This window comes from Stappia indica, from assembly GCF_009789575.1.
Taxonomy (GTDB): domain Bacteria; phylum Pseudomonadota; class Alphaproteobacteria; order Rhizobiales; family Stappiaceae; genus Stappia; species Stappia indica_A.
On the sequence record NZ_CP046908.1, the window covers coordinates 3,907,549 to 4,019,252 of the forward strand.

Annotated in this window: 107 protein-coding genes and 1 riboswitch (2 of these 108 only partly in view); of the genes, 59 read left to right on the forward strand and 48 right to left on the reverse strand. The window is 68.1% G+C overall.

What is annotated here, in order from left to right; genetic code table 11:
- The 3 genes from GH266_RS18220 to GH266_RS18230 all read left to right on the forward strand — a co-directional run.
- On the forward strand, nucleotides 1–52 hold the end of the coding sequence (locus GH266_RS18220) for a methyl-accepting chemotaxis protein (protein WP_158195093.1). Its footprint begins 1,895 nt before the window's first position; 52 of the gene's 1,947 nt are visible here — the last part of the coding sequence; its start codon lies off the left edge, out of view; the stop codon is at nucleotides 50–52.
- Between the two features lie 158 nt (nucleotides 53–210).
- Complete coding sequence (gene mutL, locus GH266_RS18225) at nucleotides 211–2,103, forward strand: DNA mismatch repair endonuclease MutL (RefSeq protein ID WP_158195094.1); 1,893 nt, start codon at nucleotides 211–213, stop codon at nucleotides 2,101–2,103.
- A gap of 137 nt (nucleotides 2,104–2,240) precedes the next feature.
- Nucleotides 2,241–2,534, forward strand: coding sequence for a hypothetical protein (locus GH266_RS18230; RefSeq protein ID WP_067220602.1), 294 nt, complete (start codon nucleotides 2,241–2,243; stop codon nucleotides 2,532–2,534).
- Nucleotides 2,535–2,538: 4 nt separating this feature from the next.
- On the opposite strand, the gene rsmD is transcribed toward GH266_RS18230, so the two are convergent.
- Together rsmD and GH266_RS18240 are read right to left on the reverse strand one after the other, a co-directional pair.
- Entirely contained in the window at nucleotides 2,539–3,093 is a 555-nt protein-coding gene (gene rsmD / locus GH266_RS18235) for a 16S rRNA (guanine(966)-N(2))-methyltransferase RsmD (protein WP_158195095.1), read from the reverse strand.
- On the reverse strand, nucleotides 3,090–5,117 hold the full coding sequence (locus GH266_RS18240; protein WP_158195096.1) for a pseudouridine synthase: 2,028 nt from the start codon (nucleotides 5,115–5,117) through the stop codon (nucleotides 3,090–3,092). Before GH266_RS18240 ends, rsmD begins: the two co-directional genes overlap by 4 nt.
- Nucleotides 5,118–5,255: 138 nt before the next feature.
- On the opposite strand from GH266_RS18240, the gene GH266_RS18245 reads away from it, so the two are divergent.
- Together GH266_RS18245 and GH266_RS18250 are read left to right on the forward strand one after the other, a co-directional pair.
- Complete coding sequence (locus GH266_RS18245) at nucleotides 5,256–5,729, forward strand: nucleoside deaminase (protein WP_209001484.1); 474 nt, start codon at nucleotides 5,256–5,258, stop codon at nucleotides 5,727–5,729.
- Nucleotides 5,730–5,802: 73 nt separating this feature from the next.
- Entirely contained in the window at nucleotides 5,803–6,147 is a 345-nt protein-coding gene (locus tag GH266_RS18250) for an antibiotic biosynthesis monooxygenase family protein (protein ID WP_158195097.1), read from the forward strand.
- A gap of 27 nt (nucleotides 6,148–6,174) precedes the next feature.
- Here GH266_RS18250 and GH266_RS18255 read toward each other — a convergent pair whose 3' ends face one another.
- From GH266_RS18255 to GH266_RS18265, 3 genes are all read right to left on the reverse strand, one after another.
- Nucleotides 6,175–7,029, reverse strand: a complete 855-nt coding sequence (locus tag GH266_RS18255) for an MBL fold metallo-hydrolase (RefSeq protein WP_209001485.1) — start codon at nucleotides 7,027–7,029, stop codon at nucleotides 6,175–6,177.
- 77 nt (nucleotides 7,030–7,106) lie between these two features.
- Nucleotides 7,107–7,958 carry a patatin-like phospholipase family protein gene (locus GH266_RS18260; RefSeq protein WP_158195098.1) on the reverse strand — a complete coding sequence of 284 codons (852 nt, stop codon included), beginning with the start codon at nucleotides 7,956–7,958 and terminating at the stop codon, nucleotides 7,107–7,109.
- 28 nt (nucleotides 7,959–7,986) lie between these two features.
- Complete coding sequence (locus GH266_RS18265; protein ID WP_244953714.1) at nucleotides 7,987–8,487, reverse strand: MOSC domain-containing protein; 501 nt, start codon at nucleotides 8,485–8,487, stop codon at nucleotides 7,987–7,989.
- Nucleotides 8,488–8,614: 127 nt separating this feature from the next.
- On the opposite strand from GH266_RS18265, the gene GH266_RS18270 reads away from it, so the two are divergent.
- Both GH266_RS18270 and GH266_RS18275 read left to right on the forward strand, forming a co-directional pair.
- On the forward strand, nucleotides 8,615–10,420 hold the full coding sequence (locus tag GH266_RS18270; RefSeq protein ID WP_158195099.1) for a monovalent cation:proton antiporter-2 (CPA2) family protein: 1,806 nt from the start codon (nucleotides 8,615–8,617) through the stop codon (nucleotides 10,418–10,420).
- A 110-nt stretch (nucleotides 10,421–10,530) separates the two neighbouring features.
- Nucleotides 10,531–10,752 carry a DUF2093 domain-containing protein gene (locus tag GH266_RS18275; RefSeq protein WP_067220621.1) on the forward strand — a complete coding sequence of 74 codons (222 nt, stop codon included), beginning with the start codon at nucleotides 10,531–10,533 and terminating at the stop codon, nucleotides 10,750–10,752.
- Here the strand turns inward: GH266_RS18275 and lpxK are convergent.
- The 6 genes from lpxK to GH266_RS18305 are packed head-to-tail and all read right to left on the reverse strand — an operon-like array spanning nucleotide 10,728 to nucleotide 16,289.
- On the reverse strand, nucleotides 10,728–11,765 hold the full coding sequence (gene lpxK, locus GH266_RS18280) for a tetraacyldisaccharide 4'-kinase (RefSeq protein WP_244953715.1): 1,038 nt from the start codon (nucleotides 11,763–11,765) through the stop codon (nucleotides 10,728–10,730). The genes GH266_RS18275 and lpxK overlap by 25 nt on opposite strands.
- Nucleotides 11,762–13,117, reverse strand: coding sequence for a 3-deoxy-D-manno-octulosonic acid transferase (locus tag GH266_RS18285; protein ID WP_158195100.1), 1,356 nt, complete (start codon nucleotides 13,115–13,117; stop codon nucleotides 11,762–11,764). The genes lpxK and GH266_RS18285 overlap by 4 nt, the downstream gene beginning before the upstream one ends.
- Nucleotides 13,114–13,803 (reverse strand): lysophospholipid acyltransferase family protein, encoded by a 690-nt coding sequence (locus GH266_RS18290; RefSeq protein WP_158195101.1) that lies wholly within the window; start codon nucleotides 13,801–13,803, stop codon nucleotides 13,114–13,116. The genes GH266_RS18285 and GH266_RS18290 overlap by 4 nt, the downstream gene beginning before the upstream one ends.
- A gap of 50 nt (nucleotides 13,804–13,853) precedes the next feature.
- Nucleotides 13,854–14,096, reverse strand: a complete 243-nt coding sequence (locus GH266_RS18295) for a DUF4170 domain-containing protein (RefSeq protein ID WP_158195102.1) — start codon at nucleotides 14,094–14,096, stop codon at nucleotides 13,854–13,856.
- Nucleotides 14,097–14,152: 56 nt separating this feature from the next.
- Complete coding sequence (locus GH266_RS18300) at nucleotides 14,153–14,959, reverse strand: 3'(2'),5'-bisphosphate nucleotidase CysQ (protein ID WP_158195103.1); 807 nt, start codon at nucleotides 14,957–14,959, stop codon at nucleotides 14,153–14,155.
- On the reverse strand, nucleotides 14,946–16,289 hold the full coding sequence (locus tag GH266_RS18305; RefSeq protein ID WP_158195104.1) for a TldD/PmbA family protein: 1,344 nt from the start codon (nucleotides 16,287–16,289) through the stop codon (nucleotides 14,946–14,948). Before GH266_RS18305 ends, GH266_RS18300 begins: the two co-directional genes overlap by 14 nt.
- Before the next feature lie 248 nt (nucleotides 16,290–16,537).
- Between GH266_RS18305 and GH266_RS18310 the strand changes: the two genes are divergently transcribed.
- Nucleotides 16,538–17,122, forward strand: a complete 585-nt coding sequence (locus GH266_RS18310; RefSeq protein WP_209001486.1) for a DUF6101 family protein — start codon at nucleotides 16,538–16,540, stop codon at nucleotides 17,120–17,122.
- A gap of 18 nt (nucleotides 17,123–17,140) precedes the next feature.
- On the opposite strand, the gene ubiA is transcribed toward GH266_RS18310, so the two are convergent.
- Nucleotides 17,141–18,085 (reverse strand): 4-hydroxybenzoate octaprenyltransferase, encoded by a 945-nt coding sequence (ubiA, locus tag GH266_RS18315; protein WP_158195105.1) that lies wholly within the window; start codon nucleotides 18,083–18,085, stop codon nucleotides 17,141–17,143.
- 150 nt (nucleotides 18,086–18,235) lie between these two features.
- Between ubiA and purD the strand changes: the two genes are divergently transcribed.
- Together purD and GH266_RS18325 are read left to right on the forward strand one after the other, a co-directional pair.
- Entirely contained in the window at nucleotides 18,236–19,522 is a 1,287-nt protein-coding gene (gene purD, locus GH266_RS18320; protein WP_158195106.1) for a phosphoribosylamine--glycine ligase, read from the forward strand.
- Between the two features lie 183 nt (nucleotides 19,523–19,705).
- Entirely contained in the window at nucleotides 19,706–20,617 is a 912-nt protein-coding gene (locus GH266_RS18325) for an alpha/beta hydrolase (protein WP_158195107.1), read from the forward strand.
- A gap of 698 nt (nucleotides 20,618–21,315) precedes the next feature.
- Here GH266_RS18325 and tldD read toward each other — a convergent pair.
- Entirely contained in the window at nucleotides 21,316–22,740 is a 1,425-nt protein-coding gene (tldD, locus tag GH266_RS18330; RefSeq protein ID WP_158195108.1) for a metalloprotease TldD, read from the reverse strand.
- A 495-nt stretch (nucleotides 22,741–23,235) separates the two neighbouring features.
- On the reverse strand, nucleotides 23,236–23,766 hold the full coding sequence (locus tag GH266_RS18335; RefSeq protein ID WP_425329548.1) for an invasion associated locus B family protein: 531 nt from the start codon (nucleotides 23,764–23,766) through the stop codon (nucleotides 23,236–23,238).
- Between the two features lie 694 nt (nucleotides 23,767–24,460).
- Between GH266_RS18335 and coxB the strand changes: the two genes are divergently transcribed.
- The 9 genes from coxB to GH266_RS18375 all read left to right on the forward strand — a co-directional run bounded on the left by coxB (nucleotide 24,461) and on the right by GH266_RS18375 (nucleotide 31,785).
- Complete coding sequence (gene coxB, locus GH266_RS18340; RefSeq protein WP_425329549.1) at nucleotides 24,461–25,384, forward strand: cytochrome c oxidase subunit II; 924 nt, start codon at nucleotides 24,461–24,463, stop codon at nucleotides 25,382–25,384.
- Nucleotides 25,385–25,522: 138 nt separating this feature from the next.
- Complete coding sequence (gene ctaD, locus GH266_RS18345) at nucleotides 25,523–27,121, forward strand: cytochrome c oxidase subunit I (RefSeq protein WP_158195109.1); 1,599 nt, start codon at nucleotides 25,523–25,525, stop codon at nucleotides 27,119–27,121.
- A 227-nt stretch (nucleotides 27,122–27,348) separates the two neighbouring features.
- Complete coding sequence (locus tag GH266_RS18350; protein ID WP_158195110.1) at nucleotides 27,349–28,296, forward strand: heme o synthase; 948 nt, start codon at nucleotides 27,349–27,351, stop codon at nucleotides 28,294–28,296.
- Entirely contained in the window at nucleotides 28,293–28,451 is a 159-nt protein-coding gene (locus GH266_RS23280; RefSeq protein WP_199270368.1) for a hypothetical protein, read from the forward strand. Before GH266_RS18350 ends, GH266_RS23280 begins: the two co-directional genes overlap by 4 nt.
- 101 nt (nucleotides 28,452–28,552) lie before the next feature.
- Nucleotides 28,553–29,137, forward strand: a complete 585-nt coding sequence (locus GH266_RS18355) for a cytochrome c oxidase assembly protein (protein WP_158196300.1) — start codon at nucleotides 28,553–28,555, stop codon at nucleotides 29,135–29,137.
- A gap of 51 nt (nucleotides 29,138–29,188) precedes the next feature.
- Nucleotides 29,189–30,049: a cytochrome c oxidase subunit 3 gene (locus tag GH266_RS18360; protein WP_158195111.1), complete on the forward strand. Its 861-nt coding sequence runs from the start codon at nucleotides 29,189–29,191 to the stop codon at nucleotides 30,047–30,049.
- A 16-nt stretch (nucleotides 30,050–30,065) separates the two neighbouring features.
- On the forward strand, nucleotides 30,066–30,590 hold the full coding sequence (locus GH266_RS18365; RefSeq protein ID WP_158195112.1) for a L,D-transpeptidase family protein: 525 nt from the start codon (nucleotides 30,066–30,068) through the stop codon (nucleotides 30,588–30,590).
- Nucleotides 30,591–30,632: 42 nt separating this feature from the next.
- Nucleotides 30,633–31,022, forward strand: coding sequence for a DUF983 domain-containing protein (locus GH266_RS18370; protein WP_158195113.1), 390 nt, complete (start codon nucleotides 30,633–30,635; stop codon nucleotides 31,020–31,022).
- Nucleotides 31,012–31,785, forward strand: a complete 774-nt coding sequence (locus GH266_RS18375; RefSeq protein ID WP_158195114.1) for an SURF1 family protein — start codon at nucleotides 31,012–31,014, stop codon at nucleotides 31,783–31,785. Before GH266_RS18370 ends, GH266_RS18375 begins: the two co-directional genes overlap by 11 nt.
- Before the next feature lie 648 nt (nucleotides 31,786–32,433).
- Here GH266_RS18375 and GH266_RS18380 read toward each other — a convergent pair.
- Together GH266_RS18380 and GH266_RS18385 are read right to left on the reverse strand one after the other, a co-directional pair.
- On the reverse strand, nucleotides 32,434–32,919 hold the full coding sequence (locus GH266_RS18380; protein WP_158195115.1) for a peroxiredoxin: 486 nt from the start codon (nucleotides 32,917–32,919) through the stop codon (nucleotides 32,434–32,436).
- Between the two features lie 121 nt (nucleotides 32,920–33,040).
- The gene (locus tag GH266_RS18385; RefSeq protein WP_158195116.1) at nucleotides 33,041–33,997 is read right to left on the reverse strand and encodes a protein-disulfide reductase DsbD domain-containing protein; all 957 of its coding nucleotides are present in this window, start codon (nucleotides 33,995–33,997) and stop codon (nucleotides 33,041–33,043) included.
- Nucleotides 33,998–34,195: 198 nt separating this feature from the next.
- On the opposite strand from GH266_RS18385, the gene GH266_RS18390 reads away from it, so the two are divergent.
- From GH266_RS18390 to GH266_RS18410, 5 genes are all read left to right on the forward strand, one after another.
- Nucleotides 34,196–34,795, forward strand: coding sequence for a YqgE/AlgH family protein (locus GH266_RS18390; RefSeq protein WP_158195117.1), 600 nt, complete (start codon nucleotides 34,196–34,198; stop codon nucleotides 34,793–34,795).
- A 354-nt stretch (nucleotides 34,796–35,149) separates the two neighbouring features.
- Nucleotides 35,150–36,559, forward strand: coding sequence for a threonine synthase (thrC, locus tag GH266_RS18395; protein WP_199270369.1), 1,410 nt, complete (start codon nucleotides 35,150–35,152; stop codon nucleotides 36,557–36,559).
- A complete protein-coding gene (locus GH266_RS18400) occupies nucleotides 36,559–37,857 on the forward strand; it encodes a M16 family metallopeptidase (RefSeq protein ID WP_158195119.1) in 1,299 nt (432 codons plus the stop codon). The genes thrC and GH266_RS18400 overlap by 1 nt, the downstream gene beginning before the upstream one ends.
- 19 nt (nucleotides 37,858–37,876) lie before the next feature.
- Complete coding sequence (locus tag GH266_RS18405; protein WP_158195120.1) at nucleotides 37,877–38,581, forward strand: GNAT family N-acetyltransferase; 705 nt, start codon at nucleotides 37,877–37,879, stop codon at nucleotides 38,579–38,581.
- Nucleotides 38,582–38,645: 64 nt separating this feature from the next.
- A complete protein-coding gene (locus tag GH266_RS18410) occupies nucleotides 38,646–41,519 on the forward strand; it encodes an EAL domain-containing protein (protein ID WP_158195121.1) in 2,874 nt (957 codons plus the stop codon).
- A gap of 193 nt (nucleotides 41,520–41,712) precedes the next feature.
- Here GH266_RS18410 and rnhA read toward each other — a convergent pair whose 3' ends face one another.
- The 3 genes from rnhA to ispH are packed head-to-tail and all read right to left on the reverse strand — an operon-like array spanning nucleotide 41,713 to nucleotide 44,157.
- Nucleotides 41,713–42,171: a ribonuclease HI gene (gene rnhA, locus GH266_RS18415; RefSeq protein ID WP_158195122.1), complete on the reverse strand. Its 459-nt coding sequence runs from the start codon at nucleotides 42,169–42,171 to the stop codon at nucleotides 41,713–41,715.
- Nucleotides 42,168–43,133, reverse strand: coding sequence for a homoserine kinase (gene thrB / locus GH266_RS18420; RefSeq protein WP_158195123.1), 966 nt, complete (start codon nucleotides 43,131–43,133; stop codon nucleotides 42,168–42,170). Before thrB ends, rnhA begins: the two co-directional genes overlap by 4 nt.
- A 40-nt stretch (nucleotides 43,134–43,173) precedes the next feature.
- Complete coding sequence (ispH, locus tag GH266_RS18425) at nucleotides 43,174–44,157, reverse strand: 4-hydroxy-3-methylbut-2-enyl diphosphate reductase (RefSeq protein ID WP_158195124.1); 984 nt, start codon at nucleotides 44,155–44,157, stop codon at nucleotides 43,174–43,176.
- Nucleotides 44,158–44,372: 215 nt separating this feature from the next.
- On the opposite strand from ispH, the gene GH266_RS18430 reads away from it, so the two are divergent.
- The 7 genes from GH266_RS18430 (at nucleotide 44,373) to GH266_RS18460 (ending at nucleotide 51,448) form a co-directional block, all read left to right on the forward strand.
- Nucleotides 44,373–44,972, forward strand: coding sequence for a hypothetical protein (locus GH266_RS18430; RefSeq protein WP_158195125.1), 600 nt, complete (start codon nucleotides 44,373–44,375; stop codon nucleotides 44,970–44,972).
- 118 nt (nucleotides 44,973–45,090) lie between these two features.
- A riboswitch (glycine riboswitch) is annotated at nucleotides 45,091–45,183 on the forward strand.
- A 194-nt stretch (nucleotides 45,184–45,377) separates the two neighbouring features.
- On the forward strand, nucleotides 45,378–46,541 hold the full coding sequence (gcvT, locus tag GH266_RS18435; RefSeq protein ID WP_158195126.1) for a glycine cleavage system aminomethyltransferase GcvT: 1,164 nt from the start codon (nucleotides 45,378–45,380) through the stop codon (nucleotides 46,539–46,541).
- A 66-nt stretch (nucleotides 46,542–46,607) separates the two neighbouring features.
- Nucleotides 46,608–46,979 (forward strand): glycine cleavage system protein GcvH, encoded by a 372-nt coding sequence (gene gcvH, locus GH266_RS18440; RefSeq protein ID WP_158195127.1) that lies wholly within the window; start codon nucleotides 46,608–46,610, stop codon nucleotides 46,977–46,979.
- Nucleotides 46,980–46,982: 3 nt separating this feature from the next.
- Nucleotides 46,983–47,480: an OsmC family protein gene (locus GH266_RS18445; RefSeq protein ID WP_158195128.1), complete on the forward strand. Its 498-nt coding sequence runs from the start codon at nucleotides 46,983–46,985 to the stop codon at nucleotides 47,478–47,480.
- Between the two features lies 1 nt (nucleotide 47,481).
- A complete protein-coding gene (gcvPA, locus tag GH266_RS18450; protein WP_158195129.1) occupies nucleotides 47,482–48,828 on the forward strand; it encodes an aminomethyl-transferring glycine dehydrogenase subunit GcvPA in 1,347 nt (448 codons plus the stop codon).
- Nucleotides 48,825–50,417, forward strand: coding sequence for an aminomethyl-transferring glycine dehydrogenase subunit GcvPB (gcvPB, locus tag GH266_RS18455; RefSeq protein ID WP_158195130.1), 1,593 nt, complete (start codon nucleotides 48,825–48,827; stop codon nucleotides 50,415–50,417). Before gcvPA ends, gcvPB begins: the two co-directional genes overlap by 4 nt.
- A gap of 452 nt (nucleotides 50,418–50,869) precedes the next feature.
- On the forward strand, nucleotides 50,870–51,448 hold the full coding sequence (locus GH266_RS18460; protein ID WP_158195131.1) for a hemerythrin domain-containing protein: 579 nt from the start codon (nucleotides 50,870–50,872) through the stop codon (nucleotides 51,446–51,448).
- A gap of 109 nt (nucleotides 51,449–51,557) precedes the next feature.
- Here GH266_RS18460 and GH266_RS18465 read toward each other — a convergent pair whose 3' ends face one another.
- Nucleotides 51,558–52,715: a site-specific DNA-methyltransferase gene (locus GH266_RS18465; RefSeq protein ID WP_158195132.1), complete on the reverse strand. Its 1,158-nt coding sequence runs from the start codon at nucleotides 52,713–52,715 to the stop codon at nucleotides 51,558–51,560.
- A 379-nt stretch (nucleotides 52,716–53,094) separates the two neighbouring features.
- On the opposite strand from GH266_RS18465, the gene GH266_RS18470 reads away from it, so the two are divergent.
- Nucleotides 53,095–54,597 carry an AMP nucleosidase gene (locus tag GH266_RS18470; RefSeq protein ID WP_158195133.1) on the forward strand — a complete coding sequence of 501 codons (1,503 nt, stop codon included), beginning with the start codon at nucleotides 53,095–53,097 and terminating at the stop codon, nucleotides 54,595–54,597.
- 25 nt (nucleotides 54,598–54,622) lie between these two features.
- Here the strand turns inward: GH266_RS18470 and GH266_RS18475 are convergent, their stop codons facing one another.
- Together GH266_RS18475 and mutY are read right to left on the reverse strand one after the other, a co-directional pair.
- On the reverse strand, nucleotides 54,623–55,171 hold the full coding sequence (locus GH266_RS18475) for a 2OG-Fe(II) oxygenase (RefSeq protein WP_158195134.1): 549 nt from the start codon (nucleotides 55,169–55,171) through the stop codon (nucleotides 54,623–54,625).
- 351 nt (nucleotides 55,172–55,522) lie between these two features.
- Nucleotides 55,523–56,632: an A/G-specific adenine glycosylase gene (gene mutY / locus GH266_RS18480; protein WP_158195135.1), complete on the reverse strand. Its 1,110-nt coding sequence runs from the start codon at nucleotides 56,630–56,632 to the stop codon at nucleotides 55,523–55,525.
- Nucleotides 56,633–56,792: 160 nt separating this feature from the next.
- Here mutY and GH266_RS18485 point away from each other — a divergent pair, with 160 nt between their 5' ends.
- The 8 genes from GH266_RS18485 to GH266_RS18520 all read left to right on the forward strand — a co-directional run bounded on the left by GH266_RS18485 (nucleotide 56,793) and on the right by GH266_RS18520 (nucleotide 64,627).
- Entirely contained in the window at nucleotides 56,793–57,353 is a 561-nt protein-coding gene (locus GH266_RS18485) for a DUF721 domain-containing protein (protein WP_209001487.1), read from the forward strand.
- A 179-nt stretch (nucleotides 57,354–57,532) separates the two neighbouring features.
- Entirely contained in the window at nucleotides 57,533–58,171 is a 639-nt protein-coding gene (locus GH266_RS18490) for a DsbA family protein (RefSeq protein ID WP_158195136.1), read from the forward strand.
- Nucleotides 58,172–58,257: 86 nt separating this feature from the next.
- Nucleotides 58,258–61,728 carry a chromosome segregation protein SMC gene (gene smc / locus GH266_RS18495; protein ID WP_158195137.1) on the forward strand — a complete coding sequence of 1,157 codons (3,471 nt, stop codon included), beginning with the start codon at nucleotides 58,258–58,260 and terminating at the stop codon, nucleotides 61,726–61,728.
- A gap of 218 nt (nucleotides 61,729–61,946) precedes the next feature.
- Nucleotides 61,947–62,309: an AtpZ/AtpI family protein gene (locus GH266_RS18500; protein ID WP_158195138.1), complete on the forward strand. Its 363-nt coding sequence runs from the start codon at nucleotides 61,947–61,949 to the stop codon at nucleotides 62,307–62,309.
- A gap of 82 nt (nucleotides 62,310–62,391) precedes the next feature.
- A complete protein-coding gene (locus tag GH266_RS18505; RefSeq protein ID WP_158195139.1) occupies nucleotides 62,392–63,150 on the forward strand; it encodes a F0F1 ATP synthase subunit A in 759 nt (252 codons plus the stop codon).
- 78 nt (nucleotides 63,151–63,228) lie between these two features.
- Entirely contained in the window at nucleotides 63,229–63,456 is a 228-nt protein-coding gene (locus GH266_RS18510) for a F0F1 ATP synthase subunit C (RefSeq protein ID WP_067220716.1), read from the forward strand.
- Between the two features lie 114 nt (nucleotides 63,457–63,570).
- A complete protein-coding gene (locus tag GH266_RS18515; RefSeq protein ID WP_158195140.1) occupies nucleotides 63,571–64,137 on the forward strand; it encodes a F0F1 ATP synthase subunit B in 567 nt (188 codons plus the stop codon).
- 10 nt (nucleotides 64,138–64,147) lie between these two features.
- A complete protein-coding gene (locus tag GH266_RS18520; RefSeq protein WP_199270370.1) occupies nucleotides 64,148–64,627 on the forward strand; it encodes a F0F1 ATP synthase subunit B in 480 nt (159 codons plus the stop codon).
- Between the two features lie 868 nt (nucleotides 64,628–65,495).
- Here the strand turns inward: GH266_RS18520 and GH266_RS18525 are convergent.
- From GH266_RS18525 to moaB, 5 genes are all read right to left on the reverse strand, one after another.
- Nucleotides 65,496–66,158 carry a ribonuclease HII gene (locus tag GH266_RS18525; protein ID WP_158195141.1) on the reverse strand — a complete coding sequence of 221 codons (663 nt, stop codon included), beginning with the start codon at nucleotides 66,156–66,158 and terminating at the stop codon, nucleotides 65,496–65,498.
- Nucleotides 66,159–66,234: 76 nt separating this feature from the next.
- Complete coding sequence (locus tag GH266_RS18530; RefSeq protein ID WP_158195142.1) at nucleotides 66,235–67,380, reverse strand: PA0069 family radical SAM protein; 1,146 nt, start codon at nucleotides 67,378–67,380, stop codon at nucleotides 66,235–66,237.
- Between the two features lie 168 nt (nucleotides 67,381–67,548).
- Nucleotides 67,549–67,782 (reverse strand): EF-hand domain-containing protein, encoded by a 234-nt coding sequence (locus GH266_RS18535; RefSeq protein ID WP_158195143.1) that lies wholly within the window; start codon nucleotides 67,780–67,782, stop codon nucleotides 67,549–67,551.
- A 331-nt stretch (nucleotides 67,783–68,113) separates the two neighbouring features.
- Nucleotides 68,114–69,082, reverse strand: a complete 969-nt coding sequence (locus tag GH266_RS18540; RefSeq protein ID WP_158195144.1) for an MBL fold metallo-hydrolase — start codon at nucleotides 69,080–69,082, stop codon at nucleotides 68,114–68,116.
- Nucleotides 69,083–69,249: 167 nt separating this feature from the next.
- Nucleotides 69,250–69,807 (reverse strand): molybdenum cofactor biosynthesis protein B, encoded by a 558-nt coding sequence (gene moaB, locus GH266_RS18545; protein WP_158195145.1) that lies wholly within the window; start codon nucleotides 69,805–69,807, stop codon nucleotides 69,250–69,252.
- 119 nt (nucleotides 69,808–69,926) lie between these two features.
- Here moaB and GH266_RS18550 point away from each other — a divergent pair, with 119 nt between their 5' ends.
- The 3 genes from GH266_RS18550 (at nucleotide 69,927) to GH266_RS18560 (ending at nucleotide 73,640) form a co-directional block, all read left to right on the forward strand.
- Nucleotides 69,927–70,607, forward strand: coding sequence for a ceramidase domain-containing protein (locus GH266_RS18550; protein ID WP_158195146.1), 681 nt, complete (start codon nucleotides 69,927–69,929; stop codon nucleotides 70,605–70,607).
- A gap of 59 nt (nucleotides 70,608–70,666) precedes the next feature.
- Complete coding sequence (locus GH266_RS18555) at nucleotides 70,667–72,970, forward strand: NADP-dependent malic enzyme (protein WP_158195147.1); 2,304 nt, start codon at nucleotides 70,667–70,669, stop codon at nucleotides 72,968–72,970.
- A gap of 112 nt (nucleotides 72,971–73,082) precedes the next feature.
- Nucleotides 73,083–73,640 carry a flavodoxin domain-containing protein gene (locus GH266_RS18560; protein ID WP_158195148.1) on the forward strand — a complete coding sequence of 186 codons (558 nt, stop codon included), beginning with the start codon at nucleotides 73,083–73,085 and terminating at the stop codon, nucleotides 73,638–73,640.
- Between the two features lie 36 nt (nucleotides 73,641–73,676).
- Here GH266_RS18560 and GH266_RS18565 read toward each other — a convergent pair whose 3' ends face one another.
- Nucleotides 73,677–75,356, reverse strand: a complete 1,680-nt coding sequence (locus tag GH266_RS18565) for an electron transfer flavoprotein-ubiquinone oxidoreductase (protein ID WP_158195149.1) — start codon at nucleotides 75,354–75,356, stop codon at nucleotides 73,677–73,679.
- Between the two features lie 190 nt (nucleotides 75,357–75,546).
- On the opposite strand from GH266_RS18565, the gene GH266_RS18570 reads away from it, so the two are divergent.
- From GH266_RS18570 to GH266_RS18580, 3 genes are all read left to right on the forward strand, one after another.
- A complete protein-coding gene (locus GH266_RS18570) occupies nucleotides 75,547–76,536 on the forward strand; it encodes a uracil-DNA glycosylase (RefSeq protein ID WP_158195150.1) in 990 nt (329 codons plus the stop codon).
- 87 nt (nucleotides 76,537–76,623) lie between these two features.
- Nucleotides 76,624–77,475, forward strand: coding sequence for a S49 family peptidase (locus tag GH266_RS18575; protein ID WP_199270371.1), 852 nt, complete (start codon nucleotides 76,624–76,626; stop codon nucleotides 77,473–77,475).
- Nucleotides 77,476–77,491: 16 nt separating this feature from the next.
- Nucleotides 77,492–77,677 (forward strand): hypothetical protein, encoded by a 186-nt coding sequence (locus GH266_RS18580; RefSeq protein WP_158195151.1) that lies wholly within the window; start codon nucleotides 77,492–77,494, stop codon nucleotides 77,675–77,677.
- A 72-nt stretch (nucleotides 77,678–77,749) separates the two neighbouring features.
- On the opposite strand, the gene GH266_RS18585 is transcribed toward GH266_RS18580, so the two are convergent.
- Nucleotides 77,750–78,148: a hypothetical protein gene (locus GH266_RS18585; protein ID WP_158195152.1), complete on the reverse strand. Its 399-nt coding sequence runs from the start codon at nucleotides 78,146–78,148 to the stop codon at nucleotides 77,750–77,752.
- A gap of 295 nt (nucleotides 78,149–78,443) precedes the next feature.
- Between GH266_RS18585 and GH266_RS18590 the strand changes: the two genes are divergently transcribed.
- From GH266_RS18590 to glyS, 5 genes are all read left to right on the forward strand, one after another.
- The gene (locus GH266_RS18590; protein ID WP_199270633.1) at nucleotides 78,444–79,391 is read left to right on the forward strand and encodes a glycine--tRNA ligase subunit alpha; all 948 of its coding nucleotides are present in this window, start codon (nucleotides 78,444–78,446) and stop codon (nucleotides 79,389–79,391) included.
- 46 nt (nucleotides 79,392–79,437) lie between these two features.
- Entirely contained in the window at nucleotides 79,438–79,917 is a 480-nt protein-coding gene (locus GH266_RS18595) for a hypothetical protein (protein ID WP_158195153.1), read from the forward strand.
- Nucleotides 79,918–80,088: 171 nt separating this feature from the next.
- Nucleotides 80,089–80,646, forward strand: a complete 558-nt coding sequence (locus GH266_RS18600; protein WP_158195154.1) for a LemA family protein — start codon at nucleotides 80,089–80,091, stop codon at nucleotides 80,644–80,646.
- A gap of 17 nt (nucleotides 80,647–80,663) precedes the next feature.
- Nucleotides 80,664–82,607: a DUF2207 domain-containing protein gene (locus tag GH266_RS18605; protein WP_158195155.1), complete on the forward strand. Its 1,944-nt coding sequence runs from the start codon at nucleotides 80,664–80,666 to the stop codon at nucleotides 82,605–82,607.
- Nucleotides 82,608–82,723: 116 nt separating this feature from the next.
- The gene (glyS, locus tag GH266_RS18610; RefSeq protein ID WP_209001488.1) at nucleotides 82,724–84,958 is read left to right on the forward strand and encodes a glycine--tRNA ligase subunit beta; all 2,235 of its coding nucleotides are present in this window, start codon (nucleotides 82,724–82,726) and stop codon (nucleotides 84,956–84,958) included.
- Between the two features lie 84 nt (nucleotides 84,959–85,042).
- Here the strand turns inward: glyS and GH266_RS18615 are convergent, their stop codons facing one another.
- From GH266_RS18615 to GH266_RS18630, 4 genes are all read right to left on the reverse strand, one after another.
- Nucleotides 85,043–86,299, reverse strand: coding sequence for an MFS transporter (locus GH266_RS18615; RefSeq protein ID WP_158195156.1), 1,257 nt, complete (start codon nucleotides 86,297–86,299; stop codon nucleotides 85,043–85,045).
- 246 nt (nucleotides 86,300–86,545) lie between these two features.
- Nucleotides 86,546–87,268 (reverse strand): anti-sigma factor, encoded by a 723-nt coding sequence (locus GH266_RS18620; RefSeq protein WP_158195157.1) that lies wholly within the window; start codon nucleotides 87,266–87,268, stop codon nucleotides 86,546–86,548.
- A complete protein-coding gene (locus GH266_RS18625; RefSeq protein WP_244953717.1) occupies nucleotides 87,265–87,798 on the reverse strand; it encodes a sigma-70 family RNA polymerase sigma factor in 534 nt (177 codons plus the stop codon). Before GH266_RS18625 ends, GH266_RS18620 begins: the two co-directional genes overlap by 4 nt.
- 259 nt (nucleotides 87,799–88,057) lie before the next feature.
- A complete protein-coding gene (locus tag GH266_RS18630; protein WP_244953718.1) occupies nucleotides 88,058–88,861 on the reverse strand; it encodes a DUF4394 domain-containing protein in 804 nt (267 codons plus the stop codon).
- A 431-nt stretch (nucleotides 88,862–89,292) separates the two neighbouring features.
- Between GH266_RS18630 and nadA the strand changes: the two genes are divergently transcribed.
- The 3 genes from nadA to nadC all read left to right on the forward strand — a co-directional run bounded on the left by nadA (nucleotide 89,293) and on the right by nadC (nucleotide 93,002).
- Nucleotides 89,293–90,378 carry a quinolinate synthase NadA gene (nadA, locus tag GH266_RS18635; RefSeq protein ID WP_158195159.1) on the forward strand — a complete coding sequence of 362 codons (1,086 nt, stop codon included), beginning with the start codon at nucleotides 89,293–89,295 and terminating at the stop codon, nucleotides 90,376–90,378.
- Between the two features lie 126 nt (nucleotides 90,379–90,504).
- On the forward strand, nucleotides 90,505–92,133 hold the full coding sequence (locus tag GH266_RS18640; RefSeq protein ID WP_158195160.1) for an L-aspartate oxidase: 1,629 nt from the start codon (nucleotides 90,505–90,507) through the stop codon (nucleotides 92,131–92,133).
- On the forward strand, nucleotides 92,133–93,002 hold the full coding sequence (nadC, locus tag GH266_RS18645) for a carboxylating nicotinate-nucleotide diphosphorylase (RefSeq protein WP_158195161.1): 870 nt from the start codon (nucleotides 92,133–92,135) through the stop codon (nucleotides 93,000–93,002). The genes GH266_RS18640 and nadC overlap by 1 nt, the downstream gene beginning before the upstream one ends.
- Nucleotides 93,003–93,017: 15 nt before the next feature.
- On the opposite strand, the gene GH266_RS18650 is transcribed toward nadC, so the two are convergent.
- From GH266_RS18650 to ygfZ, 8 genes are all read right to left on the reverse strand, one after another.
- The gene (locus GH266_RS18650) at nucleotides 93,018–94,883 is read right to left on the reverse strand and encodes a bifunctional diguanylate cyclase/phosphodiesterase (protein ID WP_158195162.1); all 1,866 of its coding nucleotides are present in this window, start codon (nucleotides 94,881–94,883) and stop codon (nucleotides 93,018–93,020) included.
- A gap of 403 nt (nucleotides 94,884–95,286) precedes the next feature.
- Nucleotides 95,287–96,570 (reverse strand): cell wall hydrolase, encoded by a 1,284-nt coding sequence (locus GH266_RS18655; RefSeq protein ID WP_158195163.1) that lies wholly within the window; start codon nucleotides 96,568–96,570, stop codon nucleotides 95,287–95,289.
- 221 nt (nucleotides 96,571–96,791) lie between these two features.
- Nucleotides 96,792–97,481 (reverse strand): RluA family pseudouridine synthase, encoded by a 690-nt coding sequence (locus GH266_RS18660; RefSeq protein ID WP_158195164.1) that lies wholly within the window; start codon nucleotides 97,479–97,481, stop codon nucleotides 96,792–96,794.
- Between the two features lie 46 nt (nucleotides 97,482–97,527).
- Complete coding sequence (locus GH266_RS18665) at nucleotides 97,528–98,019, reverse strand: PaaI family thioesterase (protein ID WP_158195165.1); 492 nt, start codon at nucleotides 98,017–98,019, stop codon at nucleotides 97,528–97,530.
- 59 nt (nucleotides 98,020–98,078) lie between these two features.
- Nucleotides 98,079–99,044, reverse strand: coding sequence for an NUDIX hydrolase (locus GH266_RS18670; protein ID WP_158195166.1), 966 nt, complete (start codon nucleotides 99,042–99,044; stop codon nucleotides 98,079–98,081).
- On the reverse strand, nucleotides 99,041–99,580 hold the full coding sequence (locus GH266_RS18675) for a tyrosine phosphatase family protein (protein ID WP_158195167.1): 540 nt from the start codon (nucleotides 99,578–99,580) through the stop codon (nucleotides 99,041–99,043). The genes GH266_RS18670 and GH266_RS18675 overlap by 4 nt, the downstream gene beginning before the upstream one ends.
- Nucleotides 99,581–99,671: 91 nt before the next feature.
- Nucleotides 99,672–100,283, reverse strand: a complete 612-nt coding sequence (locus GH266_RS18680; RefSeq protein WP_158196305.1) for an HD domain-containing protein — start codon at nucleotides 100,281–100,283, stop codon at nucleotides 99,672–99,674.
- A 46-nt stretch (nucleotides 100,284–100,329) separates the two neighbouring features.
- Entirely contained in the window at nucleotides 100,330–101,250 is a 921-nt protein-coding gene (ygfZ, locus tag GH266_RS18685; protein ID WP_158195168.1) for a CAF17-like 4Fe-4S cluster assembly/insertion protein YgfZ, read from the reverse strand.
- A 299-nt stretch (nucleotides 101,251–101,549) separates the two neighbouring features.
- Between ygfZ and GH266_RS18690 the strand changes: the two genes are divergently transcribed.
- Nucleotides 101,550–102,374: a class II glutamine amidotransferase gene (locus tag GH266_RS18690; RefSeq protein ID WP_158195169.1), complete on the forward strand. Its 825-nt coding sequence runs from the start codon at nucleotides 101,550–101,552 to the stop codon at nucleotides 102,372–102,374.
- A 67-nt stretch (nucleotides 102,375–102,441) separates the two neighbouring features.
- Here GH266_RS18690 and GH266_RS18695 read toward each other — a convergent pair whose 3' ends face one another.
- A complete protein-coding gene (locus GH266_RS18695; protein WP_158195170.1) occupies nucleotides 102,442–103,200 on the reverse strand; it encodes a hypothetical protein in 759 nt (252 codons plus the stop codon).
- 343 nt (nucleotides 103,201–103,543) lie between these two features.
- Here GH266_RS18695 and GH266_RS18700 point away from each other — a divergent pair, with 343 nt between their 5' ends.
- On the forward strand, nucleotides 103,544–104,806 hold the full coding sequence (locus tag GH266_RS18700; RefSeq protein ID WP_158195171.1) for a L,D-transpeptidase family protein: 1,263 nt from the start codon (nucleotides 103,544–103,546) through the stop codon (nucleotides 104,804–104,806).
- A gap of 83 nt (nucleotides 104,807–104,889) precedes the next feature.
- Here GH266_RS18700 and GH266_RS18705 read toward each other — a convergent pair whose 3' ends face one another.
- Nucleotides 104,890–105,576 (reverse strand): hypothetical protein, encoded by a 687-nt coding sequence (locus GH266_RS18705; protein ID WP_158195172.1) that lies wholly within the window; start codon nucleotides 105,574–105,576, stop codon nucleotides 104,890–104,892.
- A 216-nt stretch (nucleotides 105,577–105,792) separates the two neighbouring features.
- Between GH266_RS18705 and GH266_RS18710 the strand changes: the two genes are divergently transcribed.
- On the forward strand, nucleotides 105,793–106,407 hold the full coding sequence (locus GH266_RS18710) for a LysE family translocator (RefSeq protein ID WP_199270372.1): 615 nt from the start codon (nucleotides 105,793–105,795) through the stop codon (nucleotides 106,405–106,407).
- Between the two features lie 28 nt (nucleotides 106,408–106,435).
- Here GH266_RS18710 and GH266_RS18715 read toward each other — a convergent pair whose 3' ends face one another.
- The 4 genes from GH266_RS18715 to GH266_RS18730 all read right to left on the reverse strand — a co-directional run bounded on the left by GH266_RS18715 (nucleotide 106,436) and on the right by GH266_RS18730 (nucleotide 108,348).
- Nucleotides 106,436–106,708: a hypothetical protein gene (locus GH266_RS18715; RefSeq protein ID WP_120268737.1), complete on the reverse strand. Its 273-nt coding sequence runs from the start codon at nucleotides 106,706–106,708 to the stop codon at nucleotides 106,436–106,438.
- 142 nt (nucleotides 106,709–106,850) lie between these two features.
- The gene (locus tag GH266_RS18720; RefSeq protein ID WP_244953719.1) at nucleotides 106,851–107,279 is read right to left on the reverse strand and encodes a TIGR02301 family protein; all 429 of its coding nucleotides are present in this window, start codon (nucleotides 107,277–107,279) and stop codon (nucleotides 106,851–106,853) included.
- A gap of 67 nt (nucleotides 107,280–107,346) precedes the next feature.
- On the reverse strand, nucleotides 107,347–107,772 hold the full coding sequence (locus tag GH266_RS18725; RefSeq protein WP_158195174.1) for an NUDIX hydrolase: 426 nt from the start codon (nucleotides 107,770–107,772) through the stop codon (nucleotides 107,347–107,349).
- A gap of 69 nt (nucleotides 107,773–107,841) precedes the next feature.
- Nucleotides 107,842–108,348: a hypothetical protein gene (locus tag GH266_RS18730; RefSeq protein ID WP_158195175.1), complete on the reverse strand. Its 507-nt coding sequence runs from the start codon at nucleotides 108,346–108,348 to the stop codon at nucleotides 107,842–107,844.
- A 128-nt stretch (nucleotides 108,349–108,476) separates the two neighbouring features.
- On the opposite strand from GH266_RS18730, the gene GH266_RS18735 reads away from it, so the two are divergent.
- Nucleotides 108,477–109,244 (forward strand): SOS response-associated peptidase, encoded by a 768-nt coding sequence (locus GH266_RS18735; RefSeq protein ID WP_158195176.1) that lies wholly within the window; start codon nucleotides 108,477–108,479, stop codon nucleotides 109,242–109,244.
- A gap of 286 nt (nucleotides 109,245–109,530) precedes the next feature.
- Here the strand turns inward: GH266_RS18735 and GH266_RS18740 are convergent, their stop codons facing one another.
- On the reverse strand, nucleotides 109,531–110,955 hold the full coding sequence (locus tag GH266_RS18740) for an FAD-binding oxidoreductase (protein ID WP_158195177.1): 1,425 nt from the start codon (nucleotides 110,953–110,955) through the stop codon (nucleotides 109,531–109,533).
- A gap of 223 nt (nucleotides 110,956–111,178) precedes the next feature.
- Here GH266_RS18740 and fabI point away from each other — a divergent pair, with 223 nt between their 5' ends.
- On the forward strand, nucleotides 111,179–111,704 hold the 5' portion of the coding sequence (fabI, locus tag GH266_RS18745) for an enoyl-ACP reductase FabI (protein ID WP_158195178.1). It continues 293 nt past the right edge of the window; the window shows 526 of its 819 coding nt (coding positions 1–526); its start codon is at nucleotides 111,179–111,181; the stop codon falls past the right edge of the window.

Consider the following 111,704-nt stretch of genomic DNA (forward strand, 5'->3'; position numbering starts at 1 on the left):
GCGCTTCCGCCAGGAGATCGAGCGGTTCCTCAAGAATGTGGTCGCGGCCTGAGCGCGGCGATCCCGTGCCTTGAGACCGGCAATGAAGGGGGCGCGCAGGCGCCCCTTTCCCGTTTTGCGGGACGCTGCGCGGACGGCTGGCCCCGCGCGGCCAAACGGGCGATGCTGGCGCCGGGCGAGGGGACGATTCGCAAAGGTGAAGGTCCGGGAATGACGATCCGGCAGTTGAGCGACCACGCGATCAACCAGATCGCGGCAGGCGAGGTGATCGAGCGGCCGGCCAGCGTGGTCAAGGAGCTGGTCGAGAACGCCCTTGATGCAGGGGCGGCGCGCATCGGTGTGTCGACGGCGGCCGGCGGCAAGACCTTGATCCGCGTCGACGACGACGGCTGCGGCATTCCCGGCGAGCAGCTGGCGCTGGCGGTGGAGCGCCATTGCACGTCCAAGCTCTCCGAGGACGATCTGTTCGACATCCGCAGCCTCGGCTTTCGCGGCGAGGCGCTGCCCTCCATCGGCGCCATCGCCCGTCTTGCCATGACCTCGCGCCATGCATCCGAGACCCACGCCTGGACCATCCGGGTCGAGGGCGGGCGCAAGGACGGGCCGGCCCCGGCCAGCCATGCGGGCGGGACCCAGGTCGAGGTGCGCGATCTCTTCTTCGCAACGCCCGCCCGTCTCAAGTTCCTGAAGACCGACCGGGCGGAAGGGGCCGCGGTCACCGATGTGGTCCGCCGCCTGGCGCTCGCCAACCCGGCGGTGCGCTTCGAGCTGTCCGGCAGCGACCGCCAGACCACCACCTATGCAGCGGCGAGCGGCGAGCGGGCGCTGGAGGCGCGTATCGCCCAGGTCATGGGCACCGATTTCGTCGACAACGCCCGGCCGGTGAATGCGGTGCGCGAGGGCGTACGGCTGCACGGGCTTGCCGGCCTGCCGACCTTCCACAAGGCCAACTCGCTCTCGCAGTTCTTCTTCGTCAATGGCCGCCCGGTGCGCGACAAGCTGCTGATGTCGGCGCTGCGCGGCGCCTATGCCGACGTGCTGGCCCGCGACCGGCATCCGGTCTCGGTGCTGTTCATCGAACTCGACCCGCGACAGGTCGACGTCAACGTCCATCCCGCCAAGGCGGATGTGCGCTTTCGCGACGCGCAGCTGGTGCGCGGGCTGATCGTCGGTGCCCTGCGCCAGGTCTTTGCCGAGGCCGGCCACCTTGCCTCCTCGCATACGGCAAGGGCAGCGATGGCGTCCTTCTCCACCGGCTATGCGGCCGGCTCGTCCGCCGGCCTGCGTCCCGCTACAAGCGACCACTACGGCTACCAGCGCTCCGCCACCTCGCCCGCCCCGGCCTCGTCCGACTGGCGCGCCTCGCCCTTCCGTCCGCTGGACGCTGCCGAGGCGCACGCGCAAGCAGCCCCCGCGAGCGGGTTCGGCGAGGCGGCGCAGGCGGGCTTCGAGACGCTGGACATGCCGTCCGCCGATGCGCGGGCCCATGCCCAGGCGAGCGAAGCGACGGAGGAGCGCCAGTCCCGACCGCTCGGCGCGGCGCGGGCGCAGGTCCACGCCACCTACATCATCTCCCAGACCGAGGACGGTCTCGTCATCGTCGACCAGCACGCCGCGCATGAGCGGCTGGTCTATGAGCGGCTGAAGGCCGAGCTTGCCGTGCGCGGCGTCGCCCGGCAGGGCCTCCTGATCCCCGAGATCGTGGAATTGCCGCAGGAGGATGTGGCGCGTCTGGCGGAGCGGGCCGAGGAGCTGGAGGCCGTCGGTCTGGTGCTGGAGCCGTTCGGACCCGGCGCGATTGCGGTGCGCGAGACGCCGGCCATGCTCGGCCAGATCGACATTCGCGGCCTCGTCACGGATCTTGCCGACGATCTCGCCGAATGGGACAGCTCCACCCGCCTGCGCGAGCGGCTCGACCATGTCGCCGCGACCATGGCCTGCCACGGGTCGGTGCGCGCCGGACGCCGCCTGCGGCCGGAGGAAATGGACGCCCTGCTGCGCGAGATGGAGGCAACGCCCAATTCCGGCCAGTGCAACCACGGTCGCCCGACCTGGATCTCGCTGAAGCTCTCCGACATCGAACGCCTGTTCGGCCGCAAGTAGCCGGGCGGGCGGGCCGCACCCGTCGCGCGCCCTCCGTCGCGCGCCTTCCGTCACGAGCATGTCATGCCTTGCGTGTCATCTGGCGGCCGGTGGGAGTGCGCGTGCCGCGCCCCGTCTCGTTCCGGAGCCGATGGCGCATGAAACTGTTCGTCTGGGCGGCGGCCGTGGTGATGATCCTGCTCGGTCTTGCGACCGTTTGGACGCCGCTTCCCACGGGCGTGCCGCTCATCGCCGGCGGGCTGATCCTGATTCTCGGCAGCAGCCGCCAGGCGACGCGCTGGCTGCGCGCGCGCCGTCGCCGCCTGTTGCGGCTCGACGAAGCTTTCATCTGGCTCGAGGAAAAGGCCCCGAAGGGCCTGACTGCGGCGCTGAGGCGGACCCGCCCGCGCCGCAAGGCGCCGTCACCGCCGGCGCCGACACCAACGCCTTAGGGGGCTAGGCGCTGCGGTAGATGACGAACTGGCTTTCGCCGACGGTGCGCCGGTCCAGTTCTTCCAGCCCGTCGATGGGGGCGATCTCGGTCTTGGCGTCCTCTTCCAGCACCACCAGCGCGCCCGGCGCCAGCCAGCCGCCGGCAAGGCAGGCGGCCAGCGCCTGCTCGCCCAGCCCCTTGCGATAGGGCGGGTCGGCGAAGACGAGGTCGAAGGGCGCGATGGTGCCGACCGGCCCGATCCGCGTTGCATCGCGGCGGAAGATCTTGGTCGCCCCGGTGAGGCCGAGCGCCTCGACATTGGAGCGGATCGCCGCGCGCGCCGCACTCGCTTCCTCGACGAAGAGACAGTGGCGCGCGCCGCGGCTCAGCGCCTCCAGTCCCAGCGCGCCGCTGCCGGCGAACAGGTCGAGGACGCGCGTGTCCTGCAGCACGTCGCCATGGCCGTGGGCCAGCACGTTGAACAGCGTCTCGCGCAGCCGGTCGCTGGTCGGGCGCGTCGCGTCACCGCGCGGCGCCTCGATGGGAGAACCCCGGAAGCGTCCGGCGACGATCCTCACGGACGCTTGCCCCCACCGGGCCCCTTACCGCCGGGACCCCTGCTTCCGGGCCCCCTGCCTCCAGGACCTTTCCCGCCGGGGCCTTTGCCCGCCGGACGGCCGCCGGCTGGGCGACCTCCGCCGGGACGCCCGCCACCGGGACGTCCACCTGCAGGACGGCCGCCTTCAGGACGGTCTCCACGCGGCCGGTCCCCGCCCGGCTTGCCGCCGAAGGGACGGTCGCCTCTCGGACGATCCTCGCGGGGGCGGTCGCTCCGCGGCCTGTCGCCGAACGGCCGATCTCCGCGGGGCCCGTCTTCACGAGGTCTGTCGTCGCGCGGCCGATCCTCGCGCGGGCCGGAGCGGCGCGGGCGGTCGTCGCCAGAGCGTGCGGCGAACGGCTTGCCACCACCCGGTTTACCGCCAAAGGACTTGCCTCCGCCCGGCTTGCCGCGACCGGCACCGCGCGGCGCGTCCTCGGACGGCGGGGCGGTGTCGACCACCAGCGAGCCGTCCTCGTCCCAGATCCGCCGACGTGCACCGGCCGACTGGCCGTCGCCCTTGGATGCGCGCGGCATCGTGTCCGGAGTAAAGCGGAAGCGCGAACGCGGCGAGACATAGCCGGACGGTTCCGACTCGTTGCGCGAGGGGCGTGCGGCCCGGCTCTCTTCCTTGCGGCGGGTGCGGGACGGCTTCTCGCGCGCCTCGCGGCCCTCGCGGGCGCTGAGGTAGCGGTCCTCGGTCCTTGCAGCTCCTGGCTTGCCGGCGGCGGGCTTGCCGCGCTGCGGGGCGGCGCCGGGAGCGGGATTGCGAGCCGGCTTGGCCTCCTCGCCGTCAGCCTCGCCGCCCGGTGTCAGGAGCGGAGCTTCGAAATCGGCATTGGCCTCGGCTGCCAGCCGGTCGCCGAGCTGGTCGCGCAGCACCCGGCCGCGGATCTCGCGCACCTCGCCCTCGTCGAGCTCGGCCAGCTGGAACGGGCCGAAGGAGATGCGGATCAGCCGGTTCACGGCAAGGCCGAGATGCTCCAGAACCTTCTTGATCTCGCGGTTCTTGCCCTCGCGCAGCGCAATCGTCATCCAGACGTTGTCGCCCTGCTCCTTGTCGATCTGCGCCTCGATGCCACCGTAAAGCACGCCGTCGACCTCGATGCCGTCGGCCAGCTTGTCGAGCCTGTCCTGCGTGATCTCGCCATAGGCGCGCACGCGGTAGCGGCGCAGCCAGCCGGTCGCCGGCAGCTCCAGCACCCGCGACAGGCCGCCGTCATTGGTCAGCAGCAGCAGGCCCTCGGTGTTGATGTCGAGGCGCCCGACGGTCAAGACGCGCGGCAGGGTCTTGGGCAGCCGCTCGAACACGGTCGGCCGGCCTTCCGGGTCGGAGTTGGTCGTCACCAGGCCGCGCGGCTTGTGGTAGAGCCACAGGCGGGTGCGCTCGCGCTCCGGCAGCGGTTCGCCGTCCACGGTGATGCGGTCGGCGTCCGTCACGGTGACGGCGGGCGAGGTCAGGACGGTGCCGTTGACCGCGACGCGGCCTGCGACCACCCAGCTTTCCGCCGTGCGGCGCGAGCACAGGCCGGCGCGTGCGATCACCTTGGCGACGCGCTCGGCATCCTCGGTGCGCGCGGCGAGCGGCGCTGCGCCGGGAGGCAGCGTCTTGTCGCGCTTCGGGGCGCCCTTGCGCTCGCCGAAGCTCTTCTTGCCCGCAAAGCCCTTCTTGTCGCCGAAGCTCTTCTTCTCGCCGAAGCGCTTGCCGCCGGCATCCGGACCGCCGCGCCGTTCGCCGTACTTGCGCTCCGCGCCCCGTTCGCCGCCGCGCTCTGCACCCCGGTCCGCGCCCCGATCTGCGGACTTGTCGCCGAACTTGCGCTCGCCCGCGGCCTTCGGGCCGAAGCTCTTGCGCGGTCCGCGCGCCTCTCCGTCGGCGGAGCGATGCGGGCCGTCATTGCCGCGTGTTGCGCGGGGCTTGCCGTTGCCGGGGCGTCCGCTGCCGGATTTCCCCGGCGCGGAGGCGCGGCGCGGAGGCCGCGAGGATCGATTGTCTTCGGTCATGGTGCCGCGTCATACCAGAGCGGCAGGGCTGCGGGAAGCGCGCTTTTTCACCGCCTCGCCATGCGTTTTCCGCAAGGGGTCGATCCTGCCCCGACTTGGCGATTCCAAACGGCTCTTCCTGGCTGTAGGGTCGCGGCCATGACAGGGAACGAAAGGTCCGCCGGAAGCACCGGCGGCTTCATGGATCTGGCGCTGGACGAGGCGCGGGCGGCGGCGGCGCGCGGCGAGGTGCCGGTCGGCGCCGTCCTGGTGCGCGGCGGCGAAATCCTGGCCGCCGACGGCAACCGCACGCTGGAGCTGAGCGACCCCACCGCCCATGCCGAAATCCTGGTGATGCGGCGCGCCGCCGCCGCTCTCGGCAGCCAGCGGCTGCCCGACTGCGACCTTTACGTTACGCTCGAACCCTGCCCGATGTGCGCGGCGGCGATCTCCTTCGCCCGCATCCGCCGGCTCTATTTCGGGGCCTCCGACCCCAAGGGCGGTGCGGTCGAAAACGGCGTGCGCTTTTATTCTCAGGCGACCTGCCATCATGCGCCGGAAGTCTATTCGGGCCTTGCGGAGCGCGATGCGGCGGAGCTTTTGCGCGGCTTCTTCAAGGCACGGCGCGACTGAAGGAGATCGGCGAGCGGCAGGCGCGAGGGGCCGCGTCGCCGGACAGCGTCACCGGACACGGAGGGAGAGGGACATGATTGCAGTGATCTTCGAGGTCTGGCCGAAGGAGGGGCACACGGGCGCCTATCTCGACATCGCGGCGGGGCTGAAGCCGCTGCTCGCCGAGCAGGATGGCTTCATCTCGGTCGAGCGCTTCGAGAGCCTGACCGAGCCGGGCAAGCTGCTCTCCCTCTCCTTCTGGCGCGACGAGGAGGCGCTGTCGAAGTGGCGGCAAGAGGCGCGCCACCGCATGGCGCAGACGGCCGGCCGGGGCACCCATTTCGCCAATTATCGCCTGCGGGTCGCCGCCGTCATCCGCGATTACGGCATGAGCGAGCGCGACGGGGCGCCGGAAGACAGCATCGCCCTGCACGGGTGAGGCCTGCACGCAGGAGGCGGGGCCTGCTCACCCTTCGGGCAGCACCAGCACGGTCTGTCCGGCCGGCAGCGTCGTGCGGCTCGCGATGTAGAGCGGGCTTTCCGACATCTCTACCCCGAACCCCTCGCTCGCCATGCGCGCGACGAAGCTCTCGCGCGAGCCGTAGGTATAGGCGTGCATCGGAATGACGATGCGCGGCGACACCGCGCGGATCACCTCCACCAGGCTGTCGAGCCGCAGCGTCGAGGCATTGTCGACCGGCGCGAAGACGATGTCGATCGTGCCGAGCCGGGCGAGGTCCTCGGGTGTCAGCCGGTGGTGCAGGTGGCCGAGATGGGCGATGCACAGGTCCGCCACCTCGAAGACGAAGATCGAGTTTCCGAGCAAACGGGTCTCGCCGTCCCAGCCGCGGATGTTGGTCTGCAGGTTGCGGATGCGCACGTCCTCGACGGTGAGGTCGTGGTCCATCGCTCCGCCGTTCGGGTTCCAGCCGAGCAGCACATGCTCGATCCCGGCATCCGGGTTGAGAGTGAAATGGGTGGAATGGGCGCCGTTCATCGTGACGACGCGCGGCAGCCGCCCCGGCCGGTGCACGTTGTTGTAGTCGGTGGCGATGCGCACGCCCTTCGGCGTCTCGATCTCGAAGGTGGCGTGGCCGATATAGGTGATGCCGACCTGGTCCATCGCCAGCGCGGCCTGCCGCACCAGCGGAGGCGGCGCCTGTATCCATCCGTCGGCGAGCAACTGGCAGGAGGCGGCGGCCGGTCCCCCGGCAAGGGCGAGGGTGCCGACAAGCCCGGCAAGTCCGGCGAGCGCGGAACGCATCCGCCCTTTCCACGAGCGGACGGACAGGCGTGGGGCGGAGAACGACGTCAGGTCCATGGCGGGGCTCCGTGCTTGCGTGCCGCAAGGGTAGGATAGAGCTCCACCGGTGCGCTTCAAGGCTGCAAGTGCGGGCTTCACGCCATCTGGCGGCCGGTCTCGTAGGCCTCGATGGCCGCTGCCACCCGCTGCTTGACCATCTCGCGCATCGGCTCGGCCGCCTCCAGGATGTTGGCGGTCTTCATGAAGTCGAGAACCCGGAAGCCCGAAATGTCGGGCTTCACCAGCACGTCCGGCTGTCGGTTCTTCAGCTTTTCCAGAACAATGGACTGCATCAGGATCTGTGTTGCGCCGAACACCGCATCGCCCGCACCCGGCAGGCTGCGCCCCTTGCGCGGCATCGGCGAGCCGACCACGTCGCAGGCCACCACGATGTCGATGTCGGGCGGCAGCGCGTCGAAGGGCAGGGGATTGACCAGCCCGCCGTCGACCATGATGCGCCCGTCGACGGTCATCGGCTTGAAAAGCGCGGGAATGGCGATCGAGGCTGCCACCGCATGATGCAGCGAACCGTGCTGCAGGCGCACCTCGCGGCAATTGTAGAAGTCCGTGGCGATCAGCGTCAGCGGCGTTTCCAGTTCCTCGAACGTCGCCGGGATGTGCTGGCCGACGAACTGCTCCAGCACCTTGAGCGCGTCGAACTGCATGATCCCCGGACTGCCGAACAGGTCGCCGAGCTTGCGCGGCCGCAGCTTCCAAAGCCGAGCCAGCACCGAGTTGCGGTCGGCGAAGGTCGCCTTCGAGATCTCGCGCAGGGTCTTGCCGTCGAGACCGGCCGCGTGGGCCGCACCGAAGATCGCGCCGATGGACGTGCCGGCGATGGCCATCGGCCGGATGCCGAGGTCGTCGAAGGCCTCGATCACCGGCACATGGGCGATGCCGCGCGCGCCCCCGCCGCCGAGCGCCAGTCCGATCCGAGCGGTTGTCATCGCTTCTCCTGCCGGCCGGCGCCGGTCGTCACGCGTTTCGTTCCGCCGTCTCGTGCGCCTGCGGCACGACGGCATCACCAAGGGCAAGGCGGCCCGGTTCCAGCACCTCGGCATAGTAGCCGCCATGGCCGCGCATGGCATTGTAACCGCCTGGACCCAAGACGGTTTCCATGCGGCTGCAGGGCGCGCAAGGGCCGGAAATCCGTATCAGCGCCGACCCGAGACGCAAGGGGTGATGACGAACGGCGGCGAGATTGAGGCCATGCACCACCACGTTGCGGCGCAGCTGGGCCGGATCGACCTCGGGCAGCCCGGCCAATGCCGCGATCACCGCCAGATGTTCTCCCTGCAGCAGCGTGACGGCGCGCTTGCCGCCGCTGACATAGTGGTCGCCCACGAGGCCGGCCTCGCTCGCCTCGGCGCTCTCGACCGCCACGACAGGCTGCAGCCGCGCCGGGCGCAAGCCGATCCAGCCTATGCGGCCGGGACGGGCATGACGGGCCATGAGCGTCTTGAGATCGACGGCCAACGGTGCGGCCTCCTGTTCGCGGCGGGGCAATTCAATTAGGGTTTTCCGGCGGATTCGGGCAGAGAGATCCACCGATTCCGACGCAATCTATCCCAACCCTCATGTCGCAGGCATATCAAGAGACATCATGGCAACCGACGCCGCGCCTCCCTTCTTCTTCGAATCGCTCACGGTGCTGGCCGCCACGGTCGCATCCGTGCCGATCGCCAGGAAGCTCGGTCTCGGCTCCGTGGTCGGCTATCTCGCCGCAGGTCTCGTCATCGGCCCGTACGGGTTCGACTTCATTCGCTCGGCGGTGGAGATCCGCAGCGTCGCCGAACTCGGCGTGGTGCTGCTGCTCTTCGTCATCGGGCTGGAGCTGGAGCCGGCGCGGCTCTGGCGGATGAAGGGCGATATCTTCGGCCTCGGCACCTCGCAGGTGCTGCTTTGCGGTGTGGCGCTCGTCGCCGCGGCGCTGCTCGGCGGGCTTTCGCTGGAGGTGGCGCTGATCGCCGGCTTCGGCCTTGCCCTGTCCTCCACCGCCTTCGCGCTGCAGATCCTGCAGGAACGCGGCCAGCTTACCACCTCCTACGGACAGCGCGCCTTCGGCATCCTGCTGCTGCAGGACATGGCGATCGTCCCGCTGCTTGCGATGATCCCCGTCCTGTCGCCCCGCGGCGAGGAGGCGCGCGGCGCGGACATCGCCCTCGAACTCGGCATCACGGTCGCGGCCGTCGCCGGCGTGGTCCTTGTCGGGCGCTACCTGCTCACCCCGCTGTTCTCGCTTCTTGCACGCGCAAGGGCGCGCGAGGTGATGCTCGCGGCCGCGCTGCTGGTGGCGCTGGGCAGCGGCGGCATCATGCACGCGGTCGGCCTGTCGATGGCGCTCGGGGCCTTCCTTGCCGGCGTGATGCTCTCGGAATCCAGCTTTCGCCACACGCTGGAGGCCGATATCGAGCCGTTCCGCTCGTTGCTGATGGGGCTGTTCTTCATCTCCGTCGGCATGTCGCTGGATCTGCCGGTCGTCTTCGCGCAGTGGTGGGTGGTGCTTGCCGGGGTGGCCGCCACCATGGTGCTGAAGGGCGTGCTGATCTGGGGCTTGTCGCGGCTGTTCGGCTCGTCGAACTCGGATGCGCTGAGGATCGCGGTAACGCTGCCGCAGGGCGGCGAGTTCGCCTTCGTGCTGTTCACCGCAGCGGCGGTCGCCGGCATTTTCGGCGGCGACTTGCTGACATTGCTGATCGCCGTCGTCGTCGTGTCCATGCTGCTGACGCCGGTTGCCTGCCTTGCCCACGACATGCTGGCCCGCCGGCTGCAGCGGCGCGGCGTCGTGACCGGCATCATCGAGACCTTCGGGGACGCCATGCCGACCGTGCTCGTGGTCGGCTTCGGCCGTTTCGGCATGATGGTCTCGCAGATGCTGACGTCGGAGGGCGTCGAGGTGATCGCGCTCGACAACCGTCCCGAGCGCGTCGCCTATGCCCGCAAGCTCGGCTACCGGGTCTATGTCGGCGATGCGACCCGGCCGGACGTGCTGGAGGCGGCCGGCGCGGGCCGGGCGGTCCTGGTGGCGCTGTGCATCGAGAACGACAAGGTGATGGGTCAGGCCATCGAGCTCATCCGGGCGCGTTTCCCGCAGGCCAAGCTGTTCTGCCGCGCCACCGACCGGGTCCACGCGCTGGAGCTGACCCGGCTCGGCGTCGACTATCACATCCGCGAGACCTTCGAATCGAGCGTCCATTTCGGCCGGGCCGCGCTTGCCCAGCTCGGCATTCCCTCCGACCGGATCGCCGAGATCGAGGAGGACGTGCGCCTGCGCGACCGCGAGCGGATGGAGCTGCAGATGCAGGGCGGGCCGATGGCCGGCGCCGACACGCTGCACCGGGTGACGCCGCGCCGGGGCGGCGATGCCGGGCAGGCGCCGTCGGAGACGCCGCCGGAGGAGCAAAGGTGAGGCGGGGCCCCTCGGGCCGCGGCGGTGCGGCAGGGGGTGGTCAAGGGACGAAGGGGCCTGTATTCAGGACGCAAAGGCGGCCGCGAGAGGCCGCGAAAGGCACCAGACGCATGAACCGATACGAGAACCCGCGCGTGCCGGGCGAGGCGCGCATCCGCTACCTGGACGCGGACTTCCAGATCCTGTCGCCGGGCACCTTCGTGCGCTGCGCCGTCACCGGCCAGTCGATCCCGCTCGATGAGCTGAAATACTGGAGCGTGTCGCGCCAGGAGGCCTATGTCGACGCGCAGGCCGCCCTTGCCCGCTATCAGGAGTGCGGCGAGGCGCCCTGACCAAGGCGCGCTTCGAGGAATGCGGCAAGGCCCTGCGGGTCTTCCACACGCATCTCCACGTTCAGCACCTGCGCCTGCCTCGCCAGCCGGGCGAGCGCGGTGTCGCCTCTATCGTTGCCGAGACGCACCCGGTCCTTGGCCGTGGTGACGAGGGCTAGCCCTCCTCGTGCCGCACGTTCGAGCAGGTCCTGCGCATCCGTTTCCGTAAAGGCGTGATGATCGCCGAAGAAGCGCGTTTGCACGACCTCGGCCCCCGCGGCGCGCAGGCTCTGCGCGAAGCGTTCCGGCCGTCCGATGCCGGCAAAGGCGAGGACCCGGGCCCCCTTCAGCCAACCCGCCTCGCGAGCAGCCAGACTTGCACGGAAGACCGGCAGGCCGCGGGCCCGTGCTGCGGCTTCGACCGGCTTTGCCGCCGTGCCGTCGCCGATCGTCACCAGCGCATCGACATGGGCAAGCTGCCGCGCCACCGGCGCGCGCAAGGGGCCTGCCGGCAGGCAGAAGCCGTTGCCGGTGCCGGACGCGGCATCGACCAGCGCCAGCGACACGGTCTTGGCCAGCGCCGGGTTCTGCAATCCGTCGTCCATCAGGATCACGCTGCCGAGCCCCTCGGCGAGCCTTGCCCCTGCCGCCCGGTCGGCGGCGATCACCACCGGGCCGCTGGCTGCAAGCAGCAGGGGCTCGTCGCCGGCATCGAGCGGGCCGTGTCGGTCGGGATCGAGCAGCACGGGCGGCCCGCCGGACAGCCGCCCGCCATAGCCGCGGGTGAGGAAGACGGGGCGCTCGCCGCGCGCCTTGAGCCCCTCGGCCAGCGCCAGCGCGAACGGCGTCTTGCCGGTGCCCCCGACCGTGAAATTGCCGACGCAGATCACCGGTACTGCGGCCGTGTGGGCGGGCTTGCGCCCCATGCGGCTTGCGGTGATCGCGCCGTAGATCCAGCCGAGCGGGGCAAGTGCGAAGGCGGCCGGGCCGGGCGGCCGCCACCAGAAGGACGGGGCGGACAGCCCGCCGCTCACTTTGACGTATCCCTTGCGGGCGGCAGCAGGGGCGAAAGCGCGGCAAGGCTTGCGTCCAGCGCGCCGCTGCCGGCCCTGGCGACAGTGGCCGCGATGGCCGCCTGCCGGGCCGCCAGCGTCCGGTCGACCAGCAGCCTGTGCACTGCCGCGGCCAGTTCGCCCGTGTCTTGCACGATCTCGGCGCCCTTGGCGTCGAACAGCGGCGTGTAGATGTCGAGCAGGTTGAAGACATGCGGGCCGGTGACGATGGCCGTGCCGAGCCGGGAGGCCTCCAGCGGGTTCTGCCCGCCTTCCGGCACCAGCGACTTGCCGATGAAGGCGACCGGCGCAACGCGATAGTAGAGGCCCATCTCGCCGATCGTGTCGCCGAGATAGATGTCGCACGCCGCGTCCGGCAGCAGGCCGTCCGAGCGCCGGGCGAGCCGAAGGCCGCGCGCGGCAAGGCCTGCGGCGATGGTGCCGCCCCGCTCCGGATGCCGGGGCACGATCACCGTGAGCAGGCCGGGCAGCTCGCCGCGCAGCGCCTCATGCACCTCGGCGACCATCGCCTCTTCGCCTTCATGCGTGCTGGCGGCCAGCCACACGGGCCGCGAGCCGAGCACCGTCTGGAGGGCGTCCAGCGCCTGCGGGTCGACGGGCAGTTCACCACCGTCGAATTTCAGGTTGCCGCAGACCTCGACCCGCGGAGCGCCGAGAGCGCCGAGCCGCTCCGCGTCGTCCGCCGTCTGGGCAAGGCACAGCGAAATCCGAGAGAAGATCGCATGGGCGAAGGGCCGCATCCGGCGCCAGCCCTTGGCCGAGCGCGGCGACATGGTGGCGCTGGCGATGGCGAGCGGAATGCCGCGCCGGGCCAGCGTCGAGATGGTTGTCGGCCATATCTCGGACTCTGCCGTGATGGCAAGGTCCGGGCGCCAGTGATCGAGAAACCGGCCGATGCCGGGAGGCGTGTCGTAGGGCACGAACTGGTGGATGACGCCCGGGTCCGCTTCAGTGGCGGCGATGCGCGCCGAGGTCACCGTGCCGGTGGTCAGCAGCACGCCCAGCCCGCGCTCCCGCAGGGCCCGAACCAGCGGGCGCGAGGCGTTCATCTCGCCGACGCTGGCCGCATGCAGCCAGACCAGCGGGCCGTCGGGGCGGGGGCGCGAGGCGCGTCCGAAGCGCTCGCCGCGCCGTGCCTCGTCCTCCTTGCCGCGCCGCGCCCTGCGGGCGAAGAGCAGCGGCAGCAGCGGCGCGATGGCCCGGCCGAAGCCGCGATAGAGCAGGAGCAGGCTTTCCCCGGCCAGGCGCGACAGCACCCCGGCGCGGGCGGTGCCGGCCGGCGGAGATGCCGTCGTCGGGCCGGGCGCGGTCATCCGGACTTGGCCAGCGCGTAGGCGCGCTCGGTGGTCTCGTTCATCGAGGCCTCCACCGCCTTGCGCGCCTCTTCCAGCGCGGCATCGTCCGCATCCGGAGCGACGTGGATCGCCTCGCCGGAGGCGACGACCATGCGGCCGAAGGGCAGGTTGATGGTGGCCCGGTCCCAGGTCGACAGGTCGATATGCCGGCTGGTCGCCACCGCCATCGGCACGATCGGCCGCCCGGAATGGCGGGCGAGCTGGACGATGCCGAGCCCGGCGACGCGCGAGACCTTCGGCACGTCCGCTGTCATCGCCACGCTGGCGCCTTCCTTCAGGCAGCGCATCGCCTCGATGAAGCCGCGCAGGCCCCCGCGCTTGCTCACCTGGTGGGCGTGATGGGCGCCGGAGGCACGGATCAGGCCAAGGCCGAGCTTGCTGGCGGCGATGGCGTTGATCTCGCCGTCGGCCGAGCGCGAGATCATCACCCTGACGTCGTAGCTCGGCGGCCGGGCGAAGGGCATGACGAAATGCTGCCCGTGCCACATGGCGACGATGGCCGGCAGGTCCACCTCGAGGCGCTCGTAGAGGTCGGGCGGGTCGAGACGGAACGAGCTGGTCTTGCGGACGCCGAGCAGGTAGCCGGCCAGCGCATTGCCGACCAGCTTCTGCAGGAACGGGCTACGCCCCGCGCGCTTCAGCATGATCCGTCCGGCAGCACTGCCGGATCCCGGGAAAGACGGCTTGCCAAGGGTTACTTGCCCTCGGTCTCGGGGTCGAGCAGCCGGTGCATGTGAACGATGAAGTAGCGCATGTGGGCGTTGTCGACCGACTGCTGCGCCTTCTGCTTCCACACGGTGTAGGCGCTGGCGTAGTTGGGGTAGATGCCGACGATGTCGAGGTCTTCGAGATCGCGAAAGGTCAGGCCGTCGACATGCTCGAGCTCGCCGCCGAAGACGAGATGGAGCAGTTGCTTGCCGGGTTCGGTGGTCGTCATGAACGTCACTCCGCAAACAGGGTTCGCAAGGATCTGGCCGGAGGGTCCGGCCGGCATCACGGGTTCGTCAAGAGCTGCGCGAGGATCGGCCGCAGCGGGGCGGCAAGGGCTGGCGGACCGGCCACCAGTGCCGGATGCCGGACGCTCGCCCGATTGTAGGAGAGCGGCTGCCCGTCGAGATCCTCGAGCCGGCCGCCCGCTTCCTGCACCAAAAGGTCGGCCGCTGCAAGGTCCCAGTCGCAGGCATTTTCCCGCACCACGGCGGCATCGATCCGCCCTTCCGCGACCAGCGCCAGCCGCAGGGCGAGCGAGGGCACGTAGCCGGCATGGGAAATGCCGGTTCGCATCATCGGCCCCTGGCCGGTGATCGACTTGGGGCCGGCGACGCTGGCGCCCGCCAGCACCAACTGGCCGGAGACGGCGACTTCGCGCCCGTTCAGCGTCGCGCCCTGGCCGAGCGTCGCGGTGTAGAGATCGTTGCCGACCGGCCGGAACAGCGCGGCCGCCACCGGCCGCCCGTCCTCGACGATGGCGATGGCCACGGTCCATTCGCCGGAGCCGGCGAGAAAGCCGCGTGTCCCGTCGATCGGATCGACCACGAAGCTGCGCCGGGCCGCCAGCCGCGAGCTGTCATCGGCGGTTTCCTCCGACAGCCAGCCGTAGTCGGGGCGCGCGGCCTGCAGCGCCTCGGCCAGATGCCGGTCGACGGCAAGGTCGGCCTCGGAAACGGGGGAGTCGTTCTCCTTGGTCCAGCGGCGCGGATCCTTGCGGAAATAGGACAGGGCGATTTCGCCGCCCGCGCGTGCGGCCCGGGCGATCAGCTCCATGTCCTCGCGATTGGAGCGCGTGTCACTCGCCGGCAATGGTGAGGCCCTTCAGCAGCAGGCTCGGCACCTGGTAGGCCGAGCGCGTGTCGAGGTCGCTGCCCGCTTCCAGCGAGGCGAACATCGGGATCAGGTTGCCGGCGATGGTGATCTCCGAGACCGGATAGGCGATGGCGCCGTCCTCGATCCAGAAGCCCGAAGCTCCGCGCGAGTAATCCCCGGTGACGCCGTTGACGCCGTGGCCGATGAGGTCGGTGACCAGCAGGCCGGTGCCGATCTCTGCCAGCATCTCCTCTTGCGAGCGCGTGCCGGGCGACAGGGTGAGGTTGGTGGTCGAGGGGCTGGTGCCCGCGCCCCCGCGCGATGCCCGCCCGTTGGGGGCAAGGCCGAGTTCGCGTGCCGCCGGCGTATCCAGCAGCCACGTTTTCAGGACGCCGTCCTCCACCAGCACCAGCGGAGCCACCGGACGGCCCTCGCCGTCGAAGGGACGGCTCGCCGGGCCGCGCGGCCGGGTCGGGTCGTCGGTGATGGAGGTCCCCGCGGCGAAGATCCGCTCGCCCATCCGCTCCTTCAGGAAGCTGGTGCCCCGCGCGATGGCCGCGCCATTGATGGCGCCGGCGAAATGCCCCAGCAGCGAGCGTGCCGCGCGCGGCTCGTAGACGATATCGGCGGTGCGGGTGGAGAGCTTGCGCGGGTTGAGCCGGGCGACGGCCCGCTCGCCGGCACGCCGGCCGATCTCGCGCGGATCGGCAAGGTCGGCGAGAAAGCCGCGGCTGTCGAAGTCGTAGTCCCGCTCCATCGCCGTGCCTTCGCCGGCGACCGCCGTCGCCGAGACGCCGTGGCGCGAGACGAGATATCCCCCGCAAAAGCCTTCGCTGGTCGCCAGAACCATGCCGGCGAGGCGGAACGAGGCACTGGCGCCGCCCGAGCGGCTGACGCCCTTCACGGCAAGGGCCGCGGCCTCCGCCTCGCGGGCGCGCTCGGTGAGCGCTTCGGCATCCACCTCAACCGCGTCGAGCAGTTCGAGATCGGGAAACTCGCTGGCGAGCTCTGCGGCCGGCACGAGGCCCGCGAACGGGTCCTCCGGGGCGACGCGGGCCATGGCGACGGCGCGCTCGGCAAGGGTCGCGCCCTCGCGGAAGTCGTTGGAGGAAACGCTGGCGACCCGGTGGCCGCAGAACACGCGCAAGGTGACGTCGTCGGCCTCCGAGCGCTCGCTCTCCTCAAGCTTTCCCTCGCGCATCTCGACGCCGAGCGAGACGCCGGTGGCGGCCACCACGTCGGCCGCGTCGGCGCCTGCCTTGAGGGCGGCAGCGACGAGCGCGCGGGCCTCGTCCATCAGCCGTGTCTGGTCAATCGGGTGCTGCATCTCGTGGTCCTTGCGGGGCGGGAGGCGGTCCGCTGAGCGGTCGCTGGCGACCGTAGTGCCGGGGCTGCGCTTCGGCAAGCCGGTCGCTGTGGCGGTTCAGGTTTTGTTTGCCGTGTTCGGTGACCAATCCCTAACCCTGGTTGCAACCGGAAAGTGTTAACCGTGCTTGTTAAGCAGATCGGGACGGCTCGCTGCTAGTGTGAACCCATCAGAGGCCAGACAAAAACATTGGCCCGATGGAGAGCGAATTGAGCCGTCAAACAGCACATCAGGACGCCACTGCCAAAGGATCGGGCCGCACCGCGCGGCTCGATCCCTCGCAGATGCCGCACCGCTTCGCGGCCCGCGGCACGGCCTGCGAGCCGACGCAACTCGACGTCTATATCGACCGCCAGCAGGTCATCGTCAAACGCCGGCTCGCCGGCCTGCCGCTGACCCTTGCCCAGCCGGTTGCCGTCTTCCTCGGCGTCTTCGCCGAGGTCACGCCGGGCGAGGCGCCGGGCACGCTGAAGGCCCGTATCGGCCTGATGCACCGCGATCCCGCAATGTCCATCGAACTGGCGTGCGACGACCGCCTCGAGGACCTTGCCGAAGACTGGTGCGCCTGGGGCGAGGCCCTCGGCCTGCCGCTGCTCCTGGTCGAGCCGGACGGCAGCGTCAGCCGCATCGACGGACCCGGCAATCCGGGGCGTACGCCGATGGCGCCGACCCGCCGCCGCGTCGCGGCCCTTACCGCTCGCCGGCCGCGCTTCCTGCTGCGCCGCAAGCCGGGCAGCCGCTCGCAGGCCTCCGCCGTCCATCGCGGCGAGCGCGAGCTGATCGCCCGTAATTGATTGAAAAGCAGGCGCTTTTTACAGGAGCGCCTGCACCATCGCGTCCAGCACGAGACCGGCGAACAGGATCCAGCCATAGCTCGTGTTGGAGCGGAACAGCTTCAAACACTGGTCCGGATCGTCGATGTCGAGCCGGACGATCTGCCAGACCAGATGGGCAAGGCCGACGGCCAGGCCGAGGAACGCCGCCGGTCCCGCATCCACTCCGAACAGCGCCAGCGCGAACAGCACCGTCGCCCCGCCGTAAAGGGCGGCGAGCGCCGGCTTTGTCCACGTTCCGAAGAGGCGCGCGGTCGAGCGCACCCCGACCAGCGCGTCGTCTTCCTTGTCCTGATGCGCGTAGATCGTGTCGTAGCCGATCGTCCACAGGATGCCCCCGCAATACAGCGCCACCGCCGGCCAGTCGAGCCGGCCGAACGCGGCCGCCCAGCCCATCAGCGCACCCCAGGAAAAGGCAAGGCCGAGAAACAGCTGCGGCCAGTTCGTCACCCGTTTCATGAACGGATAGACCGCAACGACCGCCAGCGAGGCGATGCCGAGCAGGATGGCGAAGCCGTTGAACTGAAGCAGCACAGCCAGTCCGACAACTAGCTGCAACAAAAGGAAGAATTTCGCCTGCCCGCGAGTGACCTGGCCGGAGGGAAGCGGACGCGAGCGGGTGCGCGCGACCTTGTCGTCGATCTCCTGATCGACGAGGTCGTTATAGGTGCAGCCGGCGCCGCGCATGGCGATGGCGCCGATCATGAAGAGCAGAAGGTGCCAGGGGTCGGGCCCGGCCCGGCCGCCGGCTATCCCCGCAAGCGCGGCCGACCACCAGCACGGCCAAAGCAGCAGCCACCAGCCGATGGGCCGCTCCCAGCGCGCCAGTCTTGCGTAGGGCCGCAGCCATTCCGGGGCCCTTGTGTCGACCCAGTGTCCCCGCACCGCATCCGCCACGCGGCCCGCGATCGTGTCGTTTTGCATCGCCTCACCTGTCGGCTATCCGCCCGCGCCGTGATACCGCCTTTGGGCTGCGGATGAAAGGCCAGCGGGCGCGTCAGGGCTTGTCTGCGACCCCGCCGCAGGCTAGGAGGCGGCAATTCCTCAAAAACATCGCGACGGGGTGAGCGACAGATGAATATCCTCCTGATCGGATCCGGCGGCCGCGAACACGCCCTTGCCTGGGCCATCGCCAACTCGCCGCTGACCGGCCGCCTCCACGTCGCCCCCGGCAATGCCGGCATCGCCGAGGAAGCCACCTGCGTCGCGCTCGACACCTCCGACCCCTCTGCCGTCATCGCCTATTGCCGCGACCAGGAGATCGGTCTCGTCGTCGTCGGACCGGAAGGGCCGCTGGTCGCCGGCCTCGTCGACGAGCTGATGGACGCCGGCATCAAGGCCTTCGGTCCGCGCAAGGCACCGGCGAGCCTGGAAGGCTCGAAGGGCTTCACCAAGGACCTTTGTGCCCGTGCCGCGATCCCCACCGCCGCCTATGGCCGCTTCACGGATGCCGCCGCCGCCAAGGCCTATATCGCTGAGGTCGGCGCGCCTATCGTCGTCAAGGCGGATGGGCTTGCCGCCGGCAAGGGCGTCGTCGTGGCGATGACCGAGGCCGAGGCGCTCGCCGCGGTAGATGCTTGTTTTGACGGCGAATTCGGCGCTGCCGGCGCCGAGGTCGTGGTCGAGGAATTCCTGGAAGGCGAGGAGGCGAGCCTCTTCGTGCTGTCCGACGGCCGCAACGTGCTGCCGCTCGCCAGCGCCCAGGACCACAAGCGCGTGGGCGAGGGCGACACCGGCCCGAACACCGGCGGCATGGGCGCCTATTCCCCGGCGCCGGTGATGACGCCGGAGCTGACCGAGCGCGCCATGCGCGAGATCGTCGAGCCGACCGTGGCAACGCTGGCCGCCGAGGGAACGCCCTTCGTCGGCGTGCTCTATGCCGGGTTGATGATGACCGCGGACGGCCCGAAGCTGATCGAATACAACGTCCGCTTCGGCGATCCGGAGTGCCAGGTGCTGATGATGCGGCTCAAGGACGACATCGTCACCTTGATGCTCGCCTGCATCGACGGGACGCTCGACAAGGTCGGCGCGCGCTGGCGCGACGAGGTGGCGTTGACCGTGGTGCTGGCCGCGAACGGCTATCCCGGCGTCTACGACAAGGGCACGGTTATCCACGGTCTGGAGGCGCTCGAGGGGGACCCCGCGCTCAAGGTCTTCCATGCCGGAACGCGGCGCGACGACGACGGCCGGCTGCTCGCAAACGGCGGGCGCGTGCTCAACGTCACGGCGCTCGGGCGCACCGTCGCGGAAGCCCGCGAGCGCGCCTATGCCGCCATCGAACGCATTGATTGGGCTGAAGGTTTTTGCCGCCGCGACATCGGCTGGCGGGCGGTCGCGCGCGAGGACGGCACGGCCTGAGGGCCGCTTTCGGCGCTTGCAGAATTTCGAGACGGATTTTGCGAAATTCCGTCTCGAAATTCGTAAAATTCGAGAATCGCCTCTCGAAATCGCCGATTGCGCCGGACGGCCGCAGGCGCTTCAATCGCGCCCGAGCAGGTTCCGCGAGGAGGGCCTGCCGACCGGATGGCTCGGGAGGCTTCGATGCAGGGCGATGACGATCTCTTTCCAGGCTTCGCGGCGGGGATATCCCGCGGCGAGGGCGTGGATATCTTCTATCGCATCAGTGGCGGCGAGGGTCCCCCGCTCCTGCTGCTGCACGGTTATCCCCAGACCCACGCGATGTGGCACACTGTTGCCGGAGAACTTTCCCGCCACTTCACCGTCGTCGTGCCGGATCTGCGCGGCTACGGCCGTTCGAGTGCGCCGGAGGGCGATGCGGACCATCACCTTTATTCCAAACGCGCGATGGCGGCCGACATGGTCGCGGTCATGGCCGGGCTCGGCCACGACAGCTTCATGGTCGCCGGCCACGACCGCGGCGGGCGGGTCGGCTACCGGATGGCGCTCGACCATCCGGAGAAGGTGCGGCGGCTCGCCGTGCTCGACATCCTGCCGACCTACGACTACTGGCAGAACATGGACTGGCGCTACGGCATGGCCATCTATCACTGGCTGTTCCTGGCCCAGCCGAAGCCGCTGCCCGAACGCCTGATCAGTGGTGCCCCCGACTTCTATCTCGACCACACGCTGGCGAGCTGGACGGCGCGCAAGGACCTGTCGGCCTTCGATGCGCGCGCGCTCGCCGACTACCGGGCCTCGTTCTCTCAGCCGGCCCGCCAGCACGCGGCCTGCGAAGACTACCGGGCCGGCGCGACCATCGACATGGCGCTCGACACTGCCGACCGCGAGGCGGGCCGCAAGATCGCCTGCCCGCTGCTGACGCTCTACGGCGACGGGGGCCTGGCGCAAAAGACCGCGACCCCGGTCGAGACCTGGTCGCGCTGGGCGAGCGACGTGCGCGGGCAGGGCGTCGATGCCGGCCACTTCCTGGTGGAAGAGGCCCCGGCGGCAACGCTCGCCGCGCTGCTGCCGTTCCTTCTGGGCGAGGCGTGATCGCCGTTTTTTGAAGCGCCGGCAGCGCCTGGGACGACGCGCAAGCGCCGTGGCCCGCCGGTCCCGGGTCGCAGCTGCGCCTTGCCCGGGAGGACGCTGGGAGAGGGCGGAGCGAGGAGCTTGGGAGGCGGCGGCTGCCTCCCGTCTCACGCCTGCCGAGGTTGCCAATGGATCCCGGCTCTCCGGCTTCGCTTGCGGCCGGGAAGACGTCCGAGGGGGAGGCAGAGCGGTGCCCAAGAGGGCGCTGGGAGAGGGAGGCAGCGCCTTGCCCGGGAAGACGCCGGAGGGGTCGGAGCGAGGGGCTTGGGAAGCGACGGCCTTCCGCCTCATGCCGGCTAAGGGTGCCAATGGTTCCCGGTTCTGCGCTGCGCTGGACCGGGATGACGTCCTGAGAAAAAGGTACGGCCTCACATCCCCTCTGTTGTCACCCCGGCCAAGCGCAGCGCGCGCCGGGGCCCATTGGCTGCCAGAGCGGCAGCGAGACGGCATGCGGCCCCGAAGGGCGGAATGGACGGGAGGTGCGATGCAACGCCTGCCGAGGTTGCCAATGGCTCCCGGCTCTCCGGCTTCGCCTGCGGCCGGGATGACGTCCGAGGGGGAGGCAGAGCGGTGCCCGGGAGGACGCAAGGAGAGGGCGGAGCCAAGGAGCTTTAAGGAGGCGCGCCTTGCCCCAACTGCCACCATCCGAGGCTCCCGCCTCAGACGGCGGTGCCGCCGATGGTCATCTTGTTGATGCGCAGGGTCGGCTGGCCGACGCCGACCGGCACGCCCTGGCCCTGCTTGCCGCAGGTGCCGATGCCCGGATCGAGCGCCAGGTCGTTGCCGATGGCCTCGACCCGCGTCAGCGCGTCCGGGCCGTTGCCGATCAGCATGGCGCCCTTGATCGGCGCGCCGATGCGTCCGTTCTCGATGCGGTAGGCCTCGGTGCAGGAGAAGACGAACTTGCCGCTGGTGATGTCGACCTGGCCGCCGCCGAAGGAGACCGCAAAGATGCCGTCCTTGACGCCTTCCAGGATTTCGCCCGGATCGCGGTCGCCGGCCAGCATCACCGTGTTGGTCATGCGCGGCATCGGAATATGGGCGAAGGACTGGCGCCGGCCGTTGCCGGTCGGGGCGACGCCCATCAGCCGGGCGTTCTGGCGGTCCTGCATGTAGCCGGTGAGAATGCCGTCCTCGATCAGCACGGTGCGCCCGCTCGGCGTGCCCTCGTCGTCGACGGTGAGCGAGCCGCGCCGGCCGCCGATGGTGCCGTCGTCGACGATGGTGACGCCCTTCGAGGCGACGCGCTGGCCCATCAGGCCGGCAAAGGCGGAGGTCTTCTTGCGGTTGAAGTCGCCTTCCAGCCCGTGGCCGACGGCCTCATGCAGCAGGATGCCGGGCCAGCCGGGGCCAAGCACCACGTCGAAGCTGCCGGCGGGAGCGGGCACCGCTTCCAGATTGACCAGCGCCTGGCGCAGCGCCTCGTCGACGGCATGCTTCCAGCTGTCCTCGGTCAGGAAGGCCTCGACCATGTCGCGCCCACCGAAGCCGTGCGAGCCGCTTTCCTGCCGGCTGCCGTCGCCGGCGACCACCGAGACGCCGAAGCGCACCAGCGGGCGCACGTCGCGCACCCGGTGCCCGTCGGCGCGCAGGATCTCCACCACCTGCCAGGAACTGGCGAGCGAGACGCTGACCTGCCGCACCTTGGGATCGCGGGCCCGCGCATAGGCATCGATCCGCTGCAGCAGCGTGACCTTGTCGGCAAAGACCGGCGAGGCGATGGGGTTGCCGTCGCCGTAAAGCCTTGCGTTGGTTCGCGGCGGGGCCTCCGCATAGGTGCCTGAATGGCCGGAGGCGACGGCGGAGACTGCGTCGGCGGCCCGCTCGAGCGCTGCGACCGAGATCTCGCCGGAATGGGCGTAGCCGGCGGCCTCTCCGGCAACGGCGCGCAGGCCGAAGCCGCGGCTGGTGTCGTAATTGGCGCCCTTCAGCCGGCCGTTGTCGAAGACGAGGCTCTCCGACTGCCGGTATTCGAGGAAGAGCTCGCCGTCGTCGGCGCCCTTGAGAGCGCGGGCGAGCACGCTGCGCGCCTGCTCCTCGCTCAGGCCGGCACCGGCAATCAGGTCGGTCGTGGCATCGCTCATCGGTCGTGTCCCGCGAAAGAGGTATCTGAAAGGGAAACTAGGGGGTCGGGCCGCACTTGCACAGCCCCGCCGGAGACAGCGGGACGAAAACAGCCGGGAGTTGAGCGCGGAGGGGAGGTTGCGAGTCTCTCTAGAGAGGCGGCCGAGATGGAGGCGCCAGCCACCCCTCAAGGCTGTCACGCCTGCGCAGGCAGGCGTCCAGTATCCGCCGAGGCGTATGGTGCCGCGACGGCGGCAGCCTCCGGTCATGCGGCGGCACAATACGGCTGGAACCGGACCGCCCCTGGCTACTGGCCCCCGGCCTCCGGCTTCGCCGGAACCGGGGTGACAGGCAGAGAGTGCGGCTCGGGCAATATGCCTTCACTGCCGCCATGCGAAAGATCGTCGTGATCTTCAGTGCGTGAAGGAAAGACAAACCCAGCGATCTGTGTTGACGACCCGGCCGCCGAAATCCGCGTCTCCGGCTTCAACCCGCCGGAAAAACCGAGAAGCCGCTTACGGCAGGGCGGCAAAGCCTTCCGAGAAACCGTTCAGCGAGATCGGGATGCCGATGCCTTCTTCCGGCGTCTGGAAGATGACGAAGGTGGCGGCACTGCCCTTCTGCATCTTCTCGATCAGGTCGTCCTGCATGACCACCTCGACGATGCAGCCGTTGGGCAGGCAGCGCACGAAGCCGGCGCGCCCGACATCGGCATCGTCGACGCGAAGGCCGAGGCCCATCGGCAGCAGCACGCCGAGCGGCGCCAGCACGCGCAGCAGGCGCGACTGCTTGTCGGCGGTCTTCAGCACGATGACGGAGAGGCCGACATTCTCGCGGTCGTCGGCGGTGACGTTCTGGATCAGCGCGCATTGCTCTTCCTGCGCGCCGGCCGGCGTGTCGCAGCGCATCTGCCAGTCGCCGTGCACGGAGCGGACCGCGCCCTGGGCATGGGCCAGCGGAACGGCCACGACATTGGCCAGAACGGTGGCCACAAGGGCGAGAACGGCCGCGAGGCGGAACGTGGTCGGCTTGGTCAAAACAGGCACGGGCGAGACTCCGTAGGTTCGCAGCGGTACAATTCCCTTGGCCGGTTTCCCGGTCTTCGTGTGGTGCGCGGCGCCCCGTTTCCGGTGCGCGGCACGCCGTGTCGCCTGCCCGTCCTGCACCCCGCCCTGCGGGTCGCGGCCAGCGGCGCGGTGCGGCAGGAAGAAGCGGCAAAGGGTCCCCGGGACGGGCGCGATCGTCGTCTGATTCGCGCGAAACCGCGCGCATTCCGCTTTGTCGGTCCTCGAAAGGTCGATTTCAAGGCGAAACCGCCCGAACGCTACCCTTTCCCGGAACGCAAGGCGCGGCGAGGGGTGTCCGCGCCGGCCACGGCGAAAGGAAGGCGAGGATTCGGCCGGAATTTGGGCATTCCCGAAACTACTGGATTGCGCAACGCGGCGGCTTATGGTTTTTCAGGCCGACTTTGACATCGGTCAAACTGCGGTCAAGTAATCCTTGCGGCGTTTTGACACCCCTTTCTGTCATCTCGACATGCGATAAGCTAAGGGGTATCGGGCGTGGCGCGGGGTGACCCGGCGACGGGCTTGGCGTGGCGCCTGGGCGGCGCGGCGCCTGCAAGAGACGATTGGCGCAGCGCCTGCGAAAGCCAGCGATGGCGGCGCAGCGCCTGCAAGAGACAGTAGTGGGATTTCGCCTGGCACAGCTGGCCGGCGGGGTCAGGAAGGGAGCACGGACGTGACAGGACTGGTCAAGCGTCTGACGAAGATTGCAGCGGCGGCGCTCGCCCCGTTCGCCTTTGCCGGTGCGGCGATGGCCGCCCAGCCGACGCCGTGGCAGCTGGGTTTCCAGCCGGCCGCGACGGAAGTGATGGAAGACATCACCTGGTTCACCGATTTCACGCTGGTGATCATCACGGTCATCACGCTGTTCGTTCTGGCCCTCTTGGTGTGGTGCATCATGCGCTTCAACTCCAAGGCCAACCCGACGCCGTCGCGGACCTCCCACAACACCCTCATCGAGGTGGTGTGGACGCTGGTCCCGATCCTCGTCCTGGTGATGATCGCGATCCCCTCGTTCCGCCTGCTCTACAAGCAGGTCGAGATCCCGGCATACGACATGACCATCAAGGTGACCGGCTACCAGTGGTACTGGGGCTACGAGTACACCGACGAGGCCCTGTCGGACATTTCCTTCGAGTCGATCATGCTGCGCGAGGACGCCGAGCGCGCCGAGCGTGCCGCCGCCTTCAACCGGCCGATCGAGGAATATCCCCGCCTGCTGGCCGTCGACAACGAGGTCATCGTGCCGGTCGGCAAGACGGTCCGTCTGCAGATCACCGCAGCCGACGTGATGCACTCCTTCGCCATGCCGGCCTTCGGCGTGAAGATGGACGCGATCCCCGGCCGCCTGAACGAGACCTGGTTCAACGCCAAGCAGACCGGCATCTTCTACGGCCAGTGCTCCGAGCTCTGCGGCAAGGACCATGCCTTCATGCCGATCGCCATCCGGGTGGTCGAGGAGGCGCAGTTCCAGGCCTGGGCGGAAGCCGCCAAGGACGACGTCGAAGAGGCCACCCGTCAGCTGATGGCCTCCATCGCCAAGCCGGCCGGCACCGCTGCCGCCCCGGCAGCCGGCTCGCTGGACGTCGCCGCACGCTGATCGACTTCACGGCGTGCGAGGCATCGCCCCGCACGCCGACAGGTCCGGGCCGGAACAGGTTCGCACGGGTTTGCTCACATGGGCTTGTCCCCGGACTGACGGGCCGAGGTAAAATTCTCTAACGAGGGAGCTTGGAAGATGGCCACTGCAGCGCATGCGCACGGCGATCAGGACCGTCCTACGGGATGGACGCGCTGGGTCTATTCGACCAACCACAAGGACATCGGTGTCCTCTATCTGATCTTCGCGATCATCGCGGGCATCATCGGCGGCGCGCTCAGCGTCGGCATTCGCCTGGAGCTGCAAGAGCCGGGCATGCAGTATTTCACCGATCCGCACACGTTCAACGTGTTCACCACGTCGCACGGCCTCATCATGATCTTCTTCATGGTCATGCCGGCGCTGATCGGCGGCTTCGCCAACTTCTTCGTGCCGATCATGATCGGCGCGCCGGACATGGCGTTCCCGCGGATGAACAACATCTCGTTCTGGCTGCTGCCGCCGGCATTCCTGCTGCTGCTGCTGTCGCTGTTCGTGGAAGGTCCTCCGGGCGCCAACGGCGTCGGTGGCGGCTGGACGATCTATCCGCCGCTCTCGACCTCCGGCCAGCCCGGACCGGCGATGGATCTGGCGATCCTGGCCCTGCACGTGGCCGGCGCCTCCTCGATCCTCGGCGCGATCAACTTCATCACCACCATCTTCAACATGCGCGCTCCGGGCATGACGCTGCACAAGATGCCGCTCTTCGCCTGGTCGGTGCTCGTGACCGCCTTCCTGCTGGTGCTGTCGCTCCCGGTCCTGGCCGGCGCCATCACCATGCTGCTGACGGACCGCAACTTCGGCACGACGTTCTTCGATCCGGCCGGCGGCGGTGACCCGATCCTGTTCCAGCACCTGTTCTGGTTCTTCGGTCACCCGGAGGTGTACATCCTGATCCTGCCGGCCTTCGGCATCGTCAGCCACATCATCTCCACCTTCGCCCGCAAGCCGATCTTCGGTTATCTCGGCATGGCCTACGCCATGGTCGCCATCGGCGTCGTCGGCTTCATCGTGTGGGCGCACCACATGTACACCGTCGGCCTCGACGTCGACACGCAGGCCTATTTCGTCGCGGCGACCATGGTCATCGCGGTGCCGACCGGCGTGAAGATCTTCTCGTGGATCGCCACCATGTGGCAGGGCTCGATCTCCTTCCGCACCCCGATGCTGTGGGCGGTCGGTTTCATCTTCCTGTTCACCGTGGGCGGCGTGACCGGCGTGCAGCTGGCCAATGCCGGCCTCGACCGCGCGATGCACGACACCTACTACGTGGTGGCGCACTTCCACTACGTGCTGTCGCTGGGTGCCGTGTTCGGCATCTTCGGTGCCTGGTACTACTGGTTCCCGAAGATGTTCGGCTACATGTACAACGAGACCATCGGCAAGGCCCATTTCTGGATCACCTTCGTCGGCGTGAACCTCGTGTTCTTCCCGCAGCACTTCCTGGGCATGGCCGGCATGCCGCGCCGCTATGTCGACTATCCGGATGCGATGGCCGGCTGGAACGCGGTGTCGTCCTACGGCTCGTACATCTCGGCCTTCGCGGTCCTGGTGTTCCTGTTCGGCATCTTCGAGGCCTTCGCCAAGAAGCGCCTGGCCGGCGACAACCCGTGGGGCGAGGGCGCGACGACGCTGGAGTGGACCCTGTCCTCGCCGCCGCCGTACCACCAGTTCGAGACCCTGCCGCGGATCAAGTGATCCCGGCGTGACACGGACAGACCGCGCCGGCACTCCGGCGCGGTCCCCCGGCAGGGCCTTCGATCGGTCCTGCCCCCGGCAGGCGCCCTTCGGGGCGCCGCGCCATTGAGGTTCCCGCCCGCCTGCCGTATCGGCACGGGCAAGAATGAGACCGCCCAACGAGGGCGGGACGCACGAGAGAGACCTGCCCACCGAGGGCGGGACGCACGAGAGAGACCGGAGCAGACATGTCGCTCGCAGACTACCAGGACCGCAGGCTGGACGCCGCCGCCCATGGCGGACAGGGCGATGTCGGCGATTACCTGGCGCTGCTCAAGCCGCGGGTGATGTCGCTTGTCATCTTCACGGCGCTGGTCGGCCTGCTGATCGCCCCGGGAAGCATCCATCCCGTGCTCGGCGCGGTGGCGATCCTGTGCATCGCGGTCGGTGCCGGCGCCTCGGGCGCGCTGAACATGTGGTACGACGCCGACATCGACGCGATCATGTCGCGCACCGCGCGCCGCCCGATCCCGGCCGGCAAGGTCACCCCCGAGGAGGCGCTGGCCTTCGGCCTGACGCTCTCGGCCTTCTCGGTCCTGGTGCTCGGCCTTGCGGTCAACTGGCTGTCCGCCGGCCTGCTGGCCTTCACCATCTTCTTCTATGCCGTCGTCTACACGATGTGGCTGAAGCGCTCGACGCCGCAGAACATCGTCATCGGCGGCGCCGCCGGCGCCTTCCCCCCGATGATCGGCTGGGCCGCGGTGACCGGCACCGTGACGGTGGAAAGCATCGTCCTGTTCCTGATCATCTTCATGTGGACGCCGCCGCATTTCTGGGCGCTGTCGCTGTTCAAGCGCGGCGACTACGAGGCCGCCCGCGTGCCGATGCTGCCCGTCGTCGCCGGCGAGGACGCGACCCGCACGCAGATCCTCGTCTATTCGGTGCTGCTGGCCCCCATCGGCGTCGCCCCGGCGCTGCTCGGCTTCGCCTCCATGGCCTATGGCGCGGCCGCGGCCGTGCTCGGTGCCGTCTTCGTCTGGTACGCGCTTCGCGTCTACGCGCGGCGCGAGGGCGATGCGGCGCGCAAGGCGGCGGTGCGGCTCTTCGCCTTCTCGCTCGTCTACCTGTTCCTGGTCTTCGCGCTGCTGCTGGCCGACAGCGTCGCTGCGCGCCTGATCGCCGGAGGCTGGCTGTGAGCGACGACGACGGCATCCGCCAGACGGAAGAGCAGAAGAAGCGCCAGCGCAAGCGCTCGCTCGCCATTGGCCTGGCTATTGCCGGGCTGGTGCTGCTGTTCTACGTGATCACGCTGGTCAAGATGGGACCGGGCGTGCTGAACCGCCCCCTGTAACGGACCCTGCGAGAGGAAGGCATCGCATGACGCGACAGACCGATACCCCCGACCAGGCATCCGCGACGCCGCGCGATGCGACCGCCCCCGACCGCGAGGCGATGCTGGCCCGCAAGAACCGGCGCATCGCCGTCGCCGTGCTCGGCGGCGTGATGACGATGGTCGGTGCGGCCTACGCCGCCGTGCCGCTCTACGAACTGTTCTGCCAGGTCACCGGCTATGGCGGCACCACCCAGCGCGCCGACGCGCCGACCGGCACGATCATCGACCGGACGGTCACCGTGCGCTTCGACGGCAACGTCAACTCGAACCTGCCGTGGAATTTCGGCCCGAAGGAGCGCGCGATCACGCTGCGCATGGGCGAGAGCCGGCAGACCGCCTATGTGGCGCACAACAACGGGGGCGACGCCAATATCGGCACCTCGGTGTTCAACGTCACGCCCTTCGAGGCGGGCGCCTACTTCAACAAGCTCGAGTGCTTCTGCTTCACCGAGCAGCCGCTCGCGGCGGGCGAATCCGTCGAGATGCCGGTGGTCTTCTTCATCGATCCGGCGATGGACGAGGACCCGCACCTGAAGCATATCAAGGAGATCACCCTCTCCTACACGTTCTTCCCTGCAAAGGGACCTGAAACGCCGGTGGCCGCGGCTCCTGCCGTGACGCCGGATCCAAGCAACCGCATGTGAGTGCGCAGGCCCGCCTGCCGGCGGCATGATTTCAATCGGGGGAGTGTACCCATGGCGCATGCCAAGAACCACGACTACCACATCGTAGATCCGAGCCCGTGGCCGTTCCTCGGCGGCGTCGGCGCCTTCATCATGGCGCTCGGCGCGGTCGGCCTGTTCCGCTACACCCAGGGCAACGAGTTCCTGCTGTTCGGCGTCGACCTCGCCGGCTGGGGCATCTTCGCCGTCGGCCTGCTGGTCGTGCTCTACGTGATGTTCGGCTGGTGGCGCGACACCGTTCGCGAATCGCTGGCCGGCGACCACACCCCGGTGGTGCAGCTGCACCTGCGCTACGGCATGCTGCTGTTCATCGCCTCCGAGGTGATGTTCTTCGTGGCCTGGTTCTGGGCGTTCTTCGACGCCTCGCTGTTCTCCGGCGAAACCATCCAGTACTCCCGTTTCGAGGTGACCGGCGGCGTGTGGCCGCCGGTGGGCATCGAGACCTTCGATCCCTGGCACCTGCCGCTGCTCAACACCCTGATCCTGCTGACCTCGGGCACCACGGTCACCTGGGCGCACCATGCCGTCGTCCACAACGACCGCGAGGGCCTGAAGTGGGGCCTGACGCTGACGGTGCTGCTCGGCGTGCTGTTCTCCATCGTCCAGGCCTACGAGTACAGCCATGCGGCCTTCGGCTTCTCCGGCTCGATCTATGGCGCGACCTTCTACATGGCGACCGGCTTCCACGGCTTCCATGTCATCGTCGGTACCATCTTCCTGTTGGTCTGCCTGATCCGCGCCTCGATGGGCCAGTTCACCCCGCAGAAGCATTTCGGCTTCGAGGCGGCGGCCTGGTACTGGCACTTCGTCGACGTGGTGTGGCTGTTCCTGTTCGTCTCGATCTATGTCTGGGCGGCCGGTCCGGGCCACTGACGCCAAGGCGAGCCCCATGCGTTCCCGTCTGCTGAAGACGGCACTCATCCTGTCCGCGGCGGCGCCTGCCGCCGCGGACTTTGCGTTTGGTGAGACCCCTGTCGCGCCAGCGGCGCAGGTCGGCACGGTTCTGGTCGAGAAGGCGGACCGCCGGCTGCAGCTGCTGGATGCGGACGGCGCGGTGCTGAAGAGCTATACGATCTCGCTCGGCGGCGACCCGCTCGGCCACAAGCAGCGCGAGGGCGATGGCCGCACCCCGGAAGGGCGCTACACCATCGACTGGCGCAACCCGCAAAGCGCCTATCACCTGTCGCTGCACATCTCCTATCCGGACGAGACCGACACGCGGCGCGCCGCGGAGCGCGGCGAGGTCCCGGGCGGGATGATCATGATCCACGGCATGCGCAACGGGCTGGGCTGGCTTGGCTCCCTGCATCAATATGCCGACTGGACCGACGGCTGCATTGCCGTCACCAATGCGGAAATGGAAGAGATCTGGCAGCTCGTTCCCAACGGCACGCTGATCGAGATCCGTCCCTGACCCGTCCCGGGCGGGGAAAACTGCGCCGGGAGCGCGACGCCGATGACTGACCCGACTGTCGACCGCGCGCATTATCCGCCGCAGGACGCGCTGCGAACCGGCCTTGCCGGACGCTGCCCGCGCTGCGGCCAGGGCCGCCTGTTCAAGGGCTACCTGGCGACGCGCCCGTCCTGCTCCAATTGCGGGCTCGACTTCGACTTCGCCGACAGCGGCGACGGGCCGGCGGTGTTCATCATCATGTTCGTCGGCTTCGTCGTTGTCGGCCTGGCGCTGGCCGTCGAGGTGTCGCTGCGCCCGCCGATCTGGCTGCACATGATGCTGTGGCTGCCGCTCACCCTCATTCTCGGCCTGGGGCTGCTGCGCCCGCTGAAAGGCCTGATGATCGCCCAGCAGTACAAGCACAGCGCGCAGGAGGGCCGGGTTGACGAGTAACGCCGCATATCGGCCCTCACGCCGCCGCCTGCTGCTGCCGGGCCTCGTCGCCTTCGTCGTGTTCTGCGCGCTGATGGCGCTCGGCACCTGGCAGGTCATGCGCCTGCAATGGAAGCTCGCCCTGATCGAGCGGGTCGAGGAGCGCATCGACCTTGCCCCCGTCGATCCGCCCGGCCCGGACGCGTGGGCCGGGATCGACGAGGACGCCTGGGACTACCGGCCCGTGCGCCTGACGGGCAAGTTCCTGGACGGCGAGGTCTATTATTATCTGGCGCTCACCGAACCGCGCGGGACCTTCGGCGGGCCCGGCTACCTGGTCTATGCGCCGTTCCGCACCGATGCCGGCCCCGTGGTGATGGTCAATCGCGGCTTCGTGCCGGAGGCCCGCCGCCTGCCCGAGACGCGGCCGGGCAGCGAGCCGCCGGCAGGAGAGGTGGAGATCGCCGGTCTGTGGCGGCGCGACGAGCGCGGCAACATGTTCACGCTCGATGCCGACCCGAAGACGCAGGTCTGGTTCGTGCGCGAGGCGCCGAAGATGGCCGCCTCGCTCGGGATCGACGATGCGCCGCTCGCTCCCTTCAGCGTCGACCTGAGGGCCGAGGCGACGCCGCCCGGCGGCTTGCCGCAGGCGGGCGAGACGCTCGTCTCCTTCCGCAACAACCACCTGCAATACGCGGTCACCTGGTACGGGCTCGGCCTGGTGCTGATCGGCGTGTTCATCGCCTTCGCCCGCAGCGAGACCCGCCGCCCGTCCGGGGAGTAGGCGCGCGTTGCGCCGGCGCGCGCATTCTCGCGGGCGCTGTGCACCCCCCTCTGTCGGCTGCGCCGACATCTCCCCCTCAAGGGGGGAGAAGGGAGCGTGGGCTCGGTCCGCATACCCTCGCCACCGCTCTGGCAGCCAATAGGCCCCGGATCTCGCGATGCTCGTCCGGGGTGACGGCAGAGGGGAGGCGAGGCTTTGCCAACCTCGCCAGCTGTTGTTGCAGCCGTGCCTCCCTCTTCGAGGTCTTCCCGGACGAGGCCGCAAGGCCGACGATCCGGGATCCATTGGCAACCCCGGCAGGCGTGAGACGCGAGCGCATGGCCATCTCCACGGCTGTCACGCCTGCGCAGGCAGGCGTCCAGTATCCGCCTGGGCGGATGGTGGCGCACAGGCGTCTGCCGGCCATCGCGAAGGCCGCTTGCGCCACCGCCGAGGCCTCACTCGTACCGCACAGGGTTACTGGATCCCGGTCTTCGGCTATGCCGAAACCGGGATGACATCCTGCGGGTGGGGCCGCGCGAGGTTTCCGATCAGGGCGGAGATCTGGCCTGCACCATAAGAAAAGCCGGGCCGCGAGGCAGCCCGGCTCGGAAGCACCGGCAAACGGCAGGCCCGGCCGGAGCGCGAGGCCCCGGCCGAAAGTTCTGATCAGAGCGCGGCGAGGATGCCGGCGGCGCCCGAGACCTCGGCCTTGCCCGGCGTTTCCTCGATGTTGAGGGCCGTGACCTTGCCGTCCTTGACGATCATCGCATAACGCTTGGAGCGGATGCCGAGGCCGGCGCCCGAAGCATCGAGCTCGAGGCCGATGGCCTTGGCGAAGTCGGCGCTGCCGTCGGCGAGGAAGGTGATCTTGTCCGAGGCGCCGGAGGCCTTGGCCCAGGCGTTCATCACGAACACGTCGTTGACCGACACGACCGCGATCTCGTCGACGCCCTTGGACAGGATCGTGTCCGCATGCTCGACGAAGCCCGGCAGGTGGTTGTTGTGGCAGGTCGGGGTGAAGGCGCCGGGAACCGCGAAGAGCACCACGGTGCGGCCGCCGAAGAGATCGGAACTGCTGCGCTCGGCCGGGCCGTCGGCGGTCATGATCTTGAACTTGGTCTCGGGCAGGGTGTCGCCAACCTTGATCGTCATGTTCGGAAGTCTCCTCAAGAGGGTGATCGGAAAGCTGTCGCGATGCGGCGCCGCGCCGCACCGGGTCCGCCCCAGACATAGGGTGTTCCGTCGCGCCCGTCGAGCCGGTCGCCGAGGGTTTTCAGTTGGCGGCAGGCGGCAGCGCGGTGCGGTGCTCCACGGCCGCAGCGCCTTCCACCAGCGTCAGCGTGAGGAGGCGGGCACCGTCCGCGCCGCCGGCAAGGCCGCGCGCGGGCAGGGCGAAGCGGGCGGTGGTGCCGTCCCGCTCCATGAGGGTCGGCACGCCGTTGTAGGAGCCCTCCGCTCCTTCGGCGAAGAGGTCGACGGGGTCGGTGGAGGAGGCGAGCTCCGCGGTGATGACGAGGGTCTCCTCCGGCTCCTTGCCCTCGGCCGGGGAGAGGTCCTTTCGCTCGATGCCGGCAATGCGCGGCGGCGCCTCGCCCTGCGGCTGCGGCAGGGCGGCCCTTGCGGCGGAAATCTCCAGCTGCGCGGCAAAGTCCGGTCCGCCTTCGGCCAGCGGCAGTTCCAGATGCGCCTCGCCCGGCATGCAGATCTCCCGGCAGATGCCGAAGCTCACATGCGCGCGAAGCACGGGCGCGGTCTCGCCCGGCGCCGGCTCCAGGTCGATCGGCAGCACGATGCGGTCGTGATAGATGATGGAGGTGGAATAGGGGTCGGAATAGCGCTCGGGCACGGGAAAGCGCAGCCGCGCCGAGGCGATGCCGGAAGAGGCGCCGAAATCGGCGGCGGTCGGAATGCCGGCCTCGCCCGGAAAGCGCCAATAGGTGTGCCAGCCGTCCTCCAGGCGGATCTCCAGAGCGGCGTCCCGGCTGATCGATCCCTCGCCAGAGTCGGCGGAGTTGGGACCAGTGGAGACGAGCCGCACGCTGGCCGCGCCGACGGTCACCCACGGGCTTTCGCCGGCCTGCGCGCGGCTGGCAGCAAGGGCGGCGGGGCCGGCCGTCAGCGCCAGCGCGGCAAGAAGCGCGAGGGCGCGGGGCCTTGCGAAAAAGCGGCATGCGAAAAAGGGGCTGTGCTGCATGGCAATCCGGGCGAACGGCTCCATCTTGTCGGTCAAGCGGCTGGCAGTGTTGGCGCAAATCGGCTTGCGGGTCCACAGGCGAAGCGCCACATCTGCGTGATCGGAAGTGAGGCGCGGTTAACATGCGGCAGGGCCCGGCGTAAGATGGGACCCTGCCGGCGAGCCGCTTCGCCACGACCGAGAGGCGAAACGGGCAGGCTGAACGGGCCGGGTGCAGGACAGGAACGACAAGCCATGAAAAGCGACGATCTCGATCGAACGTCCCTTGCAGGGCAGCTGCTGATCGCCATGCCGCAGATGGCGGACGAGCGGTTCGCGCATTCCGTGATCTATCTGTGCGCCCATTCGGCGGAAGGGGCGATGGGCATCATCGTCAACCAGCGGGCGCCGAGCCTGAGCTTTCCCGAGCTGCTGCGCCAGCTCGACATCATTCCCGACGACGAGAGCATCCGCCTGCCGGCCCCGGCCAACCGCATGCAGGTGCATCGCGGCGGGCCGGTGGAGACCGGGCGCGGCTTCGTGCTGCATTCGCACGACTTCGTCATCGCCAATTCGACCATGCCGGTGCAGGACGGCATCTGCCTGACGGCGACGCTCGACATCCTGCGCGCCATCGCCGAAGGGCGCGGGCCGACGCAGGCGATGCTGGCGCTGGGATATGCCGGCTGGGGCGCCGGCCAGCTGGAAGCCGAGATCCAGGAAAACGGCTGGATCACCGGCCCGGCCGACGAGGCGATCGTCTTCGACGCCGCGCTCGACAGCAAGTGGGACCGGGCGCTCGCCAAGATCGGCATCGCGCCGGGGATGCTGTCCAGCGAAGCCGGCCACGCCTGAGCGAAACCCGCTTCCGGCGGCCGCGAGCGGGTTTGTGATAGCCGCCCTTGTTACCCGGCACGCGCATTCCTGCTGGCAAACCATCCGGCTTGCCCGGACCGGAGCCGAGGGATAGGGTGCGCCTGAGAAACGGGTTGAGCAGTGACCGGCAGTGCCCATGGGCACCTGGCCGGACGCGGCGGGGCTGCCGGGGCAGGCAGGCCGCCGGGCTTTGCAAGGCACACCGGACCGCAGACCGGGATGCGACCGACGCCGGGACGCCATCGACGGGGACCTGACCCGCCGGGCGGATCGGCGCGGCGGGAGCATCCGATCCCGGTTCGAAAGAGAGACTTTCTGGAGGATATCGCCGCCGTGAAATATGTCAGTACCAGGGGCGAGGCGCCGGTTCTCGGGTTTTCCGACGTTCTTCTGACCGGACTTGCCGCGGATGGCGGTCTCTACGTTCCCCAGACCTGGCCGGAATTGTCGCGCGAGACCATCGCCGGGTTCGCCGGGCGTCCCTATGCGGAAGTCGCGCAGGCGGTGATCGAGCCCTTCGTCGGCGACGACATCTCCCGCGAGGATCTCGCCGAGATGATCGGCGAGGCCTATGGGCAATTTCGCCATCCGGCGGTGACGCCGCTCGTCCAGGTCGCGCCGAACCGCTTCGTGCTGGAGCTGTTCCACGGTCCGACGCTCGCCTTCAAGGACGTGGCGATGCAGCTGCTCGGCCGGCTGATGGACCATGTGCTGACCGCCCGCGGCCAGCGCGCCACCATCGTCGGCGCCACCTCGGGCGACACGGGCGGTGCGGCCATCGAGGCCTTCCGCGGCCGCGAGCGCACCGACATCTTCGTGCTGTTCCCGGACGGGCGCGTCTCCGACGTGCAGCGCCGGCAGATGACGACGCCGACCGAGGCCAACGTGCACTCGCTGGCGCTTTCCGGCACGTTCGACGACTGCCAGACGATCCTCAAGGGCATGTTCACCCATGCCGCCTTCCGCGACCGGGTCCAGCTGGCCGGCGTCAACTCGATCAACTGGGCGCGCATCGTCGCGCAGGTGGTCTATTATTTCGTGGCCGGTGCCGCTCTCGGCGCGCCGCATCGCCCGGTGTCCTTCACCGTGCCGACCGGCAATTTCGGCGATATCCTCGCCGGCTATGTGGCGGCCAGGATGGGCCTTCCCATCGAGCGGCTGGTGATCGCCACCAACGCCAACGACATCCTCGCCCGCACGCTGGAAAGCGGCGCCTACGAGACCCGCGGCGTGGTGCCGACGATCTCGCCGTCGATGGACATCCAGATCTCGTCCAACTTCGAGCGGCTGCTGTTCGAGGTGCACGGGCGCGACGGCGCCGAGATCCGCTCGCTGATGGCGCGGCTTTCGCAGTCCGGCCGCTTCGAGCTGGCGGCCGGCCCGCTGGCGGCGATTCGCGAAGGCTTCGATGCCGGGCGCTGCAACGAGGCGGAGACGGCGGCGACCATCGAGCGGACCCTGCGCGAGACCGGCTACCTGCTCGACCCGCACACGGCCATCGGCCTGCATGTCGCCGAGCAGCAGCCGGAAAGCGACGCGCCGATGGTGGTGCTGGCGACGGCGCATCCGGCAAAATTCCCCGATGCGGTGGAGAAGGCCTGCGGCGTGCGCCCGGCCCTGCCGCCGGAACTGGAGCCGATGATGAGCGCTCCGGAACGCTTCACCAAGGTGGCGGCCGAACGCGGCGAGGTCGAACGTCACATCCTCGATGTTGCCCGCGCCGCCACGATGGAGGTGTCCTGATGCAGGTGCGGGTGACGAGGCTGGCCAACGGCCTGAGGGTCGTGACCGACACCATGCCGCATCTGCGCACCGCCGCGCTCGGCGTGTGGGTGGGGGCGGGCTCCCGCTCCGAGACGCCGGACCAGAACGGCATCACCCACCTTCTGGAGCACATGGCCTTCAAGGGCACGGCCACCCGCACGGCGCGCGAGATCGCCGAGGAGATCGAGGCGGTGGGCGGTGAGCTGAACGCCTCCACCAGCGTCGAGCACACCAACTACTATGCGCGCGTCCTGGCAGAGGACGTGCCGCTGGCGGTCGAGCTGATCGCCGACATCCTGCAGAATTCCAGCTTCGATGCGGAGGAGCTGGCGCGCGAGAAGCACGTGATCCTGCAGGAGATCGGCGCCGCGCACGACACGCCCGACGACAAGGTGTTCGACCAGTTCCAGGAAACGGCCTGGGCGCAGCAGGCGATCGGCCGGCCGATCCTGGGCACCCGCGAGACGGTGATGTCCTTCACGCCGGAGGACCTGCGTGCCTATCTGTCCGAGCATTACCGGGCCGAGAACATGGTGCTGGCGGCTGCCGGCGCGGTCGATCACGACGCGGTGGTGAAGCTTGCCGAAGAGCATCTGGGCGGCCTGTCGGGCAAGCCGAGCATCGAGCCGGTTTCCGCCCGCTACACCGGCGGCAGCACGCTGCTGGAGCGCGAGCTGATGGAGGTCCAGCTGGTGCTGGGCTTCGAGGGCGTGCCCTACCGTGCGCCCGACTATTACTCGGTGCAGGTGCTGGCCTCGGTGATGGGCGGGGGCATGTCCTCGCGCCTGTTCCAGGAAATCCGCGAGACGCGCGGCCTGTGCTACGCGATCTACTCGTTCCACTGGGCGTTCCAGGACACGGGCCTGTTCGGCGTCCATGCGGCGACCGGCGAGGAGGACATTGCCGAGCTCTTCCCCGTGCTGGTCGACGAACTCGGCCGAGCCTCGAAGGAGATCGTGCAGGCGGATCTCGACCGGGCCAAGGCGCAGATCCGCGCCGGGCTGATGATGTCGCTGGAAAGCCCGGCCGCCCGCGCGGGCCAGATCGCCCGCCAGCTGATGATCCATGGCGAGGTGCTGTCGCCGGAGGAGATCCAGAGCCGCGTCGACGCGGTGACGCTGGAGACCGTGCGTTCAGCCGCTGCCAAGGTGTTCGCCGGGGCGCCGACGCTCTCCGTCGTCGGGCCGAAGGCGGCAAGCCTGCCGCTGCCGCTGGATGCGGATGCGGTGGCCGAGCGGCTGGGCACTGCGGCGCCGGCACGCGCCGTCGGCGCCTGACACCCGCACGGAGGCGGCAATGTCCTTGTTCCGGGCCTTCTCCGGCTCCGAGCCGGTCCGGACCCTGATCGCGGGGGAGGGGGAGAACGCCCTGATGCTGCGCCAGCCGCAGCCGCAGGACCACGGCGAGTGGGCAGCGCTGCGCGAGGAAAGCCGCCCCTTCCTGCAGCCCTGGGAGCCGCTCTGGGCGGCGGACGAGCTGTCCCGCGCCTCCTATCGCCGGCGGCTGCGCCGCTATGCGCGCGAGATGCGCGAGGACCGGGCCTATCCGTTCTTCCTGTTCCGCCTCGCCGACGGGGTGCTGGTGGGCGGGGCAACGCTGTCCAACATCCGCCGCGGCGTCGCGCAGGCCGCCTCGCTCGGCTACTGGATGGGCGCGCCGCATGCCGGGCGCGGCCATATGGGCCGGGCGGTGCAGGCGCTGCTGGGCTTTGCCTTTTCCGAACTGTCGCTGCACCGGGTCGAGGCGGCCTGCCTGCCGCACAATGTCGCCTCGCGCCGGCTCCTTGAAAAAGTCGGCTTTTGCCGCGAGGGCTACGCCCGCCGCTACCTGCGCATCGCCGGGGAGTGGCAGGACCACCTGCTGTTCGCCCGCCTGGCCAGCGATACCGCCGCGCCCGAGGGTCTTGCCACCATTTCCGCCGCGAGCGTCGCCGTCTGGCAGGCGCAGGTCCCGGCGGACCCCGGCACGGACGCCGGCGCCGGAGAGAAAGAAATCTTGTGAGATGGGTTTGATGCCGATAAGTCTCCGGCACCTCGTGATGCGCGACGTGAAACGGACGAACCGCTTGCCCCTTATCAGGCTCCTTGTGCTCGCGCTGGCGGCGTGGCTGATCGCTCAGGCTCCGGCTGCGGCCGTCGAGGCCGTCGAGGTCCGTTCCTCCACCGATGCGCTCGACCTGACCGGCGCCGTCGACCTCTATCCCAACGAGGGCGCCAGCCTGCAGGTCTCCACCGCGCCCGGCGCCGACGGCATCGTCCGCCGCATCGAGGTGAACTCGCGAGACGACGCCAACACCAGCTGGGCCGTCTTCGCCCTGTCCAATCCCGGCGACGAGCAGATCGACCGGCTGATCGTCGCCCCGTTCTTCCAGCTCGTCGGCTCGCGGCTGATCTGGCCGGACCTCGGCGCCTCGCGCATCGCCTCGATCACCCCGAGCCAGGGCATCGCCCCCGAGCGCCAGTCGAGCCAGGAGGCGGACGTCTTCCTGATCACGCTCGATCCCGGCGCGGTGGTCACCTATGTGGTGGAGATGCGCACGCCGGGCCTGCCGCAGCTGCGTCTGTGGGAGCCGAACGTCTACAAGGACACGGTCAACGCCTACACGCTGTATCGCGGCATCATCCTCGGCATTTCCGGCCTCCTGGCCCTGTTCCTGACCATCCTCTTCGTGGTCAAGGGCACGATCATGTTCCCGGCGACGGCGGTTCTGGCCTGGTCGGTGCTGGCCTATCTGACCATCGATTTCGGGTTCTGGAACAAGGTCCTGCAGATCACGCCGGGCGAGGAACAGCTCTACCGCGCCTGCGCCGAGGTGGCGCTGGCGGCGAGCCTGATCATCTTCCTCTACGCCTATCTCAACCTCAACCGCTGGCACATCCGCTACAGCCACCTGGCGCTCGGCACGCTTATCCTGGTGCTCGGCCTGCTCGGCATCGCGGTCTGGGACCCTTCCGTCGCCGCCGGCATCGCCCGCGTCTCGCTCGGCATCATCGGCGTGCTGGGCTTTGCGGTGATCGCGGCGCTGGCGCTGCAGGGCTACGACCGGGCGATCATGCTGGTGCCGACCTGGGTGCTGCTGCTGTCCTGGCTGGTGGGCGCGGGGATGACCGTGACCGGGTCGCTGGCCAACGACATCGTCCAGCCGGCGCTGGCCGGCGGGCTGGTGCTGATCGTGCTGCTGATCGGCTTCACGGTGATGCAGCACGCCTTTGCGGGCGGCGCCATCGCGCAAGGGCTGATCTCCGACGTGGAGCGGCGGGCGCTGGCGCTGACCGGCTCCGGCGACATCATCTGGGACTGGGATGTCGACCGCGACCGCATCTCCACCGGCAACGAGGTGGAGGACCTGCTCGGCCTCAAGCAGGGCCTGCTGGAAGGACCGGCGCGCGACTGGCTCGACGTATTGCACCCGCAGGACCGCGACACGTTCCGCTCGACGCTCGACGCGGTGATCGACCAGCGCCGCGGGCGCATCTCGCAGGCCTTCCGCCTGCGCGCCGACGACGGCCATTTCCGCTGGTTCCGCCTGCGCGCGCGGCCCATCGTCGGCTCCGACGGCGAGGTGATCCGCTGCGTCGGCACGCTGCTCGACATCACCGACCAGAAGGTGACCGAGGAGCGGCTGCTGCACGATGCGGTGCATGACAACCTGACCGGCCTGCCCAACCGCGAATTGTTCATGGACCGGCTGCAGGCGGCCATCGCCCGCTCGCGCGCGGAAAAGCTCGGCCGTCCTTCCGTGCTGATCATCGATCTCGACCGGTTCAAGCAGGTCAACGATTCCATCGGCCTGTCGGCCGGCGACAGCATCCTGCTGACCATCGCCCGGCGGGTGTCGCGCCAGCTCAAGCCGCAGGATTCGCTCTCGCGCCTTTCCGGCGACACCTATGCGCTGCTGCTCCTGTCCGAACAGTCGGCCGACCGCATCGCCGCCTTTGCCGATGCGGTGCGCCGCGCGGTGCGCTCGCCCATCACCTTCGGCGAGCGGGAAGTGTTCCTGACCTCCTCCGTCGGCATCGCCATCTACGAGACCGAAGGGTCCTCGGCGGCCGAGCTGATGCGCGAGGCGGACATGGCGATGAACCATGCCAAGCGGCTGGGCGGCGACCGGGTTGAGGTGTTCCGCCCGACGCTGCAGACCGGTACGCGCAGCCGTGCCGAGCTGGAGGGCGACCTGCGCAAGGCGCTGAAGACCGACGGCATCACCGTGTTCTACCAGCCCATCGTGCGCCTGGTGGACCGCTCCATCGCCGGCTTCGAGGTGCTGGCCCGCTGGAACCACCCGACGCGCGGGGCGATCTCGCCGGCCGAGTTCATCCCCATCGCCGAGCAGTCGGGCATCATCAACGAGCTGGGCCTGTTCGTGCTCGACAAGGGCGCGCGCCAGCTCGCCGACTGGCAGCAGAGCTTCCGCCTGCCGGTGCCGCTGTTCGCCAGCGTCAACATCTCCTCGCTGCAGCTGCTGCGCCACGACCTGATCAACGACGTGAAGTCGGTGCTGTCGCGCTCCTCCATCGCGCCGGGAACGCTCAAGCTGGAGCTGACGGAATCGGTGGTGATGGCCAATCCGGAATATTCGGCGCGGATGCTGGAGCGGCTGCGCGCCCTCGGCGCCGGCCTGTCGCTGGACGATTTCGGCACCGGCTATTCCAGCCTCAGCTACCTGCAGCGCTTCCGCTTCGACACGATCAAGGTCGACCAGTCCTTCGTGCGCCCGAACGGCCGCAGCGCCCGCCCCGTGATCCTGCGCTCGATCATCGCGCTCGGCCACGACCTCGGCATGCAGGTGGTGGCGGAAGGGGCGGAGAGCGAATCGGATTCGCTGGAGCTGCACCAGCTCGGCTGCGAATACGCGCAAGGCTTCCTGTTCGGCCAGCCGATGGAAGCCGCGCAGGCGACAAAGCTCTTGCAGGCCGAGATGGACGCCCTGCGGGCGTAAAATTCACCTCAGGCGGCCGTTTGGCGTCGTTTTCTGCGCTTCCGGTGCTCACGTACCTGAATGTACGCTCCGCTCCGGTTCTCGAAAACAACACCATCCGGCACGCCGGAGCGAATTTCCGACCGGGATCCGGCTCGTGATCCGGCCCGGGACCCGGCAATGTGTCCGTCGAGCGTAGGTGCCCCCCGCGCGGCTACCTTTTCTTGAACGGTGCCATGCCCTTGCGGGCCAGTTCGTCGGCGCGCTCGTTGTCGTCGTGCCCGGCATGGCCCTTGACCCAGTGCCAGGTGACGTCGTGGCGGCCGCGCGCCGCATCCAGCGCCTGCCACAGCTCGGCATTCTTCACAGGCTTCTTGTCGGCCGTGCGCCAGGCGTTGCGCTTCCAGTTGTAGAGCCACTTGGTGATGCCGTCGCGCACATAGGTGCTGTCGGTGTGCAGCTCGACCTTGCACGAGCGCTTGAGCGCGTTCAGCGCCTCGATGGCAGCCGTCAGCTCCATGCGGTTGTTGGTGGTCTGCGCCTCGCCGCCGCACAATTCGCGCTCATGCGCGCCGGAGCGCAGGATCGCGCCCCAGCCGCCCGGCCCCGGATTGCCCGAGCACGCCCCATCCGTGTGGATGACGACGTGCGCCTGCTCGACCGTCTCGCTCATGGGGCAAGCCCGTAGTCGGAGGCGGTGGAAACGCCCTGGTGGAAGCGCAGCTTGCGCAGGTATTCGCGCGGGTCCTTCGGGGTGACCAGCGCGCCGGGCGGCACCCGCAGCCAGTCGTGCAGGCGCGTCAGCAGGAAGCGCAGGGCCGAGCCGCGCGCCAGGAGCGGCAGGGCGGCGAATTCCGCATCCGTGAAGTCGCGCACCTGGCGATAGCCGTTGAGCAGTGCCCGCGCCTTGGTGACGTTGAACGAGAGGTCCGGCTCGAAGCACCAGGCGTTGAGGCAGATCGCCACGTCATAGGCGAAGGCATCGTTGCAGGCGAAATAGAAGTCGATCAGCCCGGACAGGCGCTCGCCGATGAAGAAGACGTTGTCGGGGAACAGATCCGCATGGATGACGCCGGAGGGAAGGCCGGTCGGCCAGCGGCTCTCCAGATGGTCGAGCTCGGCGGTCAGCTCGGCGCCGAGGCCCGGAACGACCGTGTCGGCCTGGTCGAGCGAGGCACCCAGCAGCGGGCGCCAGCTGTCGACCGACAGGGTGTTGGGGCGCTGTCCGGTGAAGTCGGCGCCGGCGAGATGGAAGCGGGCGAGCGCCTCTCCGAGTTCGGCGCAATGCTCGCGCCTGGGCCGGCGCACCCACATGCCGTCGAGGAACGAGATGATGGCGGCCGGGCGGCCGGCGAGCTCGCCCAGCATCGCGCCGGAGCGCGCGGCGACCGGCTGCGGGCAGGAAATGCCGCGCGCCGCCAGATGGCGCATCAGCTCCAGGAAGAACGGCAGGTCGGCCGGGTTCACCCGCTTCTCGTAGAGCGTCAGGATGAAATAGCCGCTCGTCGTGTGCAGCAGGAAGTTCGAGTTCTCGACGCCTTCGGCGATGCCCTTCAGGGCCAGCGTGTCGCCGATATCGTAAAGGGCGACGAAGGCCGCAAGGTCCTCGTCCGAGACGTCAGTGTAGACAGCCATGGGGTCGGGTTCGTTTTCCGGGCGTGAGAAGGGGTCAGGGCTACTCGGCCGCCTCGCGCAGGGCGCGCGGCAGGTTGAAGGAAATCGTCTCCTCGGCCGTGCGCACGCTGTCGACGGTGACCTCGTAGCGCTCGGCAAAGGCGGCGATGATCTCCTCCACCAAGACCTCGGGCGCGGAGGCGCCGGCGGTGATGCCGAGGCTCGTCAGCGGCGGAAGCGTGTCCCAGGGGATGTCCGCGGCGCGCTGGACGAGCAGGGCGACCGGGCAGCCGGCGCGCTCGGCGACCTCGCGTAGGCGCTGCGAGTTCGACGAGTTCGGCGCGCCGACGACGATCAGCGCCTCGACGTCCGGGGCAACGGCCTTCACCGCTTCCTGGCGGTTGGTGGTGGCGTAGCAGATGTCGTCCTTGTGCGGGGCGACGATGTCGGGGAAGCGGGTGGTCAGCACCTCGACGATCTGGGCGGTGTCGTCCACCGACAGCGTGGTCTGGGTGATCCAGGCGAGCGGACGGTCGCCGGCCGGCTCGAAGCGCCTTGCATCCTCCGCCGTCTCGACGAGACGCACGGCGCCCTCCGGCAACTGGCCCATCGTGCCGATGACTTCCGGATGGCCGGCATGGCCGATCAGCACGATCTCGCGGCCGCGGCGGAAGTGGATCTCCGCTTCCTTGTGGACCTTGGAGACCAGCGGGCAGGTGGCGTCGAGATAGAACATGTTGCGCGCGCGCGCGTCCTCGGGCACCGACTTCGGCACGCCATGCGCGGAAAACACCACCGGCCGGTCGTGATCGCCGTCCGGGATCTCGTCCAGCTCCTCGACGAAGACGGCGCCCTTGGCCTTCAGGCTCTCGACGACGAACTTGTTGTGCACGATCTCGTGGCGCACATAGACCGGCGCGCCGAAGCGCTCCAGCGCCAGCTCGACGATCTGCACGGCACGGTCGACACCGGCGCAAAAGCCCCGCGGGGCGCAGAGCAGCACCTTGAGCGGCGGGCGGTTTCCGGCGGAAGGGTCTGAAGCCAAGAGGGCCTCCTTGCAGTCGGCGTCGGCGGGGAGCCGCGACGCACGGGCTTTGCTGGCAATAGAGGTATGGGGGCAGGGCGTGTCAAGGGTAGGGAGCCAAGTCGTGAGGCGGGAAAGCGCCGTGCGCCCGCAGCCGCTCGCCAAGCGCCGGTCCGCCTGATATAGACGTTGCCCTGAACGAGTATGCGTCCTTGAGCAGAATTGGGAAGATTGGCATGCAGCACGCCGACTGGATCCGTCGCACGGGCCCGCTCGCCACGCTCGCACTCGGCCTTGCCGTTGCGGCCTGCGGTACGGATATCGCCGGGGTCAGCAACGATGTGGCCAAGACGGTGATCTCCGGCAATGCCGCCGACAAGTCGGTGGTGGAGAACATCAACCCCGAGACCTTCCGCCAGGAGGTGCCCTGTCCGCCGCTGGGCGTGGAGCCGGACCGCTACCTGCTGATGACCTACGAGCGGGGCAAGCAGGACGACCCGCAGGCGCTGCGCTACCAGGCGAACATCGAGAAGTGGGCGCGCAAGTGCAAGCGCGGCGCGGATGGCGGCGTGGTGATGACAGTCGGCGTCTCCGGGCGCGTGACACCGGGTCCGGCCTGGCCGGGCGGCGAGATCCTGCTGCCGCTGCGCGTATCGGTCACCGATACCGACGCCGAAAAGGCCAAGCCGCAGGTTCGCCAGCTTTCCGTGCCCGTGACGCTGGGCGCGGGCGCGCCGGCCGAACAGTGGGCGCTGGTGGAAGATGTCGCTCTTCCCCAGGGCGGTTCGTCCAAGGTGCAGATTGCGCTGGACGAGACGGGAAAACGTCGGCAATAGGAAGGGCATGTTGACAGTGCGACAGGCGCTGTCGACAATGCGACACGAATGACAGGCGGCGTGGACGTTGTGCGCCGCCGGCAGGAACCTGAAGACGCATGTCTTCGCGATCCTGCTTCAAGGACTTGCGGGAGAGATCGGCATCACGGGTGCCGGCGCCGAAGGAGCAACCGCCCCGGAAACTCTCAGGCAAAAGGACCGCAGGTCGAGCAACGCTCTGGAAAGAAGTCCGGACCGCCCTTCGGGTCGGGGTCGGGCTCACCGAAGGAGTAACCGCCTCACATACGGGCGCCGGTCACGGACCGGAGGCCGGGCGGGAAATCTCTCAGGTCGTCAGGACAGAGGGGGTGCGTGGATACGAAACCGTGTTCGCGTCACCAGACCCTCTAGCGCCAGGACGACCACATGGCCGATCACGCCGACGGACCTCTGCTTTCGACGCCCCTGCTTTCCACGCCCCTGACGGACCTGCACCGCGAGCTCGGTGCGCGTCTCGTGCCGTTCGCCGGCTACGAGATGCCGGTCCAGTATCCCGCCGGCATCATCGCCGAGCACAGCCATACCCGCGAGAAGGCCGGTCTCTTCGACGTGTCGCATATGGGCCAGGCCTGGCTGGTCGGCCCGGACCACGAGACGACGGCCCGCGCGCTCGAGGCGATGGTCCCCTCCGACGTCGCCGTGCTGAAGCCCGGCCGCCAGCGCTACACCGTGCTTTTGAACGCCGAGGGCGGCATCGTCGACGACCTGATGGTCGCGCGGCCGCAAGGGCCGGAAAACGAGGGCCGGCTGTTCCTGGTCGTCAACGCCTCGCGCAAGGCGGTCGACTACGCGCTGATCGCGGCGAACCTTCCCGATAACGTGAGGCTGGAGGTCATCGAGGACCGCGCGCTGATCGCGCTGCAGGGCCCGATGGCGGCCGAGGTGATGGCCGCCCATGCGCCGGCTGCCGCGGACATGGCCTTCATGGGCGTTGCGCAGATGGAGTTCGACGGCATCGCCGTCTACGTCTCGCGCTCCGGCTATACCGGCGAGGACGGCTACGAGATCTCCGTGCCGGCGGGCGCTGCCGAGCCGCTGGCCCGCGCCCTGCTCGCCGACGAGCGCGTCGCCCCCATCGGCCTCGGTGCGCGCGATTCGCTGCGCCTCGAAGCCGGGCTCTGCCTCTACGGCCACGACCTCGACGAGACCACTTCGCCGGTCGAGGGCGCGATCACCTTCGTGCTGCAGAAGCGCCGCAAGGAAGAGGCCAACTTTCCGGGCGCCGCCCGCATCCTCTCGGAACTGGCGGATGGACCTTCGCGCGTGCGTGTCGGCCTGACGCTGGCCGGCCGTGCCCCGGCCCGCGAGGGCGCGGAAATCCGCGCGGCCGATGGCAGCGTCATCGGCGTTCTCACCTCGGGCGGCTTCGCGCCGACGCTGGGTGCCCCCATCGCCATGGGCTATGTCGACCCGGCCCATGCGGGTGTCGGCACGCCGGTGAAGCTGGTGGTGCGCGGCCGCGAGCTCGAGGCGAGCATCGCCGACATGCCGTTCGTTCCTCAGCGCTACCATCGCAAGCCGTCCGCCTGACGGCCCCTTTGCCTATCGTTCCAGACAACCTGAAGCGGCCTGAAGGCCTTCCGGAGGACAAGTGAAATGAGCACCCGCTACACCGAAGACCACGAGTGGATCACCGTCGAGGGCGACGTCGCCACGGTCGGCATCACCACCTATGCCCAGGAGCAGCTGGGCGATGTCGTGTTCGTCGAACTGCCCGAGGTCGGCCGCAAGGTCTCCAAGGGCGACGAGGCGGCGGTCGTGGAAAGCGTCAAGGCGGCGTCCGAGGTCTATGCCCCGCTCGACGGCGAGATCGTCGAGGCCAACGGCGTGCTGGCCGACGAGCCGGGCAAGGTGAACGAGGACCCGGAAGGGGCGGCGTGGTTCGTCAAGATCCGCCTGGCCGACACCTCGCAGTTCGACGAGCTGATGGACGAGGCCGCCTACAAGGCCTTTGTCGAGGGGCTCTGATCCATGGCACGGCACCTCTACCGGGCCGATGTGAGCTGGCGGCGGCAGGGCGACTTCGCCGCCAATGCCTACAGCCGCGGCCATGATTGGTCCTTCGACGGAGGCATCACCGTGCCGGCCTCGGCCTCGCCGAGCGTCGTGCCGCTGCCCAACTCCGTCGAGGCGGCCGTCGACCCGGAAGAGGCCTTCGTGGCGGCGATCTCCAGCTGCCACATGCTGTGGTTCCTCGATCTTGCCCGCCGCGACGGGCTGATCGTCGAGAGCTACCGCGACGCGGCCGAGGGCACCATGGAGCGGGTCGCGCCCGGCAAGATGGCCGTGACCCGCGTTACGCTGCGCCCGCAGATCGTGCTGGCCGGCGACACGCTGCCCGATCGGGACCGGATCGACGCCCTGCATCACCAGGCCCACGAGGCCTGCTTCATCGCCAATTCCGTCAAGAGCGAGATCGTGGTCGAGGCCTTGCCCGCCACGCTTGCCGACAACCGCCAAGGAGCGTGACATGCGCTATCTGCCGCTGTCCGATACCGACCGTGCCGACATGCTGGCGCGCGTCGGCATCTCGGACATCGACGAGATCTTCGTCGACATCCCGAAAAGCGCCCGCATCGACGGGCTGCTGGACCTGCCGCGCCGCCAGAGCGAGTTCGCCGTCGAGCGCGACCTGACGCGCATGGCGGGCAAGAACGTCGCCGCCTCCTCGGTGCCGTTCTTCGTCGGCGCCGGCGCCTACAAGCATCATGTGCCGGCCAGCGTCGACCACCTGATCCAGCGCTCCGAGTTCCTCACCTCCTACACGCCGTACCAGCCGGAGGTGACGCAGGGCACGCTGCAATATCTCTTCGAGTTCCAGACCCAGGTGGCCGCGCTCACCGGCATGGAGGTCGCCAACGCCTCCATGTATGACGGCTCGACCGGCACGGCCGAAGCCGTGCTGATGGCGCACCGGGTGACCCGCCGCAACAAGGCGGTGCTGTCCGGCGGCCTGCACCCGCACTACCGGCAGGTGGTCGAAGGCCTGAGCGCGATGGCCGGCGACCGGGTCGAGGCGCTGCCGGCCGACCCCGCAGGCACCGAGGACATTCTCGCTGCCATCGACGACGAGACCTCCTGCGTGGTGGTGCAGTCGCCGTCCTTCTACGGTCAGCTGATCGACCTGAAGCCGATCGCGGAGAAGGCGCATGCCCATGGCGCGCTGCTGATCGCCGTCTTCACCGAGGTGGTGTCGCTGGGCCTGATCGAGGCGCCGGGCGAGCAGGGCGCCGACATCGTCGTCGGCGAGGGCCAGTCCATCGGCAACGGCCTCAACTTCGGCGGTCCTTATGTCGGCCTCTTCGCGACGCGGCAGAAGTTCATCCGCCAGATGCCGGGCCGCCTGTGCGGCGAGACGGTCGATGCCAACGGCAAGCGCGGCTTCGTGCTGACGCTCTCGACCCGCGAGCAGCACATCCGCCGCGACAAGGCGACGTCGAACATCTGCACCAATTCGGGCCTGTGCTGTCTGGCCTTCACCATCCACATGACGCTGCTCGGCGGCAACGGCCTCGCCAAGCTTGCCCGCATCAACCACGCCAACGCGGTGAAGCTGAAGGGCGCGCTGGAAGGCGTTGCCGGCGTGAAGGTGCTCAACGACGCCTTCTTCAACGAGTTCACCGTCAAGCTGCCGAAGCCGGCGGCCGAGGTGGTCGAGGCGCTGGCCGAAAAGGGCGTGCTCGGCGGCGTGCCGGTGTCGCGGCTCGAGCCGGGCAAGGCCGACCTCTCCGACCTGCTGCTCGTGGCATCGAGCGAAGTCAATTCCGATGAGGACCGCGCGGCCTTCGTCGCGGCACTGAAGGAGGTGCTGGCATGAGCATGAACACTCAGGGACGTCCGTCCGCGCCTAGCGAGACGGCGATCACCAGCGAGCGTGCGACCTTCACCGGCAACAAGGCGCTGGCCATGGAAGAGCCGTTGCTCTTCGAGATCGGCCGCATGGATGTGTGCGGCGTCGACCTCGACGAGGCGGACGATTTTACGCCGGCGCTGGGCAGCCACGCCCGCAAGGCGGTGCCGGACCTGCCGGCGCTGACCGAGCCGGAGACCATGCGCCACTATGTGCGCCTGTCCTCGAAGAACTACGCCATCGATGCGGGGCTCTACCCGCTCGGCTCCTGCACGATGAAGCACAATCCGCGCCTCAACGAGAAGATGGCGCGCCTGCCGGGCTTCGGCGACGTGCATCCGCTGCAGCCGCTGTCGACGGTGACCGGCGCGGTCGAGCTGATCAGCGAGCTGGCGCACTGGCTGGTCACCATGACCGGCATGAGCGCGGTGGCGATGAGCCCGAAGGCCGGCGCCCATGGCGAATTGTGCGGCATGATGGCGATCAAGGCCGCGCACCAGGCGGCCGGGCGCGACCCGAAGATCGTCCTGGTGCCGGAATCGGCCCATGGCACCAACCCGGCAACGGCAGCGCTCCTCGGCTACAAGGTGGTCTCCATCGAGGCGCGCGAGGACGGCACGGTCGATCCGGCGGCGGTCAAGGCGCGCATCAAGGAGCATGAAGGCGACATCGCCGGCATCATGCTGACCAACCCCAACACCTGCGGCCTGTTCGAGCGCGACATCATCGCCATCGCCGAGGCGATCCATGCGGCGGACGGCTATTTCTACTGCGACGGCGCCAACTTCAACGCCATCGTCGGCAAGGCCCGTCCGGGCGATCTCGGCGTCGACGCCATGCACATCAACCTGCACAAGACCTTCTCCACCCCGCATGGCGGCGGCGGTCCGGGTGCAGGTCCCGTGGTGCTGTCGGAGCGCCTGGCGCCGTTCGCCCCGCTGCCCTTCCTGCGCAAGGTCGAGGGCGGGACGCAGTGGGTGGAAACGGATGCGGAGCTCAAGGACGGCGAGCAGCCCTTCGGCCGCATGACCGCCTTCCACGGCCAGATGGGCATGTATGTGCGTGCGCTCGCCTACATGAAGAGCCACGGCGCCGACGGGTTGAAGCAGGCGTCCGAGGACGCGGTGCTCAACGCCAACTATGTGCGCGTCGGGTTGCAGGACCTGATGAGCCTGCCCTTCGGCCAGCGCTGGTGCATGCACGAGGTGCTGTTCGACGACAGTTTCCTCAAGGACACCGGCGTCACCACGCTCGACTTCGCCAAGGCGATGATCGACGAGGGCTACCACCCGATGACCATGTATTTCCCGCTGGTCGTCCACGGCGCGATGCTGATCGAGCCGACGGAATCGGAAAGCCGTTCCTCGCTCGACCTGTTTATCGCCACCATGCGCGACCTCGTCCTGAGCGCGCAGAAGGGCGAGACGGACCGCTTCAAGGGCGCACCGTTCCACGCCCCGCGCGGCCGTCTCGACGAGACGCGGGCGGCGCGCAACCCGGTGCTCAAGTGGGAGCGCCCGGCAGCCCAGGCGGTGCAGCCGCAGGCCGCGGAGTAAAGCCGGGGATTTGCGCCGGCTGAACGATACGAACGCCCGGCCCCGTGCCGGGCGTTTTCGTTTTTTTGGGGGGAGCGCAGCTTCAGCTCACCCCCCTCTGTCGGCTGCGCCGACATCTCCCCCTCAAGGGGGGAGAAGGGTGTGTGGGGCACGGCAAGCGTGTCATCGCGGATGCCTCTGCCTTCGTCATTCCGGGCAAGCGCAGCGCGACCCGGAACCGGAGAGGCACGGCGTTCGCCTCATTTGCTCGAGCGTTGCCGCAACGCCCTCGGCTCTCCGGTCCCGGCTCGGCGCTCACGCGCCGTCCGGGAGGACGCCGGGAGAGGGCGGCGCGTGCGGATCGCAGGGAGGGACATCGCCGCCCAATCCGGCGTTGCCGCATTGACCTTGCGCCCCATCTTGCCGCATGAGGCGGGGCGGAGAACATCAGGAAAAACGTCAGGAGCGGCGGTGTGACAGACGATCTCGACAGGCGGCAGGGGCTTTCCGAGGAATTGCTGTTCCTGCTGCGCCGCCATCCGCGCGAGGGCTGGGGCGAGAATGCGGATCTCGGCGATCTCGCCCGGTTCTGGCTGACCCGCCATGACGGGTTCCGCCAGCTCGGCGGGGCGCTGACCGATGCGCTGACGCGGTTTCGCGAGGGGGAGGTCGAGGCGATGCAGTTCGGCGGCTTCTTCGCGCCGCGCCTGCAGCACTTCCTGACCGAGTTGCACCATCACCACATGATCGAGGACCAGCATTATTTCCCGGTCTTCGCGGCGGCCGAGACGCGTCTGGCGCGCGGCTTCGACATCCTGGAAAACGATCACGAGCTGATCCACGAGCGCATCGGCCGGGTGATCGCCAGCGCCAACGGCCTGCTGGGCCTGCTGGAGGGCGGCGACAGCGACCGCATCCGCCGGGCGGCGGACACCTATGCCGCCGACAGCGACTTGCTTGTGAACGGCTTGTTGCGGCATCTCGACGACGAGGAAGACCTGATCGTGCCGCTGATGATCGAGCGCGGCGAGGGGCCTCTCGGCGTCTCCTGAAGACGGGTGCCGAACGCGGAACCGCCCCCGCCGGAGTGTCCGGTCGGAGGCGGCCCTTCGCGCGGGGAAGCGCTTCTCAGGAACGGGTGGACGCCGGGCGCAGGCTGCGTCAGGCGGCCTTGTTGCCGCGCAGCGTCTCGCGCAGCGCGTCGATGGGCTTCAGCTTGCCGGCATCCTCGTAGTGCCAGTAGGTCCAGCCGTTGCACGCTTCCAGGCCCTGCACCAGGGCGCCGACCTTGTGGATCGAGCCGCTATGGTCGCCGCTGGCGAGCGAGCCGTCGGCGCGCACGGTGGCGCGCTTGCGGCCCTTGGCGCAGGTGAGCTCCGCACCCGGCGCCAGCAGGCCGGCCTCCAGCAGGTTGCCGAAGGGAATGCGCGGGGCGGCACGCTTGCCCTGGCTGATCGCCAGCGCTCCGTCTTCCGCCGGCGTGACCGCGGCGATGCGGGCATTGGCGGCGTCGATATAGTCCTGCTCGCGCTCGATGCCGACGAAATGCCGCCCGAGCCGCTTGGCGACCGCACCGGTGGTGCCGGTGCCGAAGAAGGGATCGAGCACCACGTCGCCCGGATTGCTGGAAGCCAGCAGCACCCGGTAGAGCAGGCTTTCCGGCTTCTGGGTCGGATGCACCTTCTGCCCCGCCGTGTCCTTCAGCCGCTCGCCGCCCGTGCAGATCGGCAGGTTCCAGTCGGAGCGCATCTGCAGGTCGTCGTTGAACGTCTTCAGGGCTTCGTAGTTGAAGGTGTATTTCGCGTCCTTCGACTTCGACGCCCAGATCATCGTCTCGTGGGCATTGGTGAAGCGCTTGCCGCGGAAGTTCGGCATCGGATTCGACTTCAGCCACACGACATCGTTGAGGATCCAGAAGCCGAGATCCTGCAGGATCGTGCCGACCCGGAAGATGTTGTGATAGGAGCCGATGACCCACAGGCCGCCATCCGGCTTCAGCACGCGGCGCACGGCCATCAGCCAGGCGCGGGTGAAGGCGTCGTAAGCCTCGAAACTGTCGAACTGGTCCCAGTGGTCGTCGCAGGCATCGACCCGCGACTGGTCCGGGCGATGCAAGTCACCGCCCAGCTGGAGATTGTAGGGGGGGTCGGCGAAGACGAGGTCCACCGACGCCCGCGGCAGTCGCTCGAGAGCGGCCACGCAATCGCCCTTGATGATCGTATCCAGCCAGTCGGCACCGGGGGCGGTGCTGGCGGCGGTCGAACGGGCTCGGAAGGAGTGGGGTGCCACGCTGGGCACCCCGATACGCTGTACACTCATTGCGACGCAGAACCTCACGCAATTACGAGCATCATGGTTACCGGGCTTGGTAAATCGGGAGTTAAGGCGCCGGAGAAAAAACGCCTGTTGAATCAATCCTCTGTTTACCTTTCGCGGCCGTCCCGCCCGCGCTGCTTCGCTTCGTTAACGAGGGGGGCGAGAGGTCGGGGCGGCAAGTTCTGCCTAATGCCCTGCATGGCCTGCCGATTTTTCAAAGAGGCCCGGAGGGCGCTTGCGAAATGCGAGGACTGGGATGCGGGAAGGTTAACGGCAGGGCCGCAGCCGGCGCCGCGAAATCGGGCCGAGAAAAAACTTTTCGGCCCCCGCAGGAAATTTCATAATGGCTTGCCAGAATAACAAGAGAAAGAAAGGCACGCCCATGGGCAACGAATTTCCGAGCACCGACCCGACGCAGGAGCTGGCGAGCTGGGAGCCGCCGCATGTTCCTTACGAGGCCTTCACCGACGCGCAGGCCGCAGTCGACCGGCTGCGGGAGCTGTTCGAGAGCAACACCGCCTTCCTGCGCGATGCCTTCGCCGATTTCCTCGCCGGCCGCATTCCGCAAGGGCGGGTGCGCGCCTGCTATCCGGAAGTGCGGATCGCCACCGCCACCCATTCGCGCATCGACAGCCGGCTGGCCTACGGCTTCGTCTCGGGCCCCGGCGTCCATTCCGCGACGGTGACGCGCCCGGACCTGTTCGGCAACTATCTCAAGGAGCAGATCGAGCTGCTGCTGCGCAATCACGAAGTGCCGGTGGAGGTGGGGACCAGCTCCCTGCCGATCCCGCTGCATTTCGCCTTCTACGACGGCACGCATGTGGAAGGGGCGGCGGAGGTGCTGCAGCGCCCGCTGGCCGATGTCTTCGACCTGCCGGACCTGTCGATCCTGGACGATGCCATCGTCAACGGCACGTTCGAGGTGCCGGCGGGAGCCCCGCGCCCGTTGGCGCCCTTCACCGCACCGCGCGTCGACTATTCGCTGCACCGGTTGCAGCACTACACCGCGACGGCGGCCGAGCATTTCCAGAACTTCGTCATCCTGACCAACTACCAGTTCTATATCGACGAGTTCTGCCGGCTGGCGCAGGAGCTGATGAACGACCCGGCCAGCGGCTACACCCGCTTCGTCGAGCCGGGCAACCTGGTGACGGAGGCGGGCAGCGAGCGGCAGGACGGCCAGTCGCAGCGGCTGCCGCAGATGCCGGCCTATCACCTGGTGCGCCCGGATGCCTCCGGCATCACCATGATCAATATCGGCGTCGGCCCGTCCAACGCCAAGACGATCACCGACCATGTGGCGGTGCTGCGCCCGCATGCCTGGCTGATGCTGGGTCACTGCGCCGGCCTGCGCAACAGCCAGAAGCTCGGCGACTACGTGCTGGCCCATGGCTATGTGCGCGAGGACCACGTGCTGGACGCGGACCTGCCGACCTGGGTGCCGATCCCGCCGCTGGCCGAGGTGCAGGTGGCGCTGGAGCAGGCGGTGGAGGAGATCACCGGCCTTGCCGGCTACGAGCTGAAGCGGGTGATGCGCACGGGCACGGTCGCCTCCATCGACAACCGCAACTGGGAACTGCGCGACCACCGCGAGCCGGTGCAGCGCTTTTCCCAGTCGCGCGCCATCGCGCTGGACATGGAATCGGCGACGATCGCGGCCAACGGCTTCCGCTTCCGCGTGCCCTACGGCACGCTGCTATGCGTCTCCGACAAGCCGCTGCATGGCGAACTCAAGCTGCCGGGCATGGCGACGGATTTCTACAAGCGGCAGGTGGCGCAGCATCTGCGCATCGGCATCCGCAGCATGGAGATCCTGCGGGCGATGCCGCGCGAGCGGCTGCACTCCAGAAAGCTGCGCTCCTTCGCCGAGACCGCTTTCCAGTAAGGCGGATCCGCGATGCGGGCCGCGTTCAGCGGAACTGCGGTCCGTGGCACCAGCAGGTGAGCGACTTGCGCCGGCCGGACGAGACCGGCGCCACCCGGTGCAGCATGAAGGAGGCGAAGAGCGTGGCATCGCCGATGCCGCGCTCGGCCGACAACATGGCGCTGCCGAGATTGATCTGCAATTCGCCGCCCTGGTAGCCCGCCGGCTCGGTGAGCTGCACCACGATGGTCAGCTTGCGCCGCCGCGCGATGGGGCCGTCGCCGATGTCGGAGTGCCAGTCGTAGTGGCCGGCATTGCTCTCGTCATAGGTGGCGACCTGCAGCCGCTCGCCGAACTCGGTGATGGCGAAGTCGAAATGCTCGCGATTGGCCGCAGCCACCGCTGAGACGATCCGCTCCATCACCCAGGCGGCGCTGCCGGTGTCGTCGAGCCAGGCGATCTGCGCCCGGCGGATATCGTTGTGCTGAAGACCGCCGACGAGACCGCCCGCAGCGGCCTGCGCGTCGTCCGCAAGGCGAACGATTTCGCGGGTTTCTTCCCTGGAAAACAATGCCGGAATGGAATGCGTGAACATCGGCCGAAGTCTCCGCAACGGCTAGGGTCAGGACCTGTCAATATGGCAACGCTGGCGTTCGCTAGACCAAGAGCCGCGAGGAAAAGCCCGCAGCACGGGGCACGCGCCCGATCAAGGGCTTTGACGCGGCGGATCGCCGGTCTATCGAGCGTCCTTCGGATCGTCCTGACTTGCACGGGCTACTTTGTCGCAAGGCCTTGAAAGACATAAAGTCTTCCCGCGGCCTCGCTTCGCGTATCCGCACAAGTCAGAACGACCATCGTGGTCATATTGACAGGACCTGATCCCGAAGTTGCGCGTCTATGCGGCAGTTCTTCGGAAAACGCAATCGAATTGCGGGAGGCCCCTGCGTCAGGCGCCGAGGCCCGCCTCGACCGCCTTGCGCATCACCGTCGGCAGGGCCTCGCCGGCGATTTCCGCAGGCGCCGACCACCAGCAGCCCTCGGGCGCGGCAAGGCCCATCGGTGCCGTGGTGTGCCAGACCGCCAGCTCCAGATGGAAATGGGTGAACGTGTGCCGCACGTCGCTGGCAACGCGCGTCCAGCGCAGCCGCGCGGCGGACAACTCCGGCGGCAGCAGGGTGAAGTCGCCGCCGTCGATGTCTTCCCCCCAGGCGCTCACCGGCGGCTCGCTCATGCCGCCGAGCAGGCCCTTGGGCGGGCGCCGGCGCAGCAGCACCGCACCGTCCTCGCGCTTGACGACGAAGGCGAGGCCGAAGCGGGTGGGCTTTGCCGCCTTGCGCTGCTTGACCGGCAGGGTCTCGGCGATGCCGAGGTGCCGGGCCTCGCAAGGAGCGGACCAGGGGCAGAGCGCGCAGGCGGGCTTGCGCGGGCTGCAAAGGCTCGCGCCGAGATCCATCATCGCCTGCGCGAAGTCGCCGGGCCGCTCGTGCGGGACCATCAGCGCGACGGCGGAACGGATGTCGGATTTGGAGGCGGGCAGCGGCGTCTCGATGGCATGCAGGCGCGAGGTGACGCGCTCGACATTGCCGTCGACGACGGCGGCGGGCAGGTCGTAGGCGATGGCGGCGATGGCCGCCGCCGTATAGGGGCCGATGCCGGGCAGGGCGCGCAGGCCTTCCTCCGTATCGGGAAACACCCCGCCATGATGGCGCATGACCGCCTCGGCGCAGGCCTTGAGATTGCGCGCCCGCGAATAGTAGCCGAGCCCGGCCCAGGCCTTCATGACGTCGGCCTCGTCCGCAGCGGCAAGATCCGCCACCGTCGGCCAGCGCTCGGTGAAGGCGGCGAAATAGGGCTTCACCGCCTGCACCGTCGTCTGCTGCAGCATGATCTCGGAGAGCCACACCCGGTAGGGATCGGGCGCCTGACCCTGCCGGCGGTCGCGCGGGGAGACGCGCCAGGGCAGCACGCGCGCATGGCGATCGTACCAGGCGAGCAGCGCGGCGGCGAGATCGGGGGCGGAGGCGGTGTGGGTTGCGGTCGTGGGGGCTGCGGTCATGGGGCATGAGGATCGGGCGGCGCGGGGCGATTTCAAGTGCGGAATGAACGGCCGGCCGCAAGGCCTGTGGATTGCGCGCTTGCGGGGACAGCGGTGACGAGCAAGGAGAGGGTGGCGCCTTGTCGCAAAAGCGACGCAATTCGCGCGTGAAACAAGGGACATGAGTGATTCGCGGCACTACAAGTCGAACAACAGGACGAATGCGGGAGCGGCCACCGGCTACATGCGCCGGGTGACGCGTGCGCGCCCGCTTGCCGACCTGATCGGCAAGACGCTGGAGCCGGCCTGCCGCAAGCGCGGCTTTGCCGCCGCCGACCTGCTGTCCGACTGGCCGGAGATCGTCGGCGAGCGCTATGCCGGCCGGGTGCAGCCGATCCGGCTCGACTGGCCGCGCGGCAGCCGCGGCGGCGAGTTCGACGAGACCCCGCGCCCGGCGACGCTGGTGGTGCAGACGGACGGGGCGACCGCGCTGCTGCTGACCCACGAGATGCCGCAGCTGGTGGAGCGCATCAACGGCTTCTTCGGCTGGGCCGCGGTGGAGCGCATCCGCATCCTGCAGCGCCCGGTCACCGACCGCCGCCGCAAGCCGCCGCCGAAGCTGCGCCCGCTGACCGGCGCGGAGGAGGCGGAGCTGCACGAGCGCCTCGCCCCCGTCGAGGGCACGCCGCTGGGCGCAGCCCTCGAACGGCTGGGCCGCGCGGTGCTGGCCCGCACCCGCTGACGCGAGCCTCGCCTGCGATTGCCCGCCCCGCTCTGCTCGCGATCTTGTGAACCCCGCGGAACCGGGCCGTTTTCCGCGCTCCCATTGCCGCCACAATATGCGTGTCGTTTGAATTTCGCGCAAAAGGCGATAAACAGCGTTTACGCCGATAGACCCTTTCATTCAGTGGGAAGAGACCCGTGAGCCTGAACCGTCGACAGTTGATCCTGCGTTCCTCCGCCGGCCTGCTCCTGGCCGGAACCGTGCTGCCGGCCCTGCCGGCCTTTGCCCAGGCGGTCGACGTCGAGGAGCTGATGAAGCCGGGCACGCTTCCCGACAAGGTGCTGGGCAACGAGGACGCGCCGCTCACCATCGTGGAATATGCCTCGATGACCTGCGGCCACTGCGCCAACTTCCACAAGACCACCTATCCGCATCTCAAGAAGGAGTATGTGGAGACCGGCAAGGCGCGCTTCGTCTTCCGCGAGTTCCCGCTCGACCCCGTCGCCTCGGCCGCCTTCATGCTGGCGCGCTCGGTGCCGGAGGACAAATATTTCGAGGTGGTCGACTTCATGTTCGCCGAGCAGCGCGCCTGGGCCTTCACCCCGGACCCGTACAACTCGCTGCTGAATTTCGCCAAGCAGATCGGCTTCACCCAGGAAAGCTTCGAAAAGGTCCTGACCGATCAGGCTCTGCTTGACGGGATCAATGCGACGCGCGACCGTGCTTCGAGCGAGTTCGGCGTCAACTCGACGCCGACGTTCTTCTTCAACGGCAACAAGGTCAACGGTGCGATCTCGCCTGAGGAATTCGACAAGGAAGCTGCCAAGTATCTCTAGGACCGGCCCCGCCGGTGCCCGGGCGCCGGCGGCTGCCTGCTTGCGGGGCGTAAACGCCCCGCCGGCTGCCTGCTGACGCTGCGCCCATGAAGTTCAACAAGCTCCGCGTCCTCGGTTTCAAGTCCTTCGTCGAGCCGATGGAATTCATCATCGGCGACGGCCTGACGGGTGTCGTCGGGCCGAACGGCTGCGGCAAGTCCAATCTCGTCGAGGCCCTGCGCTGGGTGATGGGCGAGAACTCCTACAAGAACATGCGCGCGTCCGGCATGGACGACGTCATCTTCTCCGGCAGCCTCAACCGCCCGGCCCGCAATACCGCCGAAGTCACGCTGTTCCTCGACAATGCCGACCGCACCGCGCCGGCCGGCTTCAACGACAGCGATGCGGTGGAGGTGACGCGGCGGATCGAGCGCGAGGCGGGCTCCAACTACAAGATCAACTCCCGCGATGTGCGCGCCCGCGACGTGCAGCTGCTGTTCGCCGACGCCTCGACCGGCGCCCGCTCGCCCGCGCTGGTGCGCCAGGGCCAGATCGGCGAGCTGATCGCCGCCAAGCCGACCTCCCGCCGCCAGATCCTGGAAGAGGCCGCCGGCATTTCCGGCCTGCATTCGCGCCGCCACGAGGCGGAGCTGCGCCTGCGCGCCGCCGAGCAGAACCTGGAGCGGCTGGAGGACGTGCTGGTCCAGATCGACGGCCAGCTCGACAGCCTGCGCCGCCAGGCCCGGCAGGCGAGCCGCTTCCGCAACCTGTCGGCCGAGATCCGCTCCGCCGAGGCCGGGCTCTACTATCTGCGCTGGACCGACTGCCGCGACAGGCTGAAGGCGGCGGAAGCCGAATTCGCGGAGGCCGAGGAGGGCGTGCGGCTGGTGTCGCTGGCCCAGGCGGAGGCGGCGAAGAACCAGGCGATCTCTGCTCACAAGGTGCCCGAGATGCGCGAGGCGGCGGCCCGCGCGGGTGCCGCCGTGCAGCGGCTGGTCATCGCCCGCAACGAGCTGGACGGCGAAGAGCGCCGCATTCGCGAGCGCCTGTCGGACCTGACCGGCCGCCTGCAGCAACTGCACCAGGACATTGCCCGCGAGCAGGCGCTGGTGTCGGAGAACGACGAGCACCTGTCGCGGCTCGCGGACGAAGAGGAAGAGCTGCGCGGCGAGGACCTGTCGCAGGAGGAACGCGCCGAGGAAGCGCGCCTTTCGGTTGCGGCGGCGAGCGAGGTCGTGGCCGCGGCCGAGGAGCGGCTGTCGGCGCTGACCCAGGAACAGGCGGGCGTCGTCGCCCGCAGGCGGCAGCTGGAGGACGCGCATCGCACGGCGGTGCAGCGGGCCGAGCGGCTGGTCGCCCAGCACGGCGAGGCGGCAGCGCAGGTCGCCGCGCTGGAGGCCGATATCGAGGGCGCGCCGGCACTCGAAATGGGACGCGAGGCGCTGCTCGATGCCGAAGGCCGGCTCGATCTCGCCGAAGAGCGCGTGCTGGAGGCCGAGGAGCGCACCCGCAGCCACCGCGCCGCGGTCGATGCGGCGCGCCGGCCATTGAGCGAGGCGGAAGCTGCGCTGTCGCGCCTGGAGACGGAAGCGCGCACGCTGCAGGAGGTGCTGTCTGCCGGACAGGCCGGCGAGTGGCCGGCCGTGGTCGAGGCGATGACGGTGGAGCCGGGCTTCGAGACGGCGCTGGGCGCCGCGCTCGGCGAGGATCTCGACGCGCCCGTCGGGGGCGATGCGCCGATGCGCTGGAGCGCGGAGGCGGCCGGCGGCGAACAGCTTTCCGGTGACCCCAAGCTTCCCGCCGGCTGCCGGCCGCTCTCCGAGGTGGTGAGGGCACCAGTGGCGCTGGCGCGGCGCCTTGCCCAGATCGGCCTTGTCGAGGACGGAGCGGCAGCGGGCCTGATGCGCCAGCTGAAGCCGGGACAGCGGCTGGTCAGCCGCGAGGGCGCGGTGTGGCGCTGGGACGGGTTCACCGTCTCCGCCGATGCGCCGACCGCGGCCGCGCAGCGCCTTGCCCGCAAGAACCGGCTGGCGGCGCTGGAACTGGAAATCGAGACGGCGGCCGAGCAGCTGGAGACGTTGCGCGAGGGTTTCGCCGCGGCCGAGGCGGCGCTGCGCATGGCCGCCGATGCCGAGGAGACCGCACGCCAGGACGTGCGTGCGGCGCGCTCTGCCGCCGATGCGGCGCGCCAGGAGGTGCTGCGGCTGGAGCGCACCCATGCGGAGGCCGAGGCGCGCCTTGCGGGCTTGCGCGCCACCGTGGAGCGGCTGGCCGGGGATCTGGCCGAAGGGCGCGAGGCGGCGGAAATGGCGGCGGCCGCGCTGGAGGAGATTTCCGGCAGCGAGGGATTGCAGGGCGCGATCGATGCCGCGCGGGCGGAAGCTGCGGAAGCGCGCGCGGCGCTGTCGCGCGAGCAGGCGGCGGCCGACGGTCTGGCGCGCGAGAGCGAGCTTCGCCGCCGGCGGCTGGAGGCCATCGCCCGCGAGCGGGCCAGCTGGATCCAGCGGGCGGCCGGTGCGCGCCAGCAGATCGACGTGCTGGGCGAGCGGATCGCCGCCGCCGAGGAAGAGCGCATGGAGCTGATGGAGGCGCCGGAGGATATCGAGCTCAAGCGCCGGTCGCTGCTGAGCGAGATTTCGGCCGCCGAGGAAGCCCGGCGCGTTGCCGACGATGCGCTGGCCACCGCCGAGGAAAAGCAGCGCGAGGCCGACCGGCAGGCGCACCAGGCGCTGTCGATGCTGGGCGAGGCGCGCGAGCGGCGCATCCGCGCCGAGGAACGGCTCACGGCCGCCACGGCACGCAAGAGCGAGATCGAGGCGCGAATCGACGAGGCGCTGGAAGTTGCCGTCTCGGCCCTGCCGGGACTGGCCGGGCTGAAGGAGGGGGCGCCGCTCCCCGAGCCGGACGGCATCGAGCGCCGGGTGGAGCGGCTGAAGGCCGAGCGCGAGCGTCTCGGCGGCGTCAACCTGCGCGCCGAGGACGAACTGTCGGAGATCGAAGGGCAGCGCGGCTCGCTGGTCGGCGAGCGCGACGACCTGATCGAGGCGATCAAGCGGCTGCGCGGGGCGATCTCCAACATCAACCGCGAGGCGCGCGAGCGCCTGCTCTCCGCCTTCGAGACGGTGAACGGCCATTTCCAGCGCCTGTTCACCCATCTGTTCGGCGGCGGCACCGCCGAATTGCAGCTGGTCGATGCCGAGGATCCGCTGGATGCGGGCCTGGAGATCATCGCCCGCCCGCCGGGCAAGAAGCCGCAGACCATGACGCTGCTGTCGGGCGGCGAGCAGGCGCTGACGGCGATGGCGCTGATCTTCGCCGTCTTCCTGACCAACCCGGCACCGATCTGCGTGCTGGATGAGGTGGACGCGCCGCTCGACGATGCCAATGTCGAGCGCTATTGCGACCTTCTCGACGAGATGACCCGCAGCACGGCGACCCGCTTCGTGGTGATCACCCACAACCCCATCACCATGGCCCGGATGAACCGCCTGTTCGGCGTGACGATGGCCGAACGCGGCGTTTCGCAGCTGGTTTCGGTGGATCTGCAGACCGCCGAGCGATTCCTCGAAGCGGTCTGAGGTCGCGTCATCACGGTGCGATGCAACACGGGTCCTGTGAAGATGCGCCGTCGGACAGTTCGACGCAGCCCGGTTTACGCTCTGAAAGTTTATTTATAACAATGGTTTGGCTGTTTTCTGCGTGTTCTTGACAGGGGCAGGGGCGCCGACTATGGTGCGCCCGGCTTCCAGGGGTCGGCGGCGTACGCCGGAGCGTATCGGGAGAGGGGACCAAAGCAATGTCTCCGAACGAGAACGAACCGGACGTGCAGGGTGCACGGCCAACGGAAGCGGAACTGTCCGAGCGAAGAAACCGGCTTGCACGGGCGCTTGAGGAAAAGACGGCGCAGGCCGAAGGCCAGAAAAGCGTGTCGTCCTCGGGTACGGGGCAGGGCTTCGCCCAGGCCATGAAACTGTCGACGGAGTTCGTCGCAGGTGTTCTGGTCGGGGCGGCCATAGGCTGGATGATCGACAAGGGTTTCGGCACGAGTCCGTGGGGCTTGATCGTCTTCCTCTTGTTGGGTTTCGTCGCGGGCGTGCTGAACGTCTTGCGCTCTGCCGGCTTGATGGCGGAGCAGCACGACAGGACGCGCGACGGATAGTTCGAACCTGAATTCAGGCCGGTGAGCGAAAGGGATTCGCGCGCCGGCGTGCCATGCGACCGCTAGACGAGGGGCTGACCCGGTGGCGAACGATCCGATCTCGCAGTTCAAGATCACCAAGCTCGTTCCGATTGAGGTCGGTGGCCTCGATCTTTCCTTCACCAATTCCTCGCTGTTCATGGTGGCAACCACGGCCGTGGTGGCGATGTTCCTGATCCTGTCGACGAGCGGACGCGGCCTGGTGCCCGGCCGCTGGCAGTCGATGGCGGAAATGTCCTACGAGTTCGTGGCGAACACGTTGAGAAGTGCGGCCGGCAACGAGGGGATGCGCTTCTTCCCGCTGGTCTTCTCGCTGTTCATGTTCGTGCTGATCGCCAACCTGATCGGCATGTTCCCCTACTTCTTCACCGTCACCAGCCATCTGATCGTCACCTTCGCGCTGTCGATGCTGGTGATCGGCACGGTGATGATCTACGGCTTCGCCAAGCACGGTGCGAAGTTCCTCAAGCTGTTCACGCCGGACGGTGTGCCGCCGGTGCTGTTCATCCTGGTGACGCCGATCGAGATCATCTCGTTCCTGTCGCGTCCGGTCAGCCTGTCCGTCCGTCTGTTCGCCAACATGCTGGCGGGCCACATCACGCTGAAGGTCTTCGCCGGATTCGTCACCTCGCTGATCGCCGCCGAGGGCCTGGGCATCATGGGCCCGGCCCTGTCGATCCTGCCGCTCGCGATGACCGTCGCGATCACCGGGCTTGAATTCCTGGTGTGCTTCCTGCAGGCCTATGTTTTCACGGTTCTGACTTGCATGTACCTCAACGATGCGCTGCATCCGAGCCACTAAGAGTCAGTTTGGTTCGGCCCCGCAATAAGGCGGGGCCGTCGTTACGTCGCTGCAATCTCACCTCAAGGAGCTAGTGTCATGGAAGCTGAAGCAGCAAAGTACATTGGTGCGGGTCTCGCCTGCCTTGGCATGGCCGGTACCGCTCTCGGCCTCGGCAACATCTTCGGCAGCTACCTGTCGGGCGCCCTGCGCAATCCGTCCGCCGCTGATGGCCAGTTCGGCCGCCTCATTTTCGGCTTTGCCGTGACCGAGGCGCTCGGCATTTTCTCGCTTCTCGTCGCCCTTCTCCTGCTCTTCGCCGTCTGATAACGACGTCGGATTGCGTCAGCGACGCACATTTCCCGGCCGGGCGCATGACGCGCCCGGCCGGCGCTTCGCGCCAGGCGCGATGCGAGCATGGCTGCGGCATTGGAGATGATAATGGCTACGACCGGCGCCGAGACCCAACACGGCAGCACCAATGCTGTCATCGAGATCCCGGCCGACGAGCATTCGGTCGGCACGTTCCCTCCCTTCGACGGAACGACCTACGCATCGCAGCTGCTCTGGCTGGCGATCACCTTCGGCCTGCTCTACTGGATCATGAGCAAGGTGGCTCTGCCGCGTCTCAGCGGCATCCTGGAGGATCGCCGTGACCGTATCGCCGGCGACATCGCCGAGGCGAACCGCCTGAACGAAGAGAGCAACGCCGCGATCGCCGCTTACGAGCAGGCGCTGGCGGAAGCTCGCAACAACGCTCACAAGATCGCCCAGGACACCCGCGAGAAGCTCAAGGCCGACGTCGACCGTCGCCGGGCCGAGACCGAAAAGGGTCTCGCGGAGAAGCTGTCGCAGGCCGAGGCCCGTATTGCCGAGGTCAAGACCGCCGCGCTGGGCAATGTCGGCGAGATTGCCACGGAGACCACCAGCGCGCTGGTCGAGGCTCTGATCGGCAAGGCGCCGACTGCGACCGAACTCAACAAGGCCGTCGATACGGCGATGAAGTGAGGACAGCCTGATGGACGCTTCTGCATGGGCTCTCGTCGGCCTCGTCATCTTTCTCGCGATTGTCGTCTACATGAAGGTGCCCGGCATGGTCGGTACCTCGCTGGACAAGCGCGCCGACACGATCCGCAAGGAGCTTGAGGACGCCCGCCGCCTGCGCGAGGAAGCCCAGGCCCTGCTGGCCGACTACCAGCGTCGCCGCCAGGAAGCCGAGGGCGAGGCCGAAGGCATCGTCGCCGAGGCCAAGCGCGAGGCGGACCGCCTGACGCTCGAGGCCAACGCGGCCCTGGAAGACCTGATCGCGCGCCGCACGGCTGCTGCCGAGCGCAAGATCGCTCAGGCCGAGGCCCAGGCGATTTCGGAAGTGCGCGCGCGCGCTGCCGATATCGCGGTCGCCGCCGCCGGTGCGATCCTCTCCAAGAAGGTCGCCGGCAATGTCGGCGACGAGCTGCTCGCCAAGAGCATCGAGGAAGTGAAGACCCGCCTCAACTGACGGCGGCGTCTTTTCCCTCATCCAGCTTCGAGACGGCCCCGCTTGCGGGGCCGTTTTCGTTTGGGAGCGGCATGGACGGCGGTGGCGCGGCGCTGCCCACCCCCCTCTGTCGGCTGCGCCGACATCTCCCCCTCAAGGGGGGAGAGGGGAGGATGGGGCTTGGCCAGCGTGTCATCGCGGATGCCCACCTGCCGGCGCGGCCTTGCGCCGGTCCTTCCTGCTCCTCCCTTTGCGTCATTGCGCAAGCCTCTCCTTGCGTCTTCCCGGACGAGGCCGTAAGGACGAAGATCCGGGACCGGAGAGGCACGGTGGGTGCGGTGTCGTTCCTGAGTGCCTTCGTGAGGTCCTCGGCTCTCCGATCCCGGCTCGGCGCTTGCATGCCGTCCGGGAGGACGCAAAAGGGAACGCTGCGTGCGGGAGGACGAGTGGAGAGGTTCTATTGTCCTCGCCACCGCTCTGGGAATGAATAGGCCCCGGCTCTGCGCTTGCGCTTGGCCGGGGTGACGGCCGAGGGGAGGCGCGGCCCTGGCTTCCCCTCTGCCGTCACCCCGGCCGCAGGCGAAGCCGGAGAGCCGGGAGCCATTGGCACCCTCGGTAGGTGTGAGGCGGGAGGCGGTCACCACATGCTCGCCTGTCATACCTGCGAAGGCAGGTATCCAGTATCCGCCGGAGCGGATGGTGGCGCGAAGGCGGCCGTCTCCGGCTGTCCGGCTGCAGCGCGAGGGCCTGAGCCGTTATCTTTCGGGGTTACTGGTTCCCGGTCTTCGGCTTCGCCGAAACCGGGATGACATCCTGCGCACAGGGTTCATGTCGGAGGATCGTTTCCGCCGCTCCTGCGCTCTGCCCTCTTCCGGCATCTGAGCTCCGCCTAGTCCTCGCGCAGGCCGAGGGCTACGGCGACCGGGCGGAAGCTGCGGCGGTGCAGCGGGCAGGCGCCCTTTTCCGTGAGCGCGGCGGCATGGCGGGCGGTGCCGTAGCCCTTGTGCCCGGCAAAGCCGTAATCGGGAAAGACCCGGTCCATGCGCGCCATCAGCCGGTCGCGGGTGACCTTGGCGACGATGGAGGCGGCGGCAACGCACAAGAGGCGTCCGTCGCCCTTCACGGCCGCCTGTCCGGGACAGGGCAGGCCCGGCGGCACGTCGCGCCCGTCGATCAGGCAGGCGAGCGGGGCAACGGGGAGGGCGCGGGCAGCGCGGGCCATGGCAAGGAGCGTCGCCGCGCGGATGTTGCGCGCATCGATTTCGCGCGGCGAGGCGAGGGCGACCGCCACGAAGGAGGTCTCGAGGATCTCCTCGTAGAGCTGTTCGCGGCGCGCTTCGGTGAGCTTCTTGGAATCGGCGAGCCCGTCGGGGACCGCCTGGTGGTCGAGAATGACGGCCGCAACGGCGACCGGTCCGGACCACGGGCCGCGGCCCGCCTCGTCGATGCCCGCAAGCCGCCCCTCGAACTGCCGCGACAATGCGAGCTCGGCCGAAGGGTCGAGATCCGCCGGCAGGGCGAGCTCAAGGGCGGTGGACAGCGAAAGATACATGTCGCCAAGGTTCCGCCTGGCGTGCGCCGGCGCAACCGCAATCTTTCGAAATCCACCGGGCTTGCGCGTTTTCGCCTCAGAACAGCTGGAGCTGGACGCCGCCGGCGGTCGGGGGAATGAACAGCTCGGTGGTCAGCGGCTTGCGGTTGCGGTTGAGCCCGAGCCGCTTGCAGGCGAGCGCGAAACGGTTGGCGAGCTGCTTGGCATAGGGGCCGTCGCCGCGCATCCGCTTGCCCCATTGGGCGTCGTAGTCCTTGCCCCCGCGCATGGAGCGGATGAGGTTCATGACATGGCGGAAGCTGTCCGGCCGGTGCCGCAGCAGCCAGTCCCGGAACAGGGGGCTGACCTCGATGGGCAACCGCAGCAGGATATAGCCCGCGCCGGTGGCGCCGTTCTCGCACGCCGCGTCCAGGATCCGTTCCATCTCCGAATCGGTCAGCGCCGGGATCACCGGCGCGATCATCACGGACGTGGGAATGCCGGCCTGCGACAGGCCGCGGATCGCCTCCAGCCGCTTGGCCGGCGTTGCCGCGCGCGGCTCCATGGTTCGGGCGAGCTTGCGGTCGAGCGTCGTCACGGACAGGGCGACGCGCACCAGACCGCGCTCGGCCATCGGCGCCAGGATGTCGAGGTCGCGCAGCACCAGAGCCGACTTGGTGACGATGCCCACGGGGTGGTTGCACCGGTCGAGCACGGCGAGGATCTCGCGCATCACCTTCCGCTCCCGCTCGATGGGCTGGTAGGGGTCGGTGTTGGTGCCGATGGCGATGGTGCGCGGACTGTAGCTCGGGCTCGACAGCTCGCGCTCCAGCAGCTCGGCCGCATTGGGCTTCACCGTCAGGTGCGTCTCGAAATCGAGGCCGGGCGACAGGCCGATATAGGCGTGGCTGGGCCGGGCGAAGCAGTAGATGCAGCCGTGCTCGCAGCCCCGATAGGGATTGATCGAGCGGTCGAAGGAAATGTCGGGCGATTCGTTGCGCGTGATGATGGTGCGCGCCCGCTCTTCCTGCACATGGGTCTTGAGCGGGGGAAGATCTTCCAGCGTGCCCCAACCGTCGTCGAAGCTGTCGCGGCTCTCCTTCTCGTAGCGGCCGGCCATGTTGAGGCCGGCGGCCCGGCCGCGGCCGCGATGGCTGTTCACGCTGGCCGACAGCGTCTCCTCGGACGTGTCCGCAGGATCGTGCTCGGTCTCGGTGGTGCAAGAGTGTGCCGGAATGGCCATGGGACTGCCCGGATGTTCCCTGCTTGATGGAGACTGGAACATAACAGGAACATAAGCCGCTGGGAAGCCGGCTTGCACCGATACCGGCGAGAAGCGGAGGACCCAAATGCAGACCGCCCCGTTTCCCGCAAGGGAGACGAGGCGGTCGGGCAGGTCAGGGAGGCTGGATCAGCCGCCGCTCTTCTCGAGCATGGCGGTGTACTCGGCCTCGGAGAGCGTGCCGTTGCCATCGGCGTCGGCGGCGGTGAAGGCCTCCTCGGTCACGTTCGGCATCACGGCGGTGACCTCGGTGAAGGTCAGGTCGCCGCTCTGGTCGGCGTCGGCGGTCGCAAAGGACGTATCCTGGGCGAAAGCAGAGCCGGCAAAGGTGAGGGCCGCAAGGGCAATGAGCGTTCTCTTCATGGTGTTGGCCTCCATGTTGAGCCTGTATTCGGCATGGCAGCTCTTGGTCTGCCTGTACCGGTGGGGGCGTCGTGCCGTCCACGAGAGAAAAGGTGGCGTCCCATCTGGGCTCGTCCGCGTTGTTCGAAGGGTCTTTTCGGGGAGAAACAATGGCGTAACAAAGATGTGTCCGGATTGTGAACCGCGGTGTCTTCAGGAAAACTGCGGGGTTTCGGCGCGTTGCTGATTATTTCTAGGTATAAAAGACAGGGTCCAGCCGAAAGCAAACAGCCCCGGAGAAGCTCCGGGGCTGCAGCTGTCGAAGAGGCGAATTGCCCGAAACCCGAATCCCTTAAAGGGCGAATTGGTAGGCCGCCGGGTTCCAGCGATAGCTCTCGCCGCTCGCCTGGATGTAGCCGAGCGCCGGGAAGGGCATGTGATAGCCGGTCACCGGCACCTTGTCGCTCGCCACCATGTCGAAGATGCGCTTGCGGGTCGCAGCGGCCTTTTCCTTGTCCATGTCGAAGCGGACATGCCAGTCGGGCCGCTGGATCGAGGCGACGAAATGGTTGGCGACGTCGCCCCAGATCAGCAGCCGCTTGCCGCCGCTCTCCACATGGAAGGACATGTGGCCGGGCGTGTGGCCGGAGGTGTCGATGCCGGTGATCCCGGAGACGACCTCGCCGCCATCGCCGATGAAGGTCATCTTCTCGGCCAGCGGCGTGACGTTGGAGCGCACCAGCGTGGCGACGCGCTCGGTCGGGCCGGACATGCGCTCCTCGGCGGACCAGAAGTCGTACTCGGCCTGGCCGGCGACATAGCGGGCGTTCGGATAGGTCGGCGCGCCGCCGCTCATCAAGCCGCCGATATGGTCCGGATGCATGTGGGTCAGAACGACGATGTCGACCTGCTCGGGCGTGTAGCCGGCGGCGGCAAGCTGGCTCGCCAGCGTGCCGGCATCGCCGCCAAGGCCGGTGTCGAACAGGATCAGCTGCGAACCGGTGTTGACGAGAACCGGCGTGAAGCCGTTGACCATCTTGTCGGAGGGCAGGTTGTTGGCCGCCAGCAGCTCGGCGACGGGGCCGGCCTCCTGGTTCTCGCCGAAGATCGGATGCGGGCCATCCATCGCGCGCGCGGCATCGAGGATGGTGGTGATCTCGAAATCGCCGAGCTTGATGCGGTTGAAGCTGGGGCTGGCGGCGCCGAGCATCGGGGCTTCCGCCCGCACGCGGGTGGCGCCGGAAACGATGGCCGGTGCGGCGATGGCGGTGACCGCCGCGCCGGTCAGCAGCGTCCTGCGGTTGAGGCTGAGTTCGATCATGTGCGTCTACCCTCCCTTTGGGATCAACAAAGCTGGGATCAACAAGGCTCCGCTGCGGCACTTAGGCCCCGCCGGCACCGCGGGAAGCGGCGATCACGCATCCGTGAAGGCGCGGGCGGCGATGCGGCCTCTTCCGGCTCCCTCGGCGGCTCCCTCAGCGGCTCCCCTCAGGCGTCCCGCAGCTTGCCGCGCTTCAGGTGCTCGTCGAGCCGGGGCATGATCTCCACGAAGTTGCAGGGCATGTGCCGGTAGTCGAGCTGCCACTTGAGAATGCCGTCCCAGGCGTCCTTGCAGGCGCCGGGCGAGCCGGGAAGCACGAAGACATAGGTCGCGGCGATGACGCCGCCGGTCGCCCGCGACTGGATCGTCGAGGTGCCGATCTTGTCGTAGGAGATGCGGTGGAAGACCTCGGAAAAGCCGTCCATCTTCTTCTCGAACAAGGGCTCGATCGCCTCCGGCGTGACGTCGCGCCCGGTGAAGCCGGTGCCGCCGGTGGTGATCACCACATCGACATCCGGCGAGGCGGTCCAGGCCTGCACCGCCGCGCGGATCTTCTCCACGTCGTCGGTGACGATGGCGCGGCCGGCAAGGCGGTGGCCGGCCTCCTCGATCCGCGCGACCAGCGTACCGCCGGAGCGGTCCTCCTCCAGCGAGCGGGTGTCCGAGACGGTGAGCACGGCGATGTTGAGCGGAACGAAGGGGCGGCTGTCATCAATGCGATGCATCGGCGTGATGATCCTCTTGCGGCCTGACGGCGGGTAGCATTTGCCCGCAAGGATAGGGCGGGTCACACTCGGGCGCCAGCCATGGGCGAGGGGTGGCCGAACGGGCAAGGAGCGGACGGATGGACTGGAGCGCACCGATCGATGCCTATTGCGAGCGGCTGGGGCCGCAATTCTGGGCCGAACCGGTCAACGCGGCGACCAACGGGGCCTTCCTGATCGCCGCCCTTGCCGCCTGGATGCTGTGGCGCCGGCAGGCGAGGGGCGATGCTGCCGTGCTCTTCCTGGTGGGCGTGGTGGCCTGCGTCGGCATCGGCTCGTTCCTGTTCCACACCGTCGCCACCCGCTGGGCGGCGCTGGCGGACGTGGTGCCGATCGCAGTGTTCATCTACTCGTATTTCCTGCTGGCGATGCGGCGCATCCTGCGCCTCGGCTGGGGCTGGTCCATCGGCGCGACGCTCGCCTTCCTTGCCGCAAGCTACGGCGTGGCGCCGATGCTCTCCGGGGTGCTGGGATCCTCCGCCGGCTATGCACCGGCGGCGCTTGCCATTTTCGGCGTTGCCGCCGTCGCCGCGCGGCGCTGCCCGCCCGCCAGCGCGCCGCTGGCGCTGACCGGGGCGGTTTTCGTGATTTCGCTTGCTTTCAGAACGAGTGATATCCCATTTTGCCCGTCTTTCCCTTTGGGAACGCATTTCGTATGGCATTGCCTGAACGCGCTGGTCCTGTACCTGCTGATTCGCGTCCTTGTCCTGGTATCGCCGGCCGCCCGGTCCGGAAACCTGACAGGCGCGACCGGCACCTGACCTCAAGGTTTCAGGATGTGCCAGCGGCCCCACTGCCCGCCAGCCTCGAGTGAATCGCGATGACCGACAAAAAGTCCGAGAACCAGCCCGTGAACGATCTCGACGAGGCTGCGCTCTACTACCACCGGAATCCGCGCCCGGGTAAGCTGGAGATCCAGGCGACCAAGCCGCTCGGAAACCAGCGCGACCTGGCGCTCGCCTATTCGCCCGGCGTGGCAGCGCCCTGCCTGGAGATCGCCCGCGATCCCTCGCTTGCCGCCGAATACACGGCGCGCGCGAACCTCGTCGGCGTCGTCTCCAACGGCACGGCCGTGCTCGGGCTCGGCAATATCGGCCCGCTCGCGTCCAAGCCGGTGATGGAAGGCAAGGCCGTCCTCTTCAAGAAGTTTGCCGGCATCGATGTCTTCGACATCGAGGTGGACGAGCTCGACGTCGACAAGTTCGTCGATGCGGTCGCCGTGCTCGAGCCGACCTTCGGCGGCATCAACCTGGAGGACATCAAGGCTCCCGAGTGCTTCATGATCGAGCGCGCCCTGCGCGAGCGGATGAACATTCCCGTCTTCCATGACGACCAGCACGGCACGGCGATCATCGTCGCCGCCGCGGTGAAGAATGCGCTGGAACTGGCCGGCAAGGACATCGCGGCGGTGAAGATCGTCGCCTCCGGCGCGGGTGCGGCGGCGCTCGCCTGCCTCAACCTGCTGGTCGCCCTCGGCGCCTCGCGGGAGAACATCTTCGTCAGCGACATCGAGGGCGTCGTCTACAAGGGCCGCGAGACCCTGATGGACGAGTGGAAGTCGATCTTCGCGCAGGAGACGGACGCGCGCACGCTCGCCGAGGTCATCCCCGGCGCGGACGTGTTCCTCGGCCTTTCGGCCGCCGGCGTCCTGAAGCCGGAGATGGTCGCGGCGATGGCGGAAAAGCCGCTGATCATGGCGCTCGCCAATCCCAAGCCCGAGATCATGCCGGAAGCGGCGCTCGCGGTGCGCAACGACGTGATGATGTGCACCGGCCGGTCGGACTATCCGAACCAGGTGAACAACGTCCTGTGCTTCCCCTACATCTTCCGCGGCGCGCTGGACGTCGGCGCGACCACGATCAACGAGGAGATGAAGCTCGCGGCTGTCGCCGCGATCGCCGAGCTGGCGCGCGAGGAGCCCTCGGAAGTGGCGGCACGCGCCTATGGCGGCGTGACCGAGACCTTCGGCCCGAAATACCTGATCCCTTCGCCGTTCGACCAGCGCCTGATCCTGCGCATCGCCCCGGCGGTTGCGCGCGCGGCGATGGAGACCGGCGTCGCGATGCGGCCCATCGACGATTTCGACGCCTATAACGACCGGCTGAACCGCTTCGTCTTCCGCTCCGGCATGATCATGAAGCCGATCATCGCCGCCGCCCGCTCCAGCGAGACGCGGATCATCTATTCCAACGGCGAGGACGAGCGCGTGCTGCGCGCGGCGCAGGTGCTGCTGGAGGACCGGCTGGCGCGCCCGATCCTGATCGGCCGTCCTTCGGTGATCGAGACCCGCTGCGAGCGCTTCGGCCTCAAGATCCGCCCGGGCCGCGATTTCGAATTCATCAACCCGGAAGACGATCCGCGCTACCGCGACTATGTCGACACCCTGTTCTCGCTGGTCGGCCGGCGCGGTGTGACGCCGGAAGCGGCCCGCACCATGGTGCGCTCCAACACCACGGTGATCGGCGCGCTGGCCCTGCACCGGGGCGAGGCGGATGCGCTGATCTGCGGCCTTGAGGGGCGCTACTCCAAGCACCTGGCCGACGTGCGCGGCATCATCGGCAACGCGCCGGGCGTGCAGGACTTCTCGGCGCTGTCGCTCCTGATCAACTCGAACGGCGCGACCTTCTTCACCGACACCTATGTCACCATCGATCCCTCGGCCCGCGAGATCGCCGAGACGACGATGCTGGCGGCCGAGGAAATCCGCCGCTTCGGCATCACTCCGCGCGCAGCTCTGCTGTCCGCCTCGAATTTCGGCTCGCGCGACATGGCCTCGGCCGACAAGATGCGCGCCGCGCTGGAGCTGCTGAAGCATATGGCGCCGGACCTGGAAGTGGACGGCGAAATGCACGGCGACAGCGCGCTGTCGCTGGCCATGCGCGGCCGGGTGATGCCGGATTCGCGCCTGACGGGAGAGGCGAACCTGCTGGTCTTCCCCTCGCTGGATGCGGCCAATATCGCGCTCAACCTGGTGAAGGTGATGACCGACAGCCTGCATGTCGGCCCGATCCTGCTGGGCACGGCAAAGCCGGTGCATATCCTGACGCCTTCGGTCACCTCGCGCGGCGTCGTCAACATGTCCGCCTTCGCCGCGGTGGAGGCGCAGACGCGAAATCGCGCCTGAGGGCGCGATTTTCTTTGCCGGCTACATCTTGATCGTGTTGAGTTCCGTCATGAAAGCTTCGTCCGCCTGATGCAACCTGCAAGGCCGGACGCGGCACGGCAGGATGGACGGAATGGCACACTTCCTCGTGGTCTATGCCACGACAGAGGGACAGACACGCAAGATCTCGGAGAAGGTGGCCGGGCGGCTCAAGGCCGCCGGCCATAGCGCGACGCTGGTCGATGCCAGGGCCGCCGCCACGCTGGAACTGGGGTCCTTCGATGCGGCGGTGCTCGCTGCATCGCTGCATGTCGGCCGCCACCAGCCCGAACTGCTCGACTTCATCCGCCGGCAGCGGACCCGGCTGGAGCGGGTACAGACCGCCTTCATTTCCGTCAGCCTGTCGGCCTCTTCCACTGATGCGCAGGATATCGCCAATGCCCGCGAGGCGGCGGAAACGATGTTCGACGAACTCGACTGGGAGCCGTCGCATCTCCACCTGGCGGCCGGCGCCGTTCACGACGGGCGGCTGGGCGTCCTCAAGCGCTGGGTGATTCACCGCATCCTGAGGCAGAAGGGCGTGGAGATGGACCCGTCCGGCGACATGGAATTCACCGACTGGCCGGCGCTGGAGCGCTTCGTCGACGGTTTCCTGGCCGAAGTCCTTGCGGCGGGCAGGGAGTTCGCCTGACGGCGTCCCCCTGCCTGCGCCGGGTCTCGAACGGGTTTACATGTTCGGGTAGTTCGGGCCGCCCGCGCCTTCCGGCACCGTCCAGGTGATGTTCTGGTTCGGGTCCTTGATGTCGCAGGTCTTGCAGTGCACGCAGTTCTGCGCGTTGATCTGGAAGCGCGGGGCGTCCTCGCCTTCCTCGATCCACTCGTAGACGCCGGCCGGGCAGTAGCGGTTCGACGGGCCGGCATAGACATCGTGCTCCGATGCCTTCTGCAGCACCATGTCCTTCACCTTGAGGTGGATCGGCTGGTCTTCCTCGTGGTTGGTGTTCGACAGGAACACCGAGGAGAGCTTGTCGAAGGACACCTTGCCGTCCGGCTTGGGATAGGCGATGGGGCTGTGCCTGGCCGCCGGCTCCAGGCTCTCCGAATCCCGCTTGCCGTGCGAGACGGTGCCGAAGAAGGAGAAGCCGAACAGCTCGTTCGTCCACATGTCGAGGCCGCCGAGCATGGTGCCGAGCAGCGTGCCGTAGCGCGACAGCAGCGGCTTGACGTTGCGGACCTTCTTCAGGTCCTTGCCGATCTCGCTTTCGCGCCAGGCCGTGTCATAGCCGGCAAGTTCGGCATTCGCCTCGCCGCGGCCGAGCGCCGCCATGACTTCCTCTGCCGCCAGCATGCCGGACAGCATCGCGTTGTGCGAGCCCTTGATGCGCGGCACGTTGACGAAGCCGGCGGAGCAGCCGATCAGCAGGCCGCCGGGGAAGGAGAGCTTGGGCACCGACTGGAAGCCGCCCTCGGTGATGGCGCGCGCGCCATAGGAGATGCGCTTGCCGCCCTCGAACGTCTCGCGGATTGCCGGATGGGTCTTGAACCGCTGGAACTCCTCGAACGGGGCGAGGTAGGGGTTCTTGTAGTTGAGGTGGACGACGAAGCCGACGGCGACCTGGTTGTCTTCCAGGTGATAGAGGAACGAGCCGCCGCCGGTCCTGTTGTCGAGCGGCCAGCCGAAGCTGTGCTGCACGAGGCCCGGCCGGTGCTTCGACGGGTCGACCTGCCACAGCTCCTTGATGCCGATGCCGAACTTCGGCACGTCGGAATTCGCATCGAGATCGAAGCGGGCGATCAGCTCCTTGGCGAGCGATCCGCGCACGCCCTCGGCGATGAGCACATACTTGCCGCGCAGCTCCATGCCGCGGGTGAAATTGGCGTTGGGCTCGCCGTCGCGGCCGATGCCCATGTCGCCGGTGGCGACACCGACCACGGCGCCCGTGTCGTCGTAGAGCACTTCGGCGGCGGCAAAGCCGGGATAGATCTCGACGCCGAGCGCCTCGGCCTTCTCGGCCAGCCAGCGGCAGACATTGCCGAGGGACACGATGTAGTTGCCGTGATTGTTCATCAGGGACGGCATCATGATGTTCGGCAGCCGCATGGAGCCTGCGGGCCCCAGCACCAGGAAGTGGTCGGCGGTCACCGGCGTCTTGAACGGCGTGTCGGCCTCTTCGCGCCAGCCCGGCAGCAGCTTGTCGACGCCGACGGGGTCCACCACCGCGCCCGACAGGATGTGGGCGCCGACCTCGGAGCCCTTTTCCAGCACGACGACGGAAAGGTCCTCGCCCTTCTCCTCGGCGATCTGCTTGAGCCTGATGGCCGCCGACAGTCCCGCCGGTCCGGCGCCGACGATGACGACGTCGAACTCCATGCTCTCGCGTTCGCCAAGCGTCTCCGTGTCGCTCATGCCTCTCTCCCTCTCGTGCCGCGTGCCTCGGTCTAAGGGTTTCTGTTTAGTGCAGCGCGAAAGAGGCCGCAATGTCGATAAACCGATGGCAGTTATATGACGTTTACGTAAGAGTAATATCCAAAACGCTTTGCGGGACGTCAAGGTCGGGGCAATTGCGCTTGCCCCGGCGATGCGGCACAACAGCTCCATGGAACCCGCAGACCCGACCGACCAGAGGCTAGACGAGCGTCCGTCCGCGGCGCAGGGCGAGGGCGAGCGCAAGGTGTCCTCGGCGCTCGAGGCGCTGCTCGACTTCTACATCTCCGCAGGTGCCGACGGCTGGCTGGAGCTGGACCCGGCGGATGCCTTCGCCCTGTCCGAGGCGCCGCGCCCGGCCGCACAGGCGCAAGCCGCGCGCGCAGCGCCGGCCGGAATGCAATCTGCCCCATCTGCTGCGCCCGCTGCGCGGCAGATGCCGCCCCAATCCCAGCAACCGAGATCGGCCCCGCCGATGCAGGCGCCGCCTTCTCCTGCACAAGGTGCAATGGCGGGCGGGGCCGCGGTCGTGCCGGGCGACGAGGTGGTGGTTGCCGCCCGCGAGGCCGCCCGCACGGCGGCGACCCTGGACGAGCTGCGCGAGGTGCTGACCCGCTTCGACGGCTGCAACCTGAAGCTCACCGCCAAGTCGCTGGTCTTCGCCGACGGGCCGGCGGATGCGAAGGTGATGTTTGTCGGCGAGGCGCCGGGCCGGGAGGAGGACGCGCGCGGGCTGCCCTTCGTCGGGCGCTCCGGCCAGCTTCTCGACCAGATGCTGGAGGCCATCGGCCTGGCACGCGGCGAGGTCTACATCACCAATGTCGTGCCCTGGCGCCCGCCGGGCAACCGCACCCCGAGCCCGCAGGAAACCGAGATCTGCAAGCCCTTCGTGCTGCGCCAGATCGAACTGGTGCGGCCGAAGGTGCTGGTGTTCCTGGGCGGAGCCTCGGCCAAGGCGCTGACCGGCGTGCAGGACGGCATCCTGCGGCTGCGCGGGCGCTGGCTGGAGCTGCCGCTGGGACCGGCCGCGCAAGGAACGACGATCCGGGCGATGGCAACGCTGCACCCGGCCTACCTGCTGCGCAGCCCGGTGCAGAAGCGCTATGCCTGGCGCGACTTCCTGTCCATCAAGGCCGCGCTGGACGAGGCTTCGGGCAGCTGACGGCGGCTCTTTTATCGCCGCGCCGCAGACCTATATGCCGAAGACACAGGTATTTCAGACAGACCACTTCGAGCCCGAGGACAACCCTTGTTCGACAGCCTTCGCAAGCGCCTTCCCGGAAAATGGGGCGATGTCCCGACCACCGTCCCGGTGGTGCGCCTTCAAGGCGCAATCGGGATGGCCTCGCCCCTGCGGCCCGGCCTGTCGCTGGCGAGCGTCGCGCCGCTGCTCGACAAGGCCTTCTCCTTCGACGGGCCGGCGGTGGCGCTGATCGTCAACTCGCCCGGCGGCTCGCCGGTCCAGTCGCGGCTGATCCACGACCGCATCCGCCAGCTCGCGGGCGAGAAGAAGAAGGACGTGCTCGTGTTCGTGGAGGATGTGGCGGCCTCGGGCGGCTACATGCTGGCGATTGCCGGCGACGAGATCGTCGCCGACGAGAACTCCATCGTCGGCTCCATCGGCGTGGTGTCGTCCGGCTTCGGCTTTTCCGAAGCGATCTCGAAGCTCGGCATCGAGCGCCGGGTGTATACGGCCGGCGAGAACAAGGCGATCCTCGATCCGTTCCGTCCGGAGCGCGAGGAGGACATCGTCCATCTCAAGGCGTTGCAGCAGGAAGTGCACGAGAGCTTCATCGCCCTGGTGCGCCGTCGTCGCGGCGATGTGCTCACCGATGCGCCGGACCTCTTCTCGGGCCTGTTCTGGACCGGGACCACGTCGCGCGATCTTGGCCTGATCGACCGGATCGGCGATATTCGCTCGACCTTGCGCGAGCGCTTCGGCGACAAGGTGAGAATGCGCCTGGTCGGCGGACAGCGTTCGCTTTTCGCCAGACGGCAGGGCGTGGGGGTGGAGATCGGTGCCGGCCTGACGCGAGGTTGGGCGGACGAGGCGATCGGAGCGCTGGAGCAGCGTGCGCTCTGGGCCCGCTACGGACTGTGAGGATCGGGAGGACGGCATGGTCAACGTGATCGCGGCGGCAGGTCTCGCCATTGGCGGCTATCTGCTGATACGGGCAGTGCGGCGGGAGATGTCGCGCGTCGAGCGGCGGGTGTCCGAGGCGGCACGGCGGGCGACCGGCGAACTGCCGGTGAAGAAGCTGGAGCAGGACCCGGAGACGGGCCGCTACCGCCCCAAGGACTGACTTTCAGATCTTGCCGATAGGCAGAGCCGCCGGGCGCCGCGAATGGCTCGCGGCGCCGAGGCGGTGTTCTGCTTAACGGTGGGTCGAGATCGTGCCCATCACAGCGCGCGGGCAGTTCGACTGCACGACGACCGTGCCGTTCGGATAGACGTAGCGCACCGTGTCGCAGGTCTCGCTCTTCGCCGGGCGATGCCGGCGCGGACGCCCGTTCGGGTTGTTCGGCACATGCGTCAGGGTTGCGGCCGAGCGGGAGTTCATGCACTCGCGGGTGGCGCAAAGGATGACGCCTTCGGCGGGCCCCTTGTGGCTCCAGACCCGACCGGACGACGAGCCGCCCTGCGACTGTCCGGCAGTTGTCCCGCCAGTGTTGTTGCTGCCGTTGTTGTTGGCGAGAGCCGTTCCGGTGGCGCCGGCCATCGTCAGGGCCAGGACGGTTGCGGTCGCAAGCGTGATGTTTCGGAACATGGTCATGTCACTTCCTCCGAGCATCGGACGGGGAACCATTCCCGGTCCGTGTCTCGATGGCGCGGGATTTGTCTCGCTCCTCTTTTCGTCATCGCAGTCTCACAATGACGTAAGGTGAGTTTCGCTGCTGTGACCCTCGGCACAGTTTTCCGCGATCCGGCGACGGGCGGATCGGGCCTTGCGAAGCCGCCACGCCTTGACGTCACCGGGTGTTGATGGCACCTCTCGCCCGGGCCCGACGGGCCACCCATTCTTGCATTCAAGGACGACGCAGATGACGAGCGAGACGGTGCCTGCGCACATGCGGCCCGAAAACTCCTTCCAGGGGTTGATCCTGACGCTTCAGAGGTTCTGGGCCGATCAGGGTTGCGTTGTCCTGCAGCCCTACGACATGGAAGTTGGCGCCGGCACGTTCCATCCGGCGACGACCCTGCGCTCGCTCGGCCCGCGCCCCTGGAAGGCGGCCTATGTGCAGCCCTCGCGCCGGCCGACCGATGGGCGCTACGGCGAGAACCCGAACCGGCTGCAGCACTACTACCAGTTCCAGGTGATCATGAAGCCGTCGCCGGAGAACCTGCAGGACCTTTACCTGCGCTCTCTCTATGCCATCGGCCTCGATCCCGCCCTGCACGACGTGCGCTTCGTCGAGGACGACTGGGAAAGCCCGACCTTGGGCGCCTGGGGCCTCGGCTGGGAGTGCTGGTGCGACGGCATGGAAGTGTCGCAGTTCACTTACTTTCAGCAGGTCGCGGGCTTCGAATGCGCGCCGGTCTCGGGCGAGCTGACCTACGGCCTGGAGCGCCTGGCCATGTACATCCAGGGCGTCGATAACGTCTACGACCTCAACTATAACGGCCGCGAGGGCGCCGAGAAGGTGACCTATGGCGACGTGTTCCTGCAGGCCGAGCAGGAATATTCCCGCCACAACTTCGAGCACGCCGATACCGAGATGCTGTTCCGCCACTTCCGCGATGCGGAGGAGGAATGCCGCCGCCTGCTCGACGCCGGCGCCAAGGCGCGCGAGGCATCGGGCGCGGCCGTGCACCAGGTGGTGCTGCCGGCCTACGACCAGTGCATCAAGGCGAGCCACGCGTTCAACCTGCTGGACGCGCGCGGCGTCATCTCGGTGACCGAGCGGCAGAGCTACATCCTGCGCGTGCGCGAGCTGGCCAAGGCCTGCGGCGCCGCATTCCTGGAGACGGAAGCCGGCGGGGTAGGGTATCAGGGCGGGATTTCGCTCGCAGGTTGAAGGCGGGTGTGCTAGCTGCTGTGATGTTTCCGTCAGGAGTCATTGCATGCACCGTCCGGCCTTTTTCGCCCTTTCGGCCCTTCTTGCCGTTCTCGTTGCCGCCTCGCCCGCCCTGGCAAAGACCAAGGCGGGGATCACGCCTCTGTCCGTCTGCTCCAGCAAGGGCGAGTGGGACAAGCTCAACAGGACGCTCCAGACCCGCGCCCAAGCCTACAATTTCGAGTTCGTGGGGCGCGTCGACAAGAACAACCCGAACCGGCAGGACAAGCGCGCGGCCGCCCGCAGCGCTCTTGCCAGCTCGAAGAAGGGCCAGCCGGTCGACGTGGATTGCCGTCCGCTGCCGGGCGGCACGGTTCTTGTCGACGATACCGGCGGCTTCTCCGGTTACATGTGCGTGCGGGCACCGAAGTGGAGTTCCTGCGGCTGGATCCACAAGCGCTATTTCACCGACCATTTCGGGGCGACCTCCGACCCCAAGGTCTGGCGCCGCAGCCCGCGGCAGGAATTCCTGTTTCTCTATCGCTGAGAGACGGCCGGCCACGCCGGGTGTTCCACCGGATGAGGCGGGCGAGACCGCTCCAGCCCGAATTCGCCGGCCCGGTGACCTGCATCACATCTCCCTGCCCCGTCACGGTTTCCACTGCAGCCCGCTTGCAGTAGCGTAAGCGCTCACAGTGACTGGAAAGGGTTTCGCCTGATGGCCACCTGGATCGTGCTCGGACTGATCGTCCTGATCGGCCTCTACCTCGTCTACATCTACAATGATCTGGTGCGGAAGCGGCAGATGGTGCGGGAAGGCTGGAGCGGCATCGATGTCCAGCTCAAGCGCCGGTCGGACCTCATTCCGAACCTCGTCGAGGCGGTGAAGGGCTACGCCACGCACGAGCGCGCGGCGCTGGAAGCCGTTACCGAGATGCGGGCGCGGGCGGCGGGTCTCGATCCGGCGGACGTTGCCGGCCGGGCACAGGCGGAAGGCATGCTGTCCCAGGCTCTCGGCAAGCTCTTTGCGGTCGCCGAGGCCTATCCGGACCTCAAGGCCAGCGCCAACTTCCGGGAGCTTCAGTCGTCGCTGGAAGGCGTCGAGGACGCGCTGCAACTGGCGCGGCGCTACTACAACGGCGCGGTGCGCGCGCTCAACGTGGTGGTCGAGAGCTTCCCCTCCAACCTGGTGGCCGGCCGCTTCGGCTTCACCCAGGAGGAGTATTTCGAGATCGAGGACCCGGCCGAGCGGGCGGTGCCCAAGGTCAGCTTCTGAAGAGGGGCAGTCCTGCCATGCGCGCCCCTGCCTTCCTGATCGCCCTTGCCGCGCTTGTCGTCGCAGGCCTGCTGGTCCTCGCTCCGGCGGCGGCACGCGCCGACGAGCGCATCCTCGCCTTCAACTCGACCATCGAGGTGGCGAGCGACGGCGAGCTGACCGTCACCGAGACGATTCGCGTGCGCGCCGAGGGCAACCAGATCCGCCGCGGCATCTTTCGCGACATCCCGCTGGTCTTCGAGACGGCAGGCGGCCGCAAGGCGCGCGCCGGTTTCGATCTCGTCTCGGTGGAGAGGGACGGCGAGGAAGACGGCTATACGGTCAATCGCGGCGGCAGCGGCGTGCGCATTTATATCGGCCGCGAGGACACGTTCCTGCAGCCGGGCACTTACACCTACACCATCACCTACCGGACCGACCGGCAGGTGCGGTTCTTCGAGACCCATGACGAGGTCTACTGGAACGCCACCGGCAACGAGTGGGCCTTTCCGATAGACCGCGCGGTGGCGCGCATCGTGCTGCCTGAAGGGACAAGCGTTGCCGCCCACACCGCCTATACCGGCCCCTATGGCGCGTCCGGCCAGGACTACACGTCGAGGCTCGAGGACGGCGGGCGCAGCGTCCTGTTCGCCACGACCCGGCCGCTGGGGCCGCGCGAGGGGCTGACCGTCGTTGCCGAAATGCCGAAGGGCGTCGTCGCCGAGCCGACGGCCGACCAGGAGCTCGGTTATTTCCTGCAGGACCATCTGGGCGAGATCCTCGGCGGCATCGGCCTTGCGCTCGTCCTCGCCTACTATCTGTGGGCCTGGTGGTCGGTCGGGCGCGACCCGCCCAAGGGCGTGGTCTTTCCGCGCTTCGAGGGGCCGGACGGCATCTCGCCGGCGCTCTCCAACTATGTGGCGCGCAAGGGCTTCGGCGACGGCGGCTGGCGCGCGCTTTCCGCCGCCTGCCTCAGCCTTGCGGTCAAGGGCAAGCTGGTGCTGGACGACCTGGCCGGCGACCTGACGATGATCCGCCCGGAAGGGACGCGCGGCGACTATGCCGGGCTGCCCAAGGGCGAGAAGGCGATCGCCAGCTGGCTCGACAATCGCGACGGCAGCTTCACGGTGTCCAAGGCCAACGGCACCTCGGTCCAGAAGCTCGGCAACAATTTTCGCGGCGCCATCGAAGGCGAGAACCGCAACCGCTACTTCAAGACCAACCGGCTCTATCTGCTGCCCGGTATCGCGCTGTCCATCCTGACGATCTTCGCGCTGCTCGCCTTCGGCAATCTCAGCGAGGAGCAGATCGCGATCATGATCCCGATCTTCATGGTGACCTTCGTCGTCGTGATGTTCGCGGTGCAGATCGGCAAGGCGATCCGCCGCCCCGGCGGGATGGCGCTGCGCATCGTATTCGTCCTCGTCGTCTTCTCGTTCGTCACGCTCGGACACGTCACGGCGTCGGCGGTGCTGCTGCAGCTGCAGGGAGAGATCCCGCCGCTCGCGCTCATCGCCATCGGGCTGCTGGCGGTGAATTTCCTGTTCTACTTCCTGATCAGTGCCCCGACCTCGCTCGGCCGCAGCGCGATGGACGAGATCGAGGGCCTGAAGATGTATCTTCAGGTCGCCGAGAAGGACCGGATGAACATGCAGGGCGCCCCGCAGATGAGCCCCTCGCATTTCGAGACCCTGCTGCCCTACGCGGTCGCGCTCGATGTGGAAAAGCCCTGGTCGAAGGCCTTCGAGGCCTGGTTGCTGACGGCAGCCGGTGCTGCGGTGGCCGCCTCCTACGCGCCGGGCTGGTATTCGGGGCGCAGCTTCGACGCGCACAACATCTCCGGCACGCTCGGCAAGAGCGTCGAGGCCATGTCCGGCACCTTCTCCTCCTCATTGCCTGCGCCCAAGTCGTCGAGCTCCGGCGGGGGCGGGGGCGGCTTTTCCGGCGGTGGCGGCGGTGGCGGCGGCGGCGGCGGCTGGTAGGCCGACACAGCCCCGACAGCACGCGCGGGGGTGACTTTTTCCCCCGCTCTTGCTAACGGACGCGCAACAGTCACGGTCGCCGGCTGCCCGGCTGCCCAACCATTCGAGACCTCCCGATGCCCGATCTTCTCCTGGAGCTTTTCAGCGAGGAAATTCCCGCCCGCATGCAGCGCCGTGCTGCAGAGGACCTGAAGTCGCTGGTGACCAACGCGCTGGTCGAGGCGGGCGTCACCTATGAGGGCGCGAAGGCGTTTTCCACCCCGCGGCGGCTGGCGCTGCATATCGCCGGGCTGACGGCCGGTTCGAAGCCGACCCGCGAGGAGCGCAAGGGCCCGCGCGTTGGGTCGCCGGAAAAGGCGCTGGAAGGCTTCCTGCGCGGTGCGGGGCTTGCCTCCATCGACGAGGCGCAGGTCGTCTCCGACCCGAAGAAGGGCGACTTCTACGTCGCGGTGATCGAGAAGCCCGGCCGCTCGACGCCGGACATCGTCGCCGAGGTGATGCCGGGCATCATCCGCGGCTTCCCCTGGCCGAAGTCGATGCGCTGGGGCGGCGGACAGCTGCGCTGGGTGCGCCCGCTCCACTCCATCGTCGCGACCTTCGGGCCCGAGACCGAGGAGCCGGAGGTGGTGCCGTTCGAGATCGACGGCATCGTCTCGTCCAACACGACGCGCGGACATCGCTTCCTGGCGCCGGATGCCTTCGAGGTGCGGCGGCTGGAGGACTATGCCGACAAGCTGGAGAAGGCGAAGGTCGTGCTCGACGCCGACCGGCGCAAGGACATCATCGTCAACGATGCGCGCAACCGCGCCATGGCGCTGGGCCTGGAGCTGGTGGAGGACGAGGGCCTTCTGGAGGAAGTGGCCGGCCTGGTGGAATGGCCGGTCGTGCTGGTCGGCAGCTTCGACGAGGCGTTCCTGGAACTGCCCGACGAGGTCATCCGCCTGACCATCCGCGCCAACCAGAAATGCTTCGTGATGCGCGATCCGGCAACGGGCCGCCTGTCCAACCGCTTCGTCGCCGTGTCCAACATCGTTGCCTCCGACGGGGGCGCGACGATCATCGCCGGCAACGAGAAGGTGATCCGCGCCCGCCTGTCGGATGCCCGCTTCTTCTGGGAAACCGACCTCAAGGCGCCGCTGGAAAGCCGGTTGCCGAAGCTCGACAGTGTCGTCTTCCATGAGAAGCTCGGCACGCAGGGTGCGCGGGTGAACCGGCTCGAGGCGCTGGCGCGCGAGATCGCCCCGCTGGTCGGGGCCGATGTGGAAAAGGCCGCGCGGGCCGCGCGCCTTGCCAAGGCCGACCTGCCGACGCAGATGGTCTACGAGTTCCCGGAGTTGCAGGGCCAGATGGGCCGCACCTATGCGGACCTACAGGGCGAGGACGCCTCCGTCGCCCGCGCCATCGAGGAGCATTACAAGCCGCAGGGCCCCTCCGACGCAGTCCCGGCCGATCCGGTCGCCGTCGCCGTGGCGCTCGCCGACAAGCTCGACCTCTTGACCGGCTTCTGGGCCATCGACGAGAAGCCGACCGGCTCCAAGGATCCCTTCGCGCTGCGCCGCGCCGCGCTCGGCGTGATCCGCATCGTGCTGGAAAACGGGCTGCGGCTGCGGTTACAGGACCTGCTCACTATCCTCGAATCAACACACCAGCAGTTTGTTGAGCCTCACCAGTCAGACTATGATCGTAGTGTCCAATGGACTGAAGAGGATTTTAGGCGCAATTTTCCAAACTATGCGTTCAAGGTCGAGCGACAGGGTGGGCGCCTCGTTGAATATATTCGAGCACATCAAAACAACGCAAAGTATTTTGGATATTGGCGACTTACCGAGGATCTCCTCTCCTTCTTCGCCGACCGTCTGAAAGTGCATCTGCGCGAGCAGGGCGCCCGTCACGACCTCATCGATGCGGTCTTCGCGCTGGAGGGGCAGGACGACCTGTTGATGGTGGTGCGCCGGGTCGAGGCGCTGGGCGCGTTCCTCGCCACCGAGGACGGGGCTAACCTCCTGGCCGGCACCAAGCGCGGGGCGAACATCTTGCGCGCCGAGGAGAAGAAGGACGGCGTAGCGATTTCCGGTGCGCCGCATGCCGATCACCTGGCCGAGCCGGCGGAAATCGCCCTGGCGGCGGCCATCGATACGGCGCGCTCGCAGATCCGCGATGCGCTGTCGCGCGAGGATTTCGCCGGGGCGATGACGGCGCTGGCCGGCCTGCGCGCGCCGGTCGACCGGTTCTTCGACGACATCCTGGTCAATGCGGAAGATGCGGACCTTCGCCTCAACCGGTTGCGGCTGCTCGCCGAGATCCGCGAGGCGACCCGCGAGGTGGCCGACTTCTCGAAAATCGCCGGCTAGGACGCCGGCTGCAGGACAAAGAAAAAGGGCGCGGAACCGGCAGGTCCCGCGCCCTTTTCGTATGTCGTGGCGGTCCCGCCTGGCTTACTGCGCCGGTGCGCCGGCCAGCCTTGCGACCGGCTCTTCCTTGATCGGCCAGTGCACGACCGCGGCGAAGAGGCCGAGCGCGATGCCGATATACCAGATCACGTCGTAGGAGCCGGTCTGGTCGTAGAGCCGGCCGCCGAGCCAGACGCCGAGGAACGAGCCGATCTGGTGCGAGAAGAACACGAAGCCGAACAGCGTCGCCATGTAGCGCGGGCCGAACATCACCGCGACGAGGCCCGAGGTCGGCGGCACGGTGGAGAGCCACAGGAAGCCCATCGTGCCGGCGAAGATCAGCACGGTCAGCGGCGTTGCCGGCGCCATCAGGAAGAGGGTGATGGCAATCGCCCGGCCGAGATAGATCAGCGACAGGAAATAGGGCTTCGACCAGCGTCCGCCGATATAGCCCGAGGCCAGCGCCCCGAACACGTTGCACAGGCCGATCAGCGCGATGGCGATGGCGCCCCATTTCGGGTCGAGGCCAAGGTCGGCGATATAGGGCGGCAGGTGGACGGTGATGAAGGCGACGTGGAAGCCGCAGACGAAGAAGCCGAAGGTCAGCAGGATGAAGCCGCGGGTGCGGAAGGCCTCGGAAATCGCCTCGGTGAGCTTCTGGTCGGCAATGCCCGAGCCCGGCACGTAGGCGGCAGGCTTGCCCTTCAGCGCCACCGCCAGGAACGGGATCAGCAGCATCAGCCCGGCCAGCACATAGAGGCTGTCGTGCCAGCCGAGACCGTCGATGAGGCCCTGGGAGAGCGGGGCGAACAGGAACTGGCCGAAGGAGCCGGCCGCCGTGCCGATGCCGAAGGCGAGCGAGCGGCGCTCCGGCGTGACGGCGCGCCCGAAGGCGGCGAGCACCAGCGAGAAGGACGAGAAGGCGACGCCGAGGCCGATCATCACGCCGCCGGCGACATGCAGCAGCAAGGGGCTTTCCGCCTGGGCCATCAGCAGGAGGCCGATCGTGTAGACGATGCCGCCGAAGGCGAGCGTGCGCGCCGTGCCGAAACGGTCGGAGACCATGCCGGCGACCGGCTGCGCCGCGCCCCAAACGAGGTTCTGGATGGCCAGCGCAAGGGCGAAGATCTCGCGCGACCAGTCGCGCGCCTCGGTCATCGGGGCGAGGAACAGGCCGAGCGCGGAACGCGGGCCGAAGCTGAGCAGGGCGATCAGGCAGCCGCAGACGATGATCAGCGGCAGGTTGGGGGAGGCCTTGGGAAGGGGCGAGCCGGAAGGCGCGCGGGTCGCGGAAGTGGTCACGTCGTAGGGTCCTGTCACTGCGGCAGGTCAGGGGAAAGGCGCCGCTCGGCGAAAGAGCGTTGCTGCCGCCTGCCGGCATGCTGAGGAGGTCTGCCTGACTCGCGCCCTGGCGGGCGGCACGAAACTGGCGAGGCCGGTTGGCCCGAGTATGCGCGATCGCGCATCGGTGAAAAAGCGAAACAATTTCATGTTTCGCTATTCACATCCCTGATGAATGTGCGGACGGTTCCTGTGCGGTCCCCGCACTCAGATCGGCTGCTGGGCGAGGCCCTTGCCGTGGATCGGGCCGGTCGGCAGGTTGGTCGGCGAGCCGCCCTCCGGCTCGAACGTGATCTCGTAGAGCTGGTCGCGGCGCGGCGGCGGCAGCCCCTCGACGGTGAGGCGTGTGCCCGTTCCGCTGGGCAGCAGGCCGAGCGAGACCGGCGGACCTTCCTCGGTCGGCTTGGTCCAGACCTGCATGACCTGGCCTTGCGGCACGGCGGCGCCGTCCAGCAGGGTGATCCAGGTGGTGTTGTCGGCCGCGCCCTCCACGAGGGCGACGGGCTTGCCGCCGGCATCCAGCAGCACGGCGACCACCGTCGGCTGCGGCATGGTCAGCAGCGACCAGCCGAGTGCGACGGCCAGAACCAGCGAGGCGGCAAGACTTGCCAGCGCGGCAAGGCGCCAGCGGGTATCGGTGTCTGTCCGGCCGCCTGCTTTTGTCGTCAGGGGCACGACGTTGCCGTCCGCGGCAGGAGGCTCGGCCGGCGCCTCGTCGAGGCGGGCGGCGACACGGGTCCACAGCCCCTCCGGCAGGGGAACCTCGTCGGCGGTGGCATCCAGCTCGCCGAAGCGGGCGCGGGCGCGCTCCAGCCTTGCGGCGACAAGAGGATCGGCAGCGGCAAGCGCCTCGATCTCGGCCTGTTCCGCGTCGCCGGCAAGGCCGAGCACGACCTCGTCGATGCGTTCGTCGAGCGGGCGCTGCGTCATGACAGGCACTCCCGCAACTGTGTCAGGCCGCGGCGGAGCCAGGCCTTGACCGAGCCGAGCGGCGCCTTCATGCGCCCGGAAATCTCGCCATGACTGTAGCCGAGCACGTAGGAGGCAAGGATCGCCATGCGCTTGCTCGGCTCCAGGGCGGAGAGGCAGCGCCGCAGGTCGCTGTTGGCGTCCAGCCGGTGATAGGCGCTCTCCAGCACGCTTTCGTCCGCCGCCTCGTCGAAGGCTTCCATGTCGCCATGCGGCGTGTCGCGCTCGCCCTGGCGCAGCAGGGTAAGACAGCGGTTGCGCAGGATCGTGTAGATCCAGCCCGTGGCGCTGCCGCGTGCGGGGTCGAACTGGCCGGCGTTGCGCCAGAGCGCGACGAAGCTTTCCTGCACCGCGTCCTCGGCAAGGTCGCGGCGGCGCAGCATGCGCAGCGCGACGCCGAGCATCCTCTTGCCTTCGTGGTCCATCAGGGTCTTCAATGCGGCACGGTCGCCGGCGGCGCAGGCTGCGACAAGGGCACTGTGGTCGATCAAGGTCCCGCTCTTCTTCCGCCGGTCAGTATGGGCCGGCCCGGAAGGAGGGGCCTTGGCCTGCCATGCGATCGGTGCCGATGGTGGAGGTTTCGCGGCGGATTGGCAAAGGAAATCGGGCGCGTGGTGCTGGCTTCCGGTGCCGGCGGTCGTGTGCGGCGAGAGGTGTGTTGCCATGGCGGGACACCGGCAATGCGAGGTGATCCGGTGGGCCGGGCAGGGTCGGCACCTGGTGGCGCCGACCCTGCAAAACCCTGGCGGCTTACTTCGCCGTCATGAACGTGATGTCGCGGACAGTGACGCCCTCCGCGCCCTTCAGCGGCCAGCTCTGGGTGACCTTGCCGTCCTCGAGCGAGACGGTGTGCAGTCCGCCGCCGGACACGAGCCAGGCGGTGTTGGTGCCGGCCTCGTCGGTGGCGATGTCGAAGGCATAGGTGTCCGAGCCCTCGATGCCGAGCTTGCCGACGGCGGCCAGCGTGCCGTCATTCGGCGAGGTCTGGCGAATCAGCGCGACGATGGTGCTGTCGATGTCGTACATCGCCGTCTTCTCGGGCTTGCCGAAGGAGTTGGAATAGGCCGCCGCCACGATGGCCGGCGCCTCGCCGGCATGCATGTCGCCCTTGTCGAAGGCGAGGCTGCCGTCGACGGTGACGGCGCCGCTCTCGATGTCGACGCGGTGGTTGGTCGTGCCCGACATGAAGCGGAGCTTGTTGGCCGCCGGATTGAAGTCGACGATCACGGCGCCGCCGTCAGCCACCGGCAGCTCCTTGTCCATGGTGGAGATCACCGTGGTTGCGCCGGTCTGCGGGTCGATCTCGACGATCTGGAACGTCTCGGTCACGCCGATCAGCTGGCCGTTGGCCGGTCGCAGGTCGATGCCGAGCAGACGGTCGACGCCCTGGGCATCCATCGTTGCAGTGACGGTGGCGGTGGAGGCGTCGATCTTGTGAAGGGTCTTGTCGCCCGACAGGGCGATGGCGGTGAGGCCGTCGTTGTCCGCAGCATGAGCTGCCGTGGCGAGGGCGATGAGAGCGGTGGTCGCGAGAGCGAAAGTCGTCCTGGTCACTGGAACTGTCCTCGTATCCATGGGCTGCGGCCGATCCGCAGCACCTGCACACCCGTGACTCTCCCAAGGGGCCGTTTGGATGCAGGGGACGCGAAAAAAAATGCGGTCGGCAGGGAAGCCGCGCCGGAAACGAGGCGGATTGACGCAGGATCGAGAGGGTAGTGTTTTGATTTGAAATAAGATTTTCTATTTGTCCTACGAAAAGCCGGGTCAGGACCAACAAACGCATTGGCAAGGCAAGCGCAGGTGCCTATATATGCCCCATAGGAGCATAAGCGTCGGCTAGGGCCGCGTTTTTTAAACGGCAGTTTATGCTCAAAGTGAGCAAAATGACCGGATCGGCCGAAAGGCCTCGCAAACACGGTCGTCTTGTTCGGTAGAGGTCGGGTCCTGCGCAAGCTTGAGGCCCGGATGCAGTCAGGGAGGTCGTCATGGCCACCATCGCACTCGATATCGGCAGCAATGCCGGATGCTCGACCGCCGCACCCGCACGGGCCAGCGGCTATTCGATGCTGCCGCGTCCTCATCTTGCCTATACGCCTGAAGTCGCCGAGGCGACCGCGCCGATCTACGAGAAGGTCCGCCACCTGATCCCGGAGATCGAGTGGCCCGTTCTGGCGCCCGTGATCCACGAGATCAACCGCCTCAAGAAGGAGCGGAACGCCGTCATCCTCGCCCACAACTACATGACGCCGGAGATCTTCCACGGTGTTTCCGACATCGTCGGCGACAGCCTGGCGCTGGCGAAGGAGGCGGCGAAGACCGACGCTGACGTGATCGTCCAGTGCGGCGTCCATTTCATGGCCGAAACGGCGAAGATCCTCAATCCGGACAAGACGGTCCTGATCCCCGACATGAAGGCCGGCTGCTCGCTGGCCGAGTCGATCACCGCGGCCGATGTGCGTGCCCTGCGCGAGAAGCATCCGGGCGTGCCGATCGTCACCTATGTGAACACCTCGGCCGACGTGAAGGCCGAGTGCGACATCTGCTGCACCTCGGCCAATGCCGTGCAGGTGGTGGAGAGCCTCGGCGCACCGCGCGTGCTGCTGATCCCCGACCAGTATCTGGCGGCCAATGTCGCGCGGCAGACGGATGTCGAGATCCTGACCTGGGCCGGCGCCTGCGAGGTGCACGAGCGCTTCACCGCGGCGGAGCTGCGCGAATATCGCGAGATCGAGCCGAGCGTGAAGATCATCGCTCATCCGGAGTGCCCGCCTGAGGTGGTCGACGAGGCCGACTTCACCGGCTCCACCGCCGGCATGATCGACTGGGTCAAGACCAATCGGCCGGAGAAGGTGATGCTGGTCACCGAGTGCTCGATGGCCGACAACATTGCCTCGGAGACGCCGGGTGTGGACTATGTCCGTCCGTGCAACCTGTGCCCGCACATGAAGCGCATCACGCTGTCCAAGATCCTGGACTGCCTGCTGGAAATGCGGGATGAGGTGACGGTCGATCCGCATGTCGCCGCCCGGGCGCGCACTGCGGTCGAGCGGATGATCAACCTCAAGATGTGATCGTCCTTCCAACGGCAACAAAGCCAATGCCGGGCGCGCCTTGCGTCCGGCATCGCCGCGTGGCGGCCCGCCCCGACCGTCGTTCCTCCGGCTGCCGCCCGGCCGCCGGCCTTCCGGACGAAATCCATGACGTCGCCACGTCCCGTGACTTCCCATATCGATGATGTCGTCATTCTTGGCGGCGGCCTGACCGGCCTGTTCTGCGCGCTGAAACTGGCGCCGCGGCCGGTCACGATTCTCTCCGCCTCCCCCATTGGCGAGGGCGCATCCTCCGCCTGGGCGCAAGGCGGCATTGCCGCAGCCGTGTCCGACGAGGACAGCGCGGCCGCCCATGCCGCCGACACGATCGCCGTCGGCGGCGGGCTGTGCGAGGAGAAGATCGTCCGCCTGATGACCGAGGAGGCGGGCGAGCGCGTCCGCGACCTGCTCGGCTACGGCGTTCCCTTCGACATGGACCTGGAAGGGCGGCTGCAGCTGTCGCGCGAGGCGGCGCATTCGATGAACCGCATCGTGCGCGTGCGCGGCGACATGGCCGGCCGTGCGATCATGGATGCGCTGGTCGCGGCGGTGCGCAACACGCCGTCGATCCGGGTGGTCGAGGGGTATCTGGGCGAGGAACTGCTGCATGAGGGGCGGATCGTCACCGGCGTGCTCGCCCGTCGGCGCGGCGACCGCGAGCGCCTGGCCTTCCCGGCTCATGCGGTGGTGCTGGCCTCCGGCGGCATCGGCCATCTCTATGCGGTGACGACGAACCCGCCGGAAGCCAACGGCCAGGGCCTTGCCATGGCGCTCACTGCCGGCGCCGTGGTCGCCGATACCGAATTCGTCCAGTTTCACCCGACCGCCCTCAATGTCGGACGCGATCCGGCTCCGCTTGCCTCCGAGGCGCTGCGCGGTGAGGGCGCGACGCTGATCAATGCCGACGGTCGCCGCTTCATGGAGGCGATCGATCCGCTGAAGGAGCTGGCGCCGCGCGATGTGGTGGCGAGAGCGGTCTTTGCGGAGAACCTTGCCGGACGCGGGGCGTTTCTCGATTGCCGCGAAGCGCTGGGCGAGAGCTTTCCCGAACGGTTCCCGACCGTTTACGCCGGCTGCATGGAGGCCGGCATCGACCCGGTGCGCCAGCCGATCCCGGTGGCGCCGGCCGAGCACTACCACATGGGCGGCGTGCTGACCGACGCCAACGGCCGCACCTCTCTCGACAATCTGTGGGCGGCCGGCGAGGTCGCCTCGACGGGCGCCCATGGCGCCAACCGCCTGGCGTCCAACTCCCTGCTGGAGACGGTGGTCTTTGCCGCGCGCGTCGCCGAGGACATCCAGAACCAGATGCCCAATCCGCGCACGGCGCACTGGCCGGGCATGGATGATCGCATCCAGGAGCCGAGCCGGCGCAACGAGGTCGAGCGCGAGGCGATCAGCCTGCTGCGGCGGACCATGGCGGACGGCGTCGGCGTGGTCCGCACCGCCGAGGGTCTGACGGCGGCGCTCGCCGTGATCGATGCGCTGGAGGCACGCTGCAAGCGTCGCTCGATCCGCAACATGATGACGGCCGGCAAGGCGGTCGCGGCCGCCGCGCTGCTGCGCCGCGAAAGCCGGGGCGGCCATTCCCGCGCCGACTATCCGAAGGAAGATCCTGCCTTTGCGCAGCGCACTTATCTCACGGCGAAGGACATTGCCGCGGTGGTGCGCGAGGCGGCGGACAGCGACATCGGCCGCCGGGCTATCGAAGCCCTGCCGGCCGTCGGAGACGCATGATGACGAGCGCTGGAACCAATCTGCCGGTGCTCCCGGCGCTGATGGTCGAGGACGCGGTCCGTGCCGCGCTGCTGGAAGACTGGGGCCGGGCGGGCGACATCACCGCCCAGGCGACGCTGTCAGCGGAGATCGGCGCGCGCGCCGTGATCGCAGCCCGCCGCCCTGGACGCCTGTCGGGGCTCGACCTGGCGGCGACCGCATTCCGTCTGAGCGACCCGGCCATCGGTATCGAGACCCTGGCGCGCGACGGCGACCGGCTGGAGCCGGGTGATGTGGTGATGCGGGTATCGGGACCGGCCCGCGGCATGCTGTCGGCCGAGCGGGTGGCGCTGAACTATCTCGGCCACCTGTCGGGCATCGCCACGGCGACGGCCGCCTTCGCCGACCGTATCGCCCACACGAAGGCGCGCATCGTCTGCACCCGCAAGACGACGCCGGGCCTCAGGGCCTTCGAGAAATACGCCGTGCGCTGCGGCGGCGGCGCCAACCACCGCTTCGGCCTGGATGATGCGATCCTGATCAAGGACAATCACATCGCGGTCGCCGGCGGCGTGCGGCAGGCCATCGAGGCCTCGCGGCGTTTTGCCGGCCATCTCGTGCGCATCGAGGTGGAGGTCGACACGCTCGACCAGCTGCGCGAGGCGCTGGAGGCGCGGCCGGACGTGATCATGCTCGACAACATGCAGCCGGACCGCCTGCGCGAGGCGGTCGCTATCGCCGGCGGCCGGGTGGTGCTGGAGGCGTCCGGCGGCGTCAGCCTGGAGACCGTGGCCGCCATTGCGGAAACCGGCGTCGACCTGATTTCCGTCGGTTGGATCACCCACTCCGCGCCGGTGCTGGACCTCGGCCTCGACATCGAGATCGGCTGAAGCAGCGCTCCGGGATTATAGCGCTTCCCGGAGCCGCTCGGCGGTCTTGTGCAACTCGTCGACCGCGCTGCGGTCCTCGCCGTCGGCCCCGAATGTCGCGACCGCCACGCCGCCCGACTCCGCCTTGGCGCGCTGCTTGAGGCGGGCGATGTGGTTGCTCAGAAGGTCCAGGTTCTCGATCGACAGCCCGGTCGGGATATGCAGGATCGCGATGGAGCAGGACAGCAGCGGATAGGTCTGCGTCCGTCCCTTGCGATCCTCGGCCAGGATATAGCCCTGGCGCCGGTGCTCGGGGCTGTAGAGGCTCTCGACATTGCGGGCGAACTCATCGCGCAGTTCGGCCATCAGCCGGCCGGCCCGGTCCGGCGTCCATTCTTCCAGTCCGACGAAATAGTCGTCGCCGCCGATATGGCCGACAAAAGCGCGCAGCGTGTCGAGCCGGCGCTTCATCAGCTCCGCGAAGAGGATCAGCGCCCGGTCGCCGATGCGGAAGCCGTAGGCGTCGTTGAACGGCTTGAAGTTGTCGAAGTCGATATAGCAGAAGGCCCGGTCGCGGGAGGGTTCGGCGCAGGCCCGTGTCACGTGGTCGGCGATGGCCGAATTGCCCGGCAGCTTGGTCAGCGGGTTCTGGTCCTGGGCGATCTGCAGGCGGACCTCGTTGGAGATCTTGAGCAGCGATCCGGCCAGAAGGCATCCGGCATAGCGGCCGTCACGCGTCACCAGTAAACCGTCGGCGAAATCCTCCGTGCCGAGCTCGACGAGCCGATCGAGCGGCGCATTGATGTCGGCCACCACGCAAGGGCGCACGAAGCGCTGCAGGTGATTGTCGAGCGTCGGGTTGAGCAGCAGATCCCGCCCGAAGGAGAGATAGAGGAAGCTCTTCAGGTCCGCCTCGCGGATCAGGCCGCGCGGCTCGCCGGCCGCGTTGAGGACGGGCAGGATGGACTGGTGCGGATTGGCCTGGAAGATCTCGAGCGCGTGGGCAACGCTCCTCGTCTCGCTGATGGCGGCGAGCTTGACCATCTCCCGCTCCAGGAAATCCCGCTCGGCGACCTTGCGCATGTCCGAGCGCAGCGGGCGGTCGGTCGGCACCGGGTAGCTCGGCCGCGCTTCGCCAAGGTCGGTGAAGGGACGCGCGACCACGTAGCCCTGGACGAGATCGCAGCCGACGTCCCGGCAGGCGCGCAGCTCGGACGGAGTCTCCACGCCTTCTGCGACCACCCGGATGCCGAGCACATGCGCCAGTTCGACGACGCTCGACACGAAGAGGCGCTTGCGTGCGTCGTTCTGCAGGGCGGTGATGAAGAAGCGGTCGATCTTCAGGATGCCGGGCTCGTACTGGTAGAGCACGCGAAGCTGCGAATAGCCCTGCCCGAAGTCGTCGAGCGCGATGCCGAAGCCGCGGTCGCGTGCCCGGCCGACCAGGTTGCGCAGGTCGTCCTGGGCAAGGCGTTCGTGAATCTCCGGAATTTCGAGGCAGATGTTCCAGGGCGACAGCCCGTGCGCCGTCACTGCCGCGACCGTCGTGTCCAGCATGTCGTCGGTAGCTGCCAGGTTCCTGGCATCGATGTTGAGAAAGAGCTTGGTCTTCTCGGCGGCCTTCATGCGCGAGAACTTGGCGATGGCCTTTCGCCGCAGCAGGGTCTCAAGTTCTGCGAGGCAGCCGATGCCGTGTGCGTGGTCGAAGACATCGCGCGGTGCGCGGAAGCCGAGCTTCTCCACCTCCCTGAGCAGCGCCTCGTAGCCGTAGACCTCGCCGGAATGGATGTCGACGATCGGCTGGAACGCATAGTCGAGCGCAGCTTCCGCCTGCGTCATGAACAGCGGCAGGCTCTGTGCGCTCCGCCAGGCGGCGGCGATCCGATCGGAAGTCTCGCTCATTCCCGATGCCTCTGCTCGCTCTTCCGGATGAGATTCGGCTGCACCGTCCTCGATCGCGTCGACCGGCGGGGAGGGGAACGCACATGCAAGCAGACGTCCCCTGGGCGCGGCCGGCGCCGGAGGGTGTGCCGATTCGGCCAGATATTTGCGCAGCTTGCCCGAAAAGGATGACGGTATGACTGCAGCCAGTCGCGGAGCCAGCCGCGCAGGTGCATGCACGAGAAACATGAAGTCGTCTTCTCCCGGAAATGCAGCAGTTGAAACGAATTGTCGTCAATCGGCCGCAACTGGCCTCGCGGGAGGGCTTAAGGGACAAATGTTAAAGGCAAGGCCGCCAGCGGAACCCGTGGCGGCCTTGCGGATATGGATATCGGGGAAAACGATAGGCGGCGGGTGGCTCGCCTCAGCTCCAGCCGCCGCCCTTGGTGCGGTAGAAGATGTGCTGGCCGATCCGGTCCAGCCGCTTCATGTAGCGCGCCCAGCGCGGGCTCACATAGGTCGCGTGGTAGTGGGTGGAGGCGCCGACCTTGTCCAGGTAGCGCTCGCCCGAAACGGTCTCGCGCGCCACCTTCTGCGCCAGCTCCCATTGCGGCTTTTCGCCGATATTGTCGCGGATGCCGTCGCAGGCAAAGGAGAACTGGCAGCGGTTGCGCAGGTGCCGGTTCTGGTAGACGACCTTGCAGATCGTCTCCGGATAGGCGGGGTTCCGCACCCGGTTCAGCACCACCTGGGCGACGGCGACCTGGCCCTCGAGCGGCTCGCCGCGCGCCTCGAAATAGACGGCCTCGGCCAGGCAGCGCTGCTCCTTGGAGGTGATGACGCTGGCCGGCAGGGCACGGTTCGCCCACCAGAACGGATCGCTCTTGGCATTGGTCTCGAGCGAGGCCTCGTCCTCGGCCACCTGCGGCAGGCCGGAGCCGCCGAGCAGCGCCTCGAACGGCGCCCGGACATTGTCCATGCCCTGGGGCGCATAGGCGCTGGCATAGGAAACGCTGGTGGCGGCAACGTTGCGGGCCATCGCGAGCCGGACGAGATCGAGTGCCTCGCCCTTGGTCCCGGTCTTCCCGCCGGCATCCGCCAGTGCGGTGCCGGACAGGCCGACCGGGTGGTTGGGACGCACGAAGGCGACGCGCGGCATGTCCGAAGGGGTCTTGCTGCCGAGCATACTGCTCATGGTGTAGACCGTGCCGGAGGCCACGCCGGTCATCAGGCGGTCCGGCGCGAGCGACACGTAGCGGTCGCCCTTGGCCGCGCGATTGACAGGCGTCTGCGCCGGCGGGGTCTTGGGCGCGCTTTCCTTGGCGAAGTTCTCCAGGCCGCGAATGACGGCGGCATCGGTTCCCGGAGCGGCATTGGTGATCGCGTAGTCAGGCGCATCCTGCTGACGCCCCTGCGAGGCATCGGCGAGGACGAGGCTCGGGGTGATGCTGCTCGAATGCGGCGCGGCTTCGATGGCCGACATCCAGCGCGGCGCGCTGCCGCGGCTCGCCTCGATGAGGGCCGTGATGTCCTGCTGTCCGATGCCGCCCGACCAGGCGAGATAGATCGCCGGGGCCAGGGCCGCGAGCCGCCACTTCGTGCGCTTTGCAGCCGGCTTGCGCCGATATCGGCCGGGCGTGCCGGTGCTGCGTGTACGAAGCCACCGCGGGGCTTGGCGGGGGTCGAAGGTCTGCACCGTGCCAGTCATACGCGGCAACTCCGGTCCATGCGGCTAGCGTGTCTGGGGCGCCGGGCCATACGGGCTTGCGGCGAGATCGATTGAATTGATCGTCGCTGTTTAACCTTGAGAGAGAGTTAATGCGGTCGAAACGCCGCGGAAATCTTCCGAAAGGCGAGGGGGAGAGGCACTGTTCTTGGTTAACGACAGTGTAGCCGGGCCGGCGGAAATTGTTCGCCGGACAGGACTTTCTAGAACGGGCAGGGAGCCGAGAAGGTCATTCGTTCGCCGCCGCAAGGATGGTGCAGCGTCAGGCTCTGCGCATGCAGTTGCAGCCGGGATGCCGCCTGCTGCGACTCAGGGGTGCCGTAGAGCGGATCGCCGAGGATCGGATGGCCGATGGCGCACATGTGCACGCGCAACTGGTGGGAGCGCCCGGTGACCGGCTCCAGCTGCACCCGTGTCGCGTGCCGCTCGCGCGCAAGGACGCGCCAGTGGGTACGAGCGCTCCGTCCCTCTTCGTGATCGACCATCTGCCGGGGGCGGTTCGGCCAGTCGCAGCGCAGCGGCAGATCCACCGTGCCGCCGTCCAGGACCGGTTGTCCGGCAACACGGGCCAGATAGGTCTTGGCGACGTGGCGCCGCTCGAATTGCAGGCCGAGGTGGCGATGCGCCGCCGGGTTCATCGCAAGGACGAGGACGCCGGACGTGTCCATGTCGAGGCGATGGACGATGCGCGATTGCGGGTACAGCGAAAGCGCCCGCGCCGCCACGCAATCCGCAAGCGCCGGATCCTTGCCCGGAACGGTGAGGAGCCCGCTCGGCTTGTCGACGACGAGAAGGTCGTCGTCGCAATGCAGCACCACGAGGAACGGCTCGCGCTCGGGGGCGTAGACGCGCTCGGGCAGGGGCCGGATCTGGTGCTGGTGCTGGTTCGACATCAGCGGATCAATAGCGCCGCGTGCCGACAGTGCAAGCCGCTTGCCGTCAGCGGGCCTCGCCGGCGGGGAAGATCATGCAGGTCTCGACGCCGTGGGCGATCAGCTTGCCTGCCTTGTCGAGGAGCCGGGCTTCGGAGGTCGCCATGCGTCGGCCCCGATGCAGGACGCGCCCCTCGCAGGTGAGCACGCCGCTGGTGTCGAAGGCCGGCCGCACGTTGTTCACCTTGAACTCGACGGTCGTATAGCCTTCGCCGATACCGAGGGTCGCGTGAACCGCGCAGCCGAGAGCCGAGTCGAGGATGGCCGCGATCCAGCCGCCATGGACGGTGCCGAGCGGATTGTAGTGATCGAAGGAGGGCTCGCCCTCGAAACGCGCAAACCCGTCGACCTTGGCTTCGGTGAGGATGAAATTCAACGTCCGGCAGATCGGCGGGGCGGGAAAGCGGCCGGCGATCATCGCTTCCAACTGGCCGATGCCCGCCAGCCTTGCGGCTTCCGCGGGATCGGCGAGACCGAAAGTTCGCGTTTCGATGTTCATCTGTCTGGTTCCGCTTCCTCGAATGGGCGCATGCCGATTGCGATGCAAGTGTCCACAGCCTACCGCCCGCCGACCCGCAGCCCGAGGGCCGGGCGCTCCTTGAGCACCTCGTGACGGAACCGGAAGAGCGCCGCCGGACGACCGCCGGTCTGGGTCGAGGTTTCGCCGGTCGGCTCGACAAGGTCGCCCTTTTCCACCAGGCGGCGGAAGTTCTGCTTGTGGATGTGCCGGCCGGAGATCGCCTCGACGCAGCGTTGCAGGTCCGTCAGCGTGAAGGCATGCGGCATCAGCTCGAAGATCAGCGGCCGGTATTTCAGCTTTGTGCGAAGTCTCGAGATGGCGGTCGCCAGGATCCTGCGGTGGTCGTGCAGCATCGGCTGGCCGAGCATCGGCAGGCCGTCGCGCTCCTGGGCCGCCGGCCGCCCGTCGCGCTGGGCCTCCTCCAGCAGTCCTGCCTCGTACAGCATCTCGTAGCGGTCGAGAACGCGCTCCTCGTTCCACATCCCGTCGGTGATGGCGAAGGCCTGGTGGACACGGTCTTCGCGTGTATTGCCGCGCGGCGGGCTGTGTTTCGGTACGGGGGCGTCGGTCCAGCGTTTCAGCGCGGGAAGGACCTCGCGTTCCACCATCGGCGGCATGCCGTCGCGCCAGTCTTCCCAGGGAAAGAACGAGTACCAGGAGCGCCACTGCGCATTCTGCTGGGTCAGCGTCTCGTCCGACTTCGGCGTCTGGCGGGCAAGCGCAAGATACCCGACCGACACGACATGCGGTCCGGCATCGGAATGGATGTGATGGCGCCCGCGGTCGCCGAACGTATAGAGCTGCTCGACATAGCCGAGCTTCAGCGCGGTCTGTTCTTCCACCCATTCGCGCAGGCCGATCTCGAACGTTCGGTGGCGGGTCGGATCGAACGGGCCGAAGGGCAGCGAGGGGACGCTGGTGTCGGGAGGGGCCGCGATGGTGAGAACCTGCGGCTGCGGTGCGGCGACGGAGACGATGACGGCGTTGAGACCGATCTCGATCATGCGCGCTCCGGGCCCGTTCGCTGGTCGCGCGGTGCGACCGGCAGGGTGAAGGGCGTTCCCTCGAAGGCATCCGCGCCGCGGCCGATGGAGCGGACCGCATCGACCATCCGCCCGTCGCGCTCCAGCAGCGTATCGGCAAGCGCCACCAGCCGGGCGTTGGGCGTTGCTGACGGCGACGCCCGGCGCAACGCGCCGGCGAGGGTCATCTCGTTCGCCCTGGGAGCCAGCGCACAGGTCGCGATGAAGGCCGCGGCGGTGGAGCGGCTGATCCCGGCGAAGCAGTGAATCACCAGCGGCGTTGCGCGGTCCCAGTCGCCGACGAAGGCGAGCAGCTCGCGCACATGCGCTTCGGCGGGAGGCGTCAGCCCTTCGGCCGGCGCGGTGATGTCGTTGAAGGCGAGGAAAAGGTGGTCGCCGGCAGCGATGCTCATCGGTCGGTCGACCCGCGTGCCGGCGTTGATCAAGGTGATCATCCTGCGCGCGCCGGTCCGCTCCACGGTTTCGTGCAAACGGGCGAGCGAACAGACGGTGATCATGGCATCCCCTGTATTGTCGTGACGTGCGGCCGACGCCGCATCAGGTGCCACGGCGTCCGCCTGAATTATTTAAGGCCTGTGCCCGCCCCTGTCACCGGCTTGACGCGGCGCGCATGCGCTCGAGCTCGGAAAACCGGTCGAGAAACAGTTTCTGAGCCGTTGCCACCGGCAGCGCTTCCAGCCCGAGGCGCGGGGGCTGGCCGCGCCGCTTGGCAAAACCGGTCGGCTCGCCGAACAGGCGGCAGGCTTCCTCGTCGCTGAAGCCGGCAAGCTCCACCGCCTCGAAATAGGCGGCGACATGATCCGCCTTCTTGGTCAGCCTGCGCAGGATCGCCGGTGTCGTAGCCGGCAGGGCGAAGCGCATGTGGATGGCCGCCTGCAGCCGCGCCTCGATCTCCTTGTAGCTGCCGCCCATCACCGCCTTGAACGGCGAGATCATGTCGCCGATGACGTATTCGGGGGCGTCGTGCAGCAGGATGGTCAGGCAGCTGTCGGGCGACAGGCCCGGCTCCATCTGCAGCGCAAGCCGCTCCACCAGCAGCGAATGCTCGGCGACGGAGAACGCGTTGTCGCCGATGGTCTGGCCATTCCAGCGCGCCACGCGCGCAAGGCCGTGGGCGATGTCCTCGATCTCGACGTCGAGCGGGGAGGGGTCGAGCAGGTCGAGCCTGCGGCCGGACAGCATGCGCTGCCAGGCCCGCATCGGCTCCGCCTTCTTTCCGGCCGCGCGGCTCACGGACGCGCCGCCGTCATTCGGCTGTCTCCGGATTGGCGGCCGTCTCCGGCCAGGTGAAGCGGGCGAAGTCCGGCAGGGCCGGCTCCAGCTGCACTCCGCCGGCGGTCACCGGCTCGCCGCGGGTCCGGGCCTGGGCGATCCTGTCCAGCCGGACGAGCGCAAGGCCCGCACTGCCGTCGACGGTGCCGAGCGTTCCGGCAGGTTTTTCGCCTGCAAGGATCTCCGTTCCCGGGACCGGAAGGTCGGCCGTGCCGGTCACCTTGATGATGCGGCGCCGCGCGGTGCCGCGATGGCGCATCCGGCTCACCACCTCCTGGCCGATGAAGCAGCCCTTGTCGAAGGCAACGCCGTTGAGGTCGTCCATGTCCGCATCGTGCGGGAACGCATCACCGAGCGCGAAGTCGAAAGGCGCTTCCGGTACGCCGGCTGCAACGCGGCGCGCATGGTACTGCGCTTCGGTCCCGCCGGCAGCCAGGGCGTCGACGACGGCGGGCGGGCCGATCACGCGCCAGCCGAACCCGGCAAGGCGCGGGTCGGCGACGACGAGGCAGCCCTCCGCTTCCGGTTTCGGCCCGAAGGTTGCCGCGACCTTGTGCGTCTCGCTGACATCGGCGATCTCGACCTTGGAGCGAAGCTTGTAGAAGCCGAGCCGGCGGGCGAAGTCGCTCGCCGGCTCCTGCGCCGTGTCGAGGAGGTAACCGGCCTCGTCCGCCAGCACCAGGAAGTCGAACAGGATCTTGCCCTGCGGTGTCAGCAGGGCACCGTAACCGGCTCCTTCCGCGTCGACATCGTCCATGTCGCAGGTCAGAAGGTTCTGCAGGAAGCCGTGCGCATCCGCCCCGGCGACGCGAAGGACCGCGCGCGAGGGGAGGGAGACGAAGGCCCTGTCGCCCTCATCCGTCGGCGCCGGCTGGTTGGGTGTGTCTTCACTCATCGCGTCGCCGCTCCTCGGTTTTTCTCGCGGTGAATGCCGATGGTGCAAGCCGACTCAGGCCGGCTGCAATCCGTTTCTCGCGACATAGGCCGGAACGCAGCAAGCAACAAGGGGAGCGGGCTTGCCAGTGGGGTTACGGGAAAGCTGCGCAAAAGCGTGGGACGCCGGGTGTCCTGCCGAAAATTCGACACGGTTTGTTACCCTCTTCGCATTACGATCCGTTCTGGGTCCGTTGTCACCCATTTCCCGCTCTCGGGCCCTGTTGCCGGCATTTCCGGCAGTTTCTGGGGTTTGCTGCCATGTGCCGCCTGGCTGCCTATATCGGTACCGAAATTCCGCTGGAAAACATCATCGCCCGGCCGCGCCACTCGCTGCTGGTGCAGAGCCAGGACGCCCAGGAGGCGAAGCTGCGCGTCAACGGTGACGGCTTCGGCATCGCCTGGTACGGCCACCTGCCCGAGCCGGGCCTGTTCAAGGACGTGCTGCCGGCCTGGGCCGACACCAATCTGCCGAGCATCTGCCGGCTGGTGCGCTCTCGCCTCTTCCTGGCGCATGTGCGCGCCGCCACCACCGGCGCCTCGTCGCGTGAGAACTGCCACCCGTTCACCCATGGCCGCTGGGCGTTCATGCATAACGGCGGCATCGGCAATTTCGGTCATCTGCGACGGGACATGGAGGCGCTGATCGGCGACGACTATTACGCGCTGCGCCGGGGGACGACCGATTCAGAACTCTTCTTCCTGATGATGCTGTCCAACGGGCTGGACGAAGATGCGCCTGCCGCGCTGCGCAAGACGCTGGCCCAGTTGCTCGGCATTGCCGAGCGGCGCGGCACGGCCGGCCAGCCGATCCGTCTCACTTGCGCATTCAGTGACGGTGCGCGGATCTTCGCGTTCCGCTTCGCCGACGACCGCCAGGCGCCCACGCTCTATCTGTCCGATTGCCTCGACCACGGCGGGCGCGCCTTCGCGTCCGAGCCGCTGGAGGGACCCTGCGCGCGCTGGCGCACCGTCGAGCAGGACCTGCTCTACGAACTGGCGCCGAACAGGCTCGACGTGCATGCGATCGCCGCTGCTCCCACGCCGATGGCCGTCGTGGCTCCGCTGCGGTCGCTGTCTGCGTAAGAAAGAACGCCCCGCACGGTTCGTGCAGGGCGTTCGGGTCACGACGGGCCTGGCGGGGAAGTCGAGATCAGGCGGGGCTTGGCAGCGAGCCGCGCCCCTTGCCGAAGGCTGCGGTGATCGAGGCGATGCGGGCGCTCGCCGGGATCGGGCGGATGGTGAAAAGGCGCGGGATGCGGTTGTGACCGGCATCGCTTGCCAGCGCCATCAGCGATTCGATCTGCTCGCCGACCCGGCGATGGGTCTCCGTCTCGATGCGGATGCGCCGCCAGACGTGCCGCTGGACCACCAGGTCGAGGCACGCCTTGATGTCGCTGATCAGGAATTCGAGATCGAGCGTCGGCAGGCCGAGATAGGCGCGCAACTCGTCGAACACCGTCTTCAGCACGGCCGCATAGGCGAATTCCTCGGAGGCGGGGCGCAGCTCGTTGATGTCGAGGCACTGGATCTGTGCCTCTTCGCGGGCGGTTTCGATGAAGGCGGCGATCTGGCCGCTGCTAAGCGTCGCCGTGCCGTCCTCGAGCGCCAGCTGCTTCATCAGCAGCGAGGCCTCGAAAATGTCGAGAATCCGGCGCGACAGCAGGTGCACCAGCTCCCGCAGGGCGCGCTCCTGGGCAGGATTGCACTCGACGAAATTCATCTCGACGATATCGAACAGCCCCGCCTCGAAGGTTTCGCTCATGTTGCGGAAGCAGGCATGGTGATGGAGCAGCTTGTTGACCGCCGGCAGCGCATCCACCTCCACCGGGCAGTCCGACATGCAGATATCGTTGATGTCGGTGAAGCGCGGTGCAGTGGTGCGGTTCTGGCTATTCTGGCTCTTGAACACGGCAATCTCCTTTGCCGTCCCGTGACGGGGGCGGCGCGATCTCTCGTCTTGTCTTTTGGGTGTCCGGCCGGAGATGGCCGTCTTGGTTAAACGATTCCGAATCGCGATCTGAGTCGCAATTAGGAAACGCCTCGCAAGGGCAAGGTTATTTCAGTCCGCGGGAGCGGTTTCATGTGGACAATCGCGAATCGGGCACACCGGCGCATCAAGCGCCCGCCTGTGACGGCAATCACGGCAAGTTGAGAGGCTTCCAGGGCAGGATCTGCGGCAAATAACGAGGGATTTACGGCTTTGCGCTAGATTGCGCTCAAGCCGCATCCGTGAGACTGCGAAGGTTGTTCGAATGATCGAGATTTCCCGCGAGACATTCCCTGGCGCCGGCCGGTTTCCGTCCGCCCTTGCCGCATTGCTGATCGCGGCCGGCACGCTGACGATGGGCGGCAGCGGAGCGGTCGCCCGCGATCCGGCACCGATGACCCCGATCGCCGGCGCGAGCCTGGTGGCCGAGGCCGACGATCCGGACATGCCCCTGCAGATCCTGGTATCGCTGGACGAGCAGAAGCTGGAGGTCTATCGCGGCACGAAGCTGATCGAGACCACACGCATCTCGTCGGGCAAGCGCGGGCATGGCACGCCGACCGGCGTCTTCAGCATCCTGGAGAAGCGGCGGCGCCACTTCTCGAACCTCTACAACAATGCGCCGATGCCCTACATGCAGCGCCTGACCTGGTCGGGCATCGCCCTGCACGAGGGTGTCGTGCCGAACTATCCGGCCTCGCACGGGTGCATCCGCATGCCGCGCGGCTTCGCGCAGCAGCTCTTCTCGATGACCGATCGCGGCGCCCATGTGATCGTGACGCGCAAGCGGGCCGAGCCCCGCGCCGTCACCCATGCGGCGCTGCCGGCCCTGCGCCTTCCGGAGACGGAGGTCGCGAGCCTCGCGGCCGAGTTGCGACCGGGCCTGCCAGGTGCCGTGACGGACGGCGATGCGGGCACCGTCGGATCCATCGGCCCGACCGAGCCGACCCTGAAGCTGCCGTCCCAGCCGCTGCGCATCCTCGTGACGCCGACCTCCGCCCAGGAGCGACTGCGCGACATGCAGCGGGTTCTCGACCAGCTCGGCTACGACCCGGGTCCGGTCGACGGAGTGATGGGGCGCAAGACCCGTGCGGCGATCCGCCTGTTCCAGGAAGGGGCCGAACTGCCGGTGACCGGCGAGCCGACCGATCTCGTGCTGCGCGCGCTCTACGCCGAAGCGGGAGAGGCGGGGCCGGCGACCGGCCGGCTCTATGTGCGGCGGAACTTCAAGGAGGTCTATTCGGCCAATGTGGTGCTGAAGGATCCCGACCAGCCGCTCGGCACCCATCTGTTCACCGCCATTGCCGGCCTTGCGCCCGGCGCCGACCCTCGCTGGATGACGGTTGTGGCGGACGAAGCGGAGAACCGCTCGCCGGAGACCATCCTCGACCGGATCGAATGGACGCCGGATGCACGCGCCTTCGTGGAGGAAAACCTTGCCCTCGGCTCGTCGCTTGTGGTCACCGACCGTCCGTTCCGCCTGCATTCGGGGCTCGGAACCGACTTCGTGGTGATGACGCGCCAGTAAGTCTCAAGGCTCATCGGGCAAACGAAAAGCGGCGGAGGGATGCCCTCCGCCGCTTTTCGTTGCTTGCCCGGGATGCCGGGCGATCAATCGCCGGCGACGAAATAGTGCAGCGTGCCGTCCGGACCGATGCCGACACGGTAGAAGGTCCAGGCGCCGGTCGCCTCCATGTCGGCCATGTCGCCGGACGTGACGACGCGGTACATCTCCACCTTCTGTTCCTTGGTCAGCCGGGCGAGCGGAATGCGCGAGAAATACGGCCAGATATACATTTCCTGCGCCGTCCCCTTGTCGACATGGACATAGCCGGTCTCCAGCAACTCGGTCAGGATCGCCATCACCTCCAGGCCCTCTCCGTCGCCGGAACTTGACTTGATGAACTCGATCGGGTCACCCGTCTCGCCGAAAGAGAGCGTGGGCATCATCTCGTTGCCCTCCAGCACCATGCGGAAGCGGTCGAGGTCTCCGGCATGCGCTGCCTCCAGCAGTTGGGCGCGTGTGCGGGCCACAGCCTTGGGCAGGTCGGCATCGCCGTATTTCACTTCCGGAAGGTGGAGAGGCTGTACGCCATAGGCGCCCGAGGCGGCGGTGCCCGGTTCCGGAGCGGCGGCCGGAGCCTCCAGCGCGTCGGACGGGATCTGGGTTGTCTCCGCCGGCGCTTCGGTCGGCGTCACCTGGATCCGCTCCGTCCGCACGGTTGCCGCTTCCGCACTGGCAGACGTGTTGAGCGCAACTGTGAGCAGAAGGGCGGCAAGGGCCGGACCAGCGTGCATGTCGATCATTCCTCTTGTCGGGGCGGGCTCTCGTCGGCAGACCCTATACCAAGCAGGGAGTGGGGGAAATCACGCCTTGTCGATCAAGGATTGCGCTCTGTCCCCGGCCGGTTCGGCGCGAACGGTTGAGCTTGCCGGTGCTGTTGGTTAGGGATGAGCGAGAGCAGGCTGCGGGGCTGTCCGCTGGCAGGGGGTCGGGAGCTTTTGCAGGAACCGTTGTTCTTTTTCATCGGGCTGGGCATTGGTGTCGCCACCAGTGCGCCGGTCGGTCCCGTGAATATCGCGGTCATCCAGCGCGCGTTTCGCTCCGGGCTGTTGCCGGGCCTGTGTGCCGGTTTCGGCGCCATGCTCGCGGACGGGCTCTATGCGACCTTTGCGGCCTTCGGCGTGACCGTGGTCTCCGATTTCGTCGATCAGCACAGCCGGATCATCCAGTCGGTCGGCGGCGTGCTGGTGATCCTCTTCGGTCTGCGCATCCTGATGACACGGCCGCATTTCGAGGCCGGCGACGAGGCCCCGCAGGGGCTGATGTCCGGCCTGGTCGGCGGATTCGCGATGACCGCCACCAATCCGGGCGTGGTGCTCGGGTTTCTGGCGATCTTCGGCAGTCTCGGCGAATGGGCGCCGGATCCGGGCAACTATATCGGCGCCGCCACGCTGGTGCTCGGTGTGCTGACCGGTGCGCTGGTCTGGTGGATCCTGCTGGCGTCGCTCGTTTCGCACCTGCGCGAAAGGATGAACGACACCTGGCTATTGTGGATCAACCGGGTTGCCGGCGGGGCGCTCTGCGCCTTCGGCCTGGCGATCTTCGCCCATCTCTACCTTTTGTGAGGGCGCCTCTAGCGGGTCCTCAGAACCGTCAATGCATGGGCTTGAACAGCGTGTAGTCACCGCGGCGGACCCGCTCCGGCAGGCCCTCGGCAAGCTGCGCGACCGCTTCCTCGCCATAGGTGGTCACCAGGTCGACAAAGGCGGTGAACAGTGCCGCATGGGCGACAGCCGCAGAATCGAGACCATCGGCGACGGCCTCCGCAAACGCGTGATCGATGTAGCCGAGGGCCATCCGCCGGATGTCCTGATCGGTGACCGGGCCTTCATCGAACTCGGTTTCGGTGTTTTCGCTGTCGTGCATAAGGGCTGCCTGATTTCCTGTCGACGCGTCCGGTCGAGGCGTCGTGCAGCCCTCACTGTGCGTGAGTCGTGGCAGGACCGTAAAGAAAAGCTTAAAACCTTCGCTAAATTCCGAAGAATATGGTTAACGCCGCTTCAGGATTTCAACGGTTGTAGCGGGTGGTGACGTTGCGGATCAGCGCGCCGCCTTCCTCGATATAGCGGGCAAGTGCCGCCTCTGCTGCCGGCGTGCATTTGACGTAGACAGAGGAGAACCCGCGATAACCCTGGTTGAAGCGTTCGATGAAGCGACGCCGGCGTTCATCGTCCTGAACTTCCGCATCCAGCAGAGCCTCCATCTCGTCGCGCCAGACGGTGCCATCGGGCGAGCCGCAGAGCGGGCGGAGGTAGTGGAGTGCGCCGAGGATCTCCGACAGCCGCATCAACTCCGCCTCGTAGGGCGGGTCCTCCACCCGCGCGGGCACCTGCGCAGCGCCCGGCGCAACCTGTGCGGCAAGCACGGCGAAAGCGAGCAGCGCGGCAAGCGGGATCAGGCGCATCTGAGGGAAGGGCAGGCGGAGCGGGCGTTTCATGGCCGGCAAGATGCGCCGTCTGGTGCCGTTCCGCAAGGGGAGGGGAGCCTGCCCCGGCACTGCGCGGTCATGATGCCGAGGCATCGCCGATCAGGCGCAAGAGGCGGGCCGCCGTGCCCGGCGTCATGGTGAGATCGGCGAAGGCTCCGGGCTCGAAGAAGGCGGCGTCGGCCGCGTCGTCGCCCGGCTGGAGCGTGCCTTGCGGATGGCTCGCCCGGAACACCGCTATCACGAAGTGCCGTCCCGGCGCGTGGTCCTGGGGCACCAGCTCGACGAGTTCCGCCGGGGCCGGCTCGAGCCGGGCAGACAGGCCTGTCTCCTCGAAGAGTTCGCGCGCTGCGCCCTCGCGCAGCCTCTCCCCGAATTCCACCGACCCGCCGGGCAGGCTCCAATATCCGGCGAAGGGCTCCTTGCCGCGCTTCACCAGCAGGACCTTGTCTTCGTGCCGGAGGAAAACGCTGACGCCGAGGCGGGGATGGTTCGAATCGCTCATGACCGAAGCATGCCACGGCGCGGCGATACAGCAAGATGGGCCGGCAAGATGGATAAGCAGCGGAACGGACTACGCGAACAGCGCGTCGATGGAGGCTTGCGAGTCGGTCTCGGTGCCGCTCGCCGGGTCCAGATGGCCATGGATGATCGCGCTGGCGGTGGCGATCAGCGGCTTGACTTCCTCAACCGTCTGCAGGGCGATGACCGGTGCGACGGCCGCGATGTCGTCGCTTTCGCGCAGGCGCCCCTGCTTCTCGCAAACAGCGGTGTCGAGCGTCGCCACCACATCCTTCAAGGCCTTGCGCACGGCCGCAGGAGCTGCGCGAAAGGCCTCGACCGCAAGGTGCTTCTCGGCGAAGTTCGATGCCTCGAAATGCTGTTCGTAGCTGAGCGGCTGCCAGTCCAGGACGTCTTCCACGCAATCCGGCATGTCGGGGAGCATCTCGAGCAGCATGACCACCTCGTTGAAATGGTTGAGGTAGTCGGTCGCAAGGCCGGTGCGGGGATTGATATTCGCCGCAACGAGCCTGTCGGCCGAAAGATGCCCTTCTCCCAATGTCGGTACCGCGAGGGTCATTTGACGTCCTTTGACGATCCAGTCTCCGTCGTTTTAACTGCGTCGGGTTTCAATTTGCCTAATTGCGCGAATACCATAACAAGCCTGCGGCCCGTTGCCGGACTGCAGGCCAGGAAGGACTGGACTTCATGTGCGGCCGTTTCGCCCTGAAAGCCTCCGCGGAGGAGCTGCGAAATGTCTTCGGGTATCTGGGTGAAGCTCCAGGTGCCGAAGGCATGCCGCCGCGCTTCAACATTGCGCCGACCCAGCCCATCGCGACGATCCGCCATGCCCATGGGGCGCGGCGCTTCGCGCTGGTCCGCTGGGGGCTGGTGCCGGGATGGGTGAAGGACCCTTCCGCCTTTTCCCTGCTGATCAATGCAAGGGCCGAGACGGTCGCCGAGAAGCCGTCCTTCAGGGGCGCAATCCGCCATCGCCGCTGCCTCGTTCCCGCCAGCGGCTATTACGAGTGGCATCGCCCGTCCGACGGGTCGAAGCAGCCGTGGTACATCCGGCCGCGCGACGGCCGGATGGTGGCGCTCGCCGGTCTTTGGGAGGAATGGTGCGATCCCGATGGCGGCGAGATCGAGACGGGAGCCCTGCTCACCGTTCCGGCCAACGCAGCGCTCGCGCCGATCCACCACCGTATGCCCGCGGTCATCGCCCAGGAGGATTTCGACACCTGGCTCGACGTCGGCGGCACATCGGTGAAGGAGGCGGTCGCCCTGCTGCGGCCTGCCCCGGAGGACTTCTTCGAAGCCGTTCCGGTATCCCAGCGGGTCAACTCGGCGCGCGATGACGACGAGACGCTCACCGAGCCGGTGGCGCTGCAAGACACGCCGCCCGAAGCGGTTTCGACCGCGACGCCGCAGAGCAAGCCGGCCGGACGCGATGCCGGCCAGCTCGATCTCTTCTGAATATCCTGGAGGCCGCGAGCCTAGGTCGTGAACTCATAATTCTGGCGAGAAACGGTATGCCCGAACCCGATCGGATACAAGGAGCAAGGCCGCAGGAAACCATCAGGTTTTCAAGGACTTGCGACGCTGTTGCCGGCGAGTTCCGGCATACCCAAAGGGCGCCGTTCGAGCTTCGATCTGCGGCGTCGGATCGCTCGGCCGGGGAACCTGCCCCGGCCATCGCGCTCCTCCTAGCATATCATTGCCCGAACGGACGCCGTTTCCGGCACAATTATGAGTCCACGACCTAGAGGACGCGGCCGGGATTGAGCGTGTTGTTGGGGTCGAACGCGGCCTTGATCCGGCGCATCAGGTCCATCTCGACCGGGCTCTTGACCTCGCCGAGAAGATCCCGCTTCAGCCGGCCGATGCCGTGCTCGGCCGAAATCGACCCGCCGTATTTCAGCACGATGCCGTGGACGAGTGCGTTCATCTCGTCCCAGCGAGCGAGAAAGGCCGCCTTGTCGGCGCCCACGGGCTGGCTGACGTTGAAGTGGATGTTGCCATCGCCCATGTGGCCGAAGGGGACGGGCCGGCACTCCGGCACCATGGCCTCGACGGCCGCGATCGCCTCGGCCAGGAAGGCGGGAACGCTGGCGACCGGCACGGACACGTCGTGCTTGATCGAGCCGCCTTCTTCGCGCTGCACCTCGGACATGCCGTGCCGCAGGTGCCAGAAGGCGGCGGCCTGAGCGACTGATTCGGCAAGTGCGGCATCCTCGACCAGCCCGGCTTCATAGGCCTCGCCGAGAATGGTCTCCATCAGGCTGCGTGTTGGGTTCTCGCCCTCCTCGCCTTCCGTGCCGGAGGAGAGCTCCATCAGGACATACCAGGGAGAAGGCGCCTGCAGCGGGTCGCGGGCACCGGCGAGATGACGGACGGAAAAGTCCAAGCCGACGCGAGGCATCAGCTCGAACCCGGTCAACATGGCGCCGGCGCGTGCACGGGCGCGGGTGAACAGCTCCAATGCGTCTTCCGGCGAGGCCAGGCCGACAAAGGCGACGTCCTGTGCCCGGGGCCGTGGATAAAGCTTCAGGACGGCCGCCGTGATGATGCCCAGCGTGCCCTCCGAACCGATAAATAATTGTTTCAGATCGTAACCGGTATTGTCCTTGCGCAGGCCCCTCAGGCCCTCCACGACGCGCCCGTCGGGGAGCACGACTTCCAGTCCGAGGACGAGATCGCGGGTGTTGCCATAGGCGAGCACGGCGGTGCCGCCGGCATTGGTGGCGATGTTGCCGCCGATCTGGCAGGACCCCTGCGAACCCAGCGTCAGGGGAAACAGACGCTCCACCTCGTCGGCCGCATCATGGATCGCCTGCAGCGTGCAGCCGGCCTCCACGGTCATCGTGTAGCCCTGCGCGTCGACCTCGCGGATGCGATTGAGCCGGCTCAGGCTAAGCACGATTTCCCTAGCGGAATCATTGGGAATTTGTCCGCCGACCAGTCCCGTATTGCCGCCCTGCGGCACGATCTTGAGGCCTGTCCGGTCGGCATGGGCGAGGATCGCGGACACCTCCTCGCGGCTGCCGGGGCGCAGCACGAGAGGGGTCTGGCCCTGGTACAGGTCACGCCACTCGCGCAGGTAGGGGGCCATGTCGGCAGGGTCGGTCAGCGCGTTGCGCGGTCCGACGATATCGACGAGCGGGGAGAGGAGGCTTGATTCGAGCATGGCTGGACCGGCGTGATGGAAACGGGGAGTGCGGAAATTCCGGCGGTCACGCATATCACATTTTGCGGTGCAGTCGACGCGGGACAGGCGGTTGCCAGTGGCTTGATGCGGTTGGGGGGCTGTGCCATAGGAACCGTCCCGGACTGCCGGTTGCGGTGCGGGGCGGTTGGCGTTCGGCCCGTGTGGCGACCGACGCGTGTATGGACTTGCTGGAGACGTGAGCATGGCGATGACGCAGGGACTGATGGCTGGGAAGCGCGGCCTTATCATGGGTGTCGCGAACAATCGGTCCATCGCTTGGGGGATCGCCAAGGCGCTCGCCGATGCGGGAGCCGAAATCGCGCTGACTTATCAGGGCGATGCGCTGCGAAAGCGCGTAGAGCCGCTGGCCGGCGAACTCGGTGCGCAGGTCGTCGGCCACTGCGATGTGCTGGACGAGTCCACCATCGATGCCGTCTTCGCCCGTATCGAGGAGATGTGGGGCAAGATCGACTTTCTCGTCCATGCGGTGGCCTTCTCCGACAAGGATGAGCTGACCGGCCGCTATGTCGACACGTCCGCCGACAACTTCCGCAACACGATGCAGATCTCCTGCTATTCCTTCACGTCCGTCGCACAGCGCGCCGAGAAGCTGATGACCGAAGGCGGCTCCATGCTGACCCTCACCTATTACGGTGCCGAGAAGGTCATGCCGCATTACAACGTCATGGGCGTTGCCAAGGCCGCGCTCGAGGCCAGCGTGCGCTACC

Bases quoted from the DNA above. Each gene is read 5' to 3' on its own strand.
- mutL (WP_158195094.1), top strand. From the start codon at position 211: ATGACGATCCGGCAGTTGAGCGACCACGCGATCAACCAGATCGCGGCA.
- GH266_RS18230 (WP_067220602.1), top strand. From the start codon at position 2,241: ATGAAACTGTTCGTCTGGGCGGCGGCCGTGGTGATGATCCTGCTCGGT.
- GH266_RS18240 (WP_158195096.1), bottom strand. From the start codon at position 5,117: ATGACCGAAGACAATCGATCCTCGCGGCCTCCGCGCCGCGCCTCCGCG.
- GH266_RS18245 (WP_209001484.1), top strand. From the start codon at position 5,256: ATGACAGGGAACGAAAGGTCCGCCGGAAGCACCGGCGGCTTCATGGAT.
- GH266_RS18250 (WP_158195097.1), top strand. From the start codon at position 5,803: ATGATTGCAGTGATCTTCGAGGTCTGGCCGAAGGAGGGGCACACGGGC.
- GH266_RS18255 (WP_209001485.1), bottom strand. From the start codon at position 7,029: ATGGACCTGACGTCGTTCTCCGCCCCACGCCTGTCCGTCCGCTCGTGG.
- GH266_RS18260 (WP_158195098.1), bottom strand. From the start codon at position 7,958: ATGACAACCGCTCGGATCGGACTGGCGCTCGGCGGCGGGGGCGCGCGC.
- GH266_RS18270 (WP_158195099.1), top strand. From the start codon at position 8,615: ATGGCAACCGACGCCGCGCCTCCCTTCTTCTTCGAATCGCTCACGGTG.
- GH266_RS18275 (WP_067220621.1), top strand. From the start codon at position 10,531: ATGAACCGATACGAGAACCCGCGCGTGCCGGGCGAGGCGCGCATCCGC.
- GH266_RS18285 (WP_158195100.1), bottom strand. From the start codon at position 13,117: ATGACCGCGCCCGGCCCGACGACGGCATCTCCGCCGGCCGGCACCGCC.
- GH266_RS18290 (WP_158195101.1), bottom strand. From the start codon at position 13,803: ATGCTGAAGCGCGCGGGGCGTAGCCCGTTCCTGCAGAAGCTGGTCGGC.
- GH266_RS18295 (WP_158195102.1), bottom strand. From the start codon at position 14,096: ATGACGACCACCGAACCCGGCAAGCAACTGCTCCATCTCGTCTTCGGC.
- GH266_RS18305 (WP_158195104.1), bottom strand. From the start codon at position 16,289: ATGCAGCACCCGATTGACCAGACACGGCTGATGGACGAGGCCCGCGCG.
- ubiA (WP_158195105.1), bottom strand. From the start codon at position 18,085: ATGCAAAACGACACGATCGCGGGCCGCGTGGCGGATGCGGTGCGGGGA.
- purD (WP_158195106.1), top strand. From the start codon at position 18,236: ATGAATATCCTCCTGATCGGATCCGGCGGCCGCGAACACGCCCTTGCC.
- GH266_RS18325 (WP_158195107.1), top strand. From the start codon at position 19,706: ATGCAGGGCGATGACGATCTCTTTCCAGGCTTCGCGGCGGGGATATCC.
- tldD (WP_158195108.1), bottom strand. From the start codon at position 22,740: ATGAGCGATGCCACGACCGACCTGATTGCCGGTGCCGGCCTGAGCGAG.
- ctaD (WP_158195109.1), top strand. From the start codon at position 25,523: ATGGCCACTGCAGCGCATGCGCACGGCGATCAGGACCGTCCTACGGGA.
- GH266_RS18350 (WP_158195110.1), top strand. From the start codon at position 27,349: ATGTCGCTCGCAGACTACCAGGACCGCAGGCTGGACGCCGCCGCCCAT.
- GH266_RS18355 (WP_158196300.1), top strand. From the start codon at position 28,553: ATGCTGGCCCGCAAGAACCGGCGCATCGCCGTCGCCGTGCTCGGCGGC.
- GH266_RS18360 (WP_158195111.1), top strand. From the start codon at position 29,189: ATGGCGCATGCCAAGAACCACGACTACCACATCGTAGATCCGAGCCCG.
- GH266_RS18365 (WP_158195112.1), top strand. From the start codon at position 30,066: ATGCGTTCCCGTCTGCTGAAGACGGCACTCATCCTGTCCGCGGCGGCG.
- GH266_RS18370 (WP_158195113.1), top strand. From the start codon at position 30,633: ATGACTGACCCGACTGTCGACCGCGCGCATTATCCGCCGCAGGACGCG.
- GH266_RS18380 (WP_158195115.1), bottom strand. From the start codon at position 32,919: ATGACGATCAAGGTTGGCGACACCCTGCCCGAGACCAAGTTCAAGATC.
- GH266_RS18390 (WP_158195117.1), top strand. From the start codon at position 34,196: ATGAAAAGCGACGATCTCGATCGAACGTCCCTTGCAGGGCAGCTGCTG.
- GH266_RS18400 (WP_158195119.1), top strand. From the start codon at position 36,559: ATGCAGGTGCGGGTGACGAGGCTGGCCAACGGCCTGAGGGTCGTGACC.
- GH266_RS18405 (WP_158195120.1), top strand. From the start codon at position 37,877: ATGTCCTTGTTCCGGGCCTTCTCCGGCTCCGAGCCGGTCCGGACCCTG.
- rnhA (WP_158195122.1), bottom strand. From the start codon at position 42,171: ATGAGCGAGACGGTCGAGCAGGCGCACGTCGTCATCCACACGGATGGG.
- thrB (WP_158195123.1), bottom strand. From the start codon at position 43,133: ATGGCTGTCTACACTGACGTCTCGGACGAGGACCTTGCGGCCTTCGTC.
- GH266_RS18430 (WP_158195125.1), top strand. From the start codon at position 44,373: ATGCAGCACGCCGACTGGATCCGTCGCACGGGCCCGCTCGCCACGCTC.
- gcvT (WP_158195126.1), top strand. From the start codon at position 45,378: ATGGCCGATCACGCCGACGGACCTCTGCTTTCGACGCCCCTGCTTTCC.
- gcvH (WP_158195127.1), top strand. From the start codon at position 46,608: ATGAGCACCCGCTACACCGAAGACCACGAGTGGATCACCGTCGAGGGC.
- GH266_RS18445 (WP_158195128.1), top strand. From the start codon at position 46,983: ATGGCACGGCACCTCTACCGGGCCGATGTGAGCTGGCGGCGGCAGGGC.
- gcvPA (WP_158195129.1), top strand. From the start codon at position 47,482: ATGCGCTATCTGCCGCTGTCCGATACCGACCGTGCCGACATGCTGGCG.
- gcvPB (WP_158195130.1), top strand. From the start codon at position 48,825: ATGAGCATGAACACTCAGGGACGTCCGTCCGCGCCTAGCGAGACGGCG.
- GH266_RS18465 (WP_158195132.1), bottom strand. From the start codon at position 52,715: ATGAGTGTACAGCGTATCGGGGTGCCCAGCGTGGCACCCCACTCCTTC.
- GH266_RS18470 (WP_158195133.1), top strand. From the start codon at position 53,095: ATGGGCAACGAATTTCCGAGCACCGACCCGACGCAGGAGCTGGCGAGC.
- GH266_RS18475 (WP_158195134.1), bottom strand. From the start codon at position 55,171: ATGTTCACGCATTCCATTCCGGCATTGTTTTCCAGGGAAGAAACCCGC.
- mutY (WP_158195135.1), bottom strand. From the start codon at position 56,632: ATGACCGCAGCCCCCACGACCGCAACCCACACCGCCTCCGCCCCCGAT.
- GH266_RS18485 (WP_209001487.1), top strand. From the start codon at position 56,793: ATGAGTGATTCGCGGCACTACAAGTCGAACAACAGGACGAATGCGGGA.
- smc (WP_158195137.1), top strand. From the start codon at position 58,258: ATGAAGTTCAACAAGCTCCGCGTCCTCGGTTTCAAGTCCTTCGTCGAG.
- GH266_RS18500 (WP_158195138.1), top strand. From the start codon at position 61,947: ATGTCTCCGAACGAGAACGAACCGGACGTGCAGGGTGCACGGCCAACG.
- GH266_RS18510 (WP_067220716.1), top strand. From the start codon at position 63,229: ATGGAAGCTGAAGCAGCAAAGTACATTGGTGCGGGTCTCGCCTGCCTT.
- GH266_RS18515 (WP_158195140.1), top strand. From the start codon at position 63,571: ATGGCTACGACCGGCGCCGAGACCCAACACGGCAGCACCAATGCTGTC.
- GH266_RS18520 (WP_199270370.1), top strand. From the start codon at position 64,148: ATGGACGCTTCTGCATGGGCTCTCGTCGGCCTCGTCATCTTTCTCGCG.
- GH266_RS18525 (WP_158195141.1), bottom strand. From the start codon at position 66,158: ATGTATCTTTCGCTGTCCACCGCCCTTGAGCTCGCCCTGCCGGCGGAT.
- GH266_RS18530 (WP_158195142.1), bottom strand. From the start codon at position 67,380: ATGGCCATTCCGGCACACTCTTGCACCACCGAGACCGAGCACGATCCT.
- GH266_RS18535 (WP_158195143.1), bottom strand. From the start codon at position 67,782: ATGAAGAGAACGCTCATTGCCCTTGCGGCCCTCACCTTTGCCGGCTCT.
- GH266_RS18540 (WP_158195144.1), bottom strand. From the start codon at position 69,082: ATGATCGAACTCAGCCTCAACCGCAGGACGCTGCTGACCGGCGCGGCG.
- moaB (WP_158195145.1), bottom strand. From the start codon at position 69,807: ATGCATCGCATTGATGACAGCCGCCCCTTCGTTCCGCTCAACATCGCC.
- GH266_RS18550 (WP_158195146.1), top strand. From the start codon at position 69,927: ATGGACTGGAGCGCACCGATCGATGCCTATTGCGAGCGGCTGGGGCCG.
- GH266_RS18555 (WP_158195147.1), top strand. From the start codon at position 70,667: ATGACCGACAAAAAGTCCGAGAACCAGCCCGTGAACGATCTCGACGAG.
- GH266_RS18560 (WP_158195148.1), top strand. From the start codon at position 73,083: ATGGCACACTTCCTCGTGGTCTATGCCACGACAGAGGGACAGACACGC.
- GH266_RS18565 (WP_158195149.1), bottom strand. From the start codon at position 75,356: ATGAGCGACACGGAGACGCTTGGCGAACGCGAGAGCATGGAGTTCGAC.
- GH266_RS18570 (WP_158195150.1), top strand. From the start codon at position 75,547: ATGGAACCCGCAGACCCGACCGACCAGAGGCTAGACGAGCGTCCGTCC.
- GH266_RS18580 (WP_158195151.1), top strand. From the start codon at position 77,492: ATGGTCAACGTGATCGCGGCGGCAGGTCTCGCCATTGGCGGCTATCTG.
- GH266_RS18585 (WP_158195152.1), bottom strand. From the start codon at position 78,148: ATGACCATGTTCCGAAACATCACGCTTGCGACCGCAACCGTCCTGGCC.
- GH266_RS18590 (WP_199270633.1), top strand. From the start codon at position 78,444: ATGCGGCCCGAAAACTCCTTCCAGGGGTTGATCCTGACGCTTCAGAGG.
- GH266_RS18595 (WP_158195153.1), top strand. From the start codon at position 79,438: ATGCACCGTCCGGCCTTTTTCGCCCTTTCGGCCCTTCTTGCCGTTCTC.
- GH266_RS18600 (WP_158195154.1), top strand. From the start codon at position 80,089: ATGGCCACCTGGATCGTGCTCGGACTGATCGTCCTGATCGGCCTCTAC.
- GH266_RS18605 (WP_158195155.1), top strand. From the start codon at position 80,664: ATGCGCGCCCCTGCCTTCCTGATCGCCCTTGCCGCGCTTGTCGTCGCA.
- glyS (WP_209001488.1), top strand. From the start codon at position 82,724: ATGCCCGATCTTCTCCTGGAGCTTTTCAGCGAGGAAATTCCCGCCCGC.
- GH266_RS18620 (WP_158195157.1), bottom strand. From the start codon at position 87,268: ATGACGCAGCGCCCGCTCGACGAACGCATCGACGAGGTCGTGCTCGGC.
- nadA (WP_158195159.1), top strand. From the start codon at position 89,293: ATGGCCACCATCGCACTCGATATCGGCAGCAATGCCGGATGCTCGACC.
- GH266_RS18640 (WP_158195160.1), top strand. From the start codon at position 90,505: ATGACGTCGCCACGTCCCGTGACTTCCCATATCGATGATGTCGTCATT.
- nadC (WP_158195161.1), top strand. From the start codon at position 92,133: ATGACGAGCGCTGGAACCAATCTGCCGGTGCTCCCGGCGCTGATGGTC.
- GH266_RS18650 (WP_158195162.1), bottom strand. From the start codon at position 94,883: ATGAGCGAGACTTCCGATCGGATCGCCGCCGCCTGGCGGAGCGCACAG.
- GH266_RS18655 (WP_158195163.1), bottom strand. From the start codon at position 96,570: ATGACTGGCACGGTGCAGACCTTCGACCCCCGCCAAGCCCCGCGGTGG.
- GH266_RS18660 (WP_158195164.1), bottom strand. From the start codon at position 97,481: ATGTCGAACCAGCACCAGCACCAGATCCGGCCCCTGCCCGAGCGCGTC.
- GH266_RS18665 (WP_158195165.1), bottom strand. From the start codon at position 98,019: ATGAACATCGAAACGCGAACTTTCGGTCTCGCCGATCCCGCGGAAGCC.
- GH266_RS18670 (WP_158195166.1), bottom strand. From the start codon at position 99,044: ATGATCGAGATCGGTCTCAACGCCGTCATCGTCTCCGTCGCCGCACCG.
- GH266_RS18675 (WP_158195167.1), bottom strand. From the start codon at position 99,580: ATGATCACCGTCTGTTCGCTCGCCCGTTTGCACGAAACCGTGGAGCGG.
- GH266_RS18680 (WP_158196305.1), bottom strand. From the start codon at position 100,283: ATGCGGGCCTGGCAGCGCATGCTGTCCGGCCGCAGGCTCGACCTGCTC.
- ygfZ (WP_158195168.1), bottom strand. From the start codon at position 101,250: ATGAGTGAAGACACACCCAACCAGCCGGCGCCGACGGATGAGGGCGAC.
- GH266_RS18690 (WP_158195169.1), top strand. From the start codon at position 101,550: ATGTGCCGCCTGGCTGCCTATATCGGTACCGAAATTCCGCTGGAAAAC.
- GH266_RS18700 (WP_158195171.1), top strand. From the start codon at position 103,544: ATGATCGAGATTTCCCGCGAGACATTCCCTGGCGCCGGCCGGTTTCCG.
- GH266_RS18705 (WP_158195172.1), bottom strand. From the start codon at position 105,576: ATGCACGCTGGTCCGGCCCTTGCCGCCCTTCTGCTCACAGTTGCGCTC.
- GH266_RS18715 (WP_120268737.1), bottom strand. From the start codon at position 106,708: ATGCACGACAGCGAAAACACCGAAACCGAGTTCGATGAAGGCCCGGTC.
- GH266_RS18720 (WP_244953719.1), bottom strand. From the start codon at position 107,279: ATGAAACGCCCGCTCCGCCTGCCCTTCCCTCAGATGCGCCTGATCCCG.
- GH266_RS18725 (WP_158195174.1), bottom strand. From the start codon at position 107,772: ATGAGCGATTCGAACCATCCCCGCCTCGGCGTCAGCGTTTTCCTCCGG.
- GH266_RS18730 (WP_158195175.1), bottom strand. From the start codon at position 108,348: ATGACCCTCGCGGTACCGACATTGGGAGAAGGGCATCTTTCGGCCGAC.
- GH266_RS18735 (WP_158195176.1), top strand. From the start codon at position 108,477: ATGTGCGGCCGTTTCGCCCTGAAAGCCTCCGCGGAGGAGCTGCGAAAT.
- GH266_RS18740 (WP_158195177.1), bottom strand. From the start codon at position 110,955: ATGCTCGAATCAAGCCTCCTCTCCCCGCTCGTCGATATCGTCGGACCG.